This is a genomic window from Streptomyces sp. NPDC002793 (genome assembly GCF_040295485.1).
Lineage (GTDB): Bacteria > Actinomycetota > Actinomycetes > Streptomycetales > Streptomycetaceae > Streptomyces.
In genome coordinates this window covers 115343-226569 of sequence record NZ_JBEOVL010000003.1, presented here as the reverse complement: position 1 = coordinate 226569, position 111227 = coordinate 115343, and the positions used below count along the sequence as shown (strand labels likewise).

At 72.1% G+C, this 111227-nt stretch carries 106 protein-coding genes, 1 tRNA gene, 1 other RNA gene and 4 pseudogenes (1 of these 112 cut by a window edge); 55 read left to right on the top strand and 57 right to left on the bottom strand.

The window, feature by feature from the left end; all coding sequences use genetic code 11:
* Positions 1–59: 59 nt before the first annotated feature.
* Positions 60–1427, bottom strand: a complete 1368-nt coding sequence (locus tag ABT001_RS04315; RefSeq protein WP_351272145.1) for a hypothetical protein — start codon at positions 1425–1427, stop codon at positions 60–62.
* Between the two features lie 70 nt (positions 1428–1497).
* Positions 1498–2271 carry a DUF4097 family beta strand repeat-containing protein gene (locus tag ABT001_RS04310; RefSeq protein ID WP_351272143.1) on the bottom strand — a complete coding sequence of 258 codons (774 nt, stop codon included), beginning with the start codon at positions 2269–2271 and terminating at the stop codon, positions 1498–1500.
* Positions 2272–2479: 208 nt separating this feature from the next.
* Here ABT001_RS04310 and ABT001_RS04305 point away from each other — a divergent pair.
* Positions 2480–2551 (top strand) — tRNA-Val (locus tag ABT001_RS04305).
* Positions 2552–2642: 91 nt separating this feature from the next.
* On the opposite strand, the pseudogene ABT001_RS36040 reads toward ABT001_RS04305, so the two are convergent.
* Both ABT001_RS36040 and ABT001_RS04300 read right to left on the bottom strand, forming a co-directional pair.
* Positions 2643–2744 (bottom strand): annotated as a pseudogene (locus ABT001_RS36040) (tyrosine-type recombinase/integrase); the annotation flags it as partial.
* A gap of 243 nt (positions 2745–2987) precedes the next feature.
* Positions 2988–4850: an eCIS core domain-containing protein gene (locus ABT001_RS04300; protein ID WP_351272140.1), complete on the bottom strand. Its 1863-nt coding sequence runs from the start codon at positions 4848–4850 to the stop codon at positions 2988–2990.
* A gap of 205 nt (positions 4851–5055) precedes the next feature.
* Between ABT001_RS04300 and ABT001_RS04295 the strand changes: the two genes are divergently transcribed.
* Complete coding sequence (locus tag ABT001_RS04295) at positions 5056–5229, top strand: DUF3885 domain-containing protein (protein ID WP_502967416.1); 174 nt, start codon at positions 5056–5058, stop codon at positions 5227–5229.
* A 53-nt stretch (positions 5230–5282) separates the two neighbouring features.
* Here the strand turns inward: ABT001_RS04295 and ABT001_RS04290 are convergent.
* Positions 5283–5661: pseudogene (locus tag ABT001_RS04290) on the bottom strand (methyltransferase domain-containing protein); the annotation flags it as partial.
* A 222-nt stretch (positions 5662–5883) separates the two neighbouring features.
* On the opposite strand from ABT001_RS04290, the pseudogene ABT001_RS04285 reads away from it, so the two are divergent.
* Positions 5884–6009: pseudogene (locus ABT001_RS04285) on the top strand (transcriptional regulator); the annotation flags it as partial.
* A 72-nt stretch (positions 6010–6081) separates the two neighbouring features.
* Here ABT001_RS04285 and ABT001_RS04280 read toward each other — a convergent pair.
* The 3 genes from ABT001_RS04280 to ABT001_RS04270 form a co-directional block, all read right to left on the bottom strand.
* Entirely contained in the window at positions 6082–6549 is a 468-nt protein-coding gene (locus ABT001_RS04280; RefSeq protein ID WP_351272134.1) for an SRPBCC family protein, read from the bottom strand.
* Between the two features lie 412 nt (positions 6550–6961).
* Positions 6962–7516 (bottom strand): hypothetical protein, encoded by a 555-nt coding sequence (locus tag ABT001_RS04275; protein WP_351272131.1) that lies wholly within the window; start codon positions 7514–7516, stop codon positions 6962–6964.
* Positions 7517–7588: 72 nt separating this feature from the next.
* Positions 7589–8302 carry a MerR family transcriptional regulator gene (locus tag ABT001_RS04270; protein WP_351272128.1) on the bottom strand — a complete coding sequence of 238 codons (714 nt, stop codon included), beginning with the start codon at positions 8300–8302 and terminating at the stop codon, positions 7589–7591.
* A gap of 62 nt (positions 8303–8364) precedes the next feature.
* Between ABT001_RS04270 and ABT001_RS04265 the strand changes: the two genes are divergently transcribed.
* The 6 genes from ABT001_RS04265 to ABT001_RS04240 all read left to right on the top strand — a co-directional run bounded on the left by ABT001_RS04265 (position 8365) and on the right by ABT001_RS04240 (position 11717).
* The gene (locus ABT001_RS04265) at positions 8365–8838 is read left to right on the top strand and encodes a DUF6194 family protein (protein ID WP_351272125.1); all 474 of its coding nucleotides are present in this window, start codon (positions 8365–8367) and stop codon (positions 8836–8838) included.
* 116 nt (positions 8839–8954) lie between these two features.
* Positions 8955–9170 (top strand): hypothetical protein, encoded by a 216-nt coding sequence (locus ABT001_RS04260; RefSeq protein WP_351272122.1) that lies wholly within the window; start codon positions 8955–8957, stop codon positions 9168–9170.
* A gap of 5 nt (positions 9171–9175) precedes the next feature.
* A complete protein-coding gene (locus ABT001_RS04255) occupies positions 9176–9520 on the top strand; it encodes a DUF8108 domain-containing protein (RefSeq protein WP_351272119.1) in 345 nt (114 codons plus the stop codon).
* Between the two features lie 115 nt (positions 9521–9635).
* The gene (locus ABT001_RS04250; RefSeq protein ID WP_351272116.1) at positions 9636–10070 is read left to right on the top strand and encodes a DUF7144 family membrane protein; all 435 of its coding nucleotides are present in this window, start codon (positions 9636–9638) and stop codon (positions 10068–10070) included.
* A 1-nt stretch (position 10071) separates the two neighbouring features.
* Positions 10072–11451 (top strand): DUF1254 domain-containing protein, encoded by a 1380-nt coding sequence (locus ABT001_RS04245; RefSeq protein WP_351272113.1) that lies wholly within the window; start codon positions 10072–10074, stop codon positions 11449–11451.
* Positions 11452–11495: 44 nt separating this feature from the next.
* A complete protein-coding gene (locus tag ABT001_RS04240) occupies positions 11496–11717 on the top strand; it encodes a DUF2277 domain-containing protein (protein WP_351272110.1) in 222 nt (73 codons plus the stop codon).
* A gap of 16 nt (positions 11718–11733) precedes the next feature.
* Here ABT001_RS04240 and ABT001_RS04235 read toward each other — a convergent pair whose 3' ends face one another.
* From ABT001_RS04235 to ABT001_RS04220, 4 genes are all read right to left on the bottom strand, one after another.
* Positions 11734–12396, bottom strand: a complete 663-nt coding sequence (locus ABT001_RS04235) for a DedA family protein (protein WP_351272107.1) — start codon at positions 12394–12396, stop codon at positions 11734–11736.
* Between the two features lie 215 nt (positions 12397–12611).
* Positions 12612–13070, bottom strand: a complete 459-nt coding sequence (locus ABT001_RS04230) for a DoxX family protein (protein ID WP_351272104.1) — start codon at positions 13068–13070, stop codon at positions 12612–12614.
* 112 nt (positions 13071–13182) lie between these two features.
* Positions 13183–14859: an alkaline phosphatase D family protein gene (locus tag ABT001_RS04225; RefSeq protein WP_351272101.1), complete on the bottom strand. Its 1677-nt coding sequence runs from the start codon at positions 14857–14859 to the stop codon at positions 13183–13185.
* Between the two features lie 178 nt (positions 14860–15037).
* A complete protein-coding gene (locus tag ABT001_RS04220; RefSeq protein ID WP_351272098.1) occupies positions 15038–15682 on the bottom strand; it encodes an HNH endonuclease family protein in 645 nt (214 codons plus the stop codon).
* A 230-nt stretch (positions 15683–15912) separates the two neighbouring features.
* On the opposite strand from ABT001_RS04220, the gene ABT001_RS04215 reads away from it, so the two are divergent.
* Entirely contained in the window at positions 15913–16647 is a 735-nt protein-coding gene (locus tag ABT001_RS04215; protein WP_351272095.1) for an ABC transporter permease, read from the top strand.
* 17 nt (positions 16648–16664) lie between these two features.
* Here the strand turns inward: ABT001_RS04215 and ABT001_RS04210 are convergent, their stop codons facing one another.
* Positions 16665–17327, bottom strand: coding sequence for an HAD-IA family hydrolase (locus ABT001_RS04210; RefSeq protein ID WP_351272092.1), 663 nt, complete (start codon positions 17325–17327; stop codon positions 16665–16667).
* A 176-nt stretch (positions 17328–17503) separates the two neighbouring features.
* Positions 17504–18502 (bottom strand): peptidoglycan-binding domain-containing protein, encoded by a 999-nt coding sequence (locus ABT001_RS04205; RefSeq protein WP_351272089.1) that lies wholly within the window; start codon positions 18500–18502, stop codon positions 17504–17506.
* Positions 18503–18641: 139 nt separating this feature from the next.
* On the opposite strand from ABT001_RS04205, the gene ABT001_RS04200 reads away from it, so the two are divergent.
* Positions 18642–20687 carry an MFS transporter gene (locus ABT001_RS04200; protein ID WP_351272086.1) on the top strand — a complete coding sequence of 682 codons (2046 nt, stop codon included), beginning with the start codon at positions 18642–18644 and terminating at the stop codon, positions 20685–20687.
* 15 nt (positions 20688–20702) lie between these two features.
* Here the strand turns inward: ABT001_RS04200 and ABT001_RS04195 are convergent, their stop codons facing one another.
* On the bottom strand, positions 20703–21179 hold the full coding sequence (locus tag ABT001_RS04195; RefSeq protein ID WP_351272083.1) for a GNAT family N-acetyltransferase: 477 nt from the start codon (positions 21177–21179) through the stop codon (positions 20703–20705).
* Between the two features lie 61 nt (positions 21180–21240).
* Here ABT001_RS04195 and ABT001_RS04190 point away from each other — a divergent pair, with 61 nt between their 5' ends.
* Both ABT001_RS04190 and ABT001_RS04185 read left to right on the top strand, forming a co-directional pair.
* On the top strand, positions 21241–22329 hold the full coding sequence (locus tag ABT001_RS04190; protein WP_351272421.1) for a serpin family protein: 1089 nt from the start codon (positions 21241–21243) through the stop codon (positions 22327–22329).
* A 176-nt stretch (positions 22330–22505) separates the two neighbouring features.
* Complete coding sequence (locus ABT001_RS04185) at positions 22506–24557, top strand: bifunctional glycosyltransferase 87/phosphatase PAP2 family protein (RefSeq protein WP_351272080.1); 2052 nt, start codon at positions 22506–22508, stop codon at positions 24555–24557.
* 66 nt (positions 24558–24623) lie between these two features.
* Here the strand turns inward: ABT001_RS04185 and ABT001_RS04180 are convergent, their stop codons facing one another.
* Together ABT001_RS04180 and ABT001_RS04175 are read right to left on the bottom strand one after the other, a co-directional pair.
* Positions 24624–25991 carry an MFS transporter gene (locus tag ABT001_RS04180; RefSeq protein ID WP_351272077.1) on the bottom strand — a complete coding sequence of 456 codons (1368 nt, stop codon included), beginning with the start codon at positions 25989–25991 and terminating at the stop codon, positions 24624–24626.
* A 187-nt stretch (positions 25992–26178) separates the two neighbouring features.
* Positions 26179–26841 carry a TetR/AcrR family transcriptional regulator gene (locus tag ABT001_RS04175; RefSeq protein WP_351272074.1) on the bottom strand — a complete coding sequence of 221 codons (663 nt, stop codon included), beginning with the start codon at positions 26839–26841 and terminating at the stop codon, positions 26179–26181.
* A gap of 155 nt (positions 26842–26996) precedes the next feature.
* Here ABT001_RS04175 and aroQ point away from each other — a divergent pair, with 155 nt between their 5' ends.
* The 3 genes from aroQ to ABT001_RS04160 are packed head-to-tail and all read left to right on the top strand — an operon-like array spanning position 26997 to position 30175.
* Positions 26997–27467, top strand: coding sequence for a type II 3-dehydroquinate dehydratase (aroQ, locus tag ABT001_RS04170; protein WP_351272071.1), 471 nt, complete (start codon positions 26997–26999; stop codon positions 27465–27467).
* Positions 27464–28327 (top strand): shikimate dehydrogenase, encoded by an 864-nt coding sequence (locus ABT001_RS04165; RefSeq protein ID WP_351272068.1) that lies wholly within the window; start codon positions 27464–27466, stop codon positions 28325–28327. Before aroQ ends, ABT001_RS04165 begins: the two co-directional genes overlap by 4 nt.
* Before the next feature lie 54 nt (positions 28328–28381).
* On the top strand, positions 28382–30175 hold the full coding sequence (locus tag ABT001_RS04160; RefSeq protein ID WP_351272065.1) for a bifunctional sugar phosphate isomerase/epimerase/4-hydroxyphenylpyruvate dioxygenase family protein: 1794 nt from the start codon (positions 28382–28384) through the stop codon (positions 30173–30175).
* On the opposite strand, the gene ABT001_RS04155 is transcribed toward ABT001_RS04160, so the two are convergent.
* From ABT001_RS04155 to ABT001_RS04135, 5 genes are read right to left on the bottom strand one after another with little or no spacing between them, the layout of a single operon-like run.
* Positions 30176–30997 carry an ECF transporter S component gene (locus ABT001_RS04155; protein ID WP_351272062.1) on the bottom strand — a complete coding sequence of 274 codons (822 nt, stop codon included), beginning with the start codon at positions 30995–30997 and terminating at the stop codon, positions 30176–30178. It lies immediately after the preceding gene.
* Positions 30994–32709 (bottom strand): ABC transporter ATP-binding protein, encoded by a 1716-nt coding sequence (locus ABT001_RS04150; protein ID WP_351272059.1) that lies wholly within the window; start codon positions 32707–32709, stop codon positions 30994–30996. The genes ABT001_RS04155 and ABT001_RS04150 overlap by 4 nt, the downstream gene beginning before the upstream one ends.
* Positions 32706–33854 carry an energy-coupling factor transporter transmembrane component T family protein gene (locus ABT001_RS04145; protein WP_351272056.1) on the bottom strand — a complete coding sequence of 383 codons (1149 nt, stop codon included), beginning with the start codon at positions 33852–33854 and terminating at the stop codon, positions 32706–32708. The genes ABT001_RS04150 and ABT001_RS04145 overlap by 4 nt, the downstream gene beginning before the upstream one ends.
* On the bottom strand, positions 33851–34543 hold the full coding sequence (locus ABT001_RS04140; RefSeq protein ID WP_351272053.1) for an SCO2322 family protein: 693 nt from the start codon (positions 34541–34543) through the stop codon (positions 33851–33853). The genes ABT001_RS04145 and ABT001_RS04140 overlap by 4 nt, the downstream gene beginning before the upstream one ends.
* Positions 34540–35793, bottom strand: a complete 1254-nt coding sequence (locus ABT001_RS04135) for an SCO2321 family membrane protein (protein ID WP_351272050.1) — start codon at positions 35791–35793, stop codon at positions 34540–34542. The genes ABT001_RS04140 and ABT001_RS04135 overlap by 4 nt, the downstream gene beginning before the upstream one ends.
* Positions 35794–36064: 271 nt before the next feature.
* Between ABT001_RS04135 and ABT001_RS04130 the strand changes: the two genes are divergently transcribed.
* Positions 36065–36583, top strand: a complete 519-nt coding sequence (locus ABT001_RS04130) for a hypothetical protein (protein ID WP_351272047.1) — start codon at positions 36065–36067, stop codon at positions 36581–36583.
* Here the strand turns inward: ABT001_RS04130 and ABT001_RS04125 are convergent.
* Positions 36565–37191: a TetR family transcriptional regulator gene (locus ABT001_RS04125; RefSeq protein ID WP_351272044.1), complete on the bottom strand. Its 627-nt coding sequence runs from the start codon at positions 37189–37191 to the stop codon at positions 36565–36567. The genes ABT001_RS04130 and ABT001_RS04125 overlap by 19 nt on opposite strands.
* Before the next feature lie 231 nt (positions 37192–37422).
* Between ABT001_RS04125 and ABT001_RS04120 the strand changes: the two genes are divergently transcribed.
* The 3 genes from ABT001_RS04120 to ABT001_RS04110 are packed head-to-tail and all read left to right on the top strand — an operon-like array spanning position 37423 to position 40596.
* Positions 37423–38736 carry a glycosyltransferase family 4 protein gene (locus ABT001_RS04120; protein ID WP_351272041.1) on the top strand — a complete coding sequence of 438 codons (1314 nt, stop codon included), beginning with the start codon at positions 37423–37425 and terminating at the stop codon, positions 38734–38736.
* A gap of 58 nt (positions 38737–38794) precedes the next feature.
* Positions 38795–39526, top strand: a complete 732-nt coding sequence (locus ABT001_RS04115; RefSeq protein WP_351272039.1) for a class I SAM-dependent methyltransferase — start codon at positions 38795–38797, stop codon at positions 39524–39526.
* Complete coding sequence (locus ABT001_RS04110) at positions 39523–40596, top strand: prenyltransferase (RefSeq protein ID WP_351272036.1); 1074 nt, start codon at positions 39523–39525, stop codon at positions 40594–40596. Before ABT001_RS04115 ends, ABT001_RS04110 begins: the two co-directional genes overlap by 4 nt.
* A gap of 10 nt (positions 40597–40606) precedes the next feature.
* Here the strand turns inward: ABT001_RS04110 and ABT001_RS04105 are convergent, their stop codons facing one another.
* Positions 40607–40900: a hypothetical protein gene (locus ABT001_RS04105; protein WP_351272033.1), complete on the bottom strand. Its 294-nt coding sequence runs from the start codon at positions 40898–40900 to the stop codon at positions 40607–40609.
* Between the two features lie 138 nt (positions 40901–41038).
* On the opposite strand from ABT001_RS04105, the gene ABT001_RS04100 reads away from it, so the two are divergent.
* A complete protein-coding gene (locus tag ABT001_RS04100) occupies positions 41039–41593 on the top strand; it encodes a hypothetical protein (RefSeq protein WP_351272030.1) in 555 nt (184 codons plus the stop codon).
* Between the two features lie 126 nt (positions 41594–41719).
* Here the strand turns inward: ABT001_RS04100 and ABT001_RS04095 are convergent, their stop codons facing one another.
* The 6 genes from ABT001_RS04095 to ABT001_RS04070 form a co-directional block, all read right to left on the bottom strand.
* On the bottom strand, positions 41720–42505 hold the full coding sequence (locus ABT001_RS04095) for a DUF5336 domain-containing protein (RefSeq protein WP_351272027.1): 786 nt from the start codon (positions 42503–42505) through the stop codon (positions 41720–41722).
* A gap of 196 nt (positions 42506–42701) precedes the next feature.
* Positions 42702–43634 carry an N-acetylmuramoyl-L-alanine amidase gene (locus ABT001_RS04090; protein WP_351272024.1) on the bottom strand — a complete coding sequence of 311 codons (933 nt, stop codon included), beginning with the start codon at positions 43632–43634 and terminating at the stop codon, positions 42702–42704.
* Positions 43635–43656: 22 nt separating this feature from the next.
* Complete coding sequence (locus ABT001_RS04085) at positions 43657–44313, bottom strand: class I SAM-dependent methyltransferase (RefSeq protein WP_351272021.1); 657 nt, start codon at positions 44311–44313, stop codon at positions 43657–43659.
* A 132-nt stretch (positions 44314–44445) separates the two neighbouring features.
* Entirely contained in the window at positions 44446–45753 is a 1308-nt protein-coding gene (locus ABT001_RS04080) for a M20/M25/M40 family metallo-hydrolase (protein ID WP_351272018.1), read from the bottom strand.
* On the bottom strand, positions 45750–47141 hold the full coding sequence (locus tag ABT001_RS04075) for a cytosine permease (RefSeq protein ID WP_351272015.1): 1392 nt from the start codon (positions 47139–47141) through the stop codon (positions 45750–45752). Before ABT001_RS04075 ends, ABT001_RS04080 begins: the two co-directional genes overlap by 4 nt.
* Entirely contained in the window at positions 47141–48094 is a 954-nt protein-coding gene (locus ABT001_RS04070) for a DUF1177 domain-containing protein (protein WP_351272012.1), read from the bottom strand. The genes ABT001_RS04075 and ABT001_RS04070 overlap by 1 nt, the downstream gene beginning before the upstream one ends.
* Before the next feature lie 148 nt (positions 48095–48242).
* On the opposite strand from ABT001_RS04070, the gene ABT001_RS04065 reads away from it, so the two are divergent.
* Both ABT001_RS04065 and pepE read left to right on the top strand, forming a co-directional pair.
* On the top strand, positions 48243–49070 hold the full coding sequence (locus ABT001_RS04065) for an IclR family transcriptional regulator (protein WP_351272009.1): 828 nt from the start codon (positions 48243–48245) through the stop codon (positions 49068–49070).
* Between the two features lie 46 nt (positions 49071–49116).
* Positions 49117–49845: a dipeptidase PepE gene (gene pepE, locus ABT001_RS04060; RefSeq protein ID WP_351272006.1), complete on the top strand. Its 729-nt coding sequence runs from the start codon at positions 49117–49119 to the stop codon at positions 49843–49845.
* Here the strand turns inward: pepE and ABT001_RS04055 are convergent.
* A complete protein-coding gene (locus ABT001_RS04055) occupies positions 49811–51346 on the bottom strand; it encodes an MFS transporter (protein WP_351272003.1) in 1536 nt (511 codons plus the stop codon). The two genes, pepE and ABT001_RS04055, sit on opposite strands and share 35 nt — an antisense overlap.
* Before the next feature lie 249 nt (positions 51347–51595).
* On the opposite strand from ABT001_RS04055, the gene ABT001_RS04050 reads away from it, so the two are divergent.
* Positions 51596–53101 (top strand): MFS transporter, encoded by a 1506-nt coding sequence (locus tag ABT001_RS04050; protein WP_502967415.1) that lies wholly within the window; start codon positions 51596–51598, stop codon positions 53099–53101.
* A 94-nt stretch (positions 53102–53195) separates the two neighbouring features.
* Here the strand turns inward: ABT001_RS04050 and ABT001_RS04045 are convergent, their stop codons facing one another.
* Positions 53196–53372, bottom strand: coding sequence for a hypothetical protein (locus tag ABT001_RS04045; protein WP_351271997.1), 177 nt, complete (start codon positions 53370–53372; stop codon positions 53196–53198).
* Positions 53373–53484: 112 nt separating this feature from the next.
* Complete coding sequence (locus ABT001_RS04040) at positions 53485–54816, bottom strand: hypothetical protein (protein WP_351271994.1); 1332 nt, start codon at positions 54814–54816, stop codon at positions 53485–53487.
* A gap of 270 nt (positions 54817–55086) precedes the next feature.
* Here ABT001_RS04040 and ABT001_RS04035 point away from each other — a divergent pair, with 270 nt between their 5' ends.
* From ABT001_RS04035 to ABT001_RS04020, 4 genes are read left to right on the top strand one after another with little or no spacing between them, the layout of a single operon-like run.
* Complete coding sequence (locus ABT001_RS04035) at positions 55087–55923, top strand: Nif3-like dinuclear metal center hexameric protein (protein WP_351271991.1); 837 nt, start codon at positions 55087–55089, stop codon at positions 55921–55923.
* Positions 55920–56663 (top strand): zinc ribbon domain-containing protein, encoded by a 744-nt coding sequence (locus tag ABT001_RS04030; RefSeq protein ID WP_351272418.1) that lies wholly within the window; start codon positions 55920–55922, stop codon positions 56661–56663. Before ABT001_RS04035 ends, ABT001_RS04030 begins: the two co-directional genes overlap by 4 nt.
* Entirely contained in the window at positions 56663–57928 is a 1266-nt protein-coding gene (locus ABT001_RS04025) for a bifunctional RNase H/acid phosphatase (RefSeq protein WP_351271988.1), read from the top strand. Before ABT001_RS04030 ends, ABT001_RS04025 begins: the two co-directional genes overlap by 1 nt.
* Positions 57929–57935: 7 nt before the next feature.
* On the top strand, positions 57936–58721 hold the full coding sequence (locus tag ABT001_RS04020; protein ID WP_351271985.1) for a TSUP family transporter: 786 nt from the start codon (positions 57936–57938) through the stop codon (positions 58719–58721).
* Positions 58722–58730: 9 nt separating this feature from the next.
* On the opposite strand, the gene eda is transcribed toward ABT001_RS04020, so the two are convergent.
* Both eda and yaaA read right to left on the bottom strand, forming a co-directional pair.
* Positions 58731–59378 carry a bifunctional 4-hydroxy-2-oxoglutarate aldolase/2-dehydro-3-deoxy-phosphogluconate aldolase gene (eda, locus tag ABT001_RS04015; RefSeq protein ID WP_351271982.1) on the bottom strand — a complete coding sequence of 216 codons (648 nt, stop codon included), beginning with the start codon at positions 59376–59378 and terminating at the stop codon, positions 58731–58733.
* A gap of 74 nt (positions 59379–59452) precedes the next feature.
* Positions 59453–60253, bottom strand: coding sequence for a peroxide stress protein YaaA (gene yaaA, locus ABT001_RS04010; protein ID WP_351271979.1), 801 nt, complete (start codon positions 60251–60253; stop codon positions 59453–59455).
* Positions 60254–60438: 185 nt separating this feature from the next.
* Here yaaA and ABT001_RS04005 point away from each other — a divergent pair, with 185 nt between their 5' ends.
* Positions 60439–60972 (top strand): TetR/AcrR family transcriptional regulator, encoded by a 534-nt coding sequence (locus tag ABT001_RS04005; RefSeq protein WP_351271976.1) that lies wholly within the window; start codon positions 60439–60441, stop codon positions 60970–60972.
* Between the two features lie 18 nt (positions 60973–60990).
* An RNA gene (gene rnpB / locus ABT001_RS04000) (RNase P RNA component class A) lies at positions 60991–61390 on the top strand.
* 60 nt (positions 61391–61450) lie between these two features.
* Here rnpB and ABT001_RS03995 read toward each other — a convergent pair.
* Complete coding sequence (locus tag ABT001_RS03995) at positions 61451–62068, bottom strand: DinB family protein (protein WP_351271973.1); 618 nt, start codon at positions 62066–62068, stop codon at positions 61451–61453.
* Between the two features lie 30 nt (positions 62069–62098).
* Between ABT001_RS03995 and ABT001_RS03990 the strand changes: the two genes are divergently transcribed.
* Positions 62099–62728 (top strand): poly(ethylene terephthalate) hydrolase family protein, encoded by a 630-nt coding sequence (locus tag ABT001_RS03990; protein ID WP_351271970.1) that lies wholly within the window; start codon positions 62099–62101, stop codon positions 62726–62728.
* 66 nt (positions 62729–62794) lie between these two features.
* Here the strand turns inward: ABT001_RS03990 and ABT001_RS03985 are convergent, their stop codons facing one another.
* Positions 62795–64147: a ricin-type beta-trefoil lectin domain protein gene (locus ABT001_RS03985; protein WP_351271967.1), complete on the bottom strand. Its 1353-nt coding sequence runs from the start codon at positions 64145–64147 to the stop codon at positions 62795–62797.
* Positions 64148–64643: 496 nt separating this feature from the next.
* Between ABT001_RS03985 and ABT001_RS03980 the strand changes: the two genes are divergently transcribed.
* The 7 genes from ABT001_RS03980 (at position 64644) to ABT001_RS03950 (ending at position 70713) form a co-directional block, all read left to right on the top strand.
* Positions 64644–66320, top strand: coding sequence for a sensor histidine kinase (locus ABT001_RS03980; protein ID WP_351271964.1), 1677 nt, complete (start codon positions 64644–64646; stop codon positions 66318–66320).
* Between the two features lie 5 nt (positions 66321–66325).
* Complete coding sequence (locus ABT001_RS03975; RefSeq protein WP_351271961.1) at positions 66326–66736, top strand: roadblock/LC7 domain-containing protein; 411 nt, start codon at positions 66326–66328, stop codon at positions 66734–66736.
* On the top strand, positions 66733–67104 hold the full coding sequence (locus ABT001_RS03970) for a DUF742 domain-containing protein (protein ID WP_351271958.1): 372 nt from the start codon (positions 66733–66735) through the stop codon (positions 67102–67104). Before ABT001_RS03975 ends, ABT001_RS03970 begins: the two co-directional genes overlap by 4 nt.
* A complete protein-coding gene (locus ABT001_RS03965; RefSeq protein ID WP_351271955.1) occupies positions 67085–67690 on the top strand; it encodes a GTP-binding protein in 606 nt (201 codons plus the stop codon). The genes ABT001_RS03970 and ABT001_RS03965 overlap by 20 nt, the downstream gene beginning before the upstream one ends.
* Entirely contained in the window at positions 67687–68943 is a 1257-nt protein-coding gene (locus ABT001_RS03960; RefSeq protein WP_351271952.1) for a cytochrome P450, read from the top strand. Before ABT001_RS03965 ends, ABT001_RS03960 begins: the two co-directional genes overlap by 4 nt.
* Positions 68944–69362: 419 nt before the next feature.
* Entirely contained in the window at positions 69363–69920 is a 558-nt protein-coding gene (locus ABT001_RS03955; protein WP_351271949.1) for a VOC family protein, read from the top strand.
* Between the two features lie 142 nt (positions 69921–70062).
* Positions 70063–70713, top strand: coding sequence for a TetR/AcrR family transcriptional regulator (locus tag ABT001_RS03950; protein ID WP_351271946.1), 651 nt, complete (start codon positions 70063–70065; stop codon positions 70711–70713).
* 493 nt (positions 70714–71206) lie between these two features.
* Here ABT001_RS03950 and ABT001_RS03945 read toward each other — a convergent pair whose 3' ends face one another.
* The 3 genes from ABT001_RS03945 to ABT001_RS03935 all read right to left on the bottom strand — a co-directional run bounded on the left by ABT001_RS03945 (position 71207) and on the right by ABT001_RS03935 (position 74930).
* Entirely contained in the window at positions 71207–72238 is a 1032-nt protein-coding gene (locus ABT001_RS03945) for a 7-epi-alpha-eudesmol synthase (protein WP_351271943.1), read from the bottom strand.
* A 210-nt stretch (positions 72239–72448) separates the two neighbouring features.
* Positions 72449–73351: a glycosyltransferase family 2 protein gene (locus ABT001_RS03940; protein ID WP_351271940.1), complete on the bottom strand. Its 903-nt coding sequence runs from the start codon at positions 73349–73351 to the stop codon at positions 72449–72451.
* Between the two features lie 118 nt (positions 73352–73469).
* Positions 73470–74930, bottom strand: a complete 1461-nt coding sequence (locus tag ABT001_RS03935; RefSeq protein ID WP_351271937.1) for an MFS transporter — start codon at positions 74928–74930, stop codon at positions 73470–73472.
* A 105-nt stretch (positions 74931–75035) separates the two neighbouring features.
* On the opposite strand from ABT001_RS03935, the gene ABT001_RS03930 reads away from it, so the two are divergent.
* Entirely contained in the window at positions 75036–75674 is a 639-nt protein-coding gene (locus ABT001_RS03930; RefSeq protein ID WP_351271934.1) for a TetR/AcrR family transcriptional regulator, read from the top strand.
* 35 nt (positions 75675–75709) lie between these two features.
* Positions 75710–76708 (top strand): aldo/keto reductase, encoded by a 999-nt coding sequence (locus tag ABT001_RS03925; RefSeq protein WP_351271931.1) that lies wholly within the window; start codon positions 75710–75712, stop codon positions 76706–76708.
* 27 nt (positions 76709–76735) lie between these two features.
* On the opposite strand, the gene ABT001_RS03920 is transcribed toward ABT001_RS03925, so the two are convergent.
* The gene (locus tag ABT001_RS03920) at positions 76736–77590 is read right to left on the bottom strand and encodes a PhzF family phenazine biosynthesis protein (RefSeq protein WP_351271928.1); all 855 of its coding nucleotides are present in this window, start codon (positions 77588–77590) and stop codon (positions 76736–76738) included.
* Positions 77591–77754: 164 nt separating this feature from the next.
* Positions 77755–78510: an SDR family oxidoreductase gene (locus ABT001_RS03915; RefSeq protein ID WP_351271925.1), complete on the bottom strand. Its 756-nt coding sequence runs from the start codon at positions 78508–78510 to the stop codon at positions 77755–77757.
* A gap of 142 nt (positions 78511–78652) precedes the next feature.
* Between ABT001_RS03915 and ABT001_RS03910 the strand changes: the two genes are divergently transcribed.
* Positions 78653–80320, top strand: a complete 1668-nt coding sequence (locus ABT001_RS03910; RefSeq protein WP_351271922.1) for an alkaline phosphatase D family protein — start codon at positions 78653–78655, stop codon at positions 80318–80320.
* Positions 80321–80336: 16 nt separating this feature from the next.
* Here ABT001_RS03910 and ABT001_RS03905 read toward each other — a convergent pair whose 3' ends face one another.
* Positions 80337–81344 (bottom strand): Gfo/Idh/MocA family protein, encoded by a 1008-nt coding sequence (locus ABT001_RS03905; protein ID WP_351271919.1) that lies wholly within the window; start codon positions 81342–81344, stop codon positions 80337–80339.
* An 86-nt stretch (positions 81345–81430) separates the two neighbouring features.
* Between ABT001_RS03905 and ABT001_RS03900 the strand changes: the two genes are divergently transcribed.
* Positions 81431–82801 (top strand): Bcr/CflA family multidrug efflux MFS transporter, encoded by a 1371-nt coding sequence (locus ABT001_RS03900; RefSeq protein WP_351271916.1) that lies wholly within the window; start codon positions 81431–81433, stop codon positions 82799–82801.
* A gap of 67 nt (positions 82802–82868) precedes the next feature.
* Positions 82869–83867, top strand: coding sequence for a small ribosomal subunit Rsm22 family protein (locus ABT001_RS03895; protein ID WP_351271913.1), 999 nt, complete (start codon positions 82869–82871; stop codon positions 83865–83867).
* On the opposite strand, the gene ddaH is transcribed toward ABT001_RS03895, so the two are convergent.
* A complete protein-coding gene (ddaH, locus tag ABT001_RS03890) occupies positions 83864–84751 on the bottom strand; it encodes a dimethylargininase (protein WP_351271910.1) in 888 nt (295 codons plus the stop codon). The genes ABT001_RS03895 and ddaH overlap by 4 nt on opposite strands.
* A gap of 120 nt (positions 84752–84871) precedes the next feature.
* Between ddaH and ABT001_RS03885 the strand changes: the two genes are divergently transcribed.
* Both ABT001_RS03885 and ABT001_RS03880 read left to right on the top strand, forming a co-directional pair.
* Positions 84872–85513 carry a TetR/AcrR family transcriptional regulator gene (locus ABT001_RS03885; protein ID WP_351271907.1) on the top strand — a complete coding sequence of 214 codons (642 nt, stop codon included), beginning with the start codon at positions 84872–84874 and terminating at the stop codon, positions 85511–85513.
* Positions 85514–85655: 142 nt separating this feature from the next.
* Complete coding sequence (locus ABT001_RS03880) at positions 85656–86399, top strand: bifunctional DNA primase/polymerase (RefSeq protein ID WP_351271904.1); 744 nt, start codon at positions 85656–85658, stop codon at positions 86397–86399.
* 75 nt (positions 86400–86474) lie between these two features.
* Here the strand turns inward: ABT001_RS03880 and ABT001_RS03875 are convergent, their stop codons facing one another.
* The 4 genes from ABT001_RS03875 to ABT001_RS03860 form a co-directional block, all read right to left on the bottom strand.
* Positions 86475–87464 carry an SCO2278 family lipoprotein gene (locus tag ABT001_RS03875; RefSeq protein ID WP_351271901.1) on the bottom strand — a complete coding sequence of 330 codons (990 nt, stop codon included), beginning with the start codon at positions 87462–87464 and terminating at the stop codon, positions 86475–86477.
* A 143-nt stretch (positions 87465–87607) separates the two neighbouring features.
* The gene (locus ABT001_RS03870) at positions 87608–88447 is read right to left on the bottom strand and encodes a heme ABC transporter ATP-binding protein (RefSeq protein WP_351271898.1); all 840 of its coding nucleotides are present in this window, start codon (positions 88445–88447) and stop codon (positions 87608–87610) included.
* Positions 88444–89526, bottom strand: a complete 1083-nt coding sequence (locus tag ABT001_RS03865) for a FecCD family ABC transporter permease (protein WP_351271895.1) — start codon at positions 89524–89526, stop codon at positions 88444–88446. Before ABT001_RS03865 ends, ABT001_RS03870 begins: the two co-directional genes overlap by 4 nt.
* Entirely contained in the window at positions 89523–90608 is a 1086-nt protein-coding gene (locus tag ABT001_RS03860; RefSeq protein ID WP_351271892.1) for a heme/hemin ABC transporter substrate-binding protein, read from the bottom strand. Before ABT001_RS03860 ends, ABT001_RS03865 begins: the two co-directional genes overlap by 4 nt.
* 109 nt (positions 90609–90717) lie before the next feature.
* Between ABT001_RS03860 and ABT001_RS03855 the strand changes: the two genes are divergently transcribed.
* The 3 genes from ABT001_RS03855 (at position 90718) to ABT001_RS03845 (ending at position 94466) form a co-directional block, all read left to right on the top strand.
* A complete protein-coding gene (locus ABT001_RS03855) occupies positions 90718–92118 on the top strand; it encodes an HtaA domain-containing protein (protein WP_351271889.1) in 1401 nt (466 codons plus the stop codon).
* Positions 92119–92164: 46 nt separating this feature from the next.
* Positions 92165–93703 (top strand): HtaA domain-containing protein, encoded by a 1539-nt coding sequence (locus tag ABT001_RS03850; protein ID WP_351271886.1) that lies wholly within the window; start codon positions 92165–92167, stop codon positions 93701–93703.
* A gap of 91 nt (positions 93704–93794) precedes the next feature.
* Complete coding sequence (locus ABT001_RS03845) at positions 93795–94466, top strand: PhzF family phenazine biosynthesis protein (RefSeq protein WP_351272415.1); 672 nt, start codon at positions 93795–93797, stop codon at positions 94464–94466.
* Here the strand turns inward: ABT001_RS03845 and ABT001_RS03840 are convergent, their stop codons facing one another.
* On the bottom strand, positions 94467–95132 hold the full coding sequence (locus ABT001_RS03840; protein WP_351271883.1) for a biliverdin-producing heme oxygenase: 666 nt from the start codon (positions 95130–95132) through the stop codon (positions 94467–94469).
* A gap of 165 nt (positions 95133–95297) precedes the next feature.
* Positions 95298–96155, bottom strand: coding sequence for a type I methionyl aminopeptidase (gene map, locus ABT001_RS03835; protein ID WP_351271880.1), 858 nt, complete (start codon positions 96153–96155; stop codon positions 95298–95300).
* 58 nt (positions 96156–96213) lie between these two features.
* On the opposite strand from map, the gene ABT001_RS03830 reads away from it, so the two are divergent.
* Entirely contained in the window at positions 96214–96447 is a 234-nt protein-coding gene (locus tag ABT001_RS03830) for a hypothetical protein (RefSeq protein WP_351271877.1), read from the top strand.
* Positions 96448–96450: 3 nt separating this feature from the next.
* Here the strand turns inward: ABT001_RS03830 and ABT001_RS03825 are convergent, their stop codons facing one another.
* Positions 96451–97734, bottom strand: coding sequence for an MFS transporter (locus tag ABT001_RS03825; protein ID WP_351271874.1), 1284 nt, complete (start codon positions 97732–97734; stop codon positions 96451–96453).
* 68 nt (positions 97735–97802) lie between these two features.
* On the bottom strand, positions 97803–98405 hold the full coding sequence (locus ABT001_RS03820; protein WP_351271871.1) for a hypothetical protein: 603 nt from the start codon (positions 98403–98405) through the stop codon (positions 97803–97805).
* Between the two features lie 151 nt (positions 98406–98556).
* Between ABT001_RS03820 and npdG the strand changes: the two genes are divergently transcribed.
* On the top strand, positions 98557–99267 hold the full coding sequence (gene npdG, locus ABT001_RS03815; protein ID WP_351271868.1) for an NADPH-dependent F420 reductase: 711 nt from the start codon (positions 98557–98559) through the stop codon (positions 99265–99267).
* Positions 99268–99350: 83 nt separating this feature from the next.
* Entirely contained in the window at positions 99351–99542 is a 192-nt protein-coding gene (locus ABT001_RS03810) for a hypothetical protein (RefSeq protein ID WP_351271865.1), read from the top strand.
* A 13-nt stretch (positions 99543–99555) separates the two neighbouring features.
* Here the strand turns inward: ABT001_RS03810 and ABT001_RS03805 are convergent, their stop codons facing one another.
* A complete protein-coding gene (locus ABT001_RS03805; RefSeq protein ID WP_351271862.1) occupies positions 99556–100368 on the bottom strand; it encodes a site-2 protease family protein in 813 nt (270 codons plus the stop codon).
* 122 nt (positions 100369–100490) lie between these two features.
* On the opposite strand from ABT001_RS03805, the gene ABT001_RS03800 reads away from it, so the two are divergent.
* Positions 100491–103826: an ATP-binding protein gene (locus tag ABT001_RS03800; RefSeq protein WP_351271859.1), complete on the top strand. Its 3336-nt coding sequence runs from the start codon at positions 100491–100493 to the stop codon at positions 103824–103826.
* A 1-nt stretch (position 103827) separates the two neighbouring features.
* Here ABT001_RS03800 and ABT001_RS03795 read toward each other — a convergent pair whose 3' ends face one another.
* The 3 genes and pseudogenes from ABT001_RS03795 to panB form a co-directional block, all read right to left on the bottom strand.
* Positions 103828–104685, bottom strand: coding sequence for an ABC transporter permease (locus ABT001_RS03795; RefSeq protein ID WP_351271856.1), 858 nt, complete (start codon positions 104683–104685; stop codon positions 103828–103830).
* 20 nt (positions 104686–104705) lie between these two features.
* Positions 104706–105533: pseudogene (locus ABT001_RS03790) on the bottom strand (ATP-binding cassette domain-containing protein); the annotation flags it as partial.
* A 122-nt stretch (positions 105534–105655) separates the two neighbouring features.
* Entirely contained in the window at positions 105656–106543 is an 888-nt protein-coding gene (panB, locus tag ABT001_RS03785; protein ID WP_351271853.1) for a 3-methyl-2-oxobutanoate hydroxymethyltransferase, read from the bottom strand.
* A gap of 458 nt (positions 106544–107001) precedes the next feature.
* Between panB and ABT001_RS03780 the strand changes: the two genes are divergently transcribed.
* From ABT001_RS03780 to ABT001_RS03770, 3 genes are all read left to right on the top strand, one after another.
* Positions 107002–107952 (top strand): endonuclease/exonuclease/phosphatase family protein, encoded by a 951-nt coding sequence (locus ABT001_RS03780; protein ID WP_502967420.1) that lies wholly within the window; start codon positions 107002–107004, stop codon positions 107950–107952.
* Between the two features lie 349 nt (positions 107953–108301).
* A complete protein-coding gene (locus tag ABT001_RS03775) occupies positions 108302–109465 on the top strand; it encodes a Cmx/CmrA family chloramphenicol efflux MFS transporter (protein ID WP_351271847.1) in 1164 nt (387 codons plus the stop codon).
* A 181-nt stretch (positions 109466–109646) separates the two neighbouring features.
* Entirely contained in the window at positions 109647–110861 is a 1215-nt protein-coding gene (locus tag ABT001_RS03770) for an MFS transporter (RefSeq protein WP_351271844.1), read from the top strand.
* 78 nt (positions 110862–110939) lie between these two features.
* Here the strand turns inward: ABT001_RS03770 and ABT001_RS03765 are convergent, their stop codons facing one another.
* On the bottom strand, positions 110940–111227 hold the final stretch of the coding sequence (locus tag ABT001_RS03765; protein WP_351271841.1) for an NAD+ synthase. It continues 1467 nt past the right edge of the window; only the last 288 of its 1755 coding nucleotides appear in the window; its start codon lies off the right edge, out of view; it ends in the stop codon at positions 110940–110942.

Here is a 111227-nt window from a genome sequence, read left to right as displayed (position 1 = left end):
GGATCGGCCCAACAGCGGCCGGGGACAAATCAGCCCTTACGGTCGTGGGGCCGGGCGGCTCAGGCTCCGCCTCCCAGCTCCTCACGGATCGCGGACACCACCCGGTTCGCCGTCTGCCGCACGGCCTCCGTCTCGGTGAGGAAGTGCCAGTAGTCGGGGTGGCGCCCGTCGAGCCCGGCGATCGCCCGGTCCAGCCGCTCCACGGCGTCGTCCAGCGGGCGGGCGTGGCGCGGGTCGGGGGTGTGGCGTCCGGTCATGGCGAGACGCTGGGCGTCCCGGATCGCGAACCGGGTGCGGTCGATCTCCGCCTGCGGATTCTCGGCCACCGCGTCGAGTTGCCGCAACCGGTCACCGGCTGCCGACACCGCCTCATCGGTGGCGTTGAGCAGCGCCCGGACCGTACTCAGGCGGGACGTCGCATCGGGCCAGCGCTGCTCGGAGCGCGCCTCGGCGGCCTCCGCCAGCTTCGCCTCGGCCTGCCGGACATTGACCGCCGCTTGCTCGGGAACCGGCTGCAGGTCCTGCCAGCAGGCGGCCGAGAACCGCCGCCGGAGCTCGCTGAGCACCGGCTCGACCTGCCCGGTACGTGTCGTCAGCGCCTGGGCCCGGGTGCGCAGCGACACCAGGCGGCGGTCGATCTCGGCGGCCCGCTCGGGCAGCTGTTCCGCCTCGGCCCGGACCGCTTCGGCGTCCCGCAGCACCTGGTCGGCGCGGTGCAGCGTCTCGGCCACGCCGTGCTGTCCGGCGCCCTGGTTGAGCTTGGTCAGCTCAGGGGCGAGGGCGGCGAGCCGGGCCGCGAGATCGTCCGCCCGTAGCCCGGAGGCGCGCACCGCGTCCAGGGCGTTGCTCGCGGCGAGCAGGGTCTGCCGGGCCCGCTCCACAGCGGGAGCGAGCCGCGCCAGCTGGGTCTCCGCGCTGCTGAGCAGGGTCCCGAGACCCTGCGCGAACCGGTCGAGCTCACCCTTCACCCGTACGAGCTCGTCCGTGGCCCGCGTCAGCTGCGTCCGCGCACCGGCCGCCGCCGACGGCTCCAGATCGTCCCGGTCGAGATCATGGGCGTCGACCGCGGAGATGTACGCGTGGCTGACCTCGTCGATCCGCCGCCCCAGGGCCGCGAAGTCCTCGGCAGCCTTACGGGCACGGGGCGAACTGTCCACGGCGATGATCGTCTCGATGGAGATCCGGAGATCGCGCTGCGCGGTGTCCAGCTCGTAGAACGCGGCGGCCGCCGCGTCCTTCGCGGCCTGCGCGTCAGCCCTCTGATTCTCACCGCGGCCCCCGAACCAGCGGCGCGTGCCCCCACCGGCGAAGGCGCCCGGCAACGCCGCGATGACCAGCGGCACCGGCAGCATCATCAGCACCAGGACGTCCCTGACGGCGGGACCAGCACTCGCTTTCGCCTGCGGCCGCGTGTGTGTCGCCGTCACATCCCTCTCCCGTGCCGATTCGCCCTGCCCGGTTCATTCTCCCACCAGTTAGGACGAACGCACGGGCCGGTTAGTTCGCAGTTCGGACGGTGACTTCGCCGTTGTCGCTGCGCGCCTTGACCACGTGCTTGCTGCTGTCGCTGCGGGGAACCCGGACGGAGACGTCCCCGTTGTCGGCCTCGGCGGACACCGCGTACGCACTCTTCCCGGCCGGCAGGTCGATCGCGATGCTGCCGTTGTCACTCACGGTGTCCACCAGGTCCGGGACCCGGGTCAGCCCGATCCTGACCTCCCCGTTGTCCGAGCGGGCGATCACGGAGCTCCCCGACACCCGCTCGGCGTCGACCGACCCGTTGTCGGCGCTCAGCTCCAGCGGCCCGGACACGTCACGCACCCTGATCTCGCCGTTGTCGGATGTGATCTTGAGCGGCTCGGTGAAGCCGGCCGCTGTGACCCTGCCGTTGTCCCCCTGCACGGTCAGCGCCAGCCCCCGGGGCACCTTCACCTCGTGGTGCGCCTCACAGTTGCTGACCAGCGCCCGGCACTTCACTTCGAGCCGCAGCTCGTCCCCCTCGAGCTTCCACACGGGATCCGGCCCGCTGCCCAGCATGACCCAACCGTCGACCCGTCGGGTCACCTCGATCTGCTCGACGTCGGCGGGCACGAGATCCAGGGTCGAGTTCTCGGCGTCGATGGACAGCGCCTTCCCGCTGAAGGCGAACGACTTGTGCTCGACGGTGGCATCCTCCGCATCCGCACTGCCACAGCCACTGAGCCCGGCGACGAGCAGCACGGTCCCGGCGGTGGCCACGAGTGCCTGGGTGCGTCGTGTACGGATGGTCATGATGTCGAGTCCCCCTGAGAGCGCTGCCGATGTGGCACCACCGTATGTACGGGCCCACCCCCGGAACGATCCGGACGGCTACCGTCTCCGGGGTGGGGATATCCCCCGTAAGGCCCCGATGAGCGCCGGGTGGGGCGAGGGCCGGTCGGCCCGGGGGGCCGGATTCCCGACCAGGGGCGTGAGCCATGTAACCTGTTGCCTCATCCACGGGTGCGTAGCTCAGGGGTAGAGCGCTGCTCTTACAAAGCAGATGTCGGCAGTTCGAAACTGCCCGCGCCCACCGAGGGAGAAGGCCCCGGACCGGTATTGGTCCGGGGCCTTCTGACATCTACTGCTGGCATAGACGGGCGAGGTCACCCACGGTCGTGACCGTGCCCGAGGATCTCCGTCACGACGCGGGGCGGACGCCTGCAGCGGTCGGCAGGGTCGCAGCCGTTCCGGGCATCGTGCAGCCGGATCACGCGAAGCCCGGCGGGCGCCGGGAGGCCGACGACATGCGCGACGACCCCCAGCGTTACGCCTCATGGCCGACCGGAGTACTTGGGCGTGTTTCGAAAGTCCCGCCTGCCAGGCGGCGCCTGGCACGCACGCTCGCCGCGTTGTCGGGATCACCCCGAGACATCCAGTGTCGGGGTGACCCTCCGCCTTGCGATCGCACGCACCAGACGCCGCCGGCCCCGCCCTTCGGGCGGACGGCGCTACTTTCGAAACACGCCCTAGCTTGCGGGCTGCTGCAGGCGCTCCGCGGCGGGCCGCAGCTCCGACAGCCACCGGCGGTAGATTTCGACCGTCTTGAGGAGATACTCCAGCTTGCCGAACCATGGCTCGTCTCTGCTGGGCTCGTGCTTGGTGAGCATGGCCTGCAGAGACAAGCGGGTGACACCGGAAGCGCGGTTGGCCGCCGTGGCGACGTCGAGCAGTTCGGCGGCACCCCCGGCGATGAAAATCTTACTCGCACCGGCGGCCACAGTCTGTCGGGCCTCGGTGACCGTGGCCTGTACGTCCTCCGGCGCATTGTGCTTCTTGACCGCCTCGCCCGCCTTGTTGACCTCGCCCAGGTGCTTGTGGGCCAGGCCCTTGTAGACCGCACCGGCCTGGCTGAACTTCCCGCCCTCGTCAGCCGGTTCCAGGTTGAGCGGACGGGCGGAGGTCTTGCCGATGCGTGCGTCACCCATGTCGGACGAGGAGGTCAGGACCTCCTGGCCAAGGATCTCCCAGCCGTTCGGACCGGAGCTCAGCATGTTCGTGACCTCCGGCAGGGCTTTGTCGGCCCCGGAGCTCATGTACTCCTCGTCGCCGAACCAGTCCATGGTGCCCTGAGCGTGCTGGAACTCCAGTGCGTCCGCCATCCGACTGCCGGGCGACTGGTAGTGCCAGGCCCGGAACATGCCCGGCCCCTGGGAGCTTCCGGTGACGGCGAGCGCGCATCCGTTCATCGTGGCCGTGAAGACGAGGCCCGCCCCCGGAGCGTTCCCCGGCTCCCGCGGGATCTCCTGGTGACCCACATCCGTCTCGGGATTGCTCGCGCCACCCGTGAGGTAGGGGACGTACGAGGAGCGGAGGTAGCTGCCCTCGGGCTGGACGGCCGGCAGATCCGGGTGCCCGACGAGCGCCTGCAGGAACGAGTGCTTCTTCTGGTACTCCTCGTCGGCCACGTACATCTCCAGGGCGGGGGTCAACAGGTACGCGGGGCCGGAACTCTGTCGCCGCGGGTCGGCCGTCAGGACGAACCAGTGACGGGTCAGGCTGCCCAGGATCTTCCCGAGGTTGGCGTAGGCAGCATCCAGTTCCTTCCGGCTCCAGCGCGCCTGCATGCCCGACACCACGTCCATGGAGAGCATGTTGGTCGCCAGGAAGTTCTGCGGATTGTCGGTCAGGTCCTCCTCCACCGTGCGCTGCACCATGAACGCGGACGCTCCCGAGGAGGTCTGGAGGGGTGCGGCCTCGTGTGTGGCGTCGTCCGCCTGACGCTGGACCGGAGCCGGGCCTGACACGATGCGCGCCGCGTTCGCCTCGGCTTCGCGCTCGAAGCGGTCGGAGGGGTCCGAGACCCGCAGCCCCGAGCCGTTGTCCGTTCCCGCGACCGGACCCTGGCTCTGCTGGATCACATGGGTCAGTTCGTGGGCCATGGTGCGCCGGTCGGCCCCGCCCTTGCCGATGACGATGTGGTTGCCCGCGGTGTAGGCGCTGGCCCCGACCTCGGCGGCCGACGCCTGGGCAGCGGCATCGTCGTGGACCCGGACGCCGGAGAAGTCCGCGCCCATCCTGGGCTCCAGATCGGCGCGAAGGGCCGAGTCCAGCGGACGACCGGCCCCGCGCAGCACGTCGGGCACGGTCGAGCGCTGCACCGAGGGCTGCTGCGCGCTCTCGTGGCCACAACCCGCACCGTGCATGTGCTCTTCCCGCTCCCCGTGACGCGCCTGCCGGAGCATCTGCACGACAGCCTGGTTGCCGATGCTCGACTGCAGCGAGAGCAGACTGCTGACGTGTGGCGCGGTGGACGGCTGACGCCGCCCGGGGTTCGCCGCCGCCTTCGCGTCGGACCGCTCGTTCGCTTTCTCCCGGCCGCCCACTCGCACAAAAAACTCCTTGCTCACCGCGGCGGTTCCCGCTCGCAACCAGATCCGGACGCACGTCAGGGTCGGACAATACGGGTCAACTCCGAAGCCCCACAAGGGTAGCCTGCCGCGATACCCCTACGGAAACCGGAAGTTGCCCCTTCGGGCAACGCTGCCCGACTGAGGGTGGTGGGCGCCGGGCATCGACTCGTGCCGGCATGTCTGGGTGCGCTTCCACAGCTTGCCGGAGTCGAAGCGGTACGCAGAGGACAAGAGCGAGTACGCCGTTGTCCTGGGGAGGTACGACACGGTCCTCGACGGGTTGTTCGCCGGTGGGGACGTGTACGTGATCACGCCGGTCCGGATCTCCGAGCCCCGGACACCACTGTTCCGGGCCTGACACCTACGCGACGGACGGGGTCCGGCCCCTGCGCCATGAGGCGCGCCCTCGCGTCAAGCCCGACGCCCCGGCCTGGTGGGCTCGATGACGGCGTGCGGGGCGCGGAGCCAGACCTGCTGGCCCCGGGCGGTCACTGTCAGCCCGAACTGAGCGGGGTCGGGATGCCCGAGTGCGGCGTACTCCAGCCAGGTCTGCTCGATCTCCTCCCACAGGAACCCGGGGCCGTACTGCCAGACGTCCTCCTGTGTGGCGGCGACGGCGGCGGCACCGTCATCCCGGCTCACCCACACCTGGGCCCCGGCAGGCGACAGCACTGCCGTCGTCCCGGACGTGGAGCTCGGCCAGGGCCCCGGACCAGAAGTCCCGTGCGAGCGGGGCGACGATGATCCCGCCCGGCCGGACCTGCCGGACGAGGGCGTGCGGGACGTGCCGCGGATCGTGCCGACACGGACCGCTCCGGTGGTGAGCTGCTGCGCGCAGGAGACGCAGGCGCGGCCGGCGGACTGATCCCACGTCAGCCACTCCGGCCCGGGGAGCGGGCGGGGAGGGGCGGTCATGGCGAAGGCTTCTCGCATCGGGGGCACCGGCAGGCGGGGAACGTACTGGTGGGTTCCGGCGTGTACGCCGGCCATGCGCATATCTGTGCGTCCCCCGGCTCAGGTACGGATCACCCAGCCCAGCGAGATCGACCTGTATGTGCGGGCGTTCGAGCAGATGCGGCAAACGGCGGTGTACGGGGCGGAGGCGCGGGCTCTGATCGTGAAGGCCATCGACGCGCTCGGCTACCCAGGAGTGCCGGTCCGGCCGGTCAACTCGCCGCCCCCCGGGCCCGCCTGGTGCGGCCGACCGGAGTCAGCCGACCGCTTCGACGTACGACGCCAGGTTGGCCAGCGAGGAGGCGATCCCGGTCTCGTGGTCCGCTCGGTCGATGCCCGGCGGCACGTCCGTGGCGGTGACGGTGACCTCCGTCCCGTCACCGGCGGCAGCGAGGTGCCAGGTCATCGTCATCGTGCCCGCGAACGACGGGTCGTCGGACACGAACACCGCCCGCTGCACCACGCGCTCCGGGGGAACCAGCTCGGCGAACCCGATGTCGACGACATCCGTGGTGTCCGAGGTCTTGCCGAGGCTGTCGTCAGGATCGACGTAAGTGAGGACCATCCGGAACCCGCCACCGGGCCGGGGATCCCGCCGCTCGATCCGACCGTGCATGCCGTCCGGCGGCAGCCAGACCTCGAGGGACTCCCGGTCGAGGAGTGCGCCGTAGACATGCGCCGGCGGTGCCGCGATCACCCGGACGGCGCGGTCGGTCCTGTCCATGGCCCGATTCCAGGAGCTCTGTGCCCTCGGCTCATTGCTCGGCTGCGGCGCTCCGGGGGCGGCCATGTGCCGCTGTGTGCGACAGGGCGTCCGGAACAGGAGGACACTGGTCGTATGGCCCTACCGAAAACGCACCACTGTTCCACCTGCCCGGAAGGCGCCACACCGGACTCGGTCCTTCACGAAGACCTTGTCGTCGGAGCGCCTCTGTCCATGGAGGATCTCACCGACGCGCAGCGCCTCGATCGCTTCGCGCTCAAATACGCCCACGACGGTTGCCAGGTCAGAGAGGTCCGGCGCGTCCCACAGGACAACTTGAGCGGATACGCCTGGTCCGTACGCTTCACCGAGGGTTCTTGAGCGTTTTTCCAGCCGGTCGCGTGCGTGCCGCGTGCACCTGCTCCGAGGAGGCTCAGGGCTGGGTGTACGTGACCATCACGCGGGCCGGGTTCCGGAAGCGTTCGACGGTGTACGGGGAGCGTTCGACCAGCACGGTGACCGCCGTGCCCGTATAGGACGCGACGGGGCCCCGGATGCCGGGGCCGCACAGTCCCTCGGGGAGTTCGCTGTCGCCTTCACCGAGCGCGTAGGCACCCCCGTCCTGCCCGTCGAGAGGGGACTCCCCCTGGGGCACGAGGTTCGCACGGTGGAGGAACTCCGCTGTCCGACCGCTCGCGAACGAGACCTCGGAGCGGCCGTCGTGAGTGACGTAGTGGACGTCGGAGGCGTCCGGGGGGAGCAGCGTGCCGATCGCGTCGGACAGCCTCGCGTCGCTGCCCTCGCAGGCCCGTGGGTCGCCGAACGGGTGGAACAGCTCGTCCTGGAACAGCCAGAGGATGCCCCCGGCCGGCACCGCCAGGACGAGCGCGGCGATCCCGAGGCGTGACAGCCTGCTCCGGCGCCGGGGTCTTCCGCCGCCCGGGAGATCGTCCTCGGCCTGACTGTCGTCTCCGCAGGAATCGGTCATGGACGCCCCCTCGGTCACGTGTGCGAACACGCGGAGCCTAATCCAAGGGTCCAGCGGTGACCGCAGGCCCCGTCATCGCGCTGCGAGGACCGTGCCGAGAGGGGCAGCGGCGTCCAGGAGTGCGCGGGAGCGGGCCTCGATGCTCGCGTCCCTGACGGCCAGCGCGGCTCCGATGTCCTCCCGTCCGTTCCCGCGTCTCAGGCTCGCCATCAAGGCCCGGAGCGGTTCGATGCGGTAGCCGGCGCCACGTAGCTGGTGCACGATCCGGGCGTCCCGGGTCTGGGCCGGGGAGTACCGTCGCACGCCCCGTGGGGGGATCCGGTCAGGGACGGCGAGCCCTTCGGCGTCCCAGTGCCGCAAGGTCGACGGGCGCACCCCGAGTGCGGCGGAGAGTTCGGAGACGCCCATCGAGTCCGACGGGCGCACGTCTTCGATCAGCTCGGCGGAGATCGACGCGGCGGCTTCTTTGGCGAGTGCCAGGTCCGTACGCTCCCGGTGGAGCCGGGCGTGGGCCGCGTCGAGCAGCGCGAGCAGCTCCGTGGCCGGGCGCTCGTGTACGGCACGGACGATCCGCTTGGCCTCGACCGGTCCCGTGGCGATCGCGAGGGCCCGGTAGGCAAGGGCGGACCGCAGGTGGACCTCCCCGTAGATCCGGTAGCCGGAAGCCGTGCGCGCGGCAGGTGGCAGGACTCCGTCCCGTTCGAGGTTGCGGATCTGCTGGACGGAGTACCCGGACCGTCGCGCGACGTCGGCCGTGCGTAGGGACAGCGAGTGGAGAGTTGGCACCCGGTATTCCCCCTGCCACGGCTCGAAGTCTCCACAAGCACCTTAATGAAACGCTTGACCACATGACCATCGACGACATCATCGCCTTCGTGGAAGACCTCGACGGGACCCTGGCTGTCAGGCCGGGACCCGACGACGGTTCACCGGAGATCAGTTGGGGGGACACGTTCTTCTACTACGCACCTGACGGCGTCATGCCGACGACGACCCAGCCCTTCGCGACGATCGTGACGAAGGACGGTCCGGGCGACGAGCAGTCGCGCCTGGACCGCCCGGACGCCTTCCGTGTCAATGTCGCCGCCGGGAAGGAGGCGTTCAGGGACTGGACCGGTCACGTGCCGCGCGAAGCAGTCCCGGACGCGGACCCCGGCGTCACCGACACGGTGATCGCGCACCCCGTCTACGGCTCCGTCGGCTGGCTCGCGGTGGTGAATCCGGGGCGGCGGACCGACGAGGCGGTGCGCCGGCTGCTCCGCGAGGCCCATCACCGTGCACGTGCGCGTGACCGGCGACGAACGGGTTCGGCTCCGAGCTGAGAGAACACCCGGCCGGATCGGATCGGTGAACACCCGTGACCCCGGTGGTTCCAGGAGCTGAGGATTCCGGTGGGCCCCGGGATGCGAGCCGACGGGGCACGGGGGACGGTGGAGGCATGTCAGGACACCCCCCTGTGATCGTGTATCCGCCCTCGTCGACCGGTGGCCGGCGGGTGACCGTGCGCGGGCAGATCGTCGGGCTGGCGCACGGGCGTGGGGACGTCGCCTCGTTCCTCCGGAAGGCCGGTCTGGCCCAGGGGGCCGAGGAGATCGATCTGGACCGGCCGGAGTTGATCGAGTGGCGGGGCGGGGATCTCGACACCTGGAGGTGAGCGCCGTGAAGCGTCGTGGAGCACGTCGGCGCGAGGTGTCACTCGAACCTCCCCCGGGCTACTACGAGGCGGGCGGAGGGGCCCCCGACGCCGTACAGCGGGGTCTGATCCTCGACTGGGTGGTGGGCCGGCGGGTCGTGGCCGGGTGGCGGGTGGAGTCCAGGTCCGGGAGTCAGGCCGTACTGGTGCGAGGGCAGCCGGTCAACCATGTGCTGCACGCGTTCCTGACGGTCTTCTCGTGCTGTCTGTGGGGCGTCGTGTGGGCCGTTCTGGCAGTGACGAACAGGGTCGAGCGGGTCGTGATCACGGTCGGCGCCCAGGGGCAGGTCGTGACGGCGGAAGGGGCCTGAGAGGCAGCGGCCGTCACCCGTCCGGGTGCGTCCGGGTCGTGGTGGGGGAGGCGGTCACGCAGGGTCGAACCTGCCCGCAGCGATGCGGGGCGGTCCTTTGAACGGAGGAGTTCCCATGTCCCAGTCAACCTCCACGTCCGGTTCCCCGAGGCCCCCCGGCTCCGATCCCAGCAGCGTCTGGGCGGCGAGCGGCGTGATGTTCGCGGGCGTCGTGCTCCTCGTCGACGGCATCCTCGCCGTCTTCAAAGGGATCGCGGGCATCGCGTCCGACGACGTGTACAGGCGCATCAGCGACTACACGTTCAAGTTCGACGTCACCGCCTGGGGATGGATCCACCTGATCCTCGGTGTGATCCTCGCGCTCGTCGGATGGAGCATCCTCAAGGGCGCGGCATGGGCCTGGGGTGTGGGCATCGGGCTGGCCGCCCTGAACATGGTCGCCAACTTCGTCTGGCTGCCGTACCAACCGCTGTGGGCGATCATCTCCATCGCACTCGACACCTTCGTGATCTGGGCCCTGTGCACCCACCGGACGAAGCCGGTCATCTGACGTGAGCCCGGGACGAGGCGGCCTGGAGCCGGACGCGCTGACGGCGCTTGCCGCCGACGCGTACGTCTACGGGTCGCCGCTCGTCCGCCGGCTGTCGGCCGTCCAGGCCCGCCTCCAGGAGAGCGGCGGGGTGCCGGCGGCGTTCAACGACTTCGCCCACGCGGACGGTCCGGCCACACCGGCCACGTACACCCCGTACGCTCCGGCCGACCTCGTCGACGCGCTCGCGCAGCTCGACCTCTCCGGGGGGCCGGTCAGGCTGCACGTCCCGGACACCGGCGGGGCGTACTACGTCCTCCAGTTCGTGGACGCGTGGAGCAACGCCTTCGCCTACCTCGGCAGCAGGGCCACCGGCACGGGCGAGGGGGACTGGCTGATCGTGCCGCCCGGCTGGGCCGGTACCGTGCCCGACGGGGTGTCGGGGGTGATCGACGCGCCCACGTCCGTCGTCTCCGTCGTGGGTCGCCTCGCCTGCGACGGGGCCGAGGACATGCCACGCGTCAGAGCGCTCCAGCAGGAGCTCACACTCACACATCTGGGCGACCGCGCCCACCGGACCGGGCTCCCCGCGACCGAGCCCGGGGTACCGGGGGAGCTGCGCTTCTTCGAGGAGCTCCGGGTGTGGATGGCGGACTTCCCTCCCGCCGCCGCCGATCGCGCGTACCAGGACCGCTTCCAGCCCTTGGGGCTCCTGGAGGAGGGGATCTCACCGTACGTGTCGGCCGGCCCCGGTCTCGTACGCGCGCTGCGGCGGGGGCTCGCGCTGGGCAGGCTCCGTGTGGAGGAGGCGGCCCGACGGCCCGCCCTCGCCGCCGACGGTCCGCCGGACGCCTGGCAGGCGACGCCGCACCTGAGTGACTACAACCTGGACCACTTCGGCGTGGGCACGCTCGGCACGCCGGAGTGGACGATCCCCGACCGGGAGGTGTCGTACCTGGTCAGGGCGGTCGCGGCGCGGAGGGGGCGCTGGCTGCCCCATGGCTACGAGGCGGTGTACGCCCACACGGCCCGGGACTCGCGGGGCCGCCCGCTCGACGGGGCCCACCGCTACGTCCTGCGCCTCGCCCCGACGCCGCCGGTCCGGTCATTCTGGTCACTGACCGTGTACGACAGCCCCGGGGGCCACCTGGTCGCGCACGCGGCGGACCGGTACGCGATCGGGGACCGGACCCCCGGGCTCGTCAGGGGCGCCGACGGCTCGGTGACGCTGTACCTGTCGGCGGAACGGCCCGCCGGCCCCGCCGGGGCGGCGAACTGGCTGCCGGTGCCGGCCGGCCGTTTCCGGCCCGTGCTCCGGCTCCACCTGCCCGACCAGGCCGTTCTCGACAGAAGCTACGTCATTCCGGCGATCGAACGGCTCGGCGACGGGCGGGGGACGTGACGGCCCCGCCCGCGATTGTCAGTGGTGCGTCGCACACTGGAGGCATGTGCCGCAGCATCAAGACGCTTCGTCCACCAGCCATCCCCGATGAGGCCACCGAGGAGGAGATGAGAGCAGCCGCTCTGCAGTACGTGCGCAAGGTGTCGGGCTTCCGTGCGCCCGCCGCGCACAACCAGGAGGTATTCGACCGTGCCGTGGCAGAGATCGCCGAGGCGACCCAGCGACTGCTGGACGGCCTGGAGATACGGGGCGCGGCGCGGGCCTGAGGGTCCGCGCGGGCCGTCAGGTTCCGGCCGGGGCCCCTGTGACCTGCACCGTCGTGGCGGCGTGAGCGGGGCGGCGGACGACGAGCGCCGCGAGGGCGCCCGCCAGGAACAGGGCGAGTACGGAGACGGCCGTGCCCAGCCAGCCCGCGCCCAGCCACTGGCCCCCGAAGTAGCCGAGGCCGACGCTGTAGCCCGCCCAGGCCACTCCCGCCACGGCCGACCACGGGAGGAATTCCTTCACCTTGCGGTGAGCGGCACCCGCGCCCAGGGACACCACGGAGCGGCCGGCCGGAGCGAAACGGGCGATGACGACGAGTGCCCCTCCGCCACGGCTCAGGGCCGCGCCGAGGCGCTCCTGTGCGGAGGTGAGGCGTCGGGACCGGGCGATGGCCCGGTCGAGGCGGTCGCCACCGCGCCAGGCGAGGCGGTAGGCGACGAGGTCGCCGAGGACCGATGCGCTGGCCGCGCAGAGGACCAGGGCCAGGAGCGAGGGCACCTGCCGGGTGGCCTCGCCGGCCGCGGCGGTCACCGAGGTCGTACTCGCGGCCGCGGCGGTGGCCGCGGTGATCACCAGCACACCGCTGGGGAGGACGGGCAGGAAGACGTCCAGGAGTACCGAGAGGGCGACCACTGCGTAGATCCATGGGCTGCCGGTCAGCGCGCCCACACTCTCGAGCACTTTCTACTCCCCGTTCCCGTGTTCCGTGTCAACGCCGCGACGTCGCAGGGGAGCGGCAGGAGCGGCAGGGCCAGCTGTACAGCGTACGCCTGCCGTTCACCCGGTTCACCTGGTATTCACCGGACGGGCGGCCGATGTCGCGCAGGTCACGTACGACCCCGGCCCCCCTCGGGGGAGGGGGGCCGGGGCTCGGGAAACGAGTGGGGGCGCCAGGGTCAGGCCGAGACGGCCTGTGCCTTCTCGCGGTCGGGCTCCTTCTCGCTCGCGGGGGCGCCGCGCGGGGAGAACAGCCGGTCCAGGGCCACGGCGCCGGAGCCGGTGAAGACGAGCAGCAGGAAGGCCCAGCAGAAGACGGCCGAGGCCTCGCCGCCGTTCTGCAGGGGGAACAGCGACTCGGGCTGGTGCACCTTGAAGTAGGCGTAGGCCATGGAGCCGGAGGAGATGAGCGCGGCGACCCGGGTGCCGAGGCCGAGCGCTACCAGGGTGCCGCCGACGAGCTGGATCACCGCGGCGTACCAGCCCGGCCAGGTGCCGGTGGGTACGGTCCCGCCACCCATGGAGCCGCCGAGGACCCCGAAGAGTGAGGCGGCGCCATGGCAGGCGAACAGGAATCCGATGACTATGCGGAAGAGGCCGAGCGCGTAGGGCTGGGCCCTGTTCAGTCGTATGAACATGGGGGGAGGGGCTCCTTCGGTCTGGGGACGTGAACCGATCGGGGCCCCTCAGGTTAGGGTGACCTCAATATTGCTTGCAAGTTCAACATTCTGTCGAGTGGCTGAAAATTGGTCATCCGTTCGACGTCAGAGAGCGCTCCAGAACGGTCTCGAGCTGTGCCCCCGTCGGCTCGGCCCTGGCCTGAACCAATGTCAGCGCAGCTTTTCGGCCATGCAGGGTCAGGGTCATGAGCTGATTGCCGAACCACGGTCCCCCCGCCTTGCGCCAGTCCATCGGAGGGCTTCCCACCCGCCCGTGGCGCGCCAGCGCACGCCCGAGCCATCGGCCCGCCCGGCTCCAGCCGAAGCGGAATCCCGTACGTATGTATCCGGGGATGGAGTTGTGGACGGGAGAGCAGGTCAGTTGCAGGACGTGTGCGGCAGGGGCGGACTCCCCGGCGGAATCGGACCACCGGGGCTCGGCGATGTACGCATGGTGCACATCCCCCGACAGTACGCATACCGTCGCGGGTGCGTCCGGTCCGCTCCCCGCCTCCCTGAGGAGGTCCGTCAGCCGCCGGAAGGATTCCGGGAAGGCAGCCCAATGCTCCAGGTCACCGGCCCGGCGCACCTTCTCCCCGAAACGCGCCCAGCGCTCGCCCCGGTCACCGCGGCACAGTGCGGCGTTCCAGGTCTCCGCGTCGTGTATGAGGGGCGGCAGCAACCACGGCAGTGAGGTGCCGATCAGCAGGTGGTCCACCGCGCCGGGGTCCGCCAGCATCTCCTCGCGAAGCCACTTGGCCTCGCCGTCGCGGAGCATCGACCGCTGCTGCTCGTCGAGGGTCCGGGCCGCCCGGGTGTCCACCATCAGCAGCCGTACTCGGCCGAAAACACGCCGATAGCTCCACCGGGCCCGTGAGGGGTCGGCGTCGGCCGCCGCCGCATGGCCGCGCAGCGTCTCCGTACCGTCCGGTGCGGCGCGCACGGCGGCGTAGACCGGGTCGGCCTCCAGGGCGTCGGGGGAGAGGTTGCCGAGGTGCTGATAGACCCAGTACGACATGAGCCCGCTGACGATCCGCTCGTGCCACCACGGAGTGCCGCGCATGTCCCGGAGCCAGGCGGCGCTGGTGTTCCAGTCGTCGATGACGTCGTGGTCGTCGAAGATCATGCAGCTGGGGACCGTGGAGAGCAGCCATCGCACGTCCGGGTCACGCCAGGACTCGTCGTAGAGGTGGGTGTACTCCTCGTAGTCCGCGACCTCCGCGCCCGGGGCCTCGGACAGGTCGCGGCGGGCGGCGAGCCGCCGCTCGGTGGCCGGTGACGTCTCGTCCGCGTACACCTGGTCGCCGAGGAGCAGGAGGACGTCCGGGCGTACGGCCTCGGGGTCGGCGGCGAGGCGGGTGGCCAGCGCGTCGAGCGCGTCGGGGCCGATGGCGTCGTGTCCGTGCGCCGGTGGGGCCGCCCAGCGGCAGGAGCCGAAGGCCACCCGGACCGGGCCCGCCTCCTCGGGCTGCGGTACGGCGGGAGTGGTGATGCTGCTCGGCGGGAAGGGGTGGTCCTCCGGCGGCCACACGCGGCGGCCGTCGAGCAGCACCTCGTACGGAGTGGTCGAGCCGGGTGTCAGGCCCGTCACCACCACCAGGGCGTAGTGGTGCCCCTCGACGGCGAACGTCGGCGAGGTGCCGGCCGCCCCGTCCGCGCAGCGGACCTCCGCCGTGCAGGGCCTGGTCGCCTCCACCCAGACCGTCGCCCGTGAACCGGACTCCCAGTCGACGTATCTCAGCAGTGGTCCCAGGCGTAGCCCGGCCATGTGTGTTCTCCTCGCGTCGGCGTGACCGATGGCTCCGTAGGTTACGGAACGACGGAGGAGGTCTGCTTGGTTCCGCCGGGGGAACACGTCGCCGCGTGTGGCGGTGCGGTGGAGGGCCGCGCACGTCGTTCGATGCGTGGCCCTCCACCGGGTGGGTCCCGCCGGGCGGGGAGAGCGGTCAGCAGCCGTTGAGGACGGACTGCAGGGCGTTCTTCTCGGTGGAGTCGACGGTGAGGTCGTAGTGGTGCTTCACGTGGACCCAGGCGCGGGCGTAGGTGCAGCGGTAGGTGGTGCGCGACGGGAGCCACTCGCCCGGGTCCTGGTCGCTCTTGGACTGGTTGACGTTGTCGGTGACCGCGATGAGCTGGGGGCGGGTCAGGTCGTTGGCGAAGGACTGGCGTTGGCTGTTGGTCCAGCCCGACGCCCCGGAGCGCCAGGCCTCGGCGAGCGGGACCATGTGGTCGATGTCCAGGTCGGACGCCGCGGTCCAGGTGGCGCCGTCGTACTCCGAGTACCAACTGCCGCTGGTCGCGGCGCAGGAGGAGTCCTGCACGACGCCGGTGCCGTCACGTTTCAGCACCACCTCGCGGGTGTTGCAGGCTCCCGACTGGGTGATCCAGTGCGGGAACTTGTCGCGGCTGTAGCCGGACGACGAGCCCTCGGTGGACACGGTGAGCTGGCCCAGATACGTACGGGCGGTCGAGGCGCTGACCGGGGTGGGCATCGCGGCCTGGGCTGTCGGGGCCGTGAGGAGCCCGGTGGTGGTGGCGAGTGCGGCCGAGGCGGCGAGGACTGCTATGCGACGCGCGTAGACACCTGTCATGCGAACTCCCTTGTCGTGGGGGGATGTTGAGCGGGCGACCGACGAAGCCGGACCAGTGTCGCGGCGCCGGGTTTCGGTGGGGTGGTCACCAGGTAACAGAGTGCCGACATGCGCACGTCACATCAAGGGGTGGAGCGCTCGGTCTGACGTGCCGTCCGAAGGGTGTTCGACGCCGGTGGTTGACGGCCCACCGGATCCGGGGCGCCCACGCGGCGCCCTAGGGTGGCTGTGTGCTGCTTCCGGTCACTCCCACGCTCGGTGTCGTGCTCGCCCTGCTCCTGGTGTCCGCCGCCGCCGTCGCCGCGTGGGCCTCGCTGGGCCGGTCCCGTGAGATCGCCGTCGCCGGGCTGCGCGCCGCGGTGCAGCTCGCCGCCGTCTCCCTGCTCATCGGCTGGGTGGTGCGCTCCCTGGGGCCCCTGCTCGGCTTCCTGGTGCTGATGTTCGCGGTCGCCGTGCGCACCGCGGGCCGGCGGCTCACCCGTAACCGCACCTGGTGGTGGGCCGCGCTCCCGATCGGTGCGGGGGTCGTGCCCGTGGTCGCGGTGCTGCTGCTGACCGGGCTCCTCCCGGTGCGGGGCATCGCGCTGATCCCGGTCACCGGCATCCTCATCGGGGGAGCGCTCACCGCGACGGTGCTCGGTGGACGGCGCGCGTTGGACGAACTCGCGACGCGGAAGGGGGAGGTGGAGGCCGGAATGGCGCTCGGTCTGCTCGACCGGGACGCCCGGCTGGAGATCGCCAGGCCCGCGGCGTCGGACGCGCTGCTGCCGGGGCTGGACCAGACCCGGACGGTGGGGCTCGTCACCCTGCCCGGGGCCTTCGTGGGCATGCTGCTGGGCGGCGCCTCACCCGTGGAGGCGTGCGCCGTGCAACTGTTCGTCCTGGTGGCGCTGATGGCGGTGCAGGCCGTGGCCGTCGCGCTGGTGCTGGAACTGGTCGCGCGGGGGAGGCTGCACCGGGAGTGAGAGCGGGGCGGGGAGGGTTATCGGGCGTCGATGTGCAGACGGACCGTGCCGTCCGCGCCCGCTTCCACCCTGAGCCGCGTCAGGTCCTCGACGTGGGCGTCGGGGGAGAGCGCCGCCGCGCGCGGGCCGACACCCACGACGCGCATGCCGGCCGCCCGGCCCGCCGTGATGCCCGCCTCGGAGTCCTCGAACACGATGCAGTCCGCCGGGTCGAAGCCCAGCTCGGCCGCGCCCTTGAGGAAGCCCTCGGGGTCGGGCTTGCTGGCGCCGACCATCTCGGCGGTGACGCGGGTCTCCGGCATCGGCAGGGCCGCCGCCGTCATCCTCGCCTGGGCGAGGGCCTCGTCGGCCGAGGTCACGAGCGCGTGGGGGAGCCCGGCGATCGACGCCATGAAGGCGGGTGCGCCACCGATGGGCACCACGCCGTCCGTGTCCGCCGTCTCCTCGTCCAGCATGATCCGGTTCTCCGCGTGGTTCTGCTCCATGGGGCGGTCCGGCAGCAGGGCGGCCATCGTGGCGTAACCCTGGCGGCCGTGGACCACCTTGAGCGCCGACTCGGGGTCGAGGCCCTGTGCGACCGCCCAGCGGCGCCAGCAGCGCTCCACCACCGCGTCGGAGTTCACGAGGGTGCCGTCCATGTCCAGCAGGAGGGCGCGGGCTTCGAGGACGGTGGCCGACATCGGCATGCTCCAGAGCGCGGGGGAACAGCTCGTAGCTGTGGTGAAGAAAACAAGCAGCCCCGCCCGCCGGTCAGGGAGAACGAGCGGAGGCTACTTTGTTCCATCACGATACAAAAACCTCCGCCAAAACGCCAATCCCTGACTCCCCGAGTTCCTGAGGCCGCAGGACGCACCTCTCAGGACCGGTGTCCTCCGCCGCCGCCGCCGTTCGTCCGTGCTTCCAGTGCCTGACGGGTCTCCGGCCCGTAGACACCCGGCGGATCGCTCTTGACCGACACCCACCGCTGGTACTCGGCGACGGCCTGCTCCACCTGCCCCGAATAGGTGCCGTCCGCCGGCCCCCGGTAGACCCAGACCTCCTGCAGTCGCCGCTGCAGCTCGAAGACCTCCGGCCCGCGGTCCCCACGTCGCAGCGTGGTCCCGGATCCCTCCTCCGCGGGCGGCGCGGGCGCCGGTGGAGTGGTGGGGGCCTTCGTCGCGGACGCCGAGGGTGTCGGCGACGACGGAGCGGCGGCCGAACGCGACGCCGACGGGCTCGCGGACACGGAGGGGGACGCCGACGCCGACGCCGATGCCGACCGGGACGGTGCGGCCGAGGGGGACGCGGGCGGTGACGCGGAGACGGAAGCGGCCGGCTCGGTGCTCGCGTCCGGCGCGCTCCTCGTGACCTCGGGCAGTGCCGTCTCCCGGTCGTCCTCGTCGTCGAACAGGCCGCTCGCGAACGCGGCCGTGCCCACCACCGCCGCCACCGCCGCTCCCGCGGCGATCACGGCGAACGGCCGCCGACGGCGTGGCTGTACGGGGTCGGGGCCGCTGCCCGCGTAGGCCGCGGCCGTACGCCGACGGGTCCCGTCCGCGACGACGGCGTCGGGCAGCACCCCCGGTCCGCCCCCCGGCCCGGCGGCGCCCGGCCCGCCGTCCAGGAACAACGGCATCGTCGTGGCCGCGGCGGGAGCGTCGTGGCTCCGGTCCTGCGTGTCGTCGCTGTTCAGCGTCACGTACGGCCGGATCCGCAGCGGATCGAAGTCCTCCGCCGCCGCGATCTCCGCCGCTCGGGCGTCGCTCCCCGCCCGGGCGGTCGTACCCGCACCGGCGACACCCCTTCCGCAGGCGCACCCCGCCCCGGGTCTCGCGCCCTGCTCGCCGCCGCACTCCGGGCATATATGTCCGGTCATCGTGGGTTCCCCTCCCCTTTGAACTGCCTGCGATTATGCAGGCCGCCGCAGGGAAGCCCAACGCCCGTGGGGCCGCTCGGCAGGCCATAACGGTACGGAGCGGCCAGGATGGGGGTGAAGCGGACCCAAGGAGATGCTCATGGCCCAGCAGCTGAGCCCGCCACCCCTCGCACCCGGTGAGGGAAGGTCCCGGCGGAGCGTCCTGGTCTCCATCGGCGCGCTGCTCCTCGGCATGCTGCTCGCGGCACTCGACCAGACCATCGTGTCCACCGCGCTGCCCACGATCGTCAGCGAGCTGGGCGGCCTGGACCATCTGTCATGGGTGGTGACCGCCTACATGCTGGCGGCGACCGCGGCCACCCCGCTCTGGGGCAAGCTCGGCGACCAGTACGGGCGCAAGAAGCTCTTCCAGACGGCCATCGTCATCTTCCTCATCGGCTCCGCGCTCTGCGGCGTGGCCCAGAACATGCCCCAGCTGATCGGCTTCCGAGCCCTCCAGGGGCTCGGCGGCGGCGGACTGATGGTGCTGTCGATGGCGATCGTCGGCGACATCGTCACCCCGCGCGAACGGGGCAAGTACCAGGGCCTGTTCGGTGCGGTGTTCGGGGTGACCAGCGTGCTGGGACCGCTGCTCGGCGGCTTCTTCACCGAGCACCTCAGCTGGCGCTGGGTCTTCTACGTCAACCTGCCCGTCGGCGTCGTCGCGCTGCTCGTCATCGCCGCCGCCCTGCACATCCCGGTCCGCCGCACCAAGCACACCATCGACTACCTGGGCACCTTCCTCATCGCCTCCGTCGCCACCTGCCTGGTCCTCGTCGCCTCGCTCGGAGGTACCACCTGGGCCTGGGGCTCCGCGCAGATCATCGTCCTCGCGGTCCTCGCCGTGGCCCTGCTCGTGGCCTTCGTCGCGGCCGAGCGCCGGGCGGCCGAACCGGTCCTGCCGCTGAAGCTGTTCCGGATGAGGACCTTCACCCTCGTCGCCGTCATCAGCTTCGTCATCGGCTTCGCGATGTTCGGGGCCATGACCTATCTGCCGACCTTCCTCCAGGTCGTGCACGGCATCACTCCGACGATGTCCGGTGTGCACATGCTGCCGATGGTCCTCGGCCTGTTGCTCACCTCGACCGGCTCCGGCCAGATCGTCAGCCGGACGGGCCGCTGGAAGGTCTTCCCGATCGCCGGCACCGCCCTCACGGTGGTCGGCCTGCTGTTGCTCCACACGCTCTCCGAGAACAGTTCCACCTGGACGATGAGCCTCTGCTTCTTCGTCTTCGGCGCCGGACTCGGCCTGGTGATGCAGGTGCTCGTCCTGATCGTCCAGAACTCCGTGGGCTACGAGGACCTCGGTGTCGCCACCTCCGGGGCGACGTTCTTCCGGTCCATCGGCGCCTCGTTCGGCGTTGCCGTCTTCGGCACCATCTTCACCAACCGGCTGTCCGGCAAACTCGAGGCCGCGCTGAGCGGCCGCTCCCTCCCGCCCGGCGTCGACGCCGGGGCACTGGCCGCCGACCCCCGGGCCATCGGCCGGCTCCCCGCGGATCTGCGCCCCTCGGTCCTCAGCGCCTACTCGACCGCGATCACCGATGTCTTCCTCTACGCGGCCCCCGTCGTCCTCGTGGCGTTTCTCTTCGCCTGGTTCCTCAAGGAGGAACCCCTGCGCGGGTCGGTGACCGCACCCGACACCAGTGAGACCCTGGCCTCGAACCCGGTCCAGCGTTCCTCGTACGACGAATGTGCCCGTGCCCTGTCGGTGCTCGCCACCCGGGAGGGGCGCCGGGAGATCTACGAGAAGATCACCGAGAAGGCCGGATACGACCTGCAGCCCGCCGCCAGCTGGCTGCTGCTGCGCATCAAACGGCACGGCACCGTCGAACCCGGCCGGCTCGCCGAGGTCGCCCCCGTGCCGCTGAGGGTGATCACCTCCGCCGCCGGCCAGCTGGAGGGACGCGGCTACGCCCGGCGCGAGGGCATGCAGCTGGTCCTCACCGAGAAGGGAGCGGAGGCCGTGGTCCGGCTGTCCCGGGCCCGTGAGGAGTCCCTGGCCGAGCTGCTGGGCGACTGGTGGGGCCCTGACCGGCCCACGGACCTCGTCCACCTGGTGACGGAGCTCTCGGCCGAGGTGAGCGGGTCGAGTCGGGAACAGCCGCACATGCCCGAGCCGCGCCGCGACCACTCGGTGGGCTGACCACGCCGGCGGGGTTCAGAGCTCCTTGGCGAACCAGTGCTCCGCGTAAGGGCCCTGGTTGAACGCCGGGACCTCCCGGTAGCCGTGCTTCGCGTACAGCCCGCGGGCCTCCACCAGGTCGTCTCGGGTGTCGAGGCGGATCCGGCGCACCCCGTACGCCCGCGCGGCGCTCTCGATGCCCGCGAGCAGCAGACCGCCGCCGCCCGACGAGCGGAATGCGGGCCGGACGAACACCCGGGTCAGCTCCGCCGTGGCCGCGTCGACCAGCCGCAGCCCCGCGCAGCTCGCGGCCTTGCCTTCGTACCGGCCCACCAGGAACTCACCCGTGGGCGGGGCGAGCCGGTCGACGCCGTCGTCCCGCAGCCCTTCGTCGATCTCCGCCGTGGTCGCCGGACGGCCCCAGTACCGGCTCGCCACCTCGTCGTAGTAGTCCCGCCGCAGCAGGGCCGCCTCGGGGCTGCCGAAGTGTTCGGGGGTCACGGTCCAGGTCATTGCCTCATTCTGGGCGGAGTGTGACGGGATGACGAACCATTAATACGTGCAGGGGGCAGTGATGATGCGGGACAGGACGGCAGCCGTCCAGCGGCTGGGAGAGCGGTGGATACGGGAGCTGGAGCGGCCCGACGGGGGCGGCTTCGTGTGCTCGCCCGCCGGACTGTGGCTGGCCCTGACCGCAGTCGCGGCAGGCGCCCGTACGGAGACGGCCGGGGAGCTGCGCACCCTGCTCGGCGTGGCAGGCCGGGAGGCCGCGGACGCGGTGACGGAGGCGGCGCGGGACTGGCGGCGCACCGGGGCGCTGAACGTGGCGACCCGGGTGTGGAACGCCGTGCCGCTCCACCCGGAGTACGAACAGTCGCTGCCCGATGTCGCCTTCGGCCCGGTCGACGTCGCGGAGATCGACGCGTGGGTCCGTCAGGAGACCGGCGGCCTCGTCGAGCGGCTGCCGCTGGACCTCGGCGGCGACACCGCGCTCGCCCTGGTCAACGTGCTGGCCCTGAAGGCGCTCTGGGAGGCGCCCTTCGACATGGCCCGCACCCGTGACGTCCCCTTCACCGATGCCGCGGGCACGATCCTGCCGGTGCCGACGATGCACGCGCCGGTGCCGGTGCGGGACACGTGGACGGTGGCCGGCGCGTACGTCGTCGAACTGCGCTGCCGGGCGGAGCCGGGCGGGGCGGCTCCCGCACGGGTCAGGTTCGTCCTGGGGGAACCGGGTGAGGGGGCGGCGCGGGTACTGCCCCGGGCGTGGGCCCCCGCGGAATCGCGGTCCGCGCCGGACGCGGACGCGGTGACCCTCTCCCTGCCGCGCCTCACCCTGCGGACGAGGATCCGGATCACGGAGCAGCTGGCGGCGCTCGGTGTGCGGCGCGCGACCGACCCCGCCGCGGCGGACTTCTCCGGCCTCTCACCCGCGCGCCTCCACATCTCCGAGGCGCTCCAGGAGGCGGTGGTGAAGATCGCCGAGAAGGGCGTGGAGGCCGCGGCGGTCACCGTCGTGGCGACGAGGTCCGCCGCCGCGCGGCCGCGGGTGGCGCGGCACATCGCCTTCGACCGGCCCTTCGGCGTCGTCGTCCTGGACGGCTCGTCGGACGTCCCCCTCTTCACGGCCTGGCAGGCGGACCTGCCGGTGTACGAGAGCTGATCCCAGGCCCGCGGGACGGCCGCAGTCCGTCGGTGTCCGGACTTCTTCGGCGAATCCATGGTGACAGTCAGGCGAAGAAGGGGTTGATTGTGTCTACCTCATAGGGCAATGCGAGGCTTCATCCGCACATACCCGGCCGATGGGGCAGTGCACGGAAACGGGAGGGTCGGCGCAGCGTGACAGACGTGGAGCGCAGTGTGCGGGGGGACGCGGCGGCGGATCCGGGGGCGAGGGCCGCGGTGGTCCGAGGCGTCCTCTGGCTGCTCGTCGGTGTCCTGGCGGTGCGGCAGGTGGCGGTGGTGCTCAGACGGCCGCCCGGCGAAAGGCTCATCGATCTGGAGACCTGGACCGGTGCGACCGGCGTCCTGCACATCGCGGGATCCCTGTACGAACCGGGCCGGTTCACCGGGACGCCGTTCGCCGGGCTGGTACTGCGACCGCTGACGGTCTCGGCCGAAGAGGCCCTCGGCGTCGCCTGGACGTTCGGGTCGCTGCTGCTCGTCGTACTGCTCGGGTTCGTCGCCGCACGCGCCCTGCCCGCACCGGTGAGCCGGCGCACGGCGTTCCTGGCGGCGCCCCTCGCGATCGCGCTGCTGATGGTGTCGCTGCCCGTCCGCAACACCCTGCACCTGGGTCAGACCAGCATCCTGCCCGTGCTGCTGGTGCTCCTCGCCTGCTTCGCCGTACGCGGTGAGCGGCTGCCGGGCGTACTGACCGGCATCGCCGCCGCGCTCCAGCCCGCCGTCCTGCTCTTCGCGGTCCTGTTCTGGCTCACCGGCAGGCGCCGGGCCGCCGTGGGCGGCGGTGTCACCTTCGCCGTCTGTACCGCGCTGGCCTGGGTGGTGATGCCCCAGGACTCCTGGGCGTACTGGGCGCACCACCTCGCGGGGGCCGGACTCGGCGAGAGCCCGGACAGCCTGGCGAACCAGTCCCTGCACGGTGCGCTGCTGCGGTTCGGGCTCCAGGGGCCGGTCGAGACAGCTCTGTTCCTGGTCCTGGCCGTCGGCGTGGCCGTCCTCGGGCTGCGCCGCGCGGCCCGCTACGCACGGGACGGCCAGCTGCTCCTGGCCGTCGCCGTCACGGGCTGCGTGGCCGTCGCCGTGTCGCCCACCGCCTGGCAGCACCAGCTGCTCTGGGTGCTGCTCGCCGTCGTCGGCCGCGTCGGCGTCCGGGCCTCGGACCGGCTGGTCTGGCCGGCGGTCGTGGTGCTCGTCCTCGCCCTGCCCGGGAAGGTGCTGCTGCCGAACGTCGGCGTGATACTGCCGATCCGCGACAACGCGCTCCTCGTCACCGCGCTCGCCGCGGCCTGCGCGGTGCCGTTCCTCTCCCGCACGTCGCCCCACTGGCAGCGGCCGGTCCCCACGGACCACGCGAAGCCGGTGCCGGCGCGGTACGCGTGGGTGCCGCTGCTGCCGTTCTGGCGCCGGGTGCTGAGCCGACCCAACCTGCTGCTGGAAGTCCTGCTCATGCGGGTCGTCTACACCGCCTACTCGCAGGTCCGGCTGGCGGCGACCGCCGGGCGGTCCACCGCCGAGGAGCACGGGAGGCAGATCCACTCCGCCGAGCAGTGGCTGCGCATCGACATCGAGCACTGGGTGAACCACACCGTCGTCGGCATCCCGTGGCTCCGCGCGTTCTTCGACTACTACTACTCGACGTTCCACTTCATCGTGCCGCTCGCGATCCTCGGGGTGCTGTACGTGCGACGGCCCTCCGACTACCGGTGGGCCCGTACCACCATCGGTGTCGCCACGGTGCTCGCCCTGCTCGGTTTCTGGCTCTACCCGCTGGCACCGCCGCGCCTGATGCCGGGGCTCGGCTTCATCGACACGCTCAACGGGGTGCAGGACCTCGACAGCCCCGACTTCGGGGCGCTGACCGAGATGACGAACCAGTACGCGGCGATGCCGTCGCTGCACTTCGGCTGGTCGCTGTGGTGCGGTGTGGTGATCGCGCTGCTCGCGCCGAAGGCGTGGATGAAGGCACTGGGTCTGCTGCACCCGCTGTTCACGGTCCTCGCCATCATCGCCACGGCCAACCACTGGGTGCTGGACGCGGTCGGTGGCGCGGCGGTGGTGGCGGCGGGCTTCGGACTGACGTACGCCCTGTCCGGGCCGCGCGGGCTCCGGACGTTCGCCCCGGCAGCCCCGGCCGGACGGCCGGACCGTGGGACGGGGGAAGCGGCCGACGACGGTCCCGTGCCGGAACCGGCGGGCAGCAAGGCGTGACGACCTCCACCGCGTGAGGCCTCCCGCACCCCACGGTGCGGAAGTCCTCCCACGCGCGGCGCGGCATCAGGCCTTGACCGACACCCCGGGCTCCGTGCCCGCCTCGCGGCCCCGCTCCCCGAGCTGCTCCGTCTCCACGTGGGCGGTCTCGCGGGCGGAGAGCGCCGCGACGACCGGCGGAACGCAGAGCGCGGCGGCGAAGAGGGCGACGCCCACCCAGTTGTCGCCGTCCGGGCCGGCGATCTGCGAGGCGAAGGCCACCGCGAAGCCGGCCACGGCGAAGCCGGTCTGGGTGCCGATCGCCATGCCCGAGAGCCTGACCCGGGTGGGGAACATCTCGGCGTAGAACGCGGGCCAGATGCCGTTGGCCGCGCTGTAGACGATGCCGAAGGCCAGCACGCCCGTGATCAGCGTCAGCGGGTAGTTGCCGGTGGAGATCGCCCACAGGTACAGGGGCATCGCCACCGCGCTGCCCGCGGCCCCGACGAGGAAGACCGGCCGGCGTCCGACGCGGTCGGAGAGCCGGGCCCACAGCGGGATGGTGAACAGGGCGACCACATTGGCCAGGGCGCCGACCCAGAGCATGCCGGTGCGGCTCATGCCGACGGCGTCGCCGGTCGCGTACGAGAGGGCCCACACCGTGAAGATCGTGCTGACCGTGGCGATCACGGCGGCCGCGACGACCCGCAGCACATCGGCCCAGTGGTCGCGCAGCAGGACGGCCAGTGGCATCTTCGCCACGCCTTCGGTCGCCGCCTGCCTGGTGAAGACCGGGGTCTCCTCCAGGGTGCGGCGGATGACGTAGCCGGTGACCGCGACGGCGACGCTCAGCCAGAACGGGATGCGCCAGCCCCAGGAGAGGAGCTGTTCCTCGGGCAGGGCGGCGACCGGGATGAAGGCCAGGGTCGCGATCAGCTGACCGGCCTGCGTGCCGTTGATGGTGAAGCTGGTGAAGTAGCCGCGCCGGTGCTGCGGCGCGTGTTCCAGGCTCATGGAGTTGGCGCTGGCCTGCTCGCCCGCCGCGGATATGCCCTGCAGGATCCGCAGGAACACGAGCAGGACGGGTGCGGCCCCGCCGATCTGGTCCCGGGTGGGCAGACAGCCGATGAGGAACGTCGAGACGCCCATCAGCATCAGCGTGAAGACCATGACCTTCTTGCGGCCGAGGCGGTCCCCGACGTGGCCGAGGAAGAGCGCGCCGACCGGACGGGCCGCGTAGGCGACACCGAAGGTTGCCAGCGACATCAGGGTCGCGTTCGCCGGATCGGACTCGTCGAAGAAGACCTTCGGGAAGATCAGCGCCGCCGCGCTGCCGTAGATGAAGAAGTCGTAGTACTCCAGCGCGCTGCCGATCCAGGCGGCGAGCGCGGCTTTGCGGGGCTGAGCCTGCGGCTGCTGGGGCGGTGGACCGGCGGAAGGTTCGTGAGCGGTCACGTCGGGCTCCTTCGGGGACGTTCCGGTGCGGGGGCGGGCGAGCGGACCCGGCTAATTAACGCACTAGGTAGTTAGTTGTGGATGGCTACGGATGGTGCGAGCCGTTGACGCCCCTGTCAAGAGTTCACGCGGAACCGGGCCCGGCGGATGTGCGCATCCGGGCCGTTCGCTCCGTGAACGTCCGTTCCTACGCCGCCCGGTCGGCCGTGAGGTACGCGATGATCATGTCGCCGAGCATCGTCCGGTAGTGCTCGCGCCGGCCGGGGTCCACCAGGTCGCGGCCGAAGAGCGCGCCGAAGGTGTGCCTGTTCGCTATGCGGAAGAAGCAGAACGAGCTGATCATCGCGTGCAGATCCACGGCGTCGACGTCCGCCGTGAACAGCCCCGACGCCCGCCCCGTGTCGAGGATGCGCCGCAGGACCTCGATCGCCGGTGACCCGATACGGCTCAACTCGGCGGAAGCGGCAATGTGTTCGGCCTCGTGGATGTTCTCGATGCTGACCAGGCGGATGAAGTCCGGGTGTTCCTCGTGGTGGTCGAACGTCACCTCGGCCAGCCGGCGGACCGCCGCCACGGGGTCGAGGTGCTCGACGTCCAGCAGTTGTTCGGCCTCCCGGATCCTGGTGTACGCCCGCTCCAGGACCGCGGTGAACAGCTGCTCCTTGCCGCCGAAGTAGTAATAGATCATCCGCTTCGTGGTGCGGGTGCTGGCGGCGATCTCGTCGACCCGGGCGCCCGTGTAGCCGAGGCGGGCGAACTCCCGCGTCGCCACGGCGAGGATCTCGGCCTTGGTGCGCGCCGCGTCACGGGTCCGCGCGACGGGCTGGGCGGGTCCTTCGGTGCTGGTCATCCGGATCCTTCGCGGCAGGCGGTGCGTGCTCGCGATTTTAGTGCCGCCGCACGCTGCGGCCGATGCGGCCCGGGGGCTTCCGTAGACGGTCTTCTTTGGGTATGACTAACTAACCAGTCCGTACATTAAACCGTCACGTCAACGGGAAGTGAGCGATGCCGAACCCCCCTGCCCCGTCCCCGGGCATTCCCGTCCTGGTGCTGAACGGGCCCAATCTCAACCTGCTCGGCCTGCGCGAGCCCGAGGTGTACGGCAAGGACACCCTGGCGGGCATCGACGCGCTCTGCCGGAGCACCGCGGCGGCCCACGGACTGCGGGCCGACTGTCGGCAGAGCAACCACGAGGGCGTGCTCATCGACGCCGTCCACGAAGCCCGCACCGCACACCGCGGCATCGTGATCAATCCCGCCGGGTGCAGCCACACCTCGGTCGCGGTGCGGGACGCGCTCGCCGCCGTGGAGCTGCCCGTCGTGGAGGTCCATCTCTCGAACATCCACCGGAGGGAGACCTTCCGCCACCACAGCCACGTCTCGGCCGTCGCCGACACCGTCATCTGCGGGGCGGGCGCCCACGGATACGTCCTGGCGCTCACCCATCTCGCCCAGCTCCTGGAGGACGACCGGTGAGCCCGGACTCCTATCTCATCGGCCTCATCGGCTCGGGCATCGGCCCCTCGCTCAGCCCCGCGCTCCACGAACGCGAGGCGGACCGGCAGGGGCTGCGCTACCTCTACCGACTCATCGACATCGGCACGCTCGGCGTCCCGCCGGAGAGGACCGGTGAACTCGTCCGCTCCGCCCGGGACATGGGCTACGACGGCCTCAACGTCACCCACCCCTGCAAGCAGCAGGTCCTCGCCGGCCTCGATGCGCTCTCACCGCAGGCGGAGGCGCTCGGCGCGGTCAACACCGTGGTCTTCGACGGCGATCGCGCGATCGGCCACAACACCGACGCGACCGGCTTCGCCGCCTCCTTCGCGCGTGGCCTGCCCGACGCGCCGCTGGAGCGGGTCGTGCAGCTGGGGGCGGGCGGGGCCGGGGCCGCCGTCGCCCACGCACTCCTCGCCCTCGGCGCCGGCCGGCTCACCGTGCTGGACGCACTGCCGGGCAGGGCGGCGGCCCTCGCGGACTCCCTGAACGCCCACTTCGGCCCCGGCCGGGCCACCTCCGCGGACCTCCTGGACATCGCCGCACGGACGGAGGGCGCCGACGGCCTGGTCAACGCCACACCCGTGGGGATGGCCGCCCACCCGGGGCTCCCGCTCCCCGCGGAGCTGCTGCACCCCGGGCTGTGGGTCGCCGAGGTCGTCTACCGGCCGCTGGAGACCACCCTCGTGCGCACCGCCCGCGCGCTCGGCTGCCCCACCCTCGACGGCGGAGGCATGGCGGCGTACCAGGCCGCCGACTCGTTCCGGCTCTTCACCGGCCGTGAACCCGACACCGCGCGCATGCTCGCCGACATCGCCGATCTCACGTCCGCGCACTGAAGAACCGGAGCGCGGAGGCACCGCAGCCGTACCGAAGCCCGCAGGAGGACCGACATGCGTACGTCCATCGCCACCGTCTCGCTCAGCGGAACGCTCACCGAGAAACTGACCGCGGCGGCGCGCGCGGGCTTCGACGGCGTCGAGATCTTCGAGAACGACCTGATCGGAAGCCCGCTCGGCCCGGAGGAGATCAGGGACCGGACGGCCGACCTCGGTCTGACGATCGACCTCTTCCAGCCGATGCGTGACATCGAGGCCGTGCCGGCCGACGAGTTCGCCCGCAACCTGCGGCGCGCGGAGCACAAGTTCCGCCTGATGCGGCGGCTCGGCGCCGACACCGTCCTGGTCTGCTCCAGCGTGTCGCCGTACGCCGTCGACGACGACGCCCTCGCCGCCGAGCAGCTGCGCCGACTCGCGGACCTCGCGCAGGAGCACGGCATCCGGGTCGCCTACGAGGCGCTGGCGTGGGGCCGCCACGTCAGCACGTACGAGCACGCCTGGCGCGTCGTCGAGGCCGCGGACCACCCCGCGCTCGGGATCTGTCTGGACAGCTTCCACATCCTGGCCAGGGGCTCCGACATCACGGGGATCGAGGCGGTCCCCGGCGACAAGATCTTCTTCCTGCAACTCGCCGACGCCCCGCAGATGGCCCTGGACGTGCTGCAGTGGAGCCGTCACCACCGCTGCTTCCCCGGCCAGGGCGACCTCGACGTCACCGGGCTGGTGCGGGCCGCCGTACGCGCCGGATACGCAGGGCCCCTCTCGCTGGAGGTGTTCAACGACGTCTTCCGCCAGGCGGACGCCGGCCGCACCGCGGTCGACGCCCGGCGTTCGCTGACCCTGCTCCAGGAGGCGGCGGGGCTGACCACGCCCCCGGCGCCGGTCGTTCCCACCGGGTTCTCCTTCGTCGAGATCGCCACGGCCGACCCGGCCAGGATCGCGCCCCTGCTGACGGCGCTGGGCTTCTCCCGTACGGCCAGGCACTCCGGGAAGCCCGTGGACCTCTGGGAACAGGGCGAGGCCCGCATCCTGCTCAACACCGACACCCGCGGCCACGGGACCGAACCCGTGCTCACCGCGGTGGGCCTGGAGAGCCCCGACCCGGCGGGTGCCTCCGCGCGGGCCGAAGCGCTGCTCGCGCCCGTCCTCCCCCGGCGCCGCGCCCCGGGTGACGCCCCGCTGGACGCGGTGGCCGCGCCCGACGGCACCGCGTTCTTCTTCTGCGTCACCGAGCGCGCCGGGGACACCGGGTGGACCGGTGACTTCGCGCCCGCCCCGCACACCCCCGACCCCTTCGGGATCACCCGTATCGACCATGTCGCGCTGACCCAGCCCTGGCACCAATTCGACGAGGCGACCCTCTTCCACCGCGGTGTGCTCGGTCTGCGTCCGCACGCGAGCGTCGACCTCGCCGACCCTTACGGCCTGCTCCGCAGCCGCGCCGCCAGCAACGAGGACGGCACCGTGCGCATCGCCCTGGGTGTGGGGGCGTCGCCCGCCCAGGACCCGGCCCGCGGCGGGCGCCCCCAGCACGTGGCCCTGGCCACCGACGACCTCGTCACCACCGTCCGCCGCGCCCGCGCGGCCGGCGCCCGGCTGCTGCCCGTCCCCGCCAACTACTACGACGACCTGGCCGCGCGCCACACGTTCGCCCCGGGCGAGCTGGAGACCTACCGCGAACTCGGCATCCTCCACGACCGCGACGAGAAAGGGGAGTTCCGGCACTGCTACACGGTGACGGCCGGCCGCGTCTTCTTCGAACTCGTCGAGCGCGACGGCGGATACGACGGATACGGCGCCCGGAACGCCCACGTCAGGCTCGCCGCGCAGCACGCGCCGGCCGGCTGATCAGCCCCCGGGGGCCTCGAAGGCCGCCCGCGCGTCGAACGCGGCGCGGCGGGTGGCCCGGCGCAGGGCCCGCAGCAGTGTGGGGCCGACGGTCACCGTCAGCACCACGGTGAGGACGGCGCGGCCCAGGTCCCAGCCGAGCGAGGTGGCGGTGCAGTAGGCGAGGAAACGGGCCAGGTTCTCGTGCAGCGGGTCGCCCGCGACGAAGGAGATCCCGGAGCCGAGCCCCGCCACGAGTGTCCAGCCCTGCAGGTTCATCATCGTGCCGTACGCGAACGCCGCCACGCATCCGTACGCCGCGAGCATCAGCACCTCGCCCCGGCCGCGCAGCCGCTCCGGACCGGGCAGCAGGCCCGCGCCCATCGCGAACCAGCTCATCGACAGCATCTGGAAGGGCATCCACGGCCCCACCCCTCCGGTGAGCAGGGCGGACGCGAACAACGTCACCGAGCCGAGCACGAAGGCGAAGCCGGGCCCCAGGACCCGGCCGCTCAACACCATCAGGAAGAACATGGGTTCCAGGCCCGCCGTCCCCGCGCCCAGGGGGCGCAGCGCGGCGCCCACCGCCGCGAGGACACCGAGCATCGCGACCGACTTCGCGTCCAGCCCTCCGTCCGCGACCGTCGCGAGGACCACACCGACGAGCAGGACGAGCAGCGCGGCGAAGAGCCACGGCGCGCCCTCGGAGTGGGCGGCGACACCGGAGCCGCCGTCCGCGAGCAGCGGCCAGCCGAAGGCCATCACCCCGACCGCGCTGACCAGGACGAGCGCGGCGGCGGCACGGGGCCCGAGCCGTACCGGGCGGACGGGTGCCGCCGTCATGCGAGACCCTCCAGCGCCGTCCGCACCTGCGACACCGTCAGCCACTCACGCGGCGCGAGGATCTTCGACGTCTGCGGGGCGAACGCGGGGGAGGAGACCACGACCTGCCGGGTCGGCCCGTCGGCGACGGCCTCGCCGTCGGCGAGGATGACCACCCGGTCGGCCAGCTCCGCCGTCAGCTCCACGTCGTGCGTGGCCAGGACGATGGAGTGCCCCTCCGAGGCCAGTCTCCGCAGTACACCGACGAGCCGGGCCTTCGCCGCGTAGTCCAGGCCGCGCGTCGGCTCGTCCAGGAGGAGGAGCGGGGGCCGGGCGGTCAGCACCACGGCGAGGGCGAGGGCGAGCCGCTGTCCCTCGGACAGGTCACGGGGGTGGGTGTCGTCCGGCACACCGGGCAGCAGCTCGGAGACCAGGGCCCGGCAACTGCCCGTGGGCGCGCCCGCGTCGGAGTCCGCCGCCGCGCACTCGGCGGCGACGGTGTCCGCGTAGAGCAGGTCGCGGGGCTCCTGCGGTACGAGTCCGACCCGGCGCGCCATGGTGCGCGGCGCCGTACGGGACGGGGGCAGCCCGCCGACGAGGACCGTACCGGTGGTCGGTCCTGTCATCCCGGCCAGCGTCGCCAGCAGGGTCGACTTGCCCGCGCCGTTGCGGCCCATCAACGCCACCGTCTCGCCGGGTGCGACGGACAGCGTCACCCCGCGCAGCGCCTGGACCCGCCCGTGCCGCACCCCGAGCCCCTCGACCCGGGTGACGGCGTCCAGGACCGGGGGCGCGGCCGGGGCCGCGTCGGGACGACGGCCGAACAGCCGGCCCAGGAGGCCGGGGCGGGCGGGGGCCTCGGCGGGCAGCGGGTCGACGGCGGGACCCGTCGGGGCAGCCCGCTCCGGCGGTTCCACACCGGCCAGCCGTTCCCGCAGGCCGCCCGCCCGGCGACGGGCGTCGCGCACCGACAGGGGCAGCGGATCCCAGCCCACCAGCCGGCCCAGGGCCACCACCGGCGGCCGGACGGGCGAGACCGCCATGACGTCGGCGGGCGCGCCCAGCACCGGGGCGGCGCCGGGCGCGGGCAGCAGGAGGACCTGGTCGGCGTACTGCACCACACGTTCCAGCCGGTGTTCGGCCATCAGTACCGTCGTACCGAGGTCGTCCACCAGCCGCTGGAGGACCGCCAGGACGTCCTCGGCCGCCGCCGGGTCCAGGGCGGACGTCGGCTCGTCCAGGACCAGCACCCTGGGATGGGGGGTGAGGACCGAGCCGATCGCGACGCGCTGCCGCTGTCCACCGGAGAGCGTGGCGATCGGCCGGTCACGCAGCTCGGCGAGGCCCAGCAGGTCCAGCGTCTCCTCGACCCGGCGCCGCATCACGTCCGGGGCGAGGCCCAGCGACTCCATGCCGTACGCCAGCTCGTCCTCGACGGTGTCCGTCACGAAGTGGGCGAGCGGGTCCTGGCCCACGGTGCCGACCAGGTCGGCGAGCTCGCGCGGCTTGTGGGTGCGGGTGTCACGGCCGTCCACCGTGACCCGGCCGGTGAGCACGCCGCCGGTGAAGTGCGGCACGAGGCCGGACACCGCGCTCAGCAGGGTCGACTTGCCGACCCCGGACGGGCCGACGACCAGCACCAGCTCGCCCTCCGGGATCGTGAGGTCGACCCCGGACAGAGTGGGGCGCTCGGCGCCCTCGTACCGCACCGAGACCTGCTCGAACCGGATCATGCGACGTGCTCCTTGGAGTCCGAGGGGGAAGCGGGCAGCGGCGCCACCACGGCGGGCATCAGCCCGACCAGCACGGCGGCGGCCGGCCACAGCGGCAGTACGGGGGCGGTCAGCGGTACGACGCCGGGGTGCAGGGCCTCCGGGCCGGCGGCGCCCGCCCAGATCATCGCGGCCGCGACGGCCGCGCCCGAGGTGGCGACGAGCCAGGCCCGTACGCCCCAGCGGTCCGGCCGGTAGCGGGTACGGACCGAGCGGCGCCCGCCGAGCCCGAGCCCGGCCATCGCCACGGCCAGCCCGGCCAGCAGCAGGGGCAGCCCGTGCACCGCGCCCTGCGCGGACAGCAGCCCGTACGTCCCCGCGCACACGCCCAGCAGCCCGCCCAGGGTGAGCACATGAGTGGTGCGGCGGACTGCGGTCGGAACCTGCGCGGTACGCCCGTACCCCCGTGCGTCCATCGACGCCGCGACGGCCACCGAGCGCTCCAGCGCGCCCTCCAGCACGGGCAGCCCGATCTGGAGCACCGCCCGGACCCCGCCGGTCGGCCGGCCGCGCAGCCTGCGGGCCGTCCGCAGCCGCGCCACGTCCGCGACCATGTTCGGCGCGAACGTCATCGCGACGACGACGGCGACTCCCACCTCGTACAGGGCGCCCGGCAGGGACTTCAGCAGCCGGGCCGGACTGGCCAGCGAGTTCGCCGCGCCGACGCAGATCAGGAGGGTGGCCAGCTTCGCGCCCTCGTACAGCGCGAAGACCAGCTGCTCGGCCGTGACCCGGCCGCCGATCCTGATCCCCTGCGCCCAGTCGGGCATCGGCACCCCGGGCAGCGTGAACAGGGTGTGGGCACCGGGGACGGAGGAGCCGAGGACGACGGAGAACACCAGCCGCACGGCGACGACGAACAGCCCGATCCTGACGAACGCCCCGTACGAACGGGCCCACGGCGCGTCCGTACGGCGCGCCGCGACCACGTAGCCGGCCACTCCCACCAGCAGCCCGAGGAGCAGCGGGTTGGTCGTACGGGAGGCGGCGGCCGCGAGTCCGAGCGCCCACAGCCACCAGGCCCCGGCCGGCAGGGCGTTGGCGCGGGTGGCTTCGGGGGCGCGCAGGGCAGGGTGGAGCCGGGCCGTACCGGACGAGCGGGTCATCGGCGGCGGCGGGCCCGCAGCACCGCCGCGACACCCAGGACGAGCACCGCGCCCACGCCGGTGAGGACACCGGCCGACGGGCCGCCGCCGTCGCCGTTCCCGTCGGGGGCGCCGGCGGTCGGCGCCGTCGCCGGACCGCCGGTCTCCGCGGCGTCGGGGTCGGCGGCACCGGAGTCCGCGCCGGTCTCTTCACCGCAGCCCGAGCGCGGGTAGCCCGTGATCGCGCAGAGCATCGCGGAGCTGTCGTACCGCAGCGGCTTCGCCACCGCGGCGAGGGCGTCCGCCGCGCTCGCGTCCGGCGCGACCCGGGCGCAGGCGGTGCGCAGCGGGGGCGGCTTCTCGCCGTCCGGCGCGTCCGCCGCCGTGCCGGGGTCGATGACCAGCGCGATCCGCTTGCGCCCGTCCTCCGCGGGGGTGCCCGCGCAGACGGCCCCGAAGTCCGGTGCGCGGCGCGGCTGCGCCGAGTCCTGGGAGTCGTCGCTCACGGAGAAGCGGAAACCCTGCACCGCGCCGTCGTCCGGCCGTACGACGGAAGGCCCCTGGGTGGCGTAGGTCCAGCCCTTACCGCCGTCACCCTCCCAGAACGACCAGTAGCGGTAGCCGGCCGCCTGCGCGCTCCCCGCGCCCAACACCACCAGGGCGGCGCCGACGAGGAGGAGCAGCGCCACGCGGACCGGCGGGCGCCTCACGGCTGCTGGTTCTTCCGGCGCCCGCTGAGCAGGAAGCCGACGCCCGCGCCGAAGGCGAGACCGATGCCGATGATCCACCAGAGGCCGAGCCCCTCGTCGTCGCTGCTCGTGTCCGCGGGTTTCCCGGGCGCCGTCGCGGTGGGCGAGGGCACGGCGGTGGCGGCGGGCGCCGGGCCCGTCGCGTTGAGCTGCCTGACGAGGTCGGTACCGCCGAAGTCACGGGCGTCGGTGCCCGTCGCGTGGGCGGCGAGCACCAGCTGGGCGGTGGCGGCGGGGCCGCCCTCCTTCGCCCAGCCCAGCGCGTGCTTCTCCAGATACGCGACCGCGTCGGCGGCCTTGTCCTTGTGGCCGGACGCCGCGAGTGCCACGACCGCGTCCGCCGTGTTCCCGAAGTCCGGCTGCGGGTCGGACTCCTCGGCGCCCGGCATCGGCGGCAGGTCCAGATGACCCGACCCGCCGAGGGCCTTCGCCAGGTAGGAGGCGCCGTTCTGCGCGGACTGCTCCGGGGTGAGGCCGGCGCCCTCGTGGCAGACGGGGGCCTTCGCCGCGTTGTAGTTCCCCGCGGCCATGCCCTTGCCCATCGCGCCGATGACCGCGGCCGCCGTGGCGTCCGCGTTGGCGGCGAGCTTGCCGTCCTTGTCCGGCTGGTAGGCGAACGCCCCGCCGTCCTCGCCCCCGCAGGGCAGCGCGAAGGTCTGCAGCGCCGTGTACGGGGTCCTGCCGTCGGCCGTGGTGACCTCGGCGAGCGGCACGCCCGCCCGCGCCAGTGCCCCGGTCACGACACCGGTGGAGTTGGCGTCGCTCGGGCTGCCCGGGTTGTAGCCCCAGCCGCCGTCCTCGTTCTGTACGGACTTCAGCCAGCTGACCCCGTTGTCCACGACCTCGCGGTGCACCGCCAGTTCGACCATGGCCTGGACGGCGGCCGCCGTGGCGTTGGTGTCCGCGATCGTCTCGGCGTCGCAGGGCCTGGACGCGTCGCGGTACGAGGCGAAGGCCCCGCTGTCGCACTGCTGGCCGACGAGCCAGTCCACCGACCGCGTGGCGGGCGTGACCAGCTCGATCTTCTGGGCGAGGAAGGCCAGCGACTGGCGCCACACACCGTCGTACGTCGGGTCCTTGCTTCCGTACAGCCCCTCGGGAAGGTCCGGCGTGGAAGGGGACGGACTCGGCGCGGCGGCCGCCACCGGGGCGGCCGTCCCACAGAGCGCGGCGGTGAGCGCGAGCACTGCCGCGCGGCGGCGTACGGACATGGCGGGCTGGGCCTCTCGAATGGGGTCTTCCCCTGCTCGAGCTGAGCGCGTAGGGGTCGGGTCGGCGCCGGATTCGCACCGGCTTCCGCCTGTACGGGCAGGATGACGACCCCGCCCACTCTACCGGGGCACCCGGGACCCCCTCCGGGCGGACAGCCGCACGCTCCGGGGCACGGGCCTTCCCAGCAGGTCAGGGCCCGTGCGAAACTCCGGCGGGGGCCACACGGGCGCGTGCCCGTGGGAACGTGACGACCGGAGCGGGAAGCATTCAGTGCGCGGAACCAGAAGGGGCACGGCGGCTGCCGCCGTCGCCGTGGCGGCCGGATTCATGACGGTGACGACGGGCTGCGGCCTCATGGGGGAGCACGCGAGCGCCCCCGCACCCTCACCGGACCCGACACCGCCGTTCACCGCACGGACGGTCGCCGAGGAGATAGCCGGCTTCGCCCGGGCCGGAGGGCTCCCACCCGGTGACACCTCCACCGCCGGACTGCCGAAGGGCGACTGGCGGCAGTGCGTCGCGCCCTGGACGGCCGAGGCGCCGGAGGCGGACGCCGACGGCGTCTTCGAGGCGACGGTGCTGCGGCTGAGGCAGCACGACTGGGAGATCGTCTCCAGCCATGCCGAACACCAGGTCACCTACCGCACCCTCGCCAAGCGCGGCTGGAAGCTGTACGCCCGGCACGCCGCCGGGGGCTCCGGGGCGGGGCGGACGGTGTCCCTCACCGCGGTCGAGGACGGCTGCCGGCTGCCCGCGCGGATCAAGCGCGACTACGAGGACCAGGCCTGATCCTGACCCCGCTCCTCCGGCAGGTCGATCAGCCCGCACACCGTCTCGATGTCGCCCTTCACCTGAGCGATCGACTCCCGGCCCGACAGCCAGGTGATCAGCGCCGAGTGCCAGGTGTGCTCGATGACGCGGACCACGGACAACTGTTCCGGCGTGGGTTCGTCGACCCCCATCGCGTCCAGGACGATCGTCGTCGTCAGCCGGGACACGGCGTCCACCTCGGGGCTCACCCCCCGGTCGGCGAAGGTCAGCGCCCGCACCATGGCGTCCGCCAGGTGCGGATCGCGCTGGAGCGCCAGGAAGGCCAGCATCAGCGTGTCGGCGACCCGCCGGGCGGCGTCCTCGCCCGAGGGCGGCTGCCGGCGGAGCGTGTCGTGCAGACGCTGGAGCTGGTCCTGCATCACCGCGACCAGCAGATGGATCTTGGACGGGAAGTAGCGGTACAGGGTGCCCAGGGCGACCCCGGCGGCATCCGCCACCTCACGCATCTGCACCGCCTCGAAGCCGCCCCGCCCGGCGAGCTGGGCACCGGCCCGCAGAATGCCGCGGCGGCGGGCTTCCTGGCGTTCCGTCAGGGGAGGCGTCGCCGGCCTGGATACCGCTGTCATGTGTCCCCATCCACAAAGGGAGAACCGGTTCCCCGTCCGGCCGGGCCCCGGTTCGCGAGCGCGCACAGCATGCCAGGGGGTCCGCCGTGGCGCGAATCACCTGATCCGGCCCTCACGCCGACGCTACCTGCCGGTAGATTCGGTGCGGTTGAACGAACGAGTCTGAAACTTGTTCTAGATTAGCGCGACCGGTTACGCTCCGGCGAAAACGCAGTGAGAAGGGGGCCGAGTGTGACCGCTGAGGCCATAGAGTCGGGCCCCTTCGCGGGCGGCGGCGCGGGCGGCGCCGACAGCGACCGTCCGTTGCGCATCGCGCTCCTGACCTACAAGGGCAATCCCTTCTGCGGCGGCCAGGGCGTCTACGTCCGCCACCTCGGCCGGGAGCTGGCCCGGCTCGGCCACAGCGTCGAGGTGATCGGCGCCCAGCCCTACCCCGTACTCGACGAGGGCGTCCCGCTCACCGAGCTGCCGAGCCTCGACCTCTACCGCCAGCCCGACCCGTTCCGCACCCCGGGGCGTGGTGAGTACCGCGACTGGATCGACCTCGCCGAGGTCGCCACCATGTGGACCGGCGGCTTCCCGGAGCCGCTCACCTTCAGCCTTCGGGCGCGGCGTCACCTCCTCGCCAGGCGTGGTGACTTCGACGTCGTGCACGACAACCAGACGCTCGGCTACGGCCTGCTCGGGGAACTCGGCGCACCCCTCGTCACCACGATCCACCACCCCATCACGGTCGACCGCCGACTGGACCTGGACGCCGCCGAGTCGGCGCGCCGGCGACTCTCCGTACGCCGCTGGTACGGCTTCACCCGCATGCAGAAGCGCGTCGCCCGCCGACTGCCCTCCGTCCTCACCGTCTCGGGATCGTCGCAGCAGGAGATCGTCGAGCACCTCGGAGTGCGCCGGGACCGCATCAGCGTCGTGCACATCGGGGCCGACACCGACCTCTGGTCGCCCGACCCCTCGGTCGCCGAGGTCCCCGGCCGGATCGTGACCACCTCCAGCGCCGACGTCCCGCTCAAGGGCCTGGTCCACCTCGTGGAGGCCCTCGCCAAGCTCCGCGCCGAGAACCCGGCCGCGCACCTCGTCGTGGTGGGCAAGCGAGCCGAGCGCGGCCCCGTCGCCCAGACCATCGAGCGCTTCGGACTCCAGGACGCCGTGGAGTTCGTCAAGGGCATCAGCGACGCCGAACTCGTCGACCTGGTCCGCAGCGCACAGGTCTCCTGCGTCCCCTCGCTGTACGAGGGCTTCTCGCTCCCCGCCGCCGAGGCCATGGCCACCGGAACCCCGCTGGTGGCGACCACCGGCGGCGCCATCCCCGAGGTAGCGGGGCCCGACGGCGAGACGTGCCTCGCCGTGCCGCCCGGAGACGCGGGGGCCCTGGCCGCGGCGCTCGGCCGGCTGCTCGGCGACCGTGAACTGCGCGCCCGCCTCGGCGAGGCCGGCCGCGCCCGGGTGCTGGGCAGATTCACCTGGGCCAGGGCCGCCCTCGGTACCGTCGAGCTGTACCGTCAGTCGATCTCCGCCCGCGCGGCGCGCGGGTGAGCGCCCCCGCTCCACCGGCTCCCGGAACCCGTACCTCCGACCTCGAAGGCAGGCCCCCGTGCTGACCGTCGACTTCACCCGCTTCCCGCTCGCCGCAGGCGACCGGGTGCTCGATCTGGGCTGCGGCGCCGGCCGGCACGCCTTCGAGTGCTACCGGCGCGGCGCCCAGGTGGTGGCCCTGGACCAGAACGCCGAGGAGATCCGCGAGGTCGCCAAGTGGTTCGCCGCGATGAAGGAGGCCGGTGAGGCGCCCGCGGGCGCGACCGCCACCGCGATGGAGGGCGACGCGCTGAACCTGCCGTTCCCCGACGCGTCCTTCGACGTCGTGATCATCTCCGAGGTCATGGAGCACATCCCCGACGACAAGGGCGTCCTCGCCGAGATGGTCCGCGTCCTGAAGCCCGGCGGCCGGATCGCGATCACCGTGCCCCGCTACGGCCCGGAGAAGGTTTGCTGGACGCTCTCCGACGCGTACCACGAGGTCGAGGGCGGCCACATCCGGATCTACAAGGCCGACGAACTCCTCCGCAAGATCCGGGAAGCCGGACTCAAGCCGTACGGCACCCACCACGCGCACGCCCTGCACAGCCCGTACTGGTGGCTGAAGTGCGCGTTCGGCGTGGACAACGAGAAGGCGCTCCCGGTGCGGGCCTACCACAAGCTGCTGGTCTGGGACATCATGAAGAAGCCCCTGGCCACCCGGGTCACCGAGCAGCTGCTCAACCCGGTCGTCGGCAAGAGTTTCGTGGCGTACGCGACCAAGCCGCACCTGCCCAAGGCCGAGGCGTGAGCACGCCGGAGCGGACCGAACACCTCGTCCTGCCGGGCGTCCTCACCGCGGAACAGGCCGCCGAGACCGTGGCCGCGCTGCTCGCCGTGCAGCGCGAGGACGGCGCGCTGCCCTGGTTCCGCGGCCACCACCTCGACCCGTGGGACCACACCGAGGCCGCCATGGCACTGGACGCGGCCGGGGAGCACGGGGCCGCCGCCCGCGCCTACGCCTGGCTGGCCCGCCACCAGAACGACGACGGCTCCTGGTACGCCGCGTACCACGACGGCGACCCCGAGCGGCCGACCGACCTGAGCCGCGAGACCAACTTCTGCGCCTACGTGGCCGTCGGCGTCTGGCACCACTACCTCGCCACCGGCGACGACACCTTCGCCGACCGGATGTGGCCGACGGTCTACGCGGCCGTCGAATTCGTCCTGCGGCTCCAGCAGCCCGGCGGCCAGATCGGCTGGAAGCGCGAAGCCGACGGCACTCCCGTCACCGACGCCCTGCTGACCGGCTCCTCCTCCGTCCACCAGGCGCTGCGCTGCGCCCTGGCGCTGGCGGAACAGCGCGAGGAACCGCAGCCCGACTGGGAGTTGGCGGCCGGGGCGCTCGGCCACGCGATCCGTCGCCATCCCGAGCGCTTCCTGGACAAGAGCCGTTACTCGATGGACTGGTACTACCCGGTGCTCGGCGGAGCGGTCACCGGGCCCGACGCGACGCGGCGGATCGAGGCCGGCTGGGACGACTTCGTCGTGCCCGGTCTCGGCGTGCGCTGCGTCCTGCCCAACCCCTGGGTGACGGGCGGCGAGAGCTGCGAACTGGCCCTGGCGCTCTGGGTGACCGGGGAGTCGGACCGCGCCCTGGAGATCCTGCAGTCCATCCAGCACCTGCGGGCCGAGGGCGGCCTCTACTGGACGGGTTACGTCTTCGAGGGGGAGCCGGCCATGTGGCCGGAGGAACTCACCACCTGGACCGCCGGATCGCTGCTGCTCGCGGTGGCCGCGCTCGGCGGGGACGAGGCGACCACCGCGGTCTTCGGCGGCGAACGGCTGCCGGCCGGTCTGGAGCCGGACTGCTGCCGGTGACAGGCGTCCGTCAGAGACGGCGGACCCGGCCCGCGAGGGCGTGCCCGATCAACAGGTAGACGGCGGCGGCCAGACCGTACCCGGTGACGACGCGTGCCCACGCCTCGTCGAAGGTGAACAGGTCGTGCGACCAGCCGGCGAGCCAGCGTGCCGAGTCCTGGACCCACTGGACCAGGCCGTTGCCCGGGTTGGCGTCGAGCAGGTACATCACGATCCACAGAATGATGATGAAGGCCATGATGTCCGCGACGACGGCGATGACGCGTGCGGCGGTACTGCTTCCTGTGCCTGTTCTGGGAGACATGCTCTCCGGGTTACCGCTTTACCGAGAGTGAAACCCGTACGGCGTGCGCCGGGTGGCGGCCCGCTCGCGCACGGGCGAGCCTGGCGACGAGTGCCGACTCACGTCACTCACCGTGAACCCCGGCCAGGGAGGCCCGCCGTGCCCCGTCCCGTACCGTTCCGCCGGCTCCTCGTCGCACTGCTGCTGTCCTGCACCGTGCTGGCGGGGACCACCGCCTGCGGCGGTGACGACGGCACACAGACCGCCAGCAGCTCGGCGAGCCCGAGCCCCACGACGTCGGCGCAGAAGCAGAAGTGGGCCAAGGCGCGTTTCGTCGCCAACGCGGGCCTGGCCGCAGGGGCGACGTACCAGTGGATCGTGAAGCCCTACCGGGCCGGAAAGTTCAAGAAGGGCGCGGACGGGCGGACCTTCGCGATGGTCAAGGCGGGCGCCGCGGGTGCCTTCGCGTACAACCGGCTCAAGGCCGCGGCGAACAACGCCAAGGGCGACCCGCTCCTGTCCAAGGCCGTCGCGCCGCTGACCGCCGGGATCGACTCGCTCAAGGGCCTGGCCACCAAGATGGGCAAGGGAGACGCGGGAGCCGGCGACTTCGGGGCCTTCGAGGGGGTCATCAACAACATCAAGGACGCCGGGAAGAGCGCGGGCGCCGAGGTGAAGAACAAGGTCCCGTCCACCTCCGAACTGGGCGGATAATCGTTCGAGGTGGCTGTGGCGCGCCGCGTGGGGTGCGCGGAGCGGATGTCTTTCGGCCCAGTCCCCACCACGGATACGACAGCGGCCCCCGCCCGGACGGGCGGGGGCCGCTCGGGCGTGACGGGCTCAGCCGCGCTGGATGCCCGTGGTGTCCTGGAGGACGCCGCGGCGGCCGTCCTGCGTCTGGGCGATGAGCCCGGGACCACGCTGCTCGACCGCGAGGTACCACGTACCGGGCGCGAGTTCGGCGATCGGGTTGGGGGCGCCGTCCTCGCCGTACAGCGGGCGGGCCACCGGCACCGCGAACCAGAAGGGCGTGAAGTCGGCGGCCGGTGCCGGTGCCGGAGTGCCACCGCCCTGCGAGGCATGCGGCTGTGCCGCCTGCTGGTGCTCCGGCCCGCCGCCGTACGGCTGGCGCTGACCGGGCTGGGCGCCGAAGGGCTGCTGGGCGGCACCGGGGTAGCCGTAACCCTGGCTGGGCTGCTGCCCGTAGGCCGGCTGCGCGACGGCCGGTCGCGGAGCGCTCAGGAGCGGGGCCTTCAGCGCGGGAACCAGCGGTGCGGCGACGGCGCCGCCGGCCAGCACGAGAGTGGCCAGCAGTCCGAGGATCAGTCCGGCCCCCGCGTCACCGACGTCGATGATCGTCCAGAACATGGTCCACAGGGAGTACACGGTGAACGCGGCGCCGAACTGGCCGAGTTCGAAGCCGGCCACCTTGCGGCCCGGCATCGCACGGCTGACGATCAGCAGAGCGGCTCCGATGATGCCGGCCAGATAGATGCTCATCAGGAGGGAAAGCGAGTCCCAGGCGTTCGCGTCGAGGCTGGAGAGGTCGAGGAAAGAGGCGATGAACAGCACGACCGCTGCTCCGATCACCACGCCGTCGCCTCGAGTGAGGGAGCGGATATTCACGTGAAGGTCCTTAGTCGGTCGTATCGTCGGGGCGGTCGTCGATGCCGCCTGAACGGCGGGTACGGCGCGAAGCTCGGGGGCGGCTCCCCATCGTACGGATGAATCTATCGTCTGCCCGGGCGGGTTGTGGTGCTGCCCGGACCTCGACCGGCGGTGCCCCGTACGTCGTTCCTGTCGCCACCCGGCTGCGCGGGAACTACTTCTTCAGATAGCTGCCGATGCCCTCGGCGATGCCGAGCGCCGCCTTCTGGCGCCATTCTGCGTCGGTGAGCAGGGCGGCATCTTCCGGATCACGCATATTGCCGCATTCGATGAACACTTTGGGCACGGTCGACAGATTCAGTCCGCCGAGATCACCACGGGTGTCCAGCGCGGTGTTGCCGCCGATGTAATTGGACGGGGCGCTACCGGTGACCCGTGCGAAATTCCCCGCGATCCGCACGCCGAGTTCACGCGAAGGGGCAACGATCCTCGCGGTGTCCGCGGCGCCACCGTCCACCGCTGCGGGGAGAATGACATGGAATCCGCGGTTCCCGGCCGCGGAACCGTCCGCGTGGACCGAGACCACCGCGTCGGCACGCTCCTTGTTGCCGATCCGTGCCCGCTCGTCGACGCACGGGCCGAAGGCACGGTCGCCGTCCTGGGTGAGGACGACCTTCGCGCCCTGTTCCTCCAGCAGCGTGCGCAGCCGGCGGGAGACGTCGAGGGTGAACCGGGCCTCCGCGTAACCCGCGTCGGTCGCCGTGCCCGTGGTGTCGCACTCCTTGTGCCCGGTGCCGATGTCCACCTGCTTGTTGATCTCCCGCGTGTGATCGCGGTTGCCCGGGTTGTGTCCGGGGTCGATCACCACGGTGCGGCCCGTGAGCGGGCCCCGGGGCAGGGGTGCCGTCGAGGTGGCCCCGGTGGACGGGCTCCCGGCGGAGGCCGACGGCTGCCGGGCCGAGGGCGTGGGGGAGTGCGCGGGGGACGCCGGCCGGGACACGGTCTCCGGTCCGGCGCCGGGTTCCGGTCCGCCGTCACCCGCGCACCCGGCGGCGGTCAGGCAGACGCCGGCCAGGGCGACTGCGACGGACACGGGCCTGCGGCGGCCCGTGCGCGGTGTGGGGGGAGGCAGTTCGTGGTGGCGCACGTCGCGATGCTATCCGGGGCCCTCAGATCCCCGGCCCCGTACGCCGCAACACGCGCAACGAGTCCGTCGCCGAGATCTCGGTGAACGCACCTGAGGCCAGGGCGCGTTGATGGATGCGGTACGGTGCCTGGCCGCCGTCCGCCGGGTCCGGGAACACATCGTGGATGACCAGCAGGCCGCCGTCGGCGACCTTCGGGGCCCAGCCCTCGTAGTCGCCGTTCGCGTGCTCGTCGGTGTGCCCGCCGTCGACGAAGACCAGACCGAGCGCTCCGCCCCAGACGGCGGCGACCTGCGGGGACCGCCCGACGAGCGCCACCACGTGCTCCTCCAGTCCCGCCCGGTGCAGGGTGCGCCGGAAGGCCGGCAGCGTGTCCATCAGGCCGATCTCCGGGTCCACCACCGACGGGTCGTGGTACTCCCACCCCGGCTGCTGCTCCTCGCTGCCCCGGTGGTGGTCGACGGTGAGTGCCGTCACCCCGGCGGCCCGGGCGGCGTCCGCCAGCAGGATCGCGGAACGCCCGCAGTACGTGCCGACCTCGAGGAGCGGCAGCCCCAGTGCGGCGGCCTCGACGGCGGCGGCGTACAGGGCGAGCCCTTCGTGGACCGGCATGAAGCCCTTGGCGGCCTCGAAGGCCGCGAGGACCTCCGGCTCCGGACGGGCGGCGGACTCGGCTGCCACGGGGTTCCTCCTGGTGGGGCGGTGGATCGGACGGCGTCCCATCGTGCCGTACGCCCCCGCGATACGGATCGGCGGGGGCGTACGGGTGGGGTGGGCCCGGGTCGGGGCCCCTGGCAGGGCTGCCGGGTCAGGTCAGCAGCTCTGCCAGAGCCGGGTCATGACCCGGACGCCGAAGCGCAGGCCCTCCAGCGGGACGCGTTCGTCCACGCCGTGGAAGAGCCGGCCGTAGTCCAGGTCGTGCGGGAGCTTCAGCCCCTTGAAGCCGAAGCAGCGGATGCCCAGGTGGGTGAACGCCTTGGCGTCGGTGCCGCCGGGGTTGCAGTAGGGGACGGGGTGGCCGTCCGGGTCCTCCGCGCGGACCGCGTCGCACATCGCCTCGACCAGCGGGCCGTCGAACGTCGTCTCCATCGCGATGTCGTGGTTGACCCACTCGCGGCTGACGGAGGGCAGCAGCAGCCGGTCGATCGTGTCGATCAGTTCCTGCTCGTGGCCCGGCAGGAAGCGCCCGTCGACCCGGGCGGTGGCCTTTCCGGGGATCACGTTGGTCTGGTAACCCGCCGTGAACATCGTGGGGTTGGCGGAATTGCGCAGCACCACCTGCATGAAGTCCGCCACCGGCCCCAGCCGGGACAGGGTGCCCTCGATGTCGTCCTCGTCGAACTCCACACCGTAGAGGCGCGCCGCCTCCTCCAGCAGGGCGCGGACCGGTTCGATCAGCCGGATCGGGAAGGTCTCCCGGCCGATCCGGGTGAGGGACTCGGCGAGGTCGGTGACGGCGTTCTCGTCGTTGGGGGAGGAGCCGTGGCCGGCCCGGCCGGTGGCGGTGAGCTCCATCCACGCCATGCCGCGCTGGGCGTTCTCGATCGGGTACAGCCGCCGCGTGTCGTCGATGGCGAAGGAGAAACCACCGCCCTCCCCGATCGCCTCGGTGACCCCGGAGAAGAGCTCGGGGCGGTGCTCGACCAGCCAGTGCGCGCCGAACTTCCCGCCCGCCTCCTCGTCGGCGAGGAAGGCGAGGACCAGGTCCCGGGCCGGCCGGGTGCCGGTCCGGGCGAAGTGCCGGGCGGTGGCCAGCATCACCGCGACGGTGTCCTTCATGTCGATCGCGCCGCGCCCCCACAGGTAGCCGTCGCGGATCTCGCCGGAGAACGGCGGCACCTGCCACTCGGAGGCGTCGGCGGGTACGACGTCGAGGTGGCCGTGCACCAGCAGGGCACCCCGGGACGGGTCGGCGCCCGCGATGCGCGCGATGACGTTGGCCCGGCCGGGGGCGGACTCGACCAACACGGAGTCGATGCCGGTCTCGGCGAGACGGGCCACCACCCAGTCCGCCGCGGCGCGCTCGTCGCTGGTGGGGTTGGAGGTGTCGAAGCGGATCAGTTCGGCGCAGAGACCGACGACCTCTTCCTGGGCCTGCTCGGACGCGGGGACGATGCTCATGCTGCTCCTGCCGGGGTGGTGACGTGGGCGGCGGCTGCGGGGGCCTGCGCGTCGTCGTCCAGGGTGGAGGTGCCGTACGGCCTGATCCAGCCCAGCAGGCCGAGCACGCAGTACAGGAGGAAGGCGGTGGCGAGCGAGTTCAGGGCGGGGATGCCGCCGTCGTAGAACTTGCCGACGCAGAACGCGGCGAGCCAGATGGCCAGGGACATCGGCACCCAGGTGGGTGAGGTGCGCGGGAGCGTCTCGGACTCCCGCGTCTCGTCCAGGGGCCGCCGCATCCGCTTCACGACCCAGTACTCCGCGACGATGATGCCGCCGATGGGCGGGATCATCACGCCGAGCAGGGAGAGGAACTCCGTGAAGTGGGTCATGATGCCGACCGCGGAGAGGAGCGTGCCGGCGGCTCCGAGGGCGACGGTGACGACGCCGCGGTGCAGCCGCTTGCCGAAGACGACCTGGAAGAAGTTGACGACGCCGAGCGAGGAGCCGTACAGGTTCCAGTCGTTGATCTTGGCGGTGGACATCAGGACCACGATCACGCCGAAGGCGCCCGAGGTGGAGAGCACGATGTGCGAGACCTCGCTGGACTTCACCAGGTGGCCGAGGAGCACGCCGACCATGCCGACGATGTACTCGGAGAGGATCATCGAGGAGGCGCTCTGCACGAAGACGTGCGAGCTCTTCCTGTTGTAGCGGGTCATCTCGGGCGAGACGATGGCGCCGGTCATGTAGCCGCCGGCGATCGCGGTGGCGGCCACCGCCAGCGGGATCGTCTCACCGGGCGGCGGTGAGCTGATCAGTTCGCTGATCGAGTGGTCGTTCAGTGTGGTGATCACCGACCAGGCGACCATGCCGAAGAAGAGCGGGGTGACGATCTTCGCGAAGAGGGCCATGTAGCGGAAGCCGAAGATCACCAGGCCGGTGATGGCGATGCCCGCGACCACGCACCACATCCAGGACGGGCCGCCGACGAGCGCCGAGACGCTGTCGCCGAAGATCGTGTTCTGGACGCCGAACCAGCCGACCAGGCTGACCGCGATGACGAAGCTGACCAGTGCTGAACCGTTTCTGCCGAAGCCCACCCAGCGGGTCAGCATCGGAGTCGCCAGGCCCTCGCGCATCCCCGCCATGCCGATCGCGAAGATCACGATCTCCAGGATCACCGCGCCGAGCGTGAAGGCGAGGAACGCGTCCCCGAAGGTCATCCCCACGCCGATGGTGGCGCCGAGCGTGAACTGGGAGATCGACCCGGACTGGGCCAGCCATTGCAGCAGCATCGACCAGAAACCGAAGCGCTTGTCGCGCGGCACCCGGGAGAGCGAGTAGTCGTCGCTGCCGATGGCCTTGGTCTCGGGGGCCGTGGCGACGGCCCGGTTGTCGGATGCCATCAGGACTCCTGGGTGGTGCGGCCGAAGGTCTGCAGGTGAGCGAGAGACCCGTAGCGGTTGACGAGGTTGTCGAACTCCACCGCGTCGTGGAAGTCCAGGGTTCCGGCGCCGAAGGCCTTGGCGACCTCCACGGCGTACCGGGCGGCGGACGCGATGTCCGTCTCGTGACTCGCGCCCGTCTGACAGCCAGGCACCGCGGCGGCCGAGGTGACCGCGAGACCGACGACCGGAGCGGCGGTCGCGGTGGAGGGCTGCAGGATCGAATTGATGTGATGTGCACCGTTACCGTACGGGGTGATGTCCTGCGTGGTCACGGGATACGTGACCAACGGCTCACCGGTCACCACGGCGAGCAGATCGCCGAGCTGCTCGGAGACCCGGAGCACCCAGCCCTCCTTGACGGTGGGCGAGAGGGCCAGGCCCTTGTGGTTGATGATCCGGTTGCCCTTGGTGGTGTCGATGGAGAGCACGGCCTCCATCTCCCCGGTCACCTCGTGCCGGTTCATCGTGGCGATGTCCACCGGGGACCCCATGAACGGCACCGGGTCGTGCGGCTCGGTCGGTGCGTTCGGGCAGATGTGCGTGGCGATGATCACATCGCCGGGGAGTACGTCGCCCCGGCGCCGCATGTCCAGCAGCTTGGCGGCCGTGGCGAGCGCCGAGGCCGCGCCGTCGGCGTCGGACACGAGTCCGGTCACCTCGGGGCGGGCGCCGACGCCGCCGAGCCGGCCGACCACGCCGAGGGTCCGTGCGCTGCCGCCCGAGGTGCGCCCCCGGGAGCCCGGGATGCGGACGAGCACGAAGTCCGTCGCCCCCCGGTCGCCGGTGACGGTCGTGACCTCGGCGGACGAGCCCGCGGGCCCGGCGACGGAGTCGAGGTATCCGACGACGGAGGTGCCGTCGACCTGCGGGTCGTCCAGCAGCTCGACGATGTCCATCACGTACTTGAGCATGGGGGGCCTTTCTCCGGTGCGGGACACCCGCCCGGCGCTCCTGCGGGGGAGCGCGGGGCGGGGTGCTGGAGCAACATTCGGGATCCGCTACCGTGGAACGCAATGATTTCCCGTTATCTGCAATTCAGGTCTGAATGGTGAGATGCTGATGGCCGACTCCGATCCGGACCGCCGGACCCCCGCCGGGGCGCTGCAAACCGTCGACCGGGCGCTCCTGGTCCTGCTCGCCTTCGAGCGGACCAGGCCCGACTGGGGTGTCACCGAGGTCGCCGAGGAGTTCGGCTGGGACACCTCGGTCGCCCAGCGCCTGCTGGCCACGCTCGCGGGCCGGGGGTTCCTTGTCTCCGACCCGGTCACCCGCCGCTACCGCATCGGCCCCGCCGTGCTGCGACTCGGCCGGCTCTGGGAGCGCTCGGGATCACTGGAGCTGCTGGCCGCACCGGTGCTGGAGGAGCTCCGCCGGACCACCGGCGACACCGTCCTGTTCTGCCTGCCGGACAGCTTCCACATGCGGTGCGTGGCGGCCGAGGAAGGCGAGGCCGGGCCGCTGCGCTACTACCCGCTGGTCGGCGAGCTCTACCCGGCGCACGCCGGGGCCACCAGCAAGTCGTTCTACGCCTATCTGCCGGACGACCAGCGCCACCGACTCTTCCGGGGCCGCCCCATGGCGCGCTTCACGGACCGGACCGTCACCGACCCGGACCTGCTGGAGCAGGAGTTCATGAAGGTCCGGGCCCAGGGATACGCGTGGACCGTCGGCGAGTACGACACCGGCATCGCCACCGTCGCCGTACCGGTGTTCCTGAGGCGTGAGCCCTACGGCAGCCTCAGCCTCGGCGGAGGCGAGGACCGCTTCGGGGGATCGCCCGAGGACCGGCTCGACGCGCTGCGCCACGCGGCCCACCTGCTGGAGCAGCGTCTCACCCACCCGCCCCAGCGGCCGAAGTCCCGCGCGGGCCGCCCTCGTACCGCCTGATCCCCGTCCGACCGCCCACCCCGCCCCTACGCACGAGGAGCCCCCCGTGAATCTGCTGCTGCTCTCCAACTCCACCCAGTACGGCTGCGGTTACCTGGAACACGCCCTGGACACCGTCACCGCGTTCCTCCCGGCGAACGCGCGGCTGGCCTTCGTGCCGTACGCGCTGGCCGCCCATGACGCGTACACCGAACGTGTCCGCGCCGCGCTGGAACCGTCCGGCATCCTCGTGCGCGGAGTCCACGAGGGCGCCGACCCCGTCGCCGAACTCGCCGCCTCGGACGCCGTGTTCATCGGCGGTGGCAACTCCTTCCGGCTCCTCGACGCGCTCTACCGCACCGGCCTGCGCGACGCGGTGCGGGACGCCGCACGGAACGGGCTGCCCTACATGGGGGCCAGCGCCGGCACCAACATGGCCGCGCCGACCCTCCGGACCTCCAACGACATGCCCATCGTGCAGCCGCCGTCCTTCGACGCGCTGGGCCTGGTCCCGTTCCAGATCAACCCGCACTATCTGGACCCGGACCCGGCCAGCACCCACAAGGGCGAGACCCGTGAGGAGCGGCTCACCGAATTCCTGGAGGAGAACGACGTCCCCGTGCTCGGGCTGCGCGAGGGGTCCTGGCTCCGCGTCCAGGACGGCACGGCAGAGGTCCGGGGAGCCGGGGCCGCCCGGCTGTTCACGCGCGGAGCCCGGCCGCAGGAGCTCGCCGCCGGAACCGACGTGTCCGGTCTGCTGGCTACGGAGCCGAGGTTCGACTCCCCGGCGCACTGACCGCCACCGCCGCCGGGGCGGACCCCGCCGCGGCGAGCGCGTCACCTGCGCTGCTCGCCAGCAGCACCGGGCGCTCCTTCCGCTGTGCCGGGAGGAACGAGGCCAGCACGAGGCCGATCAGCACCGCCCCGGTGGCGATCATGAACGAGGTGCGGAAGCCCTCCATGGTGGGGACGTCCACCGACCCCATCCGTACCGAGGTGTTGGCCAGCACCATGCCGATCACCGCACTCGACAGCGAGGTGCCGATCGAACGCATCAGCGTGTTCAGGCCGTTGGCGGCGCCGGTCTCGGACGCGTCGACCGCCCCGATGATCAGGGCGGGCAGCGAGGAGTACGCGAGCCCGATGCCCGCCCCGAGCACCACCGCGATCACCACGGTCTGCCAGGCGGCGCTCATCAGGCCGAGCCCCGCGCCGTACCCGACGGCGATGACGAGCATGCCCAGGATCAGCGTGGTCTTGGGGCCGCGACGGGCGGAGAGCCGGGCGTACAACGGGGCGACGAACATCATGGTCAGGCCCAGCGGTGCCACGCAGAGCCCGGCCACCACCATGGACTGCCCCAGTCCGTAACCCGTCGACGCGGGCAGCTGGAGCAGCTGCGGCAGGACCAGCGAGACGGCGTAGAAGGCCACCCCGACCATGATCGAGACCAGGTTGGTGAGCAGCACCTCACGACGGGCGCTGGTCCGCAGATCGACCAGCGGCGCGGGGGAACGCAGCTCGAACAGGCCCCACAGCACCAGGATCAGCAGCGACGCGCCGATCAGGCCGAGCGTCATGGGAGAGGTCCAGCCCCAGTCGCCGCCCTTGGTCACGGGCAGCAGCAGGCAGACCAGGCCGAGGGCGAGCCCCAGCGCGCCGATGTGGTCGAAGCGTCCCGGCGCGCGCAGCGGGGGCTCCGGCACGACGAGGGCCGTCAGGGTCATGGCCAGCACGCCCAGCGCGGCCGAACCGAGGAAGAGCGCGTGCCAGTCGGCGTGCTGGGCGACGACCGCGGCGGCGGGCAGCGCGAGTCCGCCGCCGACCCCTATGGACGAGCTCATCAGCGCCATCGCCGAGCCGAGCTTCTCGGCCGGCAGCACATCGCGCATGATGCCGATCCCCAGCGGGATGGCTCCCATGGCGAAGCCCTGGAGCGCCCTGCCGACGATCATGACGACGAGGTCACCGGTGGACGCACAGATCAGCGAGCCGACGACCATCACGGCGAGGCTGGCCAGCAGCATCCGCCGCTTCCCGTAGAGATCGCCCAGCCGCCCCATGATCGGCGTGGCGACGGCCCCGGCCAGCAGGGTGGCCGTCATCACCCAGGTCGCGTTCGCCGGGTCGGTGGAGAGCAGGGACGGCAGGTCCTTGATGACGGGAACGAGCAGGGTCTGCATCACCGCGACGGTGATCCCCGCGAACGCGAGCACGGGGACGACGCCGCCCCTGCCCTTGCGCGAGCCGGGGGGCGCCGGGTGAGCGCCCTGCTGTTCGTTCGTCGTCCGTTGCATACGTGGAGCCTCCGGGGCAGGCAGTGGTGCGGGGAACCGCGTGGGGCGGAGTGTGCGGGGGCACGCCGACAGGCAGCGCCGACCGCCAAGTGTGTGCATGGTGAACGCTTCCGTACGCCCGCGATATTCCGGTGAACGCGGCGCAAAAATAAGGCAGTCGGCGAAAGGTCCTACGCCGGAGGGTGGAGACCTGAAGGGACCGAAGGGGGGACCGGAAACGGATGTACGGGGCACGGGTGGCCTGCGAGTATGACACGCATGGTTGACGCTTCCCCGCCCGTACGGCCCACCGCCCGACCGAGAACCCGGACATGGGCCGTGGTCGCGGCCGCCTGCACCGGCCAGTTCCTGGTCGTCCTCGACGTGTCCGTCGTCAATGTGGCGCTGCCGTCCATGCGCACCGACCTGGGGCTGAGCGCACCCGGACTCCAGTGGGTCGTCAACGCCTACTCGATCGCCTTCGCCGGCTTCATGCTGCTCGGCGGGCGGGCCGCCGACATATACGGCCGCAAGCGCATGTTCCTGACCGGGCTCGGCCTCTTCACCGCGGCCTCCCTGGCCGGAGGGTTCGCGCAGGAGGGCTGGCAGCTCCTCGCCGCCCGCGCGGGCCAGGGGCTCGGAGCCGCCGTACTGGCCCCGGCGACGCTCACGATCCTCACCGCCGCCGTCCCCGAAGGGCCCGCGCGGACCAGGGCGATCGGCACCTGGATGGCGGTCGGCGCGGGCGGCGGAGCGGCCGGAGGGCTGATCGGCGGGGTGCTCACCGACCTGCTGTCCTGGCGCTGGGTCCTGCTCATCAACGTGCCGATCGGTGTACTGGTCCTCGCCGGAGCGGCCGTCTGGCTGGCCGAGGGCCGGGCGGGCGACCGGCGCCGCGTGGACCTGCCGGGAGCGGTGCTCGTCACGGCGGGCCTGGCCGCGACGGCGTACGGCATCGTGCAGACCGAGGCCGCCGGCTGGACCGCCGCCGCCACCCTGGTTCCCCTGCTGGGCGGCCTTGCCCTGCTCGGCGTGTTCGTCCTGGTGGAAGCTCGGACCGCCGCCCCGCTGATGCCGCTGCGGGTGCTCGGGGTGCGGGCGGTCTCGGCGTCGAACGTGTCGATGCTGCTGCTGGGTTCGGCGACCTTCTGCATGTGGTACTTCATGACCGTCTACGCCCAGAACGTCCTGGGATACACGCCGCTGGAAGCCGGATTCGCGCTCGTACCGAGCTCCGTGGCCGTCTTCGTCGGCGCGAAGGCCGCGCCCGCGATCATGGCACGCACCGGCGCCAAGCCCCTGGCCGTCGCCGGCACCCTGGTGGCCGCCCTCGGCTTCGGCTGGCAGTCCACCATGGGCGTGCACGGCTCCTACCTCACCGCGGTCTGCCTCCCCGGCGTCCTCATGATGGCCGGGTCCGGACTCGCCTCCACCCCGCTGGCGGCCCTCGCCACCTCCGGAGCGGCACCCGGCGACGCCGGACTCGTCTCCGGACTGATCAACACCTCCCGCACGATGGGCGGGGCGCTGGGCCTCGCCGTGCTCTCCACGGTCGCGGCGGCCCGGACCGGGGGTTCCGCGGGCGCGGCGGAGATCACGGCCGGATACGCGCTGGCCTTCCGCACGTCCGCCGGGGTGCTGGTGGCCGGAGCGGTGATGATGCTGCTCTGGCTGCCGGGCCGCGCTCGGGGACGGGCGGCCGGAGGGCCCGGCACCGGAGCGGAGGGCCGCCTGGGGAAGGAACCCGCCTCGGCGCTGCGTTCCCCGGAGGCCTGAATCCGGAGCTGCCGGAGCCTTCCCGTCACAACGGCATGAGGGCCGCCGCGGCCAGGTGGCTGCGGCGGCCCTCAGTGTTCGTGCGGAGCGGCTCTCACGCCGCCGCGCTGCCACCCCCTTCGGAGGGACGACGGTGACGGCCGTGCGGCTGCACGGTCACGCTCTCCGCGGACGTGCCCCCTCGGTGCTTTCCGTAGCCGCCGGCTTCGGCCCGTTCGGCGTCCGCCTCCGGCGGGCGCGTCCGGGTCGTGTCGGTTCGGGCTTCAGACATGTGGGAAGTCTCCCCGTTGCGATCGCTTACGTGTGGTGTCGCAGCCCCGCCGCCCCCCGGCACGGTCACCGTCGGCGCCCGCGCGGAACGGCTGCGTAGCCCGGACCACACCCTACCCAGGCGGGGTGCGCCCGCTCAGAGGTGCCTGCCCCAGCGGGACGGGTGTGCACACCCCCCGGGCCGGGGCGGCACCGGACGCGTCCGTTCCGCCCCTGACGACCGGGTACGGCTCGTCGGCGGGAGCCTCCAGTACCGCCACGGCGCAGGGGGCGCCCTCCTGTGCGTACGGCAGGTGCAGCACGCCTTCCCGGGTCCAGAAGCCGCTTCCGGTCAGCCACCCGGCGGGTGCCGCGAACTGGTGCAGGCGACGCCCCGCCGGACGCCACAGCCCCACCCAGCTGCCCGCCGCACCGTCTATCCGCAGGGCCACCGCGCAGCTCTCCGGCATCAGCATCTGCCCCGGCTGCACGGCGAACGGTGTCGGCGTCCCGTCCGGTGTGCGCAGGCACTCCGGGAACCGCACCGGGAGACAGCTGCCGAGTACGCCCCAGCCGAGCCGGTCCTGGCCGGGTGCGTCCGACAGGACCAGCAACAGGCCGCTGTCGGCGTCGGCGAGCAGCAACCGGTCGTTGCTCCCCGGCGCGATCTGCAGCAGCGGGGACACCTCCCCACCGCGCCCCAGGTCCAGGACGACCGCCTTCACGGGGCCGCCGCCCGGCAACTGCCGGTCCAGGGCGAGCAGCCGGCCCTCGCGGTCCAGCCAGGCCCCGCCCGAACAGCGACCCGGAACCTCCGCGACCTGCTCCGGGCCCGACCGGCCGCCCGCCACCAGCCAGACGGCGGTGGAGCGTTCACCGGGGAGGAGGGCACAGGCGCTCATGCCGTCCGGGGGCGGCGGGAGGAGCGTGGGTTCCGGACAGTCGAGGGAGCCCAGGAGGAGTTCACCCGTGCCGGGCCCGGTCGGATAGAGCAGGGAGAACGTGTGCCGGTCGGCCCCCACCCGCCGCCGGATGAGGACCCGCCCGTCCGAGAGCGGCAGCACATCGGAGTCCGCCTCCTCCGGCTGGTCGAGGGGTAGGGGGACGGCGTAGGGCTCGGGCCCGTCCAGCGTCCAGCGCTCCGGGAACCAGGCCGGTTCGGCCGCGTCCCCGGCGGCCGTCAGCCGCGCGGCGTACGAGTGGTCGGCGGCGATGGTGAGCCCGGCCGGCAGGACACGCGACGTGGCCCGCGCACCGCCCGCCCCCTCCGCCCGTACGGAGGGGAGCCCCGGCACCGCTGCCGCGGGCTCGTCGTCCTCGTCCGGCGTGTCCGGCCCGTCCGCGGCGCCGGGGTGCGGCACGGACGCGTCCGGGCCGTCCGGTTCCGCCGGCTCGGGTGCGGGCCCGGCCGTCGCGGGAGTCCCAGCGACTCCGGTGGTCTTGTCCTCGATGGCACAGGCGGTCATCGTCCGGTCACCTCCGGCAACCGAAGCTAGGTTTCGCGCCACCCGACGGACAACACGAGCCACACCACTTCACACATAAGGATGTTGATGTCCCGATTCACCTGCGGAGGCAAGGAGGGCTGTGCTGGAGCGGAACAGAAGCTCGGCGCGAACCTCGGCCTTGGACGAGCCGGGCCCGCCGCGTAACGATTCGCCCCGGTCGCCGGTCGGCCCTCCTGGGCCCCGGCGGTCAGGGTCGGCCGGGCACGGCGGGCAGGTAGCCTTTCCTCCGTGCCCCGTCTGTCTGAAGTCATCGCCGAGCTCGACGCCCTCTGGCCGCCCGAGCGCGCCGAAGGATGGGACGCCGTCGGCACGGTCTGCGGGGACCCCGGAGCGCCGGTCGACCGGGTCCTCTTCGCCGTCGACCCCGTCCAGCAGGTCGCCGACGAGGCCCGCACCCTCGGCGCCCAGCTGATCGTCACCCACCACCCGCTGTATCTGCGGGGCACGACGACGGTCGCGGCCTCCACCTTCAAGGGCCGGGTCGTGCACGGGCTGATCAAGCACGACATCGCCCTGCACGTCGCGCACACCAACGCCGACACCGCCGACCCCGGGGTCTCCGACGCCCTCGCCGCCGCCCTGGACCTGCGGGTCACCGGCCCCCTCGTGCCGGACCCCACCGACGCCGCCGGCCGCCGCGGACTCGGCCGGATCTGCGAGCTCGACCACCCCGAGAGCCTCCGCGACCTCGCCGCCCGCGCCGCCGCCCGGCTGCCCGCCACGGCGCAGGGCATCCGGCTGGCCGGCGACCCCGACGCCGTCGTGCGCCGGGTCGCGGTGAGCGGCGGCTCGGGCGACAGCCTCTTCGACGCCGTACGCGCCGCCGGTGTGGACGCCTTCCTCACCGCCGACCTGCGCCACCACCCGGCCTCCGAGGCCGTCCAGCACTCGCCGCTCGGCCTGGTCGATGCCGCACACTGGGCCACCGAGTGGCCCTGGTGCGAGCAGGCCGCCGCGCAGCTCGACGCGATTTCCGACCGCCACGGATGGGACCTGCGGGTCCATGTCTCGAAGCAGGTCACCGACCCCTGGACCACCCACCACTCTTCTGGAGCCCCCAACTGAACGCCGCGCCCGCCGACCAGATCCGACTCCTCGAAGTCCAGGCACTCGACGTACGTCTGTCGCAGCTCTCCCACAAGCGCGACGCGCTGCCCGAGCACGCCGAACTCGACGCGCTCAACAGCGACCTCGCCCAGCTGCGCGACCTGCTCGTCGCCTCCCAGACCGAGGAGGGCGACACCACCCGCGAGCAGACCAAGGCGGAGCAGGACGTCGACCAGGTGCGCCAGCGCGCCGTCCGTGACCAGCAGCGGCTCGACTCGGGCGCGGTCTCCTCGCCGAAGGACCTGGAGAGCCTGCAGCGCGAGCTCACCTCGCTGGCCAAGCGACAGGGCGACCTGGAGGACGTCGTCCTCGAGATCATGGAGCGCCGCGAGTCCGCCCAGGAGCGCGTCACCGAACTGACGGAGCGCGTCCGCTCCGTCCAGGCGAAGGTGGACGACGCCACCGCCCGCCGGGACGCGGCCACCCAGGAGCTCGAGGCCGAGGCCGCCGGAGTGGCCAAGAACCGCGAGGTCGTCTCGGGCGCCGTGCCCGCCGACCTCCTCAAGCTGTACGACAAGCTGCGCGCCCAGCAGGGCGGCGTCGGCGCGGCCCGGCTCTACCAGCGCCGCTGCGAGGGCTGCCGCCTGGAGCTGAACATCACCGAGGTCAACGACGTGAAGGCCGCGTCCCCCGACACGGTGCTGCGCTGCGAGAACTGCCACCGCATCCTGGTGCGCACCGCGGACTCGGGCCTGTAGTGTCCGCTCCCCGCTCGCTGGTCGTCGAGGCCGACGGCGGCTCCCGGGGCAACCCGGGGCCCGCCGGCTACGGGGCTGTCGTCCTCGACCCGGACACCACCGCGACGCTCGCCGAGGCGGCCGAGTACATCGGCGTCGCGACGAACAACGTCGCCGAGTACAAGGGCCTGATCGCCGGGCTGCGGGCGGTCGTGGAGCTCTTCCCGGACCTGGACGTACGTGTCCGCGTCCGGATGGACTCCAAGCTGGTGGTCGAGCAGATGTCGGGCCGCTGGAAGATCAAGCACCCGGACATGAAGCCGCTCGCCGCGGAGGCCGCGAGCATTCTGCCCGCCTCCTCGGTCACGTACGAGTGGATCCCGCGCGAGCACAACAAGCACGCCGACCGGCTCGCCAACGAGGCGATGGACGCGGGCAGGCGGGGCGAGCGATGGGACCCGGCGTCCTCGAAGGCCGACCTGGGGACGACACGCACGCCCGTCGTCCCGGAACCGCCGCTGCCCCCGTCCGGCCCGCCCGGCGACGCGGCGGCGGGGGCGGCGAAGGTCCGCGCCGCGATGGCCGCCGCCCGCCCGGCGGAGGCCACCCCGGAGGAAACTCCGACGACCCCGCAGGTGGGCTGGGGGAGCGCACCCGACTTGGGCGCGCCCGCCACCTTCATCCTGCTCCGGCACGGCGAGACGGCTCTCACCCCCGAGAAGCGGTTTTCGGGCAGTGGCGGCACCGACCCCCAGCTCTCGGAGACCGGCCGCCACCAGGCCGCCCGCGCCGCCGAGGCGTTCGCCGCCCGGGGCACGGTCCAGGAGATCGTGAGCTCCCCGCTGCGCCGCTGCCGTGAGACGGCGGAGGCCGTGGCGGCCGGGCTCGGTCTTCGGGTCCACGTCGAAGAGGGGCTGCGCGAAACGGACTTCGGGTCCTGGGAGGGGCTCACCTTCGGCGAGGTGCGGGAGCGCCACGGCTCCGACCTCACCGCCTGGCTGGCGTCCCCCGACGCGGCGCCCACGGGCGGCGGCGAGAGCTTCGCCGAGGTGGCGGAGCGGGTGTCGGGGACGCGAGACCGGCTGATCGCCCGATACGCGGGCCGTACCGTGCTTCTGGTCACGCACGTCACCCCGATCAAGACCCTGGTCCGGCTCGCGCTGGGCGCGCCCCCGGAGTCGCTGTTCCGCATGGAGCTCTCACCGGCCTCGGTCTCGACGGTGGCGTACTACGCGGACGGGAACCCGTCGCTGAGACTCCTCAACGACACCTCGCACCTGCGGTAGCGGGCACGTGACCTGGTCCACGGGGCTGCTCGGCTTCCTCGCCGGGCTGCTGATCTCGGTCACCACCGCACCCGTGGGCGTATCCGGTGCGGTGTTCCTGCTGCCGGTGCAGGTCAGTGTGCTCGGTGTGCCGAGTCCCGCGGTGACCCCCACCAACCTGCTGTACAACGTGGTGTCGTGCCCCGGCGCCCTCCTGCGCTACCGCAACAGCGGCCGACTGCGCGGACCGCTGACCCGGCTGCTCGTCGTGGGCGCGGTGCCGGGTGTGGTGATCGGCGCGGTGATCCGGGTCTTCGCGGTGCCGGGCCCGGCGGTCTTCCGGCTGTTCATCGCCGTCCTGCTGCTCCCCCTGGGCGCGTGGCTGTGCGCCCGTACGCTGCGCCCCTCGCGCGGCGGGGCCGCTGCCGCACAGCCGTCGCCCCGCGCCACCACGGGTCTCGCCCTGGCCGTCGGCATCGCGGGAGGGGTCTACGGCATCGGCGGCGGTTCGCTGCTCGGGCCGATCCTCGTCGGGCGCGGGGTGCCGGTCGCGAAGGTCGCGCCCGCCGCCCTCGCCTGCACGTTCGTGACCTCTCTCGCGGGGGCGGTCTCCTACGCCCTGCTGTCGCTGACCGCCACGGGCGACATCGCTCCCGACTGGGCCCTGGGCCTGGCCTGCGGGCTCGGCGGACTCTGCGGCGGCTATCTCGGAGCCCGGCTCCAGCCGCACGTTCCCGAAAGGGTGCTGCGGCTCCTGCTGGGCTCGCTGGCCCTGGGCATCGGCTCGCTGTACGCGGTCCAGGCCGTGAGCTGAGCCCGGCGCTCAGCCGCGGCCGAGCTCCGACGCCTCCGCGGCCAGCCGCTCGACGCGCGCCCAGTCCTTCGCCGCCACCGCGTCCCCGGGCACCATCCAACTGCCGCCGACGCAGCCGACGTTGGGCAGGGCCAGATAGGACGGCGCCGAGTCGAGCGAGATGCCGCCCGTCGGACAGAACCGGGCCTGGGGGAGCGGGGAGGACAGCGCCTTCAGATAGGCGGTGCCGCCCGCGGCCTCGGCGGGGAAGAACTTCATCTCGGTGACCCCGCGCTCCAGCAGCGCGACCACCTCGGACGTCGTCGAGACGCCCGGCAGGAACGGCACGCCCGACGCCTTCATCGCGTCCAGCAGGGTGTCCGTCCAGCCAGGGCTGACCAGGAAGCGCGCCCCGGCCGCGACCGTCCCGGTCACATGCGCCGGGGAGATCACCGTGCCGGCGCCCACCACGGCCCCCGGCACCTCCGCGGCGATCGCCCGGATCGCGTCCAGGGCGGCGGCCGTCCGCAGCGTGACCTCGATCGCGGGCAGACCGCCCGCGACGAGCGCACGGGCCAGCGGCACCGCGTCGGCCGCGTCCTCCAGCACGACGACGGGGATGACGGGGGCGAGATCCAGGACGGAAGCGGACACGGCGGCGGGCGCGGAGGAGGTCATGGGCTCATCCTGCCGCGAGAACCGCACACTGCGCAACGCGCGTTGCGCATGGTGCAATGCTCCGTCCCGGTGGGTCAGTGGATCTCGGTGACCACCACATCGAGCGCCCACGGCCGCCCCGCCCGCTCGGGCGCCTGCCCCTCCACGACGTAACCGAGATCGCGCAGCACCTCCACCAGCTCCGCAGGCCCCTTCGGCCGAGCCCCGGCCAGCAGCAGGTCGCGGACCATCCGGCCCTTCGTGGCCTTGTTGAAGTGGCTGACCACGGACCGCTTCTCCACCCCGTCCACCCGCTGGGAGTGGAGCACCCGCACACTCGCCGTGCGCTCGGCGACCTCGCCCACCGGCTTCCACGCACCGGCGTACGCCGAGGAGCGCAGATCCAGGACCAGCCCGTCACCCGCCGTCTCCGGCAGGACCGAGGCCATCGGGGTGCGCCAGTACGCGTTCAGCGCGCCGAGCCCCGGCAGCTTCACCCCCATCGAGCACCGGTACGAGGGGATGCGGTCGCCCACCCGCACCGCGCCCCACAGCCCGGAGAAGACCAGCAGCGACTTCCCGGCCCGCCGCCGGGCCGCCGCGTCCAGGGTGGCCAGGCCGAGCGCGTCGTAGAGGACCCCGGTGTAGATCTCCCCGGCGGGCCGGGTCCCGGCCGTGCGCAGCTCCGTGTTCTTCGCGACCTCGCCGCGCAGCCCCTCGCTCAGGCCGAGCACCTCACGGGCCTTGTCCTCGTCCGCCAGGCACAGCTCGACCAGCTCGTCGAGGATCGCGGCCCGGGCGTCGGCGAGGCCCGGCAGGGACAGGGACTCCGGCTTCAGCGGTGCCCCGCGCCCCGAGGCGGCCTTACCTTCGGAGGGCGGCAACAGCACGAGCACGGGGATTCTCCTTCGGACGCGGCACAGGGCTCCACGCAGACGGGAGCCCCTGGCAAGGGTACGGGCCGACCGCGACGCGACCGGCGACCGGCAAGGGGTCCGGCGACCGGCTTGTCCGCATCTCGTACGATCACGTCCTCGGGTACGGACCACGTACCGACTCCGCACCAGGGAAGGTCTCATGCGTGCATGACCTCGCCACCGCCCCCACGGCCGGCCGGCCCCGGCAGATCATCGCCGCCGCACGGGCCCTGCTGGAGGCGGAGGGCCCCGAAGCGCTCACCATGCGGCGGCTGGCCGAGCGGGTGGGCGTGAAGGCGTCGTCCCTCTACAAGCACTTCCCCGACAAGTCCTCCGTGGTGGCGGCCCTGGCCGCCGAGATGCTCCGGGAGACCGCCGGGGTCCTGGCCGCCGCCGAGGCGGCGGCCCCGGGCTCCTTCTCCGCCCTCGCCACCGCCTACCGCACCTACGCCCTGGCCCACCCCCACCTCTACCTCCTCACCATGGGCCGCACCCTCCCCACGGCAGGAGCGGCGGACGCGGCGGCCGCCCCGCTGTTCCGTGCCGCCGGGGGCGACGAGGACCGGGCCCGGGCGGCGTGGGCCTTCGCCCACGGCATGGTGGTCCTGGAACTCAACGGCCGCTTCCCTCCGGGCGCCGACCTCTCGGCGGCCTGGGAGGCCGGCATCGCGGCCTTCACCCCCGGCCCCGCCGGGTAGCATGGTCACCACGGCAGACGAGCCGGGCGGACGGCCGCGTGAGGATCTCCGGATCCTCCCGAGGAACGTCCGGGCTCCACAGGGCAGGGTGATGGCTAACGGCCACCCGGGGTGACCCGCGGGACAGTGCCACAGAAAACAGACCGCCGGGGACCTCGGTCCCCGGTAAGGGTGAAACGGTGGTGTAAGAGACCACCAGCGCCTGAGGCGACTCAGGCGGCTAGGTAAACCCCACCCGGAGCAAGGTCAAGAGGGAGCACCCCGGTGCTCCTGCGCGAACGTCCGAGGGCTGCCCGCCCGAGTTCGCGGGTAGACCGCACGAGACCGGCAGCAATGCCGGTCCTAGATGGATGGCCGTCTCCCCGGCCGCCGCGAGGCGACCGGGCGACAGAACCCGGCGTACAGCCCGACTCGTCTGCCGCTACCAGCGGTTTTGCTTGCGGAAGGGCCTCTGACCTGCGTCGGAGGCCCTCTCCGCTCAGTCGGCGGCCTGCTGTTCCGGGCGACGACCCTGTGCCTTGACCGGCGCGGCAGTCCTGGCGGCCTGCTCGATCCTCGCGCAGTGGGCCGCACGGGCTTCCACGTCGATCTGCTGCTCGTGTTCGGCGCGCAACCCGGTCCGGCCGTCGAGGCCCTCGCGCAGGATGTCGGCATGTCCGGCATGCCGGACGGACTCGCCGAGGACATGGACCATGACGGCGAACAGGTTCGTGTCGGCATGAGGCTCCGGCCACCACGGAACGTGGCCGGGGGCGTCGAGGGCAAGCTCGTCGATCGTCGCGTCCGAGTGTTCCCACGTCCGTCGGTAGAACCCGATGATCTGATCGCGGGTCTCGTCCTCGGTCGCCCACAGATCGCCGCCGTCGGAGTCCTGCCACCGGGGCAGCGGTTCCGGGGACGGGCGGTCGAAGACCTCGCCGAAGTACCTGGCCTCGACGGAGGCCACGTGTTTGACCAGGCCGAGGAGGTTGGTCCCGGTCGCCGTCAGAGGCCGGCGGGTGTCGTATTCGGACAAGCCGTCGAGTTTCCAGAGCAGCGCCAGGCGATCCCGCCGCAGTCTCCCGTGCAGGTTGTCCTTCGCGAATTCATCGATCATGCGGCATGAGCCTGCCACGACGGGTGGCTGGTGTATCCGGCCGACGCCGGCCGGGACGGTGTGGACCACCCGGTCCTCGTCCGGGGCCCGGGCGCGGGATCCGAACCCGCCGAGTACGAGGACATGCTGCGCCAGTGGGCGTCGCACGGGTTCGTCGTCTACAGCGAGGTCTCGTCCAGCAGCGGTGACTACATGGTCGACGCCCTCGACTGGCTGGAGGACCGGAACACCGCCCCGAGCAGCCCGCTCCACTCGCACCTCGACCTGTCCGAGGTGGCTTTCGGGGGCCATTCCCGTGGATCGATCGGCACGTTCGACGTCGCCGACGAGCAGCGGCTGGAGACCACCGTCCACGTGGCGGGTGGCTCCTTCGACGGCAACGGTCCCGACAGCCTGCGCAACCCGGCCCTCTACATCGGAGGTGACGAGGACTTCGCCACCTCGAACATGGAACGCGACTACACCCACACCGACGTGCCGGTGTGGTTCAACGTCCTCGACGGCACGGACCACATCCTCGCCACCCGCAACGGCCAGCACATCATCACCTCCTGGCTCCGATGGCACCTGGCCGACGAGGAGTTCCGGCGTACGCAGGACTTCCTGAGTCCTGACTGCGCCTTCTGCGATCTCGGCGACGTCACGTACAAGAACTGGTGACATCCGGGCAGCAGTCCTGCTCCGCCCCGCCCCGAGGCGGTGAACGGCGGGGCGGAGCAGGCGGGTTCAGCTCTCGACCCGCCACTTCTGGTCGGGCTTGCCCGAGCACGTCCACAGCCGCAGTTCGGCGCCCGCGGTGCGGCCGTCCTCCATCGCGTCCACGCACTTGTTCGCCTGCCGGCCGACCAGCTCACCCTCGCCGCGCATCACGAACTGCTGAGCGGGGTTGCCGCTGCACACGGCGAGCTGGATCACGGTGCCGTCTTCCTTGGAGCCCCAGGCGACGTCCATGCACAGGCCGAGCGAGCGTACGGTGCCGTCGTCCCGGAACTCCCACCTCTGGTTGTCCCTCTCCTTGCACGCCTGGACCGTGAGGTGCGTGCCGTCCCTGGCCCTGCCGTTCACCTGGCCCGTGGCCTCGACGCAGAGGCCCGCGGTCCTGCTGACGACGGGGGATCCCGGTGCCGGGGCGGCCGGCTCCTCAGGCTTCGGGTCATCGCCGCCGCCGCCACCGTCGGTGGAGGGCTCCTCCGACGCATCCGTACCGGCGTCCTTCTTCTCCGGGGGCGCCTCCGGCTCCGGTGTCTTCACCGGCTCGGCGGGCGGCTTCGCCTCGGTCAGGGGAGGCGCGGACGGCGGAAGGGTGCCCACGGCGTCGGTCTTCTCCGTGGCGAGGCTGGTGACCTGCGGTTTGTAGGAGAGCCAGATGATGACGAACGTGATGGCGAGGGCCAGGGTGATGCCGAGCGCGGTGGCGAGCCACCCCGGCAGGAACCCCCGCTGGACGTAGGTGCCGTCCACATCGACGGACGGCGCCCCGGACCTCTGGACGGCCAGGGTGTAGGGCCGCTGCTCCTTCGCCCCGAACCAGGTGATCTGCCGGGGTTTCAGCGTCGCCTTGACGAACGCGGCGCGGCCCGGTTCGACCTGGATGCTGCCCGGATGGATCTCGTACGAGAGGGTGTCCCCGGCGTCGCTCCCGCGGATCGAGGCGGTGACCCTGGTGTTGCCCAGGTTGTCGACGGCCAGCTTCGGCCGTCCCCGGAAACAGCCCTTGACCGTCGGCGGGACCAGCTCGGCCCTGAGCTCGGTGAACGGGGTGATCGTGATGTTTCCCTCGGGGGCCGTGGTGGCCTCAGGGTGCTCGGTCGGTGTGATCCGCACCGCGTACGGATTGGGCCCGGCCTTCGCGTCGGGCGTGCGGGGCGGTGCGAACGTCAGCTCCACCGTGCCGGTCGTACCCGGATACAGCCGGACCGTCTGCGGCTCCACGGCCGTCCAGGGGGCCAGATCACCGACGGGTTCGAAGCGGTACTCGTCGACGACGTCGCCGGTGTTCCGTAGCCGTAGCCTGACGGTCGTACCGCTTCCCGGATCAACTGTTGCCGACGCGGGTTCCAAAGAAGTCCATAAGCTCACCGGTCGACGGTAGGGCCGTGGCCTCCCGCGTGTCAGCGGCTCGTGGGGCACACCGGCTGACCGAAGAGGTCGTTGCGCCTGCCCGTTCTGCCTCCGTTCGCTGCCCGGCCGAGCCGCCGGCCGAATCGTCCGGTCGGGCCCGTGGCGTCGAGCGGAACCGTCTTCGAGCTACGGCGAAGTCCCTTTCCGGTCATTCGGCATTCCGTGCGCGGGATGAATTCGTCCACCCGTTCGGAGTCTCCGCAACGGTGGCGACGCACTCCGTCCTCATCGGCGGCGCACCGGACGTCGAGTTCCGGCCACCATCTGAACGCATGCCTTCCGGTAGGTGGAGTCAAGTTGATCACGTGCATCTGTAACCCGATAGGCTCCCCAGCGGCGCGGCGAGTTGACTCGAACTCACTCGGCCGTCGCCGTGCTGCCCGCCTGTCGTGCGGCGCGTGCGACGTGTGCGCGATTCCCCCCTGTTCGATTGTTGTGCTCTCGAAGGATGCAGATGGAACTTGCCACTCCACCCCCGGCGGCACGTGCTCCCGTCGCCTGGTACGGCTGGTGGCTCATGCCGTTGGCCTTAGGGGCCGGAACCGTCGTCACCGCGGTGGCAGGACCCGATGAGGTCCAGATACCCGCGACGTTCGCCGGTGCCGCGGTCACCGTGGCCGGCACGGTGTGTGTACAACTCCTCGTGCGGACCAGGTCACGGCTCCGCCGAGCGAGCGACGAATTCCGCTCGGCCCAGACCGAGCACTCCCAGCAGCGGTACGCGGACGTGCAGGCCCGGGAGCAGAGATTCGCGACCGAGCGCTCGGCTCTCGAAACGCAACTGAGCCAGCAGGCCGCCGCGTTCGAGGCCCGGCTCGCGGAACACACCCAGTCGTACGAGACCGGCATCGCCGAGCGGGCCCGCGCGACGGAGGAGCAGTTCGCGATCCAGCAGGCCGTCGTCTCCAGGCTCGGTGACAGCTACCTCCCCGAGGCGTTCAAGCGGCTCCGGGAGGGCGAGGCCATCGACGACATCCTGGTGGAGTCCGCCCAGGAGCCCGACGCGACGCCGGAGATGCGCGCCGCGCTGCGCAGGGCCCTGCGGGCCGCGCTGCTCGGTGTCGAGGAGGAGCTGAACCGCTCCACGTCGGCCGAACAGGCCGTGGTCGGCATCGGCAGCCGGATCCATGTCCTGACGGGCCGGCTCCGCGGCCGGCTGCACGAGATGCAGGGCGAACACGGGCGGCTGCCCGCGGTCGCCCAGGGCCTGATGGAGCTGGACCAGGAGATCGGCCCCGCCGACTGCCTCGCCGCCAGCATCGGCGTACTCGGCGGTTCGGACCGGCCCGGACGTCAGTGGCAGGAACCGCAGCGGCTCCTCAGCGTGGTCCGGGGCGGTATCGGACGCATCAAGGACTTCAACCGCATCCAGGTCCGTCAACTGCCCGAAATGGGCGTCGACGGCGGCCTGGTGGACCACCTCACCCTGATCTTCGCCCACCTCCTGGACAACGCGGCGCGCTACTCGCCGCCCACCGAGCCCGTGGTCGTCTCCGGCAAGGAGGTGCCCAACGGTGTCGGCATCGAGATCCAGGACGCGGGCAAGGGCCTGAGCGACGAGCGCAAGCGTGAGGCGGAGCAGGCCATCGCGGGTCTCGCGCAGGGCCCCGGCCTCGGCGGCATCTCGGAGGACGCCAACCTGGGCCTGCGCGTGGTGGGTGCCCTCGCACGCCGCTACGGCATCCGGGTCACCTTCGCGGACTCGCCGTGGCTCGGCACCTCCGTGGTCGTGGTGGTACCCCACAAGTACTTCAGCCATCTGTCCGCCCCCGCCACCGAGCCGGCCAGGCCCGTCGTGGAGCGGGCCGAGCCCGCCCTCGTGTCGTCGGCCGCGACCGCCGTGGCCGTGGAGAGCACCGAAGCCGTCGACGCCATGGACACCACGCCCGGCGGCCTGCCGCGACGCAGGAGCAGACGGGCCGACACTCCGCCGGCCCGGCGGAGTGACACCGACCGGACCACGGACTCCGTGGTCGCCGTGCCGCCGGACGCGTCGTTCGCCGGCCTCGCCGCCTTCGCCACGGCCGGGCGCGAGAGCGGTCCACCAGGAGGGACGACCGCGGACGCCGGACAGGGCGCCCGTGAGACGACTGCCGGCCGCGAGTCCAACCGCACTGAAGAGAGCGACTAGTCCTCATGACGCAACAGGGAACCGACGTGAGCTGGGCGCTCCGGGATCTGACGGAGAGCATCCGGGAGATCCGCTTCGCCCTCGTGGCCTCCAGCGACGGCAAGGCCATCACCTCCTACGGCGCCGACGACCCCGATGACGTGGACCGCTTCGCCGCCGTGGTCGCGGGCCTGCAGGCCCTCGCGCAGCCCGTCGCCGAGCAGTTCCCCTCGTACGCCGGGCAGCTCCGCCTCGCGATGATCGAGGTCGACGGCGGTCATCTCTTCGTGGTGCGGGCCGGGGTGGAGACGTACCTCGGCGTCCTCGCCAGGGAAGGGCTCGACCAGGGACTGCTCGGGCACCAGATGAGGGACCTGGCGCGGAGGATGGGTGAGCTCCTCGGCACCAGTCCGCGTCTGGAGGAGAACCCTGGATGAGTGGTCCCCGCCGGCCCACGGACCCGCCCGGTCTCGAGCGCTACTACGTCCTCACCGGAGGGCGCAGCGGACCGGGTGGTTCGGCGTCGACCCTGGACGTGGCGACGCTCATCACCTCCCGTGCCGCGGCCGAGTCCGGCCTGCAGCACGAGCACGAGGAGATACTCCGGCGCTGCCGCGATCCGCTGTCGGTGGCTGAACTCGGCGCCCATCTCGGATTGCCCTTCAACATTCTCGCGGTGCTCCTGGCCGATCTGCTGGACGCAGGCCGCGTCGAGGCCCGCGATCCCATCCCGGCGTCAGGAGCCGGCCGCGGGCCCGACCTCGCGCTGCTTGAGGAGGTACTCAGTGGACTTCAAAGGCTTTGACCGTCCCGACCTGCAGGCCGGAGACGGCACCCGCTCGGTCAAGGTGATGATCGCCGGCGGTTTCGGTACCGGGAAAACCACCCTGGTGCGGTCGGTCAGTGACATCAAGCCGCTCACCACCGAGGAGACGCTGACCCAGGCGAGCGTGGACGTCGACGACCTGATCGGGGTGGCGGACAAGCAGCAGACCACCGTCAGCCTCGACTTCGGCAAGATCGGCATCAACGACGAGCTGGTGCTGTACCTCTTCGGGACCCCGGGGCAGGAACGTTTCTGGTTCCTGTGGAACGGCTTGTTCAAGGGGGCGCTCGGTGCCGTGGTCCTGGTGGACACCCGGCGGCTGGCCTCCAGCTTCCGGGCCATCGAGGAGATGGAGCGGCAGAACGTGCCCTTCGTCATCGCCCTGAACGTGTTCCCCGACTCCAAGAACCACCCGGTCGAGGAGATACGCGACGCGCTGGACATCCCCGAGCACACCCCGGTCGTGACATGCGACGCCCGTGACCGGACCTCCAGCAGGGACGTGCTGATCGCGCTGATCCGTCACCTCAAGGAACGTTCCGCCACCGCTCTGGAGCCCCGATGACCGATCAACCGTCCGACGAGGCGGCCGCCGTCCGGGGATGCCCCGTCATGCACGGCGGGGGCGACCTGACCCGGCTGTACGGGCCGGACGCGGCGATCGACCCGCAGGGCATCTACGCACGGCTGCGCAAGGAGTACGGAGCCGTGGCCCCCGTGCTCCTGGAGGGAGACGTCCGCGCCTGGCTGGTCCTCGGCTACCGGGAGAGCCGGCGGGTGCTCGACAACCCCCTCCAGTTCAGCCGGGACTCGCGCATCTGGCGGGACTGGCAGGAAGGTGGAGTCGAGGAGACGTCGCCGCTGATCCAGATGCTCGGCTGGCGTCCCGACTGCGTGTCCCAGGACGGTGAGCCGCACCGCAGGCTGCGCAGGGCCGTCACCGACAACCTGGACATCCTCGCGGGGCGCGGTATCCGGCGCCATGTCACGCACTTCGCGAACAAGCAGATCGACGCGTTCGCCGGGAAGGGCAGTGCCGACCTGGTGGGCGAGTACGCCGAGTACCTGCCGATGCTCGTGCTGACACGGCTGTTCGGGCTCCCCGCGGCCGAGGGGCGCAGGCTCGCTGAGTCCTGCGCCCAGGTCATCAAGGGCGGCGCGGACGCCCTGGAGCACAACGAGCGCATCATGCAGATCCTGGGAGAGCTCGCCGAGCGCAAGCGCGTCGAACCCGGCCCCGACTTCACCACCGGGCTGCTCGGGCACGACGCCGGCCTCGACGAGGAGGAGATCCTCAGCCATCTGCGCCTGGTGCTGATCACCGCGCACACCACGACCAGCAACCTGCTGGCCCGGGTGCTGGAGCTGATCTTCACCGACACCACCCGGCTCGCAGGCCTCGTCAGCGGCCAGTTGAACGTCTCCGGGGTCGTCGAGGAAGCCATGTGGAACTCCCCGCCGCTGGCGGTCCTCCCGGGGCGTTTCGCCACCGCGGACCTGGAACTCGGCGGTACACAGATCAAGGAGGGCGACCTGCTGGTGCTCGGGCTCGCGGCGGGCAACGTCGACCCGGAGATCCGGCCCGACGCGGGCGTCTCGGTGCACGGCAACCAGTCGCACCTCGCGTTCAGCGGCGGTCCGCACGAATGCCCCGCCCGGAACATGGGCCAGGCCATCATCGAGATCGCCGTCGACGTCCTGCTGCACCGGCTCCCCGGAGCCCGGCTGTCCGTACCCCGCGGTGAACTCACCTCGACCGCCTCCACCTGGGAAGCACGCCTGGACACGCTCCCGGTCGAGTTCGCCGCGCAGTCCTAGCCTCGGCTTTGCAGTTGGTGCTGCCGGTCGGCTGAGCAAGGTTGCTGGAGGCCGCGTCGGCCGGTGGACATGGTGAGGGCCCGAAGCGGGGTCGGGTTCTCCCAGGTCCTTGAGTCGAGGTGGGCGGGAACCGCGAGCCAGCTGGCGGGGCGAGGCAGTGCGGTCAGGCGGTGGAATGCGGCGGCGAGCTCATGTCGCCGGGGCCAGGTCGCTGATACGCGGAGGCGGCGGCGGCGGCCGCCCCGGGTGATCCGGGCGGCGACGTGCAGGATCCGGTAGCGGTCTTTCCTGGGGTTCGGCAGCGCCGAGTGCGCCGGGGCAGGTGTCACCCCCGTTAACGAGGATCTACTTGAACTGAATTCAGTTCAAGTGTATGTTCGGTGACACAGAGCAGAACCGACTCGAAGGAGTGACGGATCATGGCGTCTCCGCAGAAGCTGGCCCATGTCGTTCTCTACTCGTCCCAGGTGCCGGTCATGCGTGACTGGTACCTCAAGGTCCTCGACGCGCATGTCGTCTTCGAGACCCCGGCGGGGGTCTTCCTCACGTACGACGACGAACACCACCGCATCGCGATCGCCACACCGAACGCTGCCGCGGATCTGGGCAACGGAGCGGAGGCATTGGCCGGTGGGGACCCCGAGGGGGGCCGTTCCAAGGCGCTCGGGCACATCGCCTTCACGTACGCCTCGCTGCGGGAGCTGCTGGAGAACTGGGAGCGGCTGGCCGCGGAATCGGTCCTGCCCTTCCTCGCGGTCAACCACGGTCCTACGACCTCGATGTACTACGCAGATCCCGACGGCAACCACATCGAGCTGCAGATCGACAACTTCGCGACGGTGGAGGAGGGCACCGCCTTCATGCAGTCCGACAGCTTTGCCAGGAATCTGTTCGGGGAGACGTTCGAGCCGGCGGACAAGCTCGCCGAGCTCCGTGCCGGTGCCACCGTGAGCGAGCTGGTCACGCCGACGTGGTGAGGGAAGCCGACCGCGGTCCCGGGGCCGACCGGAATGCCGTATCCCCGGGTGTCCGGGTGTCCATGAGGGCTCCCGGGCGCCGGGGAGCATGTCACGACCGATCGACGACGGTGAGGGAGAAGGGCATGGAAGGAGAGGACAGTTGACGCCCGGTAAGCGGAAGGCGCCTGGCCGCGGTGAGAGCAGGGCGGCCCTCATCGCGGTGGCAGGTGATCTGTTCGCGCGCAAGCCGTACGACGAGATCCACATCAGCGAGATCGCCGAGGAAGCGGGGGTGGCCAACGGTCTGCTCTCCTACCACTTCAAGGGGAAGCGAGGGCTCTACCTCGCTGTCGTCGCCCAGGCGCTGGACGAGGTCAACGCGCTGTTCCAGCCGCAGGAGGACCAGGAGGAGCAGGAGACCACCAGGGAAGACCGACTGAGAGGGCTGGTGCGGCGGCAGATCGAGTACCGGCGCGAGCACGCCCACACGATGCTGGCCCTGTTCCGTGCGGGCGGACAGGACCGGGAAGTGGACGAGCTCTTCGAGCGCGGTCGCCAGGCCGGTGCCGCCTTCTTCCTCGATCTGCTCGGAGTGCGTTCGGCGCCGACTCCCACGCTGCGTGTCGCTGTTCGCGGGCTCATGGGGCTGCTGGACGAAGCCACATTCGACTGGCTCGCCCACGACTGCGATATGGCGGACAGCGACCTTGCGGAGATCATCTACAGCGCAGCGGTAGCGGTGCTGACCACCGTCCGCACCGCTCACCCCGAGATTCGCTCCGCCATCGACGAACTCACCGCCACGGCCTGACGCGTGTGGCGTTGCCAGAGGGTGCGCTTCGGGTCGCCGCCGTACGAGTGGGTCCGCCCCGCGACCCGGTCGGCCGGCTCCGCGAGGAGGTCCGTGGCCGGCTTTGTAGGTGGGTGCGGCCGCCTCTATCCCGGAGTGGCAGGTGATCGGGGTGGCGTCGATGTCCAGGACCGGGCCGGGCAGTTCCCGTCCGCCCGCTGGCTTCGGTGAGATCAGCCGGCAGCCGTGTCCCGGCGTGCCCGACCACCCCCGCACCGTCGGTGAAGACATGAAGCCTGGGACGGGACCCGATCCCCTGCACGCAGAAAGTGCCTTCCACCTGGACCGGCAGAACCCCTCGACAAGGTTCATCGTCCCGGCGCAGAAGGCGCTTTCGCGTTACCGCCCATGATCCGGACGGACCCCGAGTGAAAGCCCGAGGCCAGGACCGGCGCCGCGGAGGTGACCGTGTTCCCGCCCGGCCGGATCGCTCCGGCCGGGCGGGAACGCCGTCTCAGACGGCGAGCAGGTCGTCCAGCGAGCCCCGGCCCGCCAACTCGGCCGTGGCGGCCGGTCCTTCCTTCGCGGCGGTGTACCGGCCCGAGGTCAGTGCCCACTCGTAGTTGCCGTTGATCCAGTGCTGGATGGCTTCCACGCCCATCCGCACCTGGTCACGCTGCTCGGCGCCCAGCCCGAGCTCCTCGCACATCCCCGGGACGAGTGCCTCGAGTCCCAGGTACTCGTCGAGGCACGCCGTGGTCATCCGGTACGCCTCGTCCGCGGCCTCCTCCCAGGTGCACCCGCGCTCGCGGTGCAGGACGGCGATGAGGTTGTGACCGTCCCCCCGGCGCTTCTCGCGCTCGAAGGAGTGGATGTCGTTCATGAACCCGATGGTGTCCGCGGCCAGGTCACGCATCCTGACCATCAGCTCGTGCGCCTGCACCTGCGCGGGCACCTCGAAGCCACGGCTCCGCTCGCCCGCGTCGATGCTGTGGTGGATACCGACGGTGCGGCGGCGGAAGTCCGCGTACTCCTCGACGCCGAGGGTCCCGGCCCGGCCCCTGGCCGCCAGGTCGACCTCTTCGGTGTGCGCCACGAGGAAGCGTCCCCAGGAGGCGGCGAAGCGGGTGCGCCAGGTCAGGGACATGCCATCCGAGAGATGGGCCCACACCTCGGCCCAGGCCAGGGTGATCGGGCAGAGCACGCGCGGGGCGGTCCCGGCGGGGCGCAGCGGCGTGGCTATCAGTTCCCGCGCGACCTCCGCTATGCGGTCAGCGCGATCGGGACTCCCGGAGTCGAACTGGTCGTCGAACAGGAAGGCGAGGGAGAACCAGTTCATCAGGACGACCATGTCGTCGGCGGACGCGTGGGGGTAGGTCCGCGCCGCGGCCTGGGGCAGGTCCCAGGACCGGTACTCCTCGAAACCGGCCTGGCTGCGCACCAGACCCCTCTCCCACACCCAGCGCAGATGGCGCTCCTGGGCGTACTCGAGGTGCGGGCTGACCGGGGTTTCGAAGGGGAGGTCGAATGTGACGTCCTGCGGCATTGGCGTCCTCTCTTGGAACTCGCAGGCCCCCGCCCCTGCGACAGGGCGATCGGGATTGACGCCCATTGACTCGAAGTGCACGTTTTGAGACCGGAACTGATGACTCATCAGGTGCGACCTGAAGCTGCCCAGACCCTAAACGATCTATGCCACAAGATCGATTCGAAGAACTCCGCCGGGCGTCACGCGCTCGATCACCGGCCCGGGAGGTCAGACCAGAGGAGGGCGGCCCAGGCGCGTCATCCGCCACACCGTGCGCCAGCGCATCGGGTGCCGTCCGCCGCACTCGGTGCGTACCCCCTCGGCGAAGCCGCCCGCCCAGGCGCGCAGGCCGGTGACCGAGCGGGTGCGGGCGACGGTCAGCAGGATCCAGGTGCCGAGGTAGGCGGGGATCAGGGGGAGGGGCAGGTTGCGGCGGGCCAGCCAGACACGGTTGCGAGCGGTCATGCGGTAGTAGACCGCGTGCCGGGCGGGGGAGGTCCTGGGGTGCTGGAGCAGCAGGCCGGGCTCGTAGAGGATCTTCCAGTCCGCGTCGAGCGCCCGCCAGGACAGGTCCGTCTCCTCGTGGGTGAAGAAGAACTCCGCGGGCCAGGGGCCGGTCTCGGCGAGCATCCTCATGGAGAACGCGTGGCCGCCGCCGAGGAACGCGGTGACCGGGCCACGGCGCATCGGGTCCTTGGCACGGAGCCGGGGCACGTGCCGGCGCTGGGTCTCGCCGAGCTCGTCGGCGATGCGGAAACCGACGATGCCCAGGCGCGGATCGGCGGCGTACAGCTCCCGGACCCTGCGGAACACGTCCTTGTCCACCAGGAGCCCGTCGTCGTCCAGCTCGATCACGACGTCCACGTCGCCGAAGCCGGCGAGTGCCTCCAGGGCCTTGTTCCGGCCGCCGGGGCAGCCGAGGTTCTCGTCGAGTTCGAGCAGGGTCACGCCACCGGCGAGGTCGGTCAGGCCGGGGAAGGCGCCGTAGTCGGGGAGCGGTGTGCCGTTGCCGACGACGACCACGCGGGCGGGCGGTGCGTCCTGCATGGCCACCGACGCCAGCAGTGCCTCGACCTGCTGCGGGCGGTCCCCCATGGTCACGACGGAAACGCCGATGCGTGGCTCGGACAAGGCTCGGCTCCTGGGATCTGGGCTGGGGACGGCTCGGCACGACTGCGCCGCCGCGGTGCCCGTGATCGTAACGTCTCCTGTTCAGCTTCCTGTGGGTGCCTGGTCATCGAGCGGCCCGTCATCGTTCAGCCGTGCGTACACCGGCGCGTCCCCCGCCGGACCGGCCGAGGAACGCTCCGGCGAGCAGGGCGCCCGCGAGGACGAGGGCCGCATTGACGAGTACGGCCGCCGAGACCCCCGACAGCACCGCGCCCGGGCCGGTCTCCGTGCCCATCCGGGCGGTGACGACGGCGCTCATGACCGGAATGCCCAGGGTGATGCCGACCTGCTGGGTCATCGTGGCCAGCCCGGTGGCCAGCCCCTGCTCCTCGTCAGGGAGCCCTGAGGTCGCGGTGACCATGAAGCCCACGATCATCAGCATGTTGCCGACGCCGCCGACGAAGGTCGCGGCCAGCAGCAGGGCGATCCAGCCGCCCGAGGTGCCGAGCGCCACGAGGGAGAGGGTGGCGGCGGCCTGGACAGCGCCGCCCACGACGATGGTGCGCCGGTTGCCGTACCTGCCGACCGCGCGGCCGCCGAGCATGCCGCCGATCACGGTGCCGATGCCCAGGACGCCGAAGGCGAGGCCGGTGGCGAGCGGGGAGTATCCGAGGACCTCCTGGAGGTAGAGGGTCAGCAGGAAGACCAGGGAGGTCTCGGTGACGAAGGCGAGCAGCCCGGTGACGTTGCCCCAGATGACACTGCGCCGCCTGAGGACGTGCACGGGGACCAGGGGTTCCGCCGCCCGCCTCTCGACGAACCAGAAGCCCACGAGCAGCGCGGCGCCCAGGAGCAGTGCGGCCAGCGTGGTCGGTGTTCCCCAGCCGGACTCGCCCGCCTGCGTCAGTCCGTAGACGAGCAGCAGCAGTCCGCCGGTGACGGTCGCCGCACCCGGCAGATCGAGCTTCGGCCGCTCGGCCGGCCGCGAGTCGGCGATCACGGACGGGGCCAGGACGACGACGAGCGCGGCGACGGGGACGTTGACGAAGAAGGCCCAGCGCCAGGAGAGCAGGTCGGTCAGCAGGCCGCCGAGGATCGCCCCCGCCGTGAAGCCGGCGGACATCAGGGCGCCGTTGAGGCCGAGCGCGCGTTCGCGCAGCGGCCCTTCCTTGAACGCCGTGGTGAGCAGCGCGAGTCCGGCCGGGGTGACGGCCGCGGTGGCCAGCCCCTGCAGTACGCGCGCGGTGAGCAGGACCTCGGGGGTGGTGGCGAGCCCGCCGAGCACGGAGGAGAGGCCGAGGACGACCATGCCGCCGATGAACAGGCGCTTACGGCCGACGAGATCGGCGACACGCCCGAACAGCAGGGTGAATCCGGCGGCCGCGAGGGCGAAGGAGGTGGCGATCCACTGGAGGTGGGCCAGGGAGAACCCGAGGCCCTCGCCGACGGCGGGCAGGGCGACGTTCAGTATCGAGAAATCCACGGCGATCATGAACTGTGCGCCCAGGAGGAGGGTGAGGACGAGCTTCTGCCGGCCGGTCATCCGTGGGGCCGCAGCCGGGGGAGGCGGGGTGGCAGGTGCCTTGCTGGTCATGGACATTGCGGTGCCCTTCCTGGGAGTGCGAAGCCTTAACGGTCTCGTAGTTCCGTTAAGATGGGGTCACCGTAGCAGGGGATGGCTTACTAATGGAACTGGAGACCCGTTATGGATGCAGGGGATGGAGAGCCCGGCACGGTCCGCCCGGGCGGGCGTACGGCCCGGGTGCGGGAGTCCGTGCTGCGTGCGGCCGGTGACGCCCTGGTGGAGCAGGGCTTCGACCGGCTCGACCTCGCCGATGTGGCGCGCCGCGCCGAGGTCGGCAAGACCACGGTCTACCGGCGTTGGTCCACCACGGCGGGACTGGTCGCCGACCTGCTGACGGACATGGCGGAGCAGTCCGTCCCCCGCACGGACACCGGGTCCCTGGACGAGGACCTCCGGGCCAACGCCCGGCTGGTGGTCCGCACGCTGACCGACGCACGCCAAGGCCCGCTCTTCGCCGCCGTCGTCGCGGCGGCGACCTGCGACGCCCGGACGGCCGAGGCCCTGCACCACTTCTACGCCGTACGCATCGGGGAGTGGGCCGGCTGTGTCGACGCGGCCGTCGAGCGGGGAGAGGTGCCCCCGGGCACCGATGCCCGCGAGGTCGTCAGGGCCGTGTCGGCGCCCCTCTACTACCGGCTGCTGGCCAGCGGCGACCCCCTCGACGAGGTGGTCGCCGACCGCGCGGCCGAGGCGGCCGCGGTCGCGGCGCGGGCGGGCGTGTATGTGAGCCGAGGCCGGAACGCCGAGGCAGGCCCTTGACCTCTCGTGCACTCCAACTCGTAGCTTCTGCTCCCATGACCACAGAGACGCAGGAGCGGAAGAGGACGCAGGGGCACGGCGGGATCGAGGTCGGCGCGCTCGGCTTCGGGTGCTGGGCGATCGGCGGCGAGTGGTCGACGCCCGACGGCAGCCCCCTCGGCTGGGGCGCGGTCGACGACGACGAGTCGGTGGCCGCGATCCGCCGGGCGCTCGACCTGGGGGTGACGTTCTTCGACACCGCCGACGTGTACGGGGCCGGGCACAGCGAACGGGTATTGGGCCGGGCGCTCGCGGGCCGACGGGACGACGCCGTCATCGCCACCAAGTGGGGCAACCTGTTCGACGCGCGGACCCGCACGATGGACGGCGCCGACAGATCACCCGAGTACGCCCGGCAGGCGCTCGTCGCCTCGCTGCGCAGGCTGGGGACCGACCGGATCGACCTCTACCAGCTGCACCTGGGCGACACCCCGCCCGACGAGGCGGCGGAACTACGCGACGCCTGCGAGGAGTTCGTGGCCGAGGGGCTGATCAGGGCCTACGGATGGAGCACCGACGACCCGGAGCGCGCGGCGCTGTTCGCCGAGGGGGAGCACTGCGTGGCCGTCCAGCACGCCTGCAACGTGCTGGAGGACGCCCCCGGGATGCTGGACCTCAGCGAGGAGAAGGGGCTGATCAGCGTCGTCCGGAGCCCGTTGGCGATGGGGCTCCTCACCGGCGCCCGGGACCCGGGCCGGCGGGCGGCCGCCGGAGACATCCGGTCCACCCCGCCCGCCTGGCTCGGCTGGTTCGACGAGGGCGGGGTGCCCGCCGAGCACTGGGCGGCGCGGGTCGAGGCCGTTCGCGAGGTGCTGACCGCCGACGGCCGCACCCTGGCCCAGGGGGCCCTCGGCTGGCTCTGGGCCCGCAGCCGCCGGGCGGTGCCCATTCCCGGCTTCCGCACGGTCGCCCAGGCCGAGGAGAACGCGGCGGCCCTCGCCCACGGCCCGCTGCGTCCCGCGCAGATGGCGGAGGTCGCCGCCCTGCTCGCGTGAGTACGGCCCCCGGCCCTCACCAGGTCGTCAGCCGATGCGGGTTCCCGTCCCGGTCACCCTGATCCGGGGGTCGCCGGCGCGCAGCTCCACGGTGAGGGTGCCGGGACGGCCCATGTCGGCGCCCTGGTGCAGGGTGAGGACCGAGTCGTGCGGGACGAGGCCGAGCTCGCGTGCGTACGCGCCGAAGGCCGCGGCGGCGGCGCCGGTGGCCGGGTCCTCCACGACGCCCCCGACCGGGAACGGGTCGCGGACGTGGAAGACCGTGGCGGACTCCGGCCACACCAGCTGGACGGTGGTCAGGTCGACCCGGTGCATGAGGGCTTCCAGGCGGGCGAAGTCGTACGAGAGGCCGGCGAGGCGTTCCCGGCTCGCGGCCCCCAGCACCAGGTGGCGGGCGCCCGCGTACGCGATGCGGGGCGGCAGGGCGGGGTCCAGATCGGCGGCCGGCCAGTCCAGTGCGGCCAGGGCCTCCGCCAGGTCGTCGTCGGCGATGTCCTCGGTGTGCGGCTCGACGCTGGTGAGAGTGGCGCGGAGCTCGCCGCCCTCGCGGGTGACGGTGACCGGGACGGTGCCGGCGGCGGTGGCGAACACCAGATCGCCCGGGCCGTCCCGCTCGGCGAGCGCGATGGCTGCGGCGACCGTGGCGTGGCCGCAGAAGGGGACTTCGGCCTTCGGGCTGAAGTAGCGGACGGTGTGGCCGCCGCGTCCGTCCGGCGCGCTGAGGAACACCGACTCGCTGTAGCCCAGCTCCGCCGCGACGGCGAGCATGCCGGCGTCGTCGAGCAGGGACGCGTCCAGGACGACGCCCGCCGGGTTGCCTCCGTCGGGGTCGGCGGAGAAGGCGGTGTAGCGGAGGACCTCGGCGTCGGGGGATGAGCTCATACCGGACACCAACGGAGGCGTGCGGGCGCGTATTCCTGACGACGCCTCCCTGCGCGCGCCCGAGGCGTCCGGTCCGCAGGACGGCCCGGGGCGGCCCGGGGCGGCCCGGGGTTCCGGCATCCCTGGCCGCGCCCGCGGGCCGGGCCGACGCGGGCAGCGGTGGATCAGCCCCTGCCCACGTACGGCATGGCCGTCGCCAGCACCGTCGCGAACTGCACGTTGGCCTCCAACGGCAGCTCCGCCATGTGCAGGACCGTCCGGGCCACGTCGTCCGCCGCCATCACCGGCTCCGCGGCCGTCTCGCCGTTGGCCTGCAGGATGCCCGTACTCATCCGCTCCGTCATGTCCGTCGCCGCGTTGCCGATGTCGATCTGCCCGCAGGCGATCCGGTACGGCCGCCCGTCGAGCGACAGCGACTTGGTCAGGCCGGTCACCGCGTGCTTCGTGGCCGTGTACGCGATCGAGTGCGGACGCGGGGCGTGGGCGGAGACCGAGCCGTTGTTGATGATGCGGCCGCCCTGCGGGTCCTGCTCCTTCATCAGCCGGTACGCCGCCTGCGCGCACAGGAACGTCCCGGTCAGATTGACGTCCACCACGGTCCGCCAGTCCTCGTACGCGAGGTCCTCGACCGGCGTCGAGCGAGGCCCGAACGTTCCCGCGTTGTTGAACAGCAGGTCCAGCCGGCCGAAGCGTTCCCGTACGGAGGCGAAGAGCGCGGCCACCCCGTCCGGGCTGCTCACATCCGTGGGCAGGCACACCGTGGCGCCCGGGCCGGCCGAGGCGGCCGTCTCCTCCAGGGCCTCGGCCCGCCGCCCCGCCAGGGCCACCGTCCAGCCCGCACCCGCCAGGGTGAGGGCGACCGCCCTTCCGATCCCCGATCCCGCACCTGTGACGACAGCGATTCTCTGCTCAGCGTTCATGGCCCGGCAGCGTACGGGAGGTTTCGCGGCGGGCGGCACCCGGTGCTCATCGCACCGCCATAAGGATGTTGTGTACCCGCCAACGGCAGGTCGTCGCCCCGCACTCCAATGCCTCTGACAACATCCGGCAGGGGAGGGGCACATGACACCCGCACAGATCGACAGGACGCCCGGCCAGCACGGTCATTCCGCCGAGCTGCGCCGTGCCGCGCAGAGGTTCGGGGCCGGTGTGGACCGCCGCCGATTCCTCACCGTCACCGGTGCCGCGGCCGCACTGGCCTTCGCGGTCAACCTGCCCGGCGCGGGCACGGCCGCCGCCGCCGAGCTCGACGCCCGGAAGATCACCGAGGACCCCTTCACCCTCGGCGTGGCCTCCGGCGACCCGCTGCCCGACTCCGTGCTCCTGTGGACGAGACTCGCGCCCCGCCCCTACGAGGCCGACGGCGGGCTCCCCGCCGAGCGCGTCCAGGTGCGCTGGGAGATCGCCCGCGACGAACGCTTCAGCCGGATCGTCCGGCGCGGAACCACCACCGCCCACCCCGAGTTCGGGCACAGCGTCCACGTGGACGTGGACGGCCTCGACTCCGACCGGAGCTTCTACTACCGCTTCCGCGCCGGCACCTGGATCAGCCCCACCGGCCGCACCCGCACCGCCCCGGCCCGCGGCGCCCGCAACAGCTCCCTGACCCTGGCCGCCGTCTCCTGCCAGGCGTACCACGACGGCTACTTCACCGCCTACCAGCACCTCGCGGACGAGGACGTCGACGTGGTCTTCCACCTCGGCGACTACCTCTACGAGTACGCGGTCACCGCCGTCGGCGGCGCCCGCAAGTACACCGACCGCGTCCTGCCGGACCACTACAACCGGGAGACGCTCACGCTGGAGGACTACCGCATGCGGTACGGCCTCTACAAGTCCGACCCCGACCTGCGCGCCGCCCACGCCGCGCACCCCTTCGTCGTCACGTGGGACGACCACGAGACCGAGAACAACTACGCGGGCGACACCCCGGAGAACACCGTCCCGCCGGAGGAGTTCCTGCTGCGCAGGGCCGCCGCCTACCGCGCGTACTGGGAGAACCAGCCGCTGCGCACCCCGCAGCGCCCCACCGGCCCCGACATGCGGCTCTACCGGCGGCTGCGCTTCGGCAGGCTCGCCCAGTTCGACATCCTCGACACCCGCCAGTACCGCAGCAACCAGGCGTACGGCGACGGCTGGAAGGTCCCCGGGCCGGAGTCGGAGGACCCGACGCGCACCATGACGGGCGCCGCCCAGGAACGCTGGCTGCTCGACGGCTGGAAGACCTCGGACGCCCGGTGGAACGTCGTGCCCCAGCAGGTCACCTTCGCCCAGCGGCGCAACGCTCCCACGGACGCCTACACGCTCTCCATGGACTCGTGGGACGGCTACCCCGCCTCCCGGCAGCGCGTCATGGACGGCGCGGAGGCCGCCGGGGTCGAGAACCTGATGGTCCTGACCGGCGACGTGCACGTCGGCTACGGCTTCGACCTCAAGAAGGACTTCGACGACCCGGCGTCCAGGACCGTCGGCACGGAGATCGTGGCCACCTCGATCTCCAGCGGCAAGGACGGCTCCGAGAGGCCCGCCAACTGGAACAACCTCACCCAGGCCAACCCGCACATGAAGTTCTACGACGGCCGCCGCGGCTACGCGCTCGTCACCCTCGGCACGGACCAGGCGCGTGCCGACTTCCGTACGGTGCCGGCGGTCACCACGCCCGGCGCGCCCGTCACCACGGCCGCCTCCTTCGTGACCGAGGCCGGGAACCCGGGGCTCACCCCCGCGTAACCCGGCCCGCGCGAGGTCAGCCGCGCTCGTCCGCCGGATAGCGGACGCCGACCCGGTCACGCACCGCGTCGAGCGTCCGCATCACGGCGAGCGAACCCTCGAGCGGCACCAGCGGGGACTCCTTCTCGCCCGCCAGCAGCGCACGCGTCACCTCGGCCGCCTCGTACTGCATGCCGGAAAGCCCCTGCGGCCCCGGGCCCGTGGAGATCTTCTCGGGCTCCCGGCCCGGCCGGTGCAGGAGGAAGTGCTCCGGGTGGAAGAAGCCCTGCGGGAAGTCGATCCGCCCCGCCGTGCCGGTGACCGACGCGACGGTCGGCAGGTCCCCGACGATGGAGCAGCTCAACAGTGCCGTGGCACCCGAATCCCAGCCCAGCAGCATCCCGGTGTTCAGGTCGACGCCCTCCGGGGACAGCAGCGCGTCCGCCTGCACCCGGTCGGGCTCACCCAGGAGCAGCTGTGCGAACGACACCGGATACACCCCGAGGTCCAGCAGCGCGCCGCCGCCCAGCGCGGGGTCGCGCAGCCTGTGCTCGGCCCCGAAGGTGCCCGCGAAGCCGAAGTCGGCCTGGACCGTGCGGATCTCGCCGATCGCACCGTCCCGCACCAGCTCGGTCATCCGGCGGATGAGCGGATTGCAGTACGTCCACATGGCTTCCATCAGGAACAGCCCGCGCTCCCGGGCCAGATCCACCAGCTCCCGCGCCTCACGCTCGTTGAGAGTGAACGCCTTCTCGCACAGCACGTGCTTGCCGGCCTCCAGGGCGAGCCCGGCGGCCTCCCGGTGCGCCGAGTGCGGGGTGGCGACGTAGACGACGTCGACGGAGTCGTCGGCGACCAGCTCCGCCCAGCTGCCGTACGCCCGCTCGATCCCGAACCGCTCGGCGAACGCCTTCGCCGGTGCCTCGGTGCGTGACGCCACCGCCACGACCTCGGCCCCGGAGTCCTTCATGGCCAGCAGGTCCCGCGTGAACGTCGCGGCTATGCCGCCCGTCGCCAGAACTCCCCAACGCACAGTCCCGCTCATGCCCGCCCGCCCTCACCCGAAAAAGGTATCGACCACTACGACTGACCTGAGAGCATAGATGCGGATTCAACGAAGCGGAGACGAGGATGCCGGACAGCGGCGCGAGCCGGGCCCAGCAAGAGCACGAACACATACCGACGAGCAGCAAGGGCGCCGCACAGAGCGCCACGGCCACCGCCACCCCCACCGCAGTGGGTGCCCCGGCCGCCTCCACGACCACCACGCCGGGCAGCCCGGCCACCTCCACGACCACCGCACGGCGGGCCGGCCTCCTGGTCACGCTGGTGCTGGGCGGCCTCACCGCCCTGCCGCCCCTCTCGATGGACATGTACCTCCCGGCGCTCCCGGAGGTCACCGACGCCCTCCACGCACCGGCGTCCACGGTCCAGCTCACCCTGACCGCCTGCCTCACCGGCATGGCACTCGGCCAGCTCGTCGTCGGCCCCATGAGCGACCGTTGGGGACGGCGTACCCCGCTGCTCATCGGCATGGTCGTCTACGTGCTCGCCACGGCGATCTGCGCCGTCGCCCCCACCGCGGAACTCCTGATCGGCTTCCGCCTCCTCCAGGGCCTGGCCGGCGCCGCCGGCATCGTGATCTCCCGGGCCGTCGTCCGTGACCTCTACGACGGCGACGAGATGGCCCGGTTCTTCTCCACCCTGATGCTGATCTCGGGGGTCGCACCCGTCATCGCGCCCGTGATCGGCGGACAGGTCCTGCAGTTCACCGACTGGCGGGGCATCTTCGTCGTCCTCACCGTCGTGGGCATCCTGCTCACCCTCGTCGTCTGGAAGTGGCTGCACGAGACGCTCCCGGTGTCCGAGCGGCACACCGGCGGTGTCGGCGACGCCCTGCGCACCATGCGTGGGCTGCTGTCCGACCGGGTGTTCACCGGTTACATGATCGCGGGCAGCCTCGCCTTCGCGGCGCTCTTCGCCTATGTGAGCGCCTCACCGTTCGTCGTGCAGGAGATCTACGGCGCCTCCCCGCAGACCTTCAGCCTGCTCTTCGGCGTCAACTCCATCGGGCTGATCGCCGTCGGCCAGATCAACGGCAAGCTGCTCGTCGGCAGGGTCAGCCTGGACAAGGCGCTCGGCGTCGGGCTCGCCGTGATCTCCGTGGCCGCGGTCGCCCTGCTGCTGATGACCTCCGGGGTCTTCGGCGAGGTCGGCCTGCTGCCCGTCGCCGTCGGACTGTTCGTGCTCATGTCCGCGATGGGCCTGGCGATGCCCAACACCAACACCCAGGCGCTGATGCGCACCAGGCACGCGGCCGGCTCGGCCTCCGCGCTGCTGGGGACGTCCCAGTTCCTGATCGGTGCCATCGCCTCGCCGCTGGTCGGGATCGCCGGTGAGAAGACCGCCGTACCGATGGCCGTGGTGCAGGTGGTCTGCGCACTGGCCGCGGTGGTGTGCTTCCTGGCGCTCTGCCGGCCGTGGCAGGACACGCGCGCGTAGACGTGGCGGCAGCGGACCCCGCCCACCGGCTGCGGAGGGCGGGGTCCGCTGCGCCTACAATTCGGCGGTGAACGCCACCCTCCCCACCTCGGAAGCCCTGCGTGCGGCGCTGGCCGCCCTGCTCGACGGGCTGCCCCCGACCCAGGCCGCGCAGGCCGTCGACCGGCTGATCGCCAGCTACCGCGGGACCACCCCGACCGACGCCCCGATCCTGCGGGACCGCTCCGACGTCGCCGCGTACGCCGCGTACCGGATGCCCGCGACGTTCGAGGCCGTACGCTCCTGCCTCGCAGCCCTCCGCGAGGCCGCGCCGGAGTGGGTGCCCGCCACCCACACCGACATCGGCGGCGGCACGGGGGCGGCGGGCTGGGCGGTCGCCGGGGCCTGGGAGGACGGCCCCCGCACCACGGTCCTGGACTGGTCGGCTCCGGCCCTCGCCCTCGGCCGTGAACTGGCCGAGGCCTCCGGCATCCCCGCGCTGCGCGCCGCGAGCTGGGAGCGGGCGAGGATCGGCGTGTCCCCGGCTCCGGCGCCCACGGACCTGGTGACCGTCTCGTACGTACTCAAGGAGCTCACGGCCGAGGACCGGGCCGCGGTCGTGGACACCGCAGCGACGGCCGCGCAGGCCGTCCTGATCGTGGAGCCCGGCACCCCCGACGGCTACGAGCGCGTCATCGAGGCCCGGGAACGGCTGATCGCCGCCGGAATGAGCATCGCGGCACCCTGCCCGCACGACGACGCCTGCCCCATCGAGCGCGGCACGGACTGGTGCCACTTCTCGGCACGGGTCAGCCGCTCGTCCCTGCACCGCCAGGTCAAGGGCGGCTCCCTCAGCCACGAGGACGAGAAGTTCAGCTACGTCGTGGCGACCCGCTTCCCCACCGAACCGGCACGTGAACGGGTCACCCGCAGGCCGCAGATCCGCAAGGGCCAGGTACTGCTGGAGTTGTGCACCCGGGACGAGGCCCTGCGGCGCGCCACGGTCACCAAGCGGCACGGAGCGCTCTACCGTGCCGCCCGGGACACCGACTGGGGCGACGCCTGGCCGCCTCCGGGAACGGACTAGGCCCGCAGCTCCTGGGTGCAGCACTTCACGCTGCCGCCCCCCTTGAGGAGCTCGCCCAGGTCCATCGGGACCGGTTCGAAGCCCCTGTCCCGCAGCGGGCCGAAGAGCCCCACGGCGGCCTGCGGGAGCAGCACGTGGCGCCCGTCGCTCACCGCGTTGAGGCCCAGCGCGGCGGCGTCCGCCTCCTCGGCCGGCAGCGCGTCGGGGAAGAGCCGGGCCAGCACGGCCCGGCTGCCCGGTGAGAAGGCCCCCGGGTAGTACATGATCTCGTCGGCCGCGTCGTCGAGGACGCACAGCGCCGTGTCCAGGTGGTAGTAGCGAGGGTCCACCAGATCGAGGCCGATCACCGGACGCCCGAAGAACTCCTGGGCCTCGCCGTGGGAGAGCGGACTGGACCGGAAGCCCCGCCCGGCCAGCACGTACGAGGCGGTCACCGCGAAGTCGCCCTCGCCCTCGTTGACATGGGCCGGCTCGTGGATCTCGGCGAAGCCGTTGGCGCGGAACCACTCCCGGTGCGCCTCGGCCTCCGCGTACCGCTCCCGGTAGGCGAACAGGGCGCCGAGCACCCGGCCGTCGATCACGGTGGCCCCGTTGGCCGCGAACACCATGTCGGGCAGGTCGGGGCGGGGGGTGAGGAGCTCCACGGTGTGGCCGAGGGCTCGGTAGCGGTCGCGCAGGTCCTCCCACTGGGTGGTGGCCAGGGGAAGGTCGACGGGTTTCGACGGGTCCATCCACGGGTTGATGGAGTACGTGACCTGGAAGTGGGCCGGGGCGCACATCAGGTAGCGACGAGGGGTGGCGTCACGGGTCAATGCAGGCTCCTCGCGAACGGCGGCCTGTGCCGCGGAACGGTGGGATACGCACGGGGTGGGTGCGTAGCTCATGGTGCGCCGCGCCGGGGCCGTTGCGCTGTGATCCGTTCGGGTGGTTCTTCCGGGACGGAGGAAGGGGCCGGAGGACGCACAAGACGATACGTATCGGACCGTCGGCCCTAGGATGGCCGGATGTCAGCTCAGAGGCCCCCCGACTCCAGCCGCCGCAGTGACCGCTCCCGCCGCGCGATCTGCGACGCCGCGCTCGCGCTCGTCGGCGAGGTGGGGTACGCGAAGACGACGATCGAGGGTATCGCCGCCCGGGCGGGGGTCGGCAAGCAGACGATCTACCGCTGGTGGCCGTCGAAGGCCGCCGTGCTCATGGAGGCGTTCCTCGACATGAGCGCCCGGCAGGCGGCGGAGTCCGCGCCGGAGACGCCGGAGGCCGGGGAGGACGGTGCCTACGGGATCCCGGACACCGGTGACCTGGCGGCCGACCTCAAGCTGGTCCTGCGGGCCACGGTCGACGAGCTGAACGACCCCGTCTCCGAGGCGCCCACCCGGGCCCTCACCGCCGAGGGCATCATCGATCCTGCGCTCGGGGCCCAGTTCGTGGAGGCGCTGCTCGAACCCCAGCTCCAGTTGTACGTCACACGCCTGCGGGCCGCCCAGGAGGCCGGAGAGGTCCGGGAAGAGGTCGATCCGCGGGTCGCGCTGGAACTCCTGATCGCCCCGCTCACCCACCGCTGGCTGCTGAGGACGCTTCCGCTCACCCACGCCTACGCGGACGCCGTCGTCGACCACGCCCTGTCGGGGCTGGCGGTACGGCCGTGAACGCGAAGGCGTATTTCGTGACATTCCGCACGAGTGTGGCCACCTCGGTGCGGCGGCCCGAGCACCCCGCTCGGGAACTCTGGCCACCCGAGGAGCAGGATGGTGGGACCATGGAGAGGAAACCGCTGAGGTGAGGGGATAGATGGGCGCCGATTCCGGCCGCTATCGCGGCACAGAGAGCAGGATTTCCCAGTGGCTGCGCAGGCGGCCGAAACCACAGCCGGAAGCCGACCACGCGGCGAGGCTGGCGCTGCTCCTGGCCGTCGCCGAGGCAGGAATGCCCATCTCGCCCGCGGCGCACCCGTCGGGATACCGATGTTCGTGCGAACGCGTCGGCTGCCCGACCCCCGCGCGTCACCCCGTCTCGTTCGCCTGGCAGACACAGTCGACGACGGATCGCGCACAGATCGAGCGCTGGGCGGCCGACCAGCCGCTGGCCAACTTCATCACCGCCACGGGCATGGTCCACGACGTCCTCGACGTCCCCCTCTCCGCGGGCCTCGCCGCTCTGGAGCGGCTCACCGGGGCGGGCATCGACGTCGGCCCCGTGGCCCAGTCAGGCAGCGACCGGATGCTCTTCTTCACCGCGACCCGGGGCACCCCCGACGAGGAGGACGAGTGGTGGCCCTGCGAGCTGGACTGCCACCCCGAGACCATGGACGAGCACCCCGGGCTCCGCTGGCACTGCCGCGGCAGCTATGTCCTCCTGCCGCCCTCGCGGCTCCCCGGCGAGCTCGACGTGCACTGGATCCGCGGCCCGGAGAATCCGCTGCCCGACCCGCTGACCCTGCTGGAGACGCTCACCGACGCCTGTGCGCAGTACGCGGACACGGCGGACGCGAGCGACCTCGATCACGACGCGGTGGCCTGGCCGCTCAGCCGCTGAGGGCGATCACGGCCCGATGACCCGAACCCGCGGCCACCGGGTCGGGCCATCGGAGGACCTGCCCGCCACCGGCGGTCAGGAGCCCTCCGCAGCCACCAGACCGGGCAGCCGGTTCAGCACGCGTACCTTGCCGGCCGCGCCCTTCTCGGGCACATGGACCAGCTGGCTGGAGACCCGCTCCTTGGTGAGGGTGCTCTTCACCTCGCCGGTCAGCAGCGCCCGCACGTCCGCCGTGACCGTCGGCCGCAGCCCCTGCGCAGCCGTCTGCCGCTCGAAGTGCTTGCTGCTGAAGAAGACCAGCGCCCCGCCGTCCTCCGTCGCCAGACCCAGCGGCGCGAACGTCCCGGAATCCAGCGCCTGGTCGACGTACTGGTAGGAGAAGCCAGCCCTGCGGGTGGTCCTCCGCGCCTCCCGCCAGCCCGAGGTCATCGAGCCCGGAGCGAACACATCCGGTGCGCCGTCCCTGAGGTAGTCCGTGTACGAGGTGCTCAGATCCGCCGGCGGGGTGGCCAGCGAGGCGTCCGTGTCCGCCGAGGGGACGGGCTCGGCCCAGCCGTCGGCGTCCGTGCGGAACTTCGGGATCTCGGACGGCGAGGCGACCGCCAGGTAGGAGGCCTTCCACGGTGCGTCCGGCCCGGTGCGGACGAACCCGAGCAGCCAGCGGGTGTCCGTCTTCCCGCCGTCCTGGTCACGGTTGGAGTCGGTGTCCGCGACGAACCAGCGTGGCCATCCCGCCTTCTTGGGGATGGCGAACGAGGCGTCGGTCAGCTCCAGCGGTGTGTGCTGGGCGTTGCCCTCCGGACTGTTCTTCTGCCGTGCGGTCAGACCGGCCTGGTTGATCGCGCCGAGCGAACCGGTCACCTGGTCCGCGTCGAGCGCGGGGTCGAACGCCTTGTCCGCCTTGTTGTACGCGACGGTGAAGTCCTCCAAGGCCTTCGCGGCCTCCGACTTCGTCGCTCCCGGCACCACTTCCAGCTCACCGTGCACCGTTACGCAGCCGCTCGCCGTCACGCTCAGCACCGTCGCCGTCGCGAGTCCCGCCGCCAGTCGCCCCAGCCTTGTCATCCGTTGCCTTCTGCGCCTTCTGATCCGTCGTCCGCACTGACCGCCTGAACCCTACCGGGGCGAGGAACCGCGCGAGCGTGGGGATGAGATACGAGCCCAACTGTGACATCGGGACAGGGCGTTCCGGCCGTTCCGGGGCCGGGTCAGGAAGCCCGGAGCGGCACGACGAGGGGCACCCCGGTCCGCGGGTGGGGGAACACCTCGACCGGCTGCCGGTACACCTCGCCGAGCAGTGCCTCCGTGAACACCTCGGCGGGCGGCCCGGCCGCCGCCACCCGGCCGTCGTGCAGCACCACGGCCCGGTCGGCGTACGCCGCCGCGAGACCCAGATCGTGCAGCACCACGACCACGGCGTCCCCTGCGGCGGCCCGTTCACGGCAGATCCGCAGTACCAGTTCCTGATGGCGCAGATCCAGCGCGGCCGTCGGTTCGTCGAGGAGCAGCAGGGGAGCACGCTGCGCCAGCACGCGGGCCAGGGCGACCCGGGCGCGCTCGCCGCCGGACAGGGCGGAGAACGGCCGGGCGGCGAACCGCGTCACCTCCGTCGCGGCCATCGCCTCGGCGACGGCCGCGTCGTCCTCGTCCTCCCTGACCGTCCCGGTCCAGGGCGCGCGGCCCATCCGTACGACGTCCTCGACCGGGAACGGGAAGGCCAGCACCGCGGACTGCGGCAGCACGGCCCGGCGCAGGGCGAGTTCGGGGGCCGGCCAGGCGGTGGCCGGCCGGCCGTCGATGTGTATCCGGCCGCTGTCCACGGGCAGATCCGCGGCCAGTGCGGCCAGCAGGGTCGACTTGCCTGCCCCGTTCGGTCCGACGAGCGCCAGTACCTCGCCGGTCCGGACGGTCAGTTCCACGGAGTCGAGGACCGGCCGCCCGCCCAGCCGGACGGACACTCCGGTGACCTCGGCGGCGGGGGAGCCGTGGGGCACGGCGGAGGGGAGCTCCCGGGCGCGTGCTGTGCGCAGTGCCTTGAACGGGTTCATGCCCAACCACCTTGTCTACGACGGGTCCTGCGCAGCAGCCAGAAGAAGAACGGGCTGCCGAAGAGGGCGGTCAGCACCCCGAGCGGCAGTTCGGCGGGAGCGGCCACCGTGCGCGCCGCGAGATCGCCGATGACCAGCACCAGCGCACCGCCGAGCGCGCTGCCGGGGACGAGGAAGCGGTGCCCCGGGCCGTTCGCCATCCGCAGCAGGTGCGGGACGAGCAGGCCCACGAAGGAGATTATCCCGGCGACGGCGACGGCAGCGGCGGTCAGCAGCGCCACGACGAGGACGAGCGCGATCCGCAGCCGTTCGACGTCGACGCCCAGATGACGGGCGGAGCGCTCGCCGAGGGCGAGCAGGTCCAGCTTCCTGGCGTAGAAGGGGGCGACCAGCAGTCCGAGCACCGCGCAGGGCAGCACGGCGAGGACTTTCGGCCAGGTCGCCTGGGACAGCGAACCGAGCTGCCAGAACGTGATCTGGGTGATCTGCGCGTTGTCGGCGAAGAAGATGAACAGGCCGATCAGGGCGCCCGCGAAGGCGTTGACGGCGATGCCGGTGAGGATCAGCGTCACCACCTCGGTCCGGCCGCGGGAACGGGAGAGTACATACACCAGCAGCACCGTGACGAGGCCGGAGACGAACGCGCAGACGGTGATCGTCCAGTTGCCGAAGAAGGTCAGCCCGAGCGCGATCGAGGCCACCGCGCCGACCGCCGCACCCGAGGAGATCCCGATGACGCCGGGCTCGGCCAGCGGATTGCCGAACACCCCCTGCATCAGGGCGCCCGCGCAGCCCAGGGAGGACCCGACGAGCAGGGCGAGGACGACCCTCGGCAGCCGTACGTTCCACAGGACGCTCTCACCGACCCGGTCCAGAGCCTGCCCGCCCAGCCCGACCCGGTGCTGGACGGACGAGAGGACGTCGCCGAGCGGAATGCCGTACGCGCCCAGGCCGACGGAGAGGAGACAGCCGAGAAGCAGGGCGGCGGACAGGGCGGCGGTGAGGACGAACGCCTTGCCGCGCCGGGCCGGGGCGGCCTCGGTCCTCGTGGCGGAGCCGTCGTACGAGGTGGTCGTCACGTGTCCCGCCCGCCTTCCGGGTAGAGCTGCCGGACCAGTTCGGCCAGCACCCTGTCGGTGCGCGGCCCGTAGTTCAGCAGCACTCCGTCGTCGATCGAGACGATCCTGCGGTCCATCCCCGCGGGTGTCTCCGCGACGCCGGGGATCTTCACCAGGCCGTCGACGCCGCCGACGGAGTCGAGGCCCTTGGACATGACGAGGATCGCGTCCGGTGCCGCCTCGGCCAGGGCCTCGCTGGTGATGGCCGTGAAGTCCTTCGTCAGCCCGGAGGCCTTGCCGGCGTCCACCGCGCCCGCCGCTTCCAGCAGGGAACTCGCGCCCGACTCCCGGCCGCCCAGCAGATAGACGGAGGCCGAGCCGCGCAGATAGAGGAAGGCGACGCGCGGACCGTCGTCCTCACGGGCGGGGATCGTCCTCTGCACGGCTGCGACGCGGGACTCCGTACGCGCCCGGAGCTCGTCGCCCGAGGAGGACACGCCGAGGGCGTCGGCGACGGTGTCGATCCGGCGGCCCACGTCGGCGAGCTCCTCGGCCGGTTCGACGACGACGAGCGCGATCCCCGCGTCGCGGATCTGGTCGATGGCCTCGGCCGGCCCTGTCGTGGTGTCCGCGAGGACGACCGTGGGCCGCAGCGACAGCACACCCTCGGCCGAGACGTCATGGGCGCGCGTCACCAACGGGAGTTTCTCCGCCTGTTCGAAGGTGGCCGTGATGTCGCGGGCCACCACGTGCTCACCGAACCCGAGGGTGAACACGATCTCGCTGAGCGATCCGGTGAGCGGGACGATGCGGTCCGTGGAGGTCACGGTGACGTCCCCACCGTCCGCCGAGGGCACGGTGACGGGCAATCGCGGCGAGGGTGCCGTCGCCAGGGGCTCCACGGCATCGGCGGCCGTGGAAGCGCCCGGTGACGACTTCGGCTGCGCGGCGGGCGCTCCCGTGCCGCATCCGGTGAGGACCACCGCGAGTGTGATGACGGCGGTCAGGGTCCCCGGGGCGTGTCTCGGGACACGCCCCGGCCTGCCGGGGCGCCGTCGCACGGCTCTTCGGCCCGACACGGCGGAGTACTGGGGCAAACGCACGGGTGCACCGTCCTGAGGTGTTGCGGAAGCGGCGGAGGGGTTCCGGAACGCGCTGATTTGAGCTTAGGTTAGCCTTACCTCACTTCATCTACCAGTTCCGGGGGTCCTCATGCCGTCGTCCCTGTCCGTCCGCGCGCTCGCCGTCGCGCTTCTCGCAGTGCTGCTCGGAGCGCTGCTCCCGGCCACCGCCGCGCAGGCGGCGAGCCGCACGGTGCAGGGCGGCCGTCTGGACTGGGGGATCAGGTCCTCCTTCCAGAGCTACGTCACCGGGCCCATCGCGCAGGGCAGTTGGAGCCTGACCGGCGGGGCGGCGACGGTCGGCGGAAGCCAGTTCCGCTTCCACTCCGCCACCGGCTCCTACGACCCGGACAGCGGTGCCTTCCGGGCCGGCTTCTCCGGTGGGGTCCGATTCGTGGGCCACCGTCAGGACGACGGCAGCGACCAGCTGGACCTCACCATCAGCCGCCCCACCGTCCGGATCTCCGGAGGAGCCGGGACGCTGTACGCCGACATGGCGAGCAAGGACCGGGGGAGCGGCCGGGTCACCACCACCGCCCAGGTGCCGCTCGCCACCCTCGGCCTCTCCGGCATCGACATGAGGGGCGGCTCCACACCCGTCGCCCTCGTCGACGTCCCCGCGACGCTGACGTCACAGGGGGCGGGCGCCTTCGCCGGCTACTACGCGGCCGGGACGCCCCTCGACGCGGTCAGCCTCTCCGTCGACACGGAGGCCCCGGCGACCGCGAAGCCGTCGGAACCCTCGCCGTCCGTCACGGAGAAGGCGGAGAAGCCGAAGGCGAGCGCCGGCCGCATCCAGGACGCCGCCGTGGACTGGGGCGTTCGCCGCACCTTCCGTGAGTACGTCACCGGCTCCATCGGCAAGGGCGGGTGGACCCTCGCGGACGGCGCCCAGGACGGTGGGGCGGTCTTCCGCTTCCCGCAGGGCGAGGGCACGTACGACGCGGGGAAGCGGAAGCTGGACGCCGCTTTCACCGGCAGCATCCGCTTCACGGCGGCGGACGGCCTGGATCTGGAACTCGCGGGGTTCACCGCGCGGGTGGCCTCGGGCAAGGGCACGCTCTCGGCGGACGTCACGAGCGGCGCCACCACCGACAAGGACGTCCCGCTCGTCACCTTCACCGCCGGTGACCTCACACCGAAGGACGGCCTCGCCGTCCTCGTCGAGGCCCCCGCGACCCTGACCGCCGACGGGGCCAAGGCCTTCGGCTCGCTCTACAGGGCCGGCACCGCCATGGATCCGGTCTCCCTCGCCGTCGCCGTCGACGCGAAGGCGGAACTGCCCGCTCTGCCCGATCTGGGCAGCGTGGCCGAACCGTCCGACGCACCCGCGACGAAGTCCGCCGGGACCCTCGCCGCCCAGCCGGCGGACAAGGCCTCGGCCGACGACACCCGGACCTCTCTCGCGGTCGGGGGCGGTGCCGTGCTGATCGCGGCCGCCGCCGCCGTGCTGTACGCGGCGCGTCGCCGCCGTGCCGCACGGAACACCTGACCACCCCTTTCTCTCTCATCACCCATCGCATCCAGGAGTCACCGTCATGGCAGCCACCCGCCGCCCCATCGCCCTCGCCGCAGCCGTCGCCACCGCGGCCGCCCTCGGCGCGACGTTCGCGCTCCCCGCCCTCGCTGCCGACAACACGGCTCCGGCAGCCGCACCCGCGGCCACCATGGAGCTGACGGACGGCACACTCGACTGGGGCTTCAAGGAGTCCTTCCGCAGATACATCGGCGGGGCCGGCATGATCACGGTCGCGGACGGCGCCACCCAGGCGACCGGCAACGGGATCTTCACCTTCGGCAACGGCAAGGGCACGTACGACACGACCACCCACGGCACCGACACGGCCTTCGACGGCAGCGTCAACTTCAACGCCCACGGCGGCGTCCTCGACATCACGATCTCCGACGTGAAGGTCTCGACGAGCGGCGCGGCCGGCGCCGTCACCGTCGACCTGAAGACGCCGGAAGGCACCGCTGACGACGTCGCGTTCGCCGAACTCGACCTGTCCGCCGTCCGGCCGGGCCAGGGCGAGGGCGGCGCGATGGTCTTCGAGGACATCCCCTCGACGCTGACGAAGGCCGGCGCGGCCGCCTTCAACGGCATGTACGCCGAGGGCACCGACCTGGACCCGGCCACCCTGTCGGTCAAGGCGGTCACGCCCCCGACCGAGGAGCCCACCGAGGAGCCGACGCAGGAGCCGACGCAGGAACCCACCCAGGAGCCGACCGGGAAGCCGACGGCCACGCCCACAGGCAAGCCCACCACCCCGGCCTCCCCGAGCCCTTCCGCATCGGTCACCACCCCGGCCGTCGAGCAGGGCGACCTCGTCGACGGCACCCTGGACTGGGGCGTCAAGGACTCCTTCCGCACGTACGTCACGGGCCCCATCGCCAAGGGCGAGGTCGAGACCACGGGCGGCGCCACCGCTTCGGACTCCGGCTACCGCTTCCCCGACGCGACGGGCAGCTTCGACGCCGACGAGCAGGCCCTGTACGCCGAGTTCGACGGCAAGGTCCGCTTCCTCGGCCACAAGGAGGACGACGCCTACACGCTCGACCTCTCCTTCACCGGGCTGGAGGTCCAGGTGAAGGACGGCAAGGGCACCCTGGTCGCCGACGTCTCCAGCAAGGACCGGGAGACCAGGAAGGTCACCACCTACACCGACCTCGCCGTGGCCGACCTGAAGCTCCCCGGCGGCGAACTCGCCCCGAAGGACGGTGTGGTGACCCTCTCCGCCGTACCCGCCACGCTGACCGCCGCCGGTACCGAGGCGTTCGGCGGTATGTACGCCGAGGGAACCAAGCTCGACGCCCTGACCGTGTCCGTCGCCCTCGACGCGGACGCCGAACTGCCGGGTGTCACCGGCGGAACGGGCGGCACCGGCGGTCCGGGAACCACCACCGGTGGTGGTTCCACGACCGGTGGCACGGTCGGCGGCGGCACCGTGGGCGGCTCCGGTGCCCTCGCCTCCACCGGCGCCGGTGTTCCAGCCGGCGCGCTGATCGCCGGCTCCGGCGTCGTGGTGGCTGCGGGTGCCGCGGTGGTGATCGCGGCGCGCCGTCGTCGTACCGTCTGATCCCGTCCCCGCGGTGAACGGGCCGCACCGGCACGGACGCCGGTGCGGCCCTGTGGCGTCGAGGAGCCGCGCACGGTGCTTGAATGCGCATGTGAACGACTTCGACGTACCCGAAGGCATCGACGTCCTGCGCGTGTTCTGCGGCCCGGACGGCCGACACGGCAATCCACTCGGTGTCGTGCGCGACGGGCGCAGGTATCCCGACAACGAGTCGCGGCAGGTGCTCGCGCGCAAGCTCGGCTTCAGCGAGACGGTGTTCGTGGACGACCCGGAGCGCGGCACCGTGGACATCCGCACGCCAGGCCTGCGGCTGCCGTTCGCGGGGCACCCGCTCGTCGGCGCCGCCTGGCTGCTCGACCTGGAGGTCCTGGAGCTGCCCATCGGGGACGTGACGGCCCGCCAGGACGGCGAGTTCACCTGGATCACGGCCCGCCCGGAGTGGGCACCGCCCAGGAGGCTGGAGCGTTACGCGTCGGTCGCGGAGGTCGAGGCGCTGACGGAGCCACCGCCCGGCGAGGGCTGGCTCTACGTCTGGGCCTGGGAGGACGAGGCCGCCGGCCGCGTACGGGCCCGGGCCTTTCCCCGACGCGACGACGGTATCGACGAGGACGAGGCGACCGGTGCGGCGGCCATGCTGCTGAGCGCCGAACTCGGCAGGGCCCTCAACATCACACAAGGACGCGGCTCCCAGATCCTCACCGCGCCCGCGCCGGACGGCACGATGGAGATCGGGGGCCGCGTCCTCCTGGTCGTCACCTCATGATCACGCGCTGAGCGGGAAGGCCTCGCCGAGCTCGCGGAAGACGGCGGTGTTCAGCGCGAAGGCGCGCTTGCACTCGTCGATGACGCGCTGCTTCTCCAGGTCGTCGGCGTTCACCGCGTCCAGCAGCTCGCGGTACTCCCGCTTGAAGGCGGCCGGGTTGGGGATCTGCTCGAACACGTAGAAACGCACCCCGTCGCCCTTGCGCTCGAAGCCCCAGGTCTTCTCCGCGGTACCGCGGATGATCTGGCCGCCCGAGAGGTCGCCGAGGTAGCGGGTGTAGTGGTGCGCTATGTAACCGGCGGGCCACTCCCTGGCGCACTCGGAGACCCGCTCGGCGTACGCGGCGGTGGCGGGCAGCGGCCGCAGCCCGTCGCGCCATCCCTCGCCCCGCAGATGGGCGAGGTCGCGCTCCAGCTCGGCGGCGCGCATCAGCTCCGGCTGGATGAAGGGCCCGGCGACCGGGTCCTCGCGCAGGGCCTGCGCGCCGTCCTCCAGCGCCCGGTAGACGAACCACAACTGCTCGGTGTAGCGCGCGTACGCGTCCACCCCGAGCCGTCCGCCGAGCATGTCGCTCATGAAGGTCGAGGACTCGGCCTCCGTGTGCTGCTCGTGCGAGGCGGTGCGGATGAGGGTCGAGAAGGGCGTGGTGGTGACGGTCGAGTCCAAGGCGGGCCTCCGGGGACCAAGGGGACGGGAAGTCCGGACATAAGGGTACATAGCGACGAAAGCTGTGCACGCCGCTACGCTCCGATAAGCCGATCCTCCTACTTAGGTTTACCTAAGTCAACAGTTTCCCGACTCCCTGTCGGTAAAAATCCCGGGACGTCCGGCTCACGGAAGCGTCAGGATGTCCGCCCCGGTCTCGGTCACCACCAGGGTGTGCTCGAACTGCGCCGTCCGCTTCCGGTCCTTCGTCACCACGGTCCAGCCGTCGTCCCATGTGTCGTAGTCATGCGTCCCGAGCGTCAGCATCGGCTCGATGGTGAACGTCATCCCGGGCCGCATCACGGTCGTCGCGTGCGGGCTGTCGTAGTGCGGGATGATCAGGCCGGAGTGGAACGAGGAATTGATCCCGTGCCCGGTGAAGTCCCGCACCACCCCGTAGCCGAACCGCTTCGCGTACGACTCGATGACACGGCCGATCACATTGATCTGGCGCCCGGGCCGCACCGCCTTGACGGCACGGTTCAGCGATTCCCGGGTGCGTTCCACGAGGAGCCGCGACTCCTCGTCCACGTCGCCGCAGAGGTAGGTGGCGTTGTTGTCCCCGTGCACCCCGTCGATGTACGCGGTGACGTCCAGGTTCACGATGTCGCCGTCCCGCAGCACGGTGGAGTCCGGGATGCCGTGGCAGATGACCTCGTTGAGCGAGGTGCACAGAGACTTCGGGAAGCCCCGGTAGCCGAGGGTCGACGGGTACGCACCGTGGTCGACCATGAACTCATGGGCGACCCGGTCGAGTTCGTCGGTGGTGACCCCCGGCGCGATGTGCTTGGCGGCCTCCTCCATCGCCTGTGCCGCGATGCGCCCCGCGATCCGCATGCGTTCCACGGTGTCGGAGTCCTGGATCTCCGGCCCGGTGTACGGCGTGGGAGCGGGCTTCCCCACGTACTCGGGGCGCCGGATCCTTCCGGGGACGGAACGGACGGGAGTGATCTCCCCTGGTACGAGAAGCGACTGGCCAGACATGTCAGCGAGTCTAACCAGCGTGCCCGGGGCACCATGGCAACGAGGAAAGGATCCCGCGATGGCCCTGTTCAAGAAGCGCACGGTGGGCAAACCGGGCGAGTGGTACTACTGCCTGGAGCACAAGAAGGTCGAGGAGGGCCCCGAGTGCCCTGCCAGGAACCGCTTCGGCCCGTACACCAGCCGGGAGGAGGCGCAGCACGCCCTGGACACGGCGCGTGAGCGGAACCTCGAGTGGGAGAACGACCCCAAGTGGCACGACCGCTCGGACCGGCCGGACGAGGCACCGGAGTAGTCCTCAGGCCTGCCCGGCCTTCTCGGGGCCGGCGCCCGCGGCGTGGCGCCGCCGGGCGGCGTCCTCGTCCGTCTCGGAGTCGTACGTGAGGAGCTTCGGCAGCGCGGCGGCCAGCAGCGCCACCGAAGCGACACACGCCACCCCGCCCGTCCAGATCGCGGCCCGGGTGCCGGTCCAGCCGGCCATGGCCCCCGCCCTGACCTGGCCGAGCTGAGGACCGACGCTGTACGAGAGGACCTCGATCCCCGCCAGTCTGCCCCGCAGCTCCTCGGGGATCGTCTGGTTCCAGATCGTGGAACGCCCGAGCCCGCTCAGCATGTCGCCCGCACCGGCGACCGCCAGACAGCAGAGCACCAGCCAGACGTCGCCGAACCACCCGGCCGCCGCGATCGCCAGGCCCCACACCGCGGCGCCGCCCACGACGAACAGCCCGTGCCGGCGCACGCGCGAGGTCCAGCCGCTGGTCAGCCCGAGCGCCAGCGAGCCCACCGACCCGGCCGCGTACATCAATCCCAGCGACCACTCCGCGTCCAGCTCGTCCGCCAGGAACGGGAAGATCGCGTTCGGGAAGGCGAAGAACATCGCCGCCAGATCGATCGCGTACGTCCCCAGCAGAACCGGACGGCTCCAGGCGTACCGGGCGCCCTCCGCGATCCCGCGCAGGGACGGCTTCTCGGCGCCCTGGGCGGGCGGCGCCGACGACAGCCTCAGGCACAGCAGGACCGAGACGGCGAACGTGACGACGGTGACGCCGTACGCGGTGGCGTGACCCGCGTAGGCCACCACCACGCCGGCCAGCGAGGGGCCCGCGATCGCGCCGACCTGCCAGCGCAGCGAGTTCAGCGCGGCCGCCGCGGTCTGCTGGGCGTGCGGCACGATCCGGGCCATCAGCGAGTCCAGCGCGGGCCGCTGGAGCCCGGCCAGCGCGGAGACCCCGCCCGCCACCAGGTAGAGGGGCCAGAGCGCCGGCTCGGGCGCGGTGGCGTTCACCAGCAGGACGACGGCGAGCACACCGAGGCCGGCCTCGGTGCCCAGGATGACCTTGCGGCGGTCGGCGGAGTCGGCCAGCGCCCCTCCGTACAGGCCGAAGACGACGAGCGGGACGAGCTCCACCGCCCCCATGGCCCCGACGGCGAGCGGTGAACCGGTGAGGTCCTTGATCTGGAGCGGCAGCGCGACCAGGGCCATGAAGCTGCCGAAGTAGGTGATCAGCCCCTGGATCCACAGCAGCCGGAAATCGGCGGAGGAACGCCAGGGCGTGAGATCGGGCAGCAGACGAGAGGTCACGGGGGGTCATGCTCTGCGGCCCCGGGCCCTCCCGGCAACTCCATTTCCTCCGCGCACGGGGCCACCCGTCACCAGCGGGCCGGTGGCGGGGCCGTCAGCTGGTCGGCCAGGCGGGAGAGGCGGTCGCGGAACGTGCGGCGGCCCCGGGCGGACGGGGGGCCGTTCTCGCCCGCCGCCGCGCTGACCAGGTGCTGGACCGTGTCCAGGTCGACCTCCGCGTCGCCGCGCACCGTGAGCGCCTCATGGGCGAGGCCCCGGACCTCCGGGTCGCCGCCGTCCAGCGCCAGCACCGTCGCCCCCGCGCGGCGCGCGTCGTGCACGCGCTCCAGCAGTCCGCCGCCGGGCCGCTCGGGCGCCACCACCAGCAGTGTCTCGCCGCGCCCGGCAGCCTCGATCCGGCCCAGGCCGACGGCCAGTTGCACCGGGTCGTCCGGCTCCACCCGGTGGCGTACGAGCGTGGGCCGCAGCTGCGGCAGACCCGACCAGGTGGACTCGTCCACCAGGTGCGCGGCCAGGTGCCACGGCTCGTAGACCTCGGTCCCCACCAGCAGCAGCCCCCCGCCCTGTGGGACGACGGAGGACCGCAGGGTCCGGGCGAACCCCCGGGCCGCCGCGGGCCACTCCGTCCCGGCGAGCACTTCACGCAGCAGGGCGACACGTACGGCATCCATGGCCCCGCATCCTGCCGCCGTCCAGGCCCCCTGACTGCCCGATCGCCGTAATCCACCCGAACGGGAGCCGCGCCACCCATCGGCCGTGACGCACGTCGCAGAGCGGGCGAGGCACGGTCCGCCCTCCTTACCTGGCAGTAGGGTCGGCGGCATGACTACGAATGACAGTGGAAGCGCCCCCAAGCCCCCCGCCAAGGACCCCTGGGACCTCCCCGACGTGTCCGGCCTGACCGTGGGCGTACTCGGCGGAACCGGCCCCCAGGGCCGCGGCCTCGCCTACCGCTTCGCCCGCGCCGGACAGAAGGTCGTCATCGGCTCGCGTGCCGCCGACCGCGCAGAGGCCGCCGCCGCTGAGCTGGGGCACGGCGTCGAGGGCGCGGACAACGCGGAGTGCGCGCGCCGCAGCGATGTCGTGATCGTCGCCGTGCCGTGGGACGGCCACGCCAAGACGCTCGAATCCCTGCGCGAGGAGCTCGCGGGGAAGCTCGTCGTCGACTGCGTCAACCCGCTCGGCTTCGACAAGAAGGGCGCCTACGCCCTGAAGCCCGAGGAGGGCAGCGCCGCCGAGCAGGCCGCCGCCCTGCTGCCCGACTCCCGGGTCACCGCCGCCTTCCACCACCTGTCGGCGGTGCTGCTCCAGGACGGGACGGTGGAGGAGATCGACACCGATGTGCTGGTCCTGGGCGAGGCACGCGCCGACACCGACACCGTGCAGGCCCTCGCGAACCGCATCCCCGGCATGCGCGGCATCTTCGCGGGCCGGCTGCGCAACGCGCACCAGGTCGAGTCGCTGGTGGCGAACCTGATCTCCGTCAACCGCCGCTACAAGGCACACGCGGGGCTGCGCACCACCGACGTGTGAGCGAGCCCCCGGCCGAGCCGAATCGGGCATGAGGGACACTGGACGGGACCGCGCACCATCCCCGGACAGGAGCACCAGCCCTCATGCCCCGCCTCGCTCTCTACGCCAGCATCGTCTGCGCCCTCGCCGTCGTCGCGGCCGTGGTGTCCTTCGTCCAGGGCAGCATCCTGCTGGGCGTCGTCTGGGTCCTGCTGGCCGGCCTCTCCTCGAACATGGCGTGGTTCTACCTGCGCAGGCACCGGGCGGAGTCCCGCACCGAGGTCCCCGCGAGCTGACGCGTCACCGCGCTCAGCGGAGCATCGCGCAGCCCGGGTCCTGGTCGCCGAACCACTCCTGCCAGAAGCGGTAGGTGTCGAGCCCGCAGTACGTCTCGACCTCGTCGACGCCCAGCCCCCGCAGCAGCGCGTCCACCGCGTCGAAGAAGACCCCGTTCACCTCGGGGATCCACAGGAGCGCGAAGACCGCGATCAGCCCGAAGGGCGCGAACGGCTCCACCTGACGCCGCACCTTGTACGAGAGCCACGGTTCGATCACGCCGTAGCCGTCGAGGCCCGGAACCGGCAGGAAGTTCAGGATCGCCGCCGTCACCTGGAGCAGGGCCAGGAACGCCAGCGCGAACCGGAACGACAGCGGAACGCCGTCCAGGGCGCCCAGCCAGAACGGTGCCGTGCAGACGACGGCGAACAGCACGTTCGTCAGGGGACCGGCCGCCGAGATCAGGCTGTGCTTCCAGCGCCCCCTGATGCGGCCCCGCTCGATGTAGACCGCCCCGCCCGGCAGACCGATGCCGCCCATGATCACGAACAGCACGGGCAGCACGATGCTCAGCAGCGCATGGGTGTACTTGAGCGGATTGAGCGTCAGATAGCCCTTCGCCCCGATCGAGACGTCGCCGCTGTGCAGTGCGGTGCGCGCGTGCGCGTACTCGTGGAGACAGAGCGAGACGATCCAGGCAGCGGTGACGAAGAGGAAGACCGCGAAGCCGGTCTGTGCCGCGAAGTCCGTCCACACCGCCCAGCCCGAGACGGCCATGACGGAGACGATCCCGACGAAGATCGGGCTGACCCGCCGGTCGCTGGGGCGGCGGAACGCGGTGGTCATCGGCGGCACTCCTGAGGGCTGGACGGCGGTGGAGCCCCCGACAGTACGGGTGACACGGCGAGAACGCCTCACCCACGGGTGCCGGTTGCCCGGAGAGGGGAGCCGTCACGGACAATGGGCGCGTGCACTACGGCATCCTCGGCACCACCCGCGCCCTCCGCGCCGACGGTACGCCCGTCGCCCTCGGCGGGGCACGGCTGCGCGCCCTGCTCACCGTGCTGGCCCTGAGCCCCGGGCGAGCGGTCCCGGCCGGGGTGCTCGTCGACGAGGTGTGGGACGGGGACCCGCCGGCCGGCGCCCCGGGAGCCCTGCAGGCACTGGTCGGCCGGCTCAGGCGCGCGCTCGGCCGGGACGCGATCGCGTCGGCTGCCGACGGCTACCGCCTCGCCGCCGGCCCGGACGCCGTGGACCTGTACCGCTTCGAGCGGCTCGCGGGGGAGGGGACCAGGGCGCTGCGGGAGGGCGACGCGGCGAAGGCCGTCACCGCCCTCGACGAGGCGCTCGCCCTCTGGCGGGGCCCCGCCCTCGCCGACCTGCCGGACCGAGCCGTGGCGGCGGCCCGCTGGGAGGCCGGGCGCCTGGACGCCCGCCGGACCAGGATCGAGGCCGTCCTCACGCAGGGGCGGGCAGACGACGTCCTGCCCGAACTCGCCGGGCTCTGCGCCGACCACCCCCTGGACGAACCGCTGCAGGCCCTACGGATCCGGGCACTGCGGGACGCCGGACGCACCGCACAGGCACTCGCGGCGTACGACGAGGTGCGCACCCTGCTCGCCGACCGCCTCGGCGCCGACCCCGGCCCGGCACTCCACACCCTGTACGAGGAACTGCTGCGCCAGGGCCCGCCCGCCCCGGCCCCGGCTCCCGCCCCCCTGCCCGCACGCCCGGGCAATCTGCGGGCCAGGCTCACGAGCTTCGTAGGACGTGAGGCGGACATCGCGGACCTGCGCGATGACCTGACCAGGGCCCGGCTGGTCACCCTCCTGGGCCCGGGCGGCGCGGGCAAGACCAGGCTGTCCCAGGAGGCCGCCGAAGCGGCCGCCGCCTCCTGGCCGGACGGCGTGTGGCTGGCGGAACTCGCCCCGGTCGACGACCCGGAGGCGGTCCCCGAGGCCGTGCTCAGCGCGCTCGGCGCCCGCGAGACCGTGCTGCGGGGCGCCGGAGCCGAAAGCCTCCGCGTCGCCGAGCGGAGCTCCGGGACCGGGGCGGGCAGCGTGCTCGCCCGCCTCACCGAGCACTGCGCCCCTCGGAAGATGCTCCTGCTGCTCGACAACTGCGAGCATCTGATCGGGGCGGCGGCCCGGCTCGCCGATCACCTCCTGGCCCGCTGCCCCGGCCTCACCGTCCTGGCGACGAGCCGGGAGCCCCTCGGCGTCCCCGGCGAACTGCTGCGCCCCGTCGGCCCGTTGCCCGACCCCATGGCCCTGCGCCTGCTCGCCGACCGTGGCGCCGCCGCCCGGCCCGGCTTCCGCCCCGACGCCGACCCGGAGACGGAGGCGGCATGCGCGGAGATCTGCCACCGACTCGACGGGCTGCCGCTCGCCGTCGAGCTGGCAGCCGCCCGGCTGCGGATGCTCGGCCCCCGCCAGATCGCCGACCGTCTCGACGACCGCTTCCGCCTGCTGACCAGCGGCAGCCGCACCGTACTGCCGCGCCAGCAGACCCTGCGCGCGGTCGTCGACTGGTCATGGGACCTCCTCGACGACGGCGAACGGGCCGTGCTGCGAAGACTGTCGGTGTTCGCCGGGGGCTGCGGCATCACCGCGGCGGAAGAGGTCTGCTCCCTGGCGGGAACGGATCCCGGTGGCATCGACACCCGTGACGTGGCGTTGCTCCTCGGCTCCCTGGTCGACAAGTCCCTGGTCGTGGCAGCTCCCGGCGACGACGGCGACATGCGCTACCGGCTCCTGGAGACCGTCGCCGAATACGCCGCGGAACACCTCGACGCGTCGGGGGAGCGGGCCGCAGCCGAACGCCACCACCTCGTCCACTACCGGGAACTCGCCCGCACGACCGACCCCGAACTCCGCGGCGCGGGTCAGCGGGCCGCGCTCGCGCTGTTCCGGCGCGAGTACGAGAACGTGCGCACCGCGCTGCGGCGCGCGGTCGCCGCGCAGGACGAGCACGAGGCGCTCTGCCTCGTCCACTGTCTCTTCTGGTACTGGCAGATGCGTGATCTGCGGAGCGAGGCGCGCTTCTGGTCCGACGCGGTCTCGGCTCTCGGCCCCGATCCGTTCGCCGGACCCGTCGAGCCCGCCCCCTCGCTGACCGAACGCTGCACCGACCGTCCGCCGCCGATGGAGCCGGAGCAGCTCCAGGAGGCCCGGCGCGGGGTGTGGCTGGTCCAGCTGGCCAACATGGACCACGAGACCGAAGAGTGGGCCACGGGCGCCGGCCTGGAACGCCTGCGGGCGGTCGCCCGGACCTACCGGCCCGGCCAGCCGCAGACCTGCCGCACGCCGGGGTCGATGTGGATGTTCGCCGTCCTGTTCACCGGGGACCACGACCAGTTCCGTGCGCTGCTGGACGGCACGGTGCGCACCTGCCGGGAGCTCGGTGAGGAGTGGGAGCTCGCCATCGCCCTCCAGATGCGGGCCAACGCGCTGGCGAACCGCCCCGACTGGGCGGGCGAGGCCGGGCGTGACGCCGACGAGAGCCTGGGCATCTTCACGCGCCTCGGGGACGCCTGGGGCGCCGCCGAGGCACTCGCCTCCAGGGGCGAGGCCAACGAGCGCAACGGGGACAGTGAGGCCGCCGCCGAGGACTTCCACGCCGGCGTCGCCTACGCCGAACAACTCGGAGCGCACGCCCAGGTGGCGGTGCTGCGCGCCAGGTACGCCTCCGCGCTCTGCGACACGGGCCGTGGTGAGGAAGGCGAGGGCATCCTGCGCGACGTCCTCGCCGAGGGGGGCCGGTCCGGCTCCGAGGCCAGGCCCTGGGCCCGGCTGTACCTCGCGCTCTGGCTGGGAAGGACCGGCCGTATCACTGAGGCGCGTGAGCACCTGGACATACTGCGCGAGGTGTTCGCGTCCGAGAGCGTGCCGTTCTTCGAGGGGTTCATCCTGGGCTTCCAGGCCTGGCTGGACAACCTGGAGGGGCTCTACGACACCGCCCTGCCCCGGGCCGTCCGCGCGATGGAGCGGTCCCGGGACACCATGGTGATGATGGTGGCGCCCCATATGACCGCCATCCACCTGGTCGCCGTCGCCTGGGCGCTGGCAGGGCCCGGTGGAGAGGGGCGCGGCGCGGACGCGGCACGGCTGCTCGGTCTCCACGCGGCGCTGCTCCCGGAGAGTTACGTGACCACGGCGACGGAGCGCCGGGACCTGGCTCGCGCGGAGGAGACCGCCCGCGCGGCCCTGTCCGACTCCGAGGCGTACGAGGCCGCGTACGCCGAGGGCGGCGGCCTCACGCTGGAGGAGGCCACCGCCCTGGTGCACGTGTACCTGGACGCGTAGTTCAGGTCTTCTTGCGGAACTTGGACACCGCGAGCGGTGCCATCACCAGGGTGATGAGCACGGTCCAGCCGAGCGTCAGCCAGACCGAGTGGCCGAGCGGGACGTCCATCATCAGGCCGCGGGCCGCGTCGGCCAGGGTGGACAGCGGGTTGTAGTCGGTGAACGTCTGCAGCCAGCCGGGCATCGTCTGCGTCGGCGCGAAGATGGAGGAGCCGAACTGGAGCGGCATCATCACGATCATCCCCATGCCCTGGACCGCCTGGGGAGTCTTCAGGCTCAGTCCGAGCAGGATGAAGATCCACATGATGGCGGCGCCGAACGCGGCCGCCAGGGCGATGGCCCCGACCAGGCCGAGCACCGACCCCTGGAGCTCCATGCCGAGCGCGAAGCCCATGGCGAGCAGGATCAGCGTGGCGACCAGCATCCGGCCGAGTTCGACCACGATCTTGGCGATGAGCACCGAGGAGCGGGCGATCGGCATGGTGCGGAACCGGTCCATGACCCCCTTGCGGAAGTCGTCGTTGACGCCGGAGCCGACCGCCATGGCGATGTTCATGCCCATCATCGCCATCAGGCCGGGGATGAGGTAGTTCAGATAGTCCTGCCGGTTGCCGCCCATGCTGCTGCCGACCGAGCCGCCGAAGACGTACACGAACAGCAGCACGAAGATGACCGGCATCAGGAGCGCGTCGAACATCGACTCCGGATCCTTCTTGATCTGGAGCAGATTGCGCCGCACCAGCGCCCCGATGTGGCGCAGGTTGTTCCGGAGCCCGATCCGGCCCTCGTCGTGGAGTTTCGTGGCCGGACCGGCCGGGGCCGCGTCGGTGGGGGCGGGCGTCAGAGTCGTCGTGCTCATGCCGCGACCTCCTGCGGGATCGGGACGGCCTGCGCACCGGCGACCCCGTCGAGTCCGGTCTCCCTGAGCGCCTGCGCCATGCCGGCGAGCTGCCCCGGGTCCGAGGGCCGGATCTGCAGGGTGCGGCCGCCGACCTTCGCCTTCAGCTCGTCGACCCCGCCCCGGGCGATGATCTTCCCCCGGTCGATGACGGTGAGCTCACTCGCGAGCTGTTCGGCCTCTTCCATGTACTGGGTGGTGAGCAGCACCGTCGCCCCCTCCGCGACCATCCGCTGCACCTCGTCCCAGACCTCGTTGCGGGTACGAGGGTCGAGCCCCGTCGTCGGCTCGTCCAGGTAGAGGACGGACGGGCTGCCGATCATGGACGCGGCCAGGTCGAGCCGGCGGCGCATACCACCGGAGTACTCCATCGCGGCCTTCCTGGCGGCTTCGGTGAGCGAGAAGCGCTCCAGCAGCTCGTCGGCGCGGGACCGGGCCTTCCTGCGCGGCAGATCGAGCAGCCGCCCGATCATGTAGAGGTTCTCCCAGCCGGACAGCTTCTCGTCCACCGAGGCGTACTGCCCGGTCAGGCCTATGGTGCGGCGCAGCTGCCGGGGCTGCTTCACCACGTCGTACCCGGCGACGACGGCATGTCCCGCGTCCGGCACGATCAGGGTGGAAAGGCAGCGTACGAGGGTGGTCTTCCCGGCGCCGTTGGGACCGAGCACGCCGAGGACGGTGCCCTCGCGCACATCGAGGTCCACACCGTCGAGCGCCTTGGTCGTGCCGTAGTGCTTGACCAGCCCCCGTACCTCGACGGCGTTCCCGCCGCTCCTGAGGTTCTTGTCGTTTCGCGTCATGGACACCATCAGACCAGCCGCCACCGACAAGTCACCGACATATCGCCGACAGCGGGCCCGGAACGGGCGACAGCCCGCCGATGGGGGAAGTCGGCGGGCTGTCGGTGGTGCGGCAGTGGTCGGAGGGGGCGTCAGTGGAAGGTGTGCTCCGCCGCCGGGAACGTGCCGCCGATGACCTCTTCGGCGTACTCCTTGGCGGCGTCGGTGAGCACCTGGCGCATGTTCGCGTACTGCTTGGTGAACCTCGGCACCTTGCCGCCGGTCAGACCCACCATGTCGGTGTAGACGAGGACCTGCGCGTCGGTGTCGGGCCCGGCGCCGATGCCGACGGTCGGGATGTGCAGGGTGCGGGTGACCTCCGCGGCCAGTTCGGCCGGTACGAGCTCCAGGACGACGGCGAACGCGCCCGCGTCCTGCACCGCCTTCGCGTCGCGCAGCAGCTGCTGTGCGGCCTCCTCGCCGCGGCCCTGCACCCGGTAGCCCATGGAGTTGACGGACTGCGGGGTCAGGCCGATGTGGCCCATGACGGGGATCCCGGCCTCGACCAGGAGCCGGATCTGCTCGTGGGAGCGCTCGCCGCCCTCCAGCTTGACCGCGCCGACACCGGCGTCCTTGATCAGCCGGGTGGCGTTGCGCAGTGCCTGGACCGGGCCCTCCTGGTACGCCCCGAAGGGCAGGTCGGCCACGATGAGGGCGCGCTTGGTGCCCCGCACGACGGCGGCCGAGAGGATGGCCATCTCGTCCATGGTGACCGGCACGGTGGTCTCGTAACCGAGGTGGCAGTTGCCCATGGAGTCACCGACGAGCATGACCGGGATCCCGGCCTCGTCGAAGACGGACGCGGTCATCGCGTCGTAGGCGGTGAGCATCGGCCACTTCTCGCCGCGCTCACTGGCGGCGGCGATGTCGTGGACGCTGATGCGGCGGGTGCTGCTGCCTCCGTACAGGGCCTTACCGGCGCCCGGAGCGGGACCCGCGGGGGGTGTGGCGGACTGGTTCTGCGCAGCCTGAAGCGACATGGCCAACGGCTCCTTCGTCATCTCGAGGCGCCCTGACGGCGTCCCCGGATCCCTTCCATGGTGGCATCCCGGAACCGTTCCCGGGAAGTGGGCCCGGGGCACGGGTCCCACAGCGCCCGGTGGACGGTGTCCGGAGACCGGACCCTCCTCCGAGGCATCGCGGCGCTCCCGCCGAAAACGCAGGTCACAGTCATGGCGTCGAGGGCCGCCCCTGTGTGATCGTTCTGTCACGAGCCTCACAACCGCGGCTCCGGCAGGAACCTCTCGTGTCGAGTCGGTCGTCCTGATGGAAGTACGGCCGTCGTCGGCGGCGAAAACGGCGTCACCCATCGCCTAGGGTCGGGAGGCGCGGTGATGTGTAGGGCAAGTCAGTGAGGACGAGCGCAATGGTGCAGGCGTACAGGACGGACACCGAGGACGCCGACGCGGGTCCGCGGCACAGCTCCCGATTCCAGGCCCTGCGTCACAGACTGGCCAACGACCGCTCCATCTGGCGGCGGGGCATCCTCCTGGCGCTCTGCTCGGTCCTCCTGACCGTCGTGATGGTCTTCCACTCGGACATCCCGAACGCCATCGGCAACACGGGCAGCCTCATCGAGACGTTCCTGCCGTGGTTCGGCCTCCTCGTGCCGGTGCTGCTGCTCCTCGGCCTGGTCCGGCGCTCCGCGACTGCGCTGATCGCCCTCGTCCTGCCCGTCGCGGTCTGGCTCAACCTCTTCGGCGGACTGCTCTTCGCCGACAAGTCGGGCACCGGCGGCAACCTCACCGTCGCCACGCACAACGTCAACGCCGGCAATCCCGACCCGGCCGGAACGGCCCAGCAGGTCGCGGGCTCCGGCGCGGACATCGTGGCCCTGCAGGAGCTGCCGAGCGGCAAGGTGGGCGCGTACGAGAAGGCGCTCGCCGACCACTATCCGCACCACTCCGTCCAGGGCACCGTCGGGCTGTGGAGCAAGTACCCGGTGTCGGACTCCAAGCCGGTCGGCATCAAGCTCGGCTGGACCCGTGCGATGCGCGCCACCGTCACCACCCCGGAGGGCGCGGTGAAGGTGTACGTCGCCCACCTCCCCTCCGTGCGGGTCAAGCTGAACGCGGGCTTCACCGCCAACCAGCGCGACGACAGCGCGGACGCCCTGGGCGAGGCGATCGCCGACGAACCGCTGGAGCGGGTGGTCCTGCTCGGCGACCTGAACGGCACGATGAACGACCGCTCGCTGCACGCGGTCACCTCCCAGATGCGCTCCACCCAGGGCGCGGCGGGCGACGGCTTCGGTTTCAGCTGGCCGGCCTCCTTCCCGATGGCGCGGATCGACCAGATCATGGTGCGGGGCGTCGAGCCCCTCGCCTCCTGGACCCTCCCCGCCACGGACAGCGACCACCTCCCGATCGCGGCCCGCGTGCAATGGTGAGCGCCGCCCCCACGGCGGTTGGTACGCTCCCTCCCGTGCCCAGCCCCGAGTCCGACAGACTCAGGCCGCCGGTTCGCCGGTGGCCGGTCACCGACGCCGAACGCCCCTGATCCCAGCGGTCAGCGGGCTTCTCCGTCGTGCCGTCGGCCACCGCCGGATCTTCCCGGGCGGTGTGGGCCGACTTCCCTGTCCGACTTCCGAGTCCGACTCCCATGTCCCGTGAGAACACCGGACGTTCCACCGCGTTGCCGTCCTCGCGCCCCGTGCGCGCGTGACGACGGGCGCGGCCCGCATCCCCCCTGCACGCCGCTCGTTCCTCCGACGGTTCCGTACAAGGGGTCCTCTCCTCATGCCAATCGCTGTGTACGTGCTCGGGCTCGCGGTCTTCGCCCAGGGCACATCGGAATTCATGCTGTCCGGGCTGCTCTCGGGCATCGCCGGTGACCTCGACGTCTCGCTGGGTGCGGCAGGGCTGCTCACCTCGGCCTTCGCGGTCGGGATGGTGATCGGGGCGCCGCTCACCGCTCTGGTCGGCCGCACCTGGCCCCGGCGCCGGGCGCTGCTGTTCTTCCTCGGTGTCTTCGTCGCCGTCCATGTCGTCGGTGCCCTGACCTCCAGCTACGGGGTGCTGCTCGCCACCCGGGTCGTGGGGGCGCTGGCCAACGCGGGATTCTGGGCGGTGGCGTTGGTCACCGCGCTGGCCATGGTCGCCCCGCACCAGCGGGCGCGGGCCACCGCCGTGGTCGTCGGCGGGGTCACCGTCGCCTGTGTGGTGGGCGTGCCCGCGGGTGCGGCGCTCGGTGAACTGTGGGGCTGGCGTTCGGCGTTCTGGGCCGTCGCCCTCGTCTCCGTACCGGCGGTGGTCGCGTTGCTGGTGGCCGTGCCGGGCGGCCGGCCCGACGACGCACCGCAGGTGAGCGCGGAGAGCGAGCTGCGCGCCCTGGCCCGCCCCCGGCTGCTGCTGACGCTGTTGGTCATGGCTCTGGTCCAGGGGGCGACCTTCTGTACGTTCTCCTACCTGGAACCGCTGGTCACCCGGGTCACCGGCTTCGGCGCGGGCTGGGTGCCCGTGGTGCTGGCCCTGTTCGGCGTCGGCTCGTTCGCGGGGGTGACCCTGGCCGGACGACTGGCGGACGCCCGCCCGGGGGCCCTCATCGGGATCGGCATGAGCGCGCTGGCCGCCGGATGGGCCGCACTCGCCCTGACCGCGGCCCACCCGGTGGCGGCCCTCGTGCTCGTCCTGCTCCAGGGCGCGCTCGCCTTCGGTACGGGTACGACGCTGATCACCCGGGTCTTCCACCTGGCTCCGGACGCCCCGACCATGGCGGGCTCCTTCGCCACGGCCGCCTTCAACGTGGGCGCGGCGGCCGGCCCCTGGCTGGGCGGCCTGGCCCTCGGGGCGGGCCTCGGCTTCCGCTCCCCGGTCTGGGTGAGCGCCCTGCTGATGTGCCTGGCCCTCGCGGGGGCGGGGGCGCTGGCGGCGGTGCGCGGGCAGGCCGCGGTCGCCGAGTGACGTCCACATCACACCCCGACGCAACGGCATGTTCACGTCCGGGCATAAAACGTCTGAGAGACTTTGTTCCGACGGGATACATAACCCGTCCCGGCAACGAAGCCGACGCTCCCGCACACACCCCGCCGCCACCCGGCCCCTCCAGGGCCCCGGTCGGCCCCCTGCCCGAAAGGTCTTCTCCATGCCCCTGGCCCTGCTCGCCCTCGCTGTGAGCGCCTTCGGCATCGGCACCACCGAGTTCGTGATGATGGGCCTGCTGCCCAACGTCGCGGACGATCTGGGAACGTCCGTGCCCACCGCCGGTTACCTCGTCTCGGCGTACGCGATCGGCGTCGTCCTCGGTGCCCCGCTGCTCACCGGCCTCGGCTCCAGGATCCCGCGCAAGCGGATGCTCCTGCTGCTGATGGCCGTCTTCACCGTCGGCAACCTCGCCTCCGCCTTCGCCCCCGACTTCGGCTGGCTGATGGCCGGCCGCTTCCTGGCCGGGCTCCCGCACGGGGCCTTCTTCGGGGTCGGGGCGGTCGTCGCCGCGCGTCTCGTGCCGGACGGGCGCCAGGCCCGCGCCGTCGCCACGATGTTCCTCGGCCTGACCGTGGCCAACATCGTCGGCGTCCCCGCCGCCACCCTGCTGGGTCAGCACCTCGGCTGGCGCGCCACGTTCATGGTGGTCGCGGTGATCGGCCTGGTCGCGATGGCCGCACTCGCCCGCCTCGTCCCGCAGATCCCCGCCGAGGCGCACCAGGGCGTACGCCGCGAACTGAGCGCGCTCGGCAACCGGCAGGTCGTCCTCGGCCTGCTCACCGCGGTCCTCGGATTCGCCGGTGTCTTCGCCGTCTACTCCTACCTCTCGTCCATGACGACCGAGGCGATGGGCTTCGGCGAGTCCTCGGTGACCCTCGTCCTCGCACTGTTCGGCATCGGCATGACCCTCGGCGCGCTGGCGGCGGGCCCGCTGACCGACCGGGCGCTGCGTCCGACCCTGTACGGCTCACTGGGGGCCCTGGCCGTCGTCCTCGTGGTCTTCCCCTTCACGGTGCACGTGCAGTGGGCGGCGCTGATCATGGTGGTGCTGCTCGGCGGGGTCGGCTTCATGACGACCACTCCGCTGCAGATGCTCGTGATGAACAAGGCGAAGGACGCCCCCACGCTGGCGTCCGCCTCCAACCACTCCGCCTTCAACCTCGCCAACGCGGGCGGGGCCTGGCTCGGCGGGGTCGCCATCGCGGCGGGCTGGGGCTGGACGTCCCCGGCCCTGGTCGGCGCGGTGCTGGCCGTGGCCGGCCTCGCCGTGGCGATCACCGCGGGAGTGCTGGACCGGACCCCCGGCACCTCACGGGTGGTGGCCTCCGGCGCCCCCGCCGAGGCACGCGAGCCGGCGGAGGCGCGTTCCCTGTAAGGGGCTACGACGGTTACGCGCCGGCGGGGGGACACCCCCGCCGGCCCGTACCTCCGGGGCGCGCGAGACCCGTACCGGTCAGCTCGACTCGCGCCAGTGGTTCGTGATCGGCAGCCTGCGGTCCTTGCCGAAGCCCTTCGGCGAGATCTTCGTGCCCGGCGGGTACTGCCGCCGCTTGTACTCCGCCGTGTCCACCATCCGCAGCGTCCTCGCCACCAGGGCCTCGTCGAAGCCGGCCGCCACGATCGCGTCGCGGCCCTGGTCCCGGTCGACGTACAGCTCCAGGATCCGGTCCAGCACGTCGTAGTCCGGCAGCGAGTCCGTGTCCACCTGGTCCGGGCGCAGTTCGGCGCTCGGCGGCTTGCT

What these genes read in the sequence shown, in the direction of transcription:
- ABT001_RS04310 (WP_351272143.1), bottom strand. Translation starts at nt 2,271, where the DNA reads ATGACCATCCGTACACGACGCACCCAGGCACTCGTGGCCACCGCCGGG.
- ABT001_RS04280 (WP_351272134.1), bottom strand. Translation starts at nt 6,549, where the DNA reads ATGGACAGGACCGACCGCGCCGTCCGGGTGATCGCGGCACCGCCGGCG.
- ABT001_RS04275 (WP_351272131.1), bottom strand. Translation starts at nt 7,516, where the DNA reads ATGACCGATTCCTGCGGAGACGACAGTCAGGCCGAGGACGATCTCCCG.
- ABT001_RS04265 (WP_351272125.1), top strand. Translation starts at nt 8,365, where the DNA reads ATGACCATCGACGACATCATCGCCTTCGTGGAAGACCTCGACGGGACC.
- ABT001_RS04260 (WP_351272122.1), top strand. Translation starts at nt 8,955, where the DNA reads ATGTCAGGACACCCCCCTGTGATCGTGTATCCGCCCTCGTCGACCGGT.
- ABT001_RS04250 (WP_351272116.1), top strand. Translation starts at nt 9,636, where the DNA reads ATGTCCCAGTCAACCTCCACGTCCGGTTCCCCGAGGCCCCCCGGCTCC.
- ABT001_RS04240 (WP_351272110.1), top strand. Translation starts at nt 11,496, where the DNA reads ATGTGCCGCAGCATCAAGACGCTTCGTCCACCAGCCATCCCCGATGAG.
- ABT001_RS04230 (WP_351272104.1), bottom strand. Translation starts at nt 13,070, where the DNA reads ATGTTCATACGACTGAACAGGGCCCAGCCCTACGCGCTCGGCCTCTTC.
- ABT001_RS04225 (WP_351272101.1), bottom strand. Translation starts at nt 14,859, where the DNA reads ATGGCCGGGCTACGCCTGGGACCACTGCTGAGATACGTCGACTGGGAG.
- ABT001_RS04220 (WP_351272098.1), bottom strand. Translation starts at nt 15,682, where the DNA reads ATGACAGGTGTCTACGCGCGTCGCATAGCAGTCCTCGCCGCCTCGGCC.
- ABT001_RS04210 (WP_351272092.1), bottom strand. Translation starts at nt 17,327, where the DNA reads ATGTCGGCCACCGTCCTCGAAGCCCGCGCCCTCCTGCTGGACATGGAC.
- ABT001_RS04205 (WP_351272089.1), bottom strand. Translation starts at nt 18,502, where the DNA reads ATGACCGGACATATATGCCCGGAGTGCGGCGGCGAGCAGGGCGCGAGA.
- ABT001_RS04200 (WP_351272086.1), top strand. Translation starts at nt 18,642, where the DNA reads ATGGCCCAGCAGCTGAGCCCGCCACCCCTCGCACCCGGTGAGGGAAGG.
- ABT001_RS04195 (WP_351272083.1), bottom strand. Translation starts at nt 21,179, where the DNA reads ATGACCTGGACCGTGACCCCCGAACACTTCGGCAGCCCCGAGGCGGCC.
- ABT001_RS04190 (WP_351272421.1), top strand. Translation starts at nt 21,241, where the DNA reads ATGATGCGGGACAGGACGGCAGCCGTCCAGCGGCTGGGAGAGCGGTGG.
- ABT001_RS04175 (WP_351272074.1), bottom strand. Translation starts at nt 26,841, where the DNA reads ATGACCAGCACCGAAGGACCCGCCCAGCCCGTCGCGCGGACCCGTGAC.
- aroQ (WP_351272071.1), top strand. Translation starts at nt 26,997, where the DNA reads ATGCCGAACCCCCCTGCCCCGTCCCCGGGCATTCCCGTCCTGGTGCTG.
- ABT001_RS04160 (WP_351272065.1), top strand. Translation starts at nt 28,382, where the DNA reads ATGCGTACGTCCATCGCCACCGTCTCGCTCAGCGGAACGCTCACCGAG.
- ABT001_RS04155 (WP_351272062.1), bottom strand. Translation starts at nt 30,997, where the DNA reads ATGACGGCGGCACCCGTCCGCCCGGTACGGCTCGGGCCCCGTGCCGCC.
- ABT001_RS04150 (WP_351272059.1), bottom strand. Translation starts at nt 32,709, where the DNA reads ATGATCCGGTTCGAGCAGGTCTCGGTGCGGTACGAGGGCGCCGAGCGC.
- ABT001_RS04145 (WP_351272056.1), bottom strand. Translation starts at nt 33,854, where the DNA reads ATGACCCGCTCGTCCGGTACGGCCCGGCTCCACCCTGCCCTGCGCGCC.
- ABT001_RS04135 (WP_351272050.1), bottom strand. Translation starts at nt 35,793, where the DNA reads ATGTCCGTACGCCGCCGCGCGGCAGTGCTCGCGCTCACCGCCGCGCTC.
- ABT001_RS04125 (WP_351272044.1), bottom strand. Translation starts at nt 37,191, where the DNA reads ATGACAGCGGTATCCAGGCCGGCGACGCCTCCCCTGACGGAACGCCAG.
- ABT001_RS04105 (WP_351272033.1), bottom strand. Translation starts at nt 40,900, where the DNA reads ATGTCTCCCAGAACAGGCACAGGAAGCAGTACCGCCGCACGCGTCATC.
- ABT001_RS04080 (WP_351272018.1), bottom strand. Translation starts at nt 45,753, where the DNA reads ATGAGCATCGTCCCCGCGTCCGAGCAGGCCCAGGAAGAGGTCGTCGGT.
- ABT001_RS04075 (WP_351272015.1), bottom strand. Translation starts at nt 47,141, where the DNA reads ATGGCATCCGACAACCGGGCCGTCGCCACGGCCCCCGAGACCAAGGCC.
- ABT001_RS04070 (WP_351272012.1), bottom strand. Translation starts at nt 48,094, where the DNA reads ATGCTCAAGTACGTGATGGACATCGTCGAGCTGCTGGACGACCCGCAG.
- ABT001_RS04065 (WP_351272009.1), top strand. Translation starts at nt 48,243, where the DNA reads ATGGCCGACTCCGATCCGGACCGCCGGACCCCCGCCGGGGCGCTGCAA.
- ABT001_RS04055 (WP_351272003.1), bottom strand. Translation starts at nt 51,346, where the DNA reads ATGCAACGGACGACGAACGAACAGCAGGGCGCTCACCCGGCGCCCCCC.
- ABT001_RS04050 (WP_502967415.1), top strand. Translation starts at nt 51,596, where the DNA reads ATGACACGCATGGTTGACGCTTCCCCGCCCGTACGGCCCACCGCCCGA.
- ABT001_RS04045 (WP_351271997.1), bottom strand. Translation starts at nt 53,372, where the DNA reads ATGTCTGAAGCCCGAACCGACACGACCCGGACGCGCCCGCCGGAGGCG.
- ABT001_RS04040 (WP_351271994.1), bottom strand. Translation starts at nt 54,816, where the DNA reads ATGACCGCCTGTGCCATCGAGGACAAGACCACCGGAGTCGCTGGGACT.
- eda (WP_351271982.1), bottom strand. Translation starts at nt 59,378, where the DNA reads ATGACCTCCTCCGCGCCCGCCGCCGTGTCCGCTTCCGTCCTGGATCTC.
- ABT001_RS03995 (WP_351271973.1), bottom strand. Translation starts at nt 62,068, where the DNA reads ATGATCGATGAATTCGCGAAGGACAACCTGCACGGGAGACTGCGGCGG.
- ABT001_RS03980 (WP_351271964.1), top strand. Translation starts at nt 64,644, where the DNA reads ATGGAACTTGCCACTCCACCCCCGGCGGCACGTGCTCCCGTCGCCTGG.
- ABT001_RS03975 (WP_351271961.1), top strand. Translation starts at nt 66,326, where the DNA reads ATGACGCAACAGGGAACCGACGTGAGCTGGGCGCTCCGGGATCTGACG.
- ABT001_RS03970 (WP_351271958.1), top strand. Translation starts at nt 66,733, where the DNA reads ATGAGTGGTCCCCGCCGGCCCACGGACCCGCCCGGTCTCGAGCGCTAC.
- ABT001_RS03960 (WP_351271952.1), top strand. Translation starts at nt 67,687, where the DNA reads ATGACCGATCAACCGTCCGACGAGGCGGCCGCCGTCCGGGGATGCCCC.
- ABT001_RS03955 (WP_351271949.1), top strand. Translation starts at nt 69,363, where the DNA reads ATGGCGTCTCCGCAGAAGCTGGCCCATGTCGTTCTCTACTCGTCCCAG.
- ABT001_RS03945 (WP_351271943.1), bottom strand. Translation starts at nt 72,238, where the DNA reads ATGCCGCAGGACGTCACATTCGACCTCCCCTTCGAAACCCCGGTCAGC.
- ABT001_RS03935 (WP_351271937.1), bottom strand. Translation starts at nt 74,930, where the DNA reads ATGTCCATGACCAGCAAGGCACCTGCCACCCCGCCTCCCCCGGCTGCG.
- ABT001_RS03930 (WP_351271934.1), top strand. Translation starts at nt 75,036, where the DNA reads ATGGATGCAGGGGATGGAGAGCCCGGCACGGTCCGCCCGGGCGGGCGT.
- ABT001_RS03925 (WP_351271931.1), top strand. Translation starts at nt 75,710, where the DNA reads ATGACCACAGAGACGCAGGAGCGGAAGAGGACGCAGGGGCACGGCGGG.
- ABT001_RS03920 (WP_351271928.1), bottom strand. Translation starts at nt 77,590, where the DNA reads ATGAGCTCATCCCCCGACGCCGAGGTCCTCCGCTACACCGCCTTCTCC.
- ABT001_RS03915 (WP_351271925.1), bottom strand. Translation starts at nt 78,510, where the DNA reads ATGAACGCTGAGCAGAGAATCGCTGTCGTCACAGGTGCGGGATCGGGG.
- ABT001_RS03910 (WP_351271922.1), top strand. Translation starts at nt 78,653, where the DNA reads ATGACACCCGCACAGATCGACAGGACGCCCGGCCAGCACGGTCATTCC.
- ABT001_RS03905 (WP_351271919.1), bottom strand. Translation starts at nt 81,344, where the DNA reads ATGAGCGGGACTGTGCGTTGGGGAGTTCTGGCGACGGGCGGCATAGCC.
- ABT001_RS03900 (WP_351271916.1), top strand. Translation starts at nt 81,431, where the DNA reads ATGCCGGACAGCGGCGCGAGCCGGGCCCAGCAAGAGCACGAACACATA.
- ddaH (WP_351271910.1), bottom strand. Translation starts at nt 84,751, where the DNA reads ATGAGCTACGCACCCACCCCGTGCGTATCCCACCGTTCCGCGGCACAG.
- ABT001_RS03885 (WP_351271907.1), top strand. Translation starts at nt 84,872, where the DNA reads ATGTCAGCTCAGAGGCCCCCCGACTCCAGCCGCCGCAGTGACCGCTCC.
- ABT001_RS03880 (WP_351271904.1), top strand. Translation starts at nt 85,656, where the DNA reads ATGGGCGCCGATTCCGGCCGCTATCGCGGCACAGAGAGCAGGATTTCC.
- ABT001_RS03875 (WP_351271901.1), bottom strand. Translation starts at nt 87,464, where the DNA reads ATGACAAGGCTGGGGCGACTGGCGGCGGGACTCGCGACGGCGACGGTG.
- ABT001_RS03870 (WP_351271898.1), bottom strand. Translation starts at nt 88,447, where the DNA reads ATGAACCCGTTCAAGGCACTGCGCACAGCACGCGCCCGGGAGCTCCCC.
- ABT001_RS03855 (WP_351271889.1), top strand. Translation starts at nt 90,718, where the DNA reads ATGCCGTCGTCCCTGTCCGTCCGCGCGCTCGCCGTCGCGCTTCTCGCA.
- ABT001_RS03850 (WP_351271886.1), top strand. Translation starts at nt 92,165, where the DNA reads ATGGCAGCCACCCGCCGCCCCATCGCCCTCGCCGCAGCCGTCGCCACC.
- map (WP_351271880.1), bottom strand. Translation starts at nt 96,155, where the DNA reads ATGTCTGGCCAGTCGCTTCTCGTACCAGGGGAGATCACTCCCGTCCGT.
- ABT001_RS03830 (WP_351271877.1), top strand. Translation starts at nt 96,214, where the DNA reads ATGGCCCTGTTCAAGAAGCGCACGGTGGGCAAACCGGGCGAGTGGTAC.
- ABT001_RS03820 (WP_351271871.1), bottom strand. Translation starts at nt 98,405, where the DNA reads ATGGATGCCGTACGTGTCGCCCTGCTGCGTGAAGTGCTCGCCGGGACG.
- npdG (WP_351271868.1), top strand. Translation starts at nt 98,557, where the DNA reads ATGACTACGAATGACAGTGGAAGCGCCCCCAAGCCCCCCGCCAAGGAC.
- ABT001_RS03810 (WP_351271865.1), top strand. Translation starts at nt 99,351, where the DNA reads ATGCCCCGCCTCGCTCTCTACGCCAGCATCGTCTGCGCCCTCGCCGTC.
- ABT001_RS03805 (WP_351271862.1), bottom strand. Translation starts at nt 100,368, where the DNA reads ATGACCACCGCGTTCCGCCGCCCCAGCGACCGGCGGGTCAGCCCGATC.
- ABT001_RS03795 (WP_351271856.1), bottom strand. Translation starts at nt 104,685, where the DNA reads ATGAGCACGACGACTCTGACGCCCGCCCCCACCGACGCGGCCCCGGCC.
- panB (WP_351271853.1), bottom strand. Translation starts at nt 106,543, where the DNA reads ATGTCGCTTCAGGCTGCGCAGAACCAGTCCGCCACACCCCCCGCGGGT.
- ABT001_RS03775 (WP_351271847.1), top strand. Translation starts at nt 108,302, where the DNA reads ATGCCAATCGCTGTGTACGTGCTCGGGCTCGCGGTCTTCGCCCAGGGC.
- ABT001_RS03770 (WP_351271844.1), top strand. Translation starts at nt 109,647, where the DNA reads ATGCCCCTGGCCCTGCTCGCCCTCGCTGTGAGCGCCTTCGGCATCGGC.